The 106,111-nt window shown below is 69.0% G+C and carries 120 protein-coding genes and 5 pseudogenes (2 of these 125 only partly in view); 59 read left to right on the plus strand and 66 right to left on the minus strand.

Annotation, left to right across the window (positions count from 1 at the left end; genetic code table 11):
- The 6 genes from ACPWT1_RS19840 to ACPWT1_RS19865 form a co-directional block, all read right to left on the minus strand.
- On the minus strand, window positions 1–196 hold the 5' portion of the coding sequence (locus tag ACPWT1_RS19840; RefSeq protein ID WP_427912852.1) for a hypothetical protein. It extends 434 nt beyond the left edge of the window; the window shows 196 of its 630 coding nt (coding positions 1–196); it begins with the start codon at window positions 194–196; its stop codon lies beyond the left edge, outside the window.
- Between the two features lie 93 nt (window positions 197–289).
- A complete protein-coding gene (locus ACPWT1_RS19845; protein WP_427912853.1) occupies window positions 290–967 on the minus strand; it encodes a hypothetical protein in 678 nt (225 codons plus the stop codon).
- Between the two features lie 89 nt (window positions 968–1,056).
- Window positions 1,057–1,428 (minus strand): hypothetical protein, encoded by a 372-nt coding sequence (locus ACPWT1_RS19850; RefSeq protein ID WP_427912854.1) that lies wholly within the window; start codon window positions 1,426–1,428, stop codon window positions 1,057–1,059.
- Between the two features lie 111 nt (window positions 1,429–1,539).
- Window positions 1,540–1,830: a hypothetical protein gene (locus ACPWT1_RS19855; protein ID WP_427912855.1), complete on the minus strand. Its 291-nt coding sequence runs from the start codon at window positions 1,828–1,830 to the stop codon at window positions 1,540–1,542.
- A gap of 178 nt (window positions 1,831–2,008) precedes the next feature.
- Window positions 2,009–2,602 carry a DUF6988 family protein gene (locus tag ACPWT1_RS19860; protein WP_427912856.1) on the minus strand — a complete coding sequence of 198 codons (594 nt, stop codon included), beginning with the start codon at window positions 2,600–2,602 and terminating at the stop codon, window positions 2,009–2,011.
- 111 nt (window positions 2,603–2,713) lie between these two features.
- Window positions 2,714–3,085, minus strand: coding sequence for a DUF705 domain-containing protein (locus tag ACPWT1_RS19865; protein WP_427912857.1), 372 nt, complete (start codon window positions 3,083–3,085; stop codon window positions 2,714–2,716).
- 159 nt (window positions 3,086–3,244) lie between these two features.
- On the opposite strand from ACPWT1_RS19865, the gene ACPWT1_RS19870 reads away from it, so the two are divergent.
- From ACPWT1_RS19870 to cueR, 4 genes are all read left to right on the plus strand, one after another.
- On the plus strand, window positions 3,245–4,291 hold the full coding sequence (locus ACPWT1_RS19870) for an integron integrase (RefSeq protein ID WP_427912858.1): 1,047 nt from the start codon (window positions 3,245–3,247) through the stop codon (window positions 4,289–4,291).
- A gap of 48 nt (window positions 4,292–4,339) precedes the next feature.
- Complete coding sequence (locus ACPWT1_RS19875; RefSeq protein WP_427912859.1) at window positions 4,340–4,558, plus strand: DUF3820 family protein; 219 nt, start codon at window positions 4,340–4,342, stop codon at window positions 4,556–4,558.
- A gap of 83 nt (window positions 4,559–4,641) precedes the next feature.
- The gene (locus ACPWT1_RS19880; RefSeq protein ID WP_427912860.1) at window positions 4,642–7,086 is read left to right on the plus strand and encodes a heavy metal translocating P-type ATPase; all 2,445 of its coding nucleotides are present in this window, start codon (window positions 4,642–4,644) and stop codon (window positions 7,084–7,086) included.
- Window positions 7,083–7,517, plus strand: a complete 435-nt coding sequence (cueR, locus tag ACPWT1_RS19885; RefSeq protein WP_427912861.1) for a Cu(I)-responsive transcriptional regulator — start codon at window positions 7,083–7,085, stop codon at window positions 7,515–7,517. The genes ACPWT1_RS19880 and cueR overlap by 4 nt, the downstream gene beginning before the upstream one ends.
- Before the next feature lie 11 nt (window positions 7,518–7,528).
- On the opposite strand, the gene ACPWT1_RS19890 is transcribed toward cueR, so the two are convergent.
- The 4 genes from ACPWT1_RS19890 to ACPWT1_RS19905 all read right to left on the minus strand — a co-directional run bounded on the left by ACPWT1_RS19890 (window position 7,529) and on the right by ACPWT1_RS19905 (window position 10,454).
- Window positions 7,529–8,170, minus strand: a complete 642-nt coding sequence (locus tag ACPWT1_RS19890; RefSeq protein ID WP_427912862.1) for a hypothetical protein — start codon at window positions 8,168–8,170, stop codon at window positions 7,529–7,531.
- Window positions 8,167–8,589, minus strand: a complete 423-nt coding sequence (locus ACPWT1_RS19895; protein ID WP_427912863.1) for a response regulator — start codon at window positions 8,587–8,589, stop codon at window positions 8,167–8,169. Before ACPWT1_RS19895 ends, ACPWT1_RS19890 begins: the two co-directional genes overlap by 4 nt.
- Before the next feature lie 178 nt (window positions 8,590–8,767).
- The gene (locus ACPWT1_RS19900; RefSeq protein WP_427912864.1) at window positions 8,768–10,006 is read right to left on the minus strand and encodes an MFS transporter; all 1,239 of its coding nucleotides are present in this window, start codon (window positions 10,004–10,006) and stop codon (window positions 8,768–8,770) included.
- Complete coding sequence (locus ACPWT1_RS19905; RefSeq protein ID WP_427912865.1) at window positions 9,999–10,454, minus strand: MarR family winged helix-turn-helix transcriptional regulator; 456 nt, start codon at window positions 10,452–10,454, stop codon at window positions 9,999–10,001. Before ACPWT1_RS19905 ends, ACPWT1_RS19900 begins: the two co-directional genes overlap by 8 nt.
- 68 nt (window positions 10,455–10,522) lie before the next feature.
- On the opposite strand from ACPWT1_RS19905, the gene ACPWT1_RS19910 reads away from it, so the two are divergent.
- The 4 genes from ACPWT1_RS19910 to ACPWT1_RS19925 all read left to right on the plus strand — a co-directional run bounded on the left by ACPWT1_RS19910 (window position 10,523) and on the right by ACPWT1_RS19925 (window position 13,383).
- Window positions 10,523–11,056 (plus strand): PaaI family thioesterase, encoded by a 534-nt coding sequence (locus ACPWT1_RS19910; protein ID WP_427912866.1) that lies wholly within the window; start codon window positions 10,523–10,525, stop codon window positions 11,054–11,056.
- Between the two features lie 176 nt (window positions 11,057–11,232).
- Complete coding sequence (locus ACPWT1_RS19915; RefSeq protein ID WP_427912867.1) at window positions 11,233–11,910, plus strand: GNAT family N-acetyltransferase; 678 nt, start codon at window positions 11,233–11,235, stop codon at window positions 11,908–11,910.
- A gap of 96 nt (window positions 11,911–12,006) precedes the next feature.
- Window positions 12,007–12,393 (plus strand): lactoylglutathione lyase, encoded by a 387-nt coding sequence (gene gloA, locus ACPWT1_RS19920; RefSeq protein ID WP_427912868.1) that lies wholly within the window; start codon window positions 12,007–12,009, stop codon window positions 12,391–12,393.
- A 429-nt stretch (window positions 12,394–12,822) separates the two neighbouring features.
- Window positions 12,823–13,383, plus strand: a complete 561-nt coding sequence (locus ACPWT1_RS19925; protein ID WP_427912869.1) for a DUF3617 domain-containing protein — start codon at window positions 12,823–12,825, stop codon at window positions 13,381–13,383.
- 19 nt (window positions 13,384–13,402) lie between these two features.
- On the opposite strand, the gene ACPWT1_RS19930 is transcribed toward ACPWT1_RS19925, so the two are convergent.
- From ACPWT1_RS19930 to ACPWT1_RS20000, 15 genes and pseudogenes are all read right to left on the minus strand, one after another.
- Window positions 13,403–14,326, minus strand: coding sequence for a S1 family peptidase (locus tag ACPWT1_RS19930; protein ID WP_427912870.1), 924 nt, complete (start codon window positions 14,324–14,326; stop codon window positions 13,403–13,405).
- Between the two features lie 59 nt (window positions 14,327–14,385).
- Window positions 14,386–15,876, minus strand: a complete 1,491-nt coding sequence (locus tag ACPWT1_RS19935; RefSeq protein ID WP_427912871.1) for an ATP-binding protein — start codon at window positions 15,874–15,876, stop codon at window positions 14,386–14,388.
- Window positions 15,876–17,360 carry an ATPase domain-containing protein gene (locus tag ACPWT1_RS19940; RefSeq protein ID WP_427912872.1) on the minus strand — a complete coding sequence of 495 codons (1,485 nt, stop codon included), beginning with the start codon at window positions 17,358–17,360 and terminating at the stop codon, window positions 15,876–15,878. The genes ACPWT1_RS19935 and ACPWT1_RS19940 overlap by 1 nt, the downstream gene beginning before the upstream one ends.
- Window positions 17,361–17,464: 104 nt before the next feature.
- Window positions 17,465–18,247: a thiazole synthase gene (locus ACPWT1_RS19945; RefSeq protein ID WP_427912873.1), complete on the minus strand. Its 783-nt coding sequence runs from the start codon at window positions 18,245–18,247 to the stop codon at window positions 17,465–17,467.
- A 137-nt stretch (window positions 18,248–18,384) separates the two neighbouring features.
- Window positions 18,385–18,588, minus strand: coding sequence for a sulfur carrier protein ThiS (gene thiS, locus ACPWT1_RS19950; RefSeq protein WP_427912874.1), 204 nt, complete (start codon window positions 18,586–18,588; stop codon window positions 18,385–18,387).
- Complete coding sequence (locus tag ACPWT1_RS19955; protein WP_427912875.1) at window positions 18,585–19,610, minus strand: FAD-dependent oxidoreductase; 1,026 nt, start codon at window positions 19,608–19,610, stop codon at window positions 18,585–18,587. The genes thiS and ACPWT1_RS19955 overlap by 4 nt, the downstream gene beginning before the upstream one ends.
- The gene (locus ACPWT1_RS19960; protein WP_427912876.1) at window positions 19,607–20,599 is read right to left on the minus strand and encodes a thiamine phosphate synthase; all 993 of its coding nucleotides are present in this window, start codon (window positions 20,597–20,599) and stop codon (window positions 19,607–19,609) included. Before ACPWT1_RS19960 ends, ACPWT1_RS19955 begins: the two co-directional genes overlap by 4 nt.
- A complete protein-coding gene (locus ACPWT1_RS19965; RefSeq protein ID WP_427912877.1) occupies window positions 20,596–21,372 on the minus strand; it encodes an SDR family oxidoreductase in 777 nt (258 codons plus the stop codon). Before ACPWT1_RS19965 ends, ACPWT1_RS19960 begins: the two co-directional genes overlap by 4 nt.
- Window positions 21,369–22,364 (minus strand): ABC transporter substrate-binding protein, encoded by a 996-nt coding sequence (locus ACPWT1_RS19970; protein ID WP_427912878.1) that lies wholly within the window; start codon window positions 22,362–22,364, stop codon window positions 21,369–21,371. Before ACPWT1_RS19970 ends, ACPWT1_RS19965 begins: the two co-directional genes overlap by 4 nt.
- 7 nt (window positions 22,365–22,371) lie before the next feature.
- A complete protein-coding gene (locus ACPWT1_RS19975) occupies window positions 22,372–23,115 on the minus strand; it encodes an ABC transporter permease (RefSeq protein WP_427912879.1) in 744 nt (247 codons plus the stop codon).
- Complete coding sequence (locus ACPWT1_RS19980) at window positions 23,112–23,882, minus strand: ABC transporter ATP-binding protein (RefSeq protein WP_427912880.1); 771 nt, start codon at window positions 23,880–23,882, stop codon at window positions 23,112–23,114. Before ACPWT1_RS19980 ends, ACPWT1_RS19975 begins: the two co-directional genes overlap by 4 nt.
- Window positions 23,879–25,350: pseudogene (locus ACPWT1_RS19985) on the minus strand (acyl-CoA reductase). Before ACPWT1_RS19985 ends, ACPWT1_RS19980 begins: the two are co-directional and overlap by 4 nt.
- Window positions 25,347–26,447, minus strand: coding sequence for a long-chain fatty acid--CoA ligase (locus ACPWT1_RS19990; protein WP_427912881.1), 1,101 nt, complete (start codon window positions 26,445–26,447; stop codon window positions 25,347–25,349). The pseudogene ACPWT1_RS19985 and the gene ACPWT1_RS19990 overlap by 4 nt, the downstream one beginning before the upstream one ends.
- The gene (gene thiD, locus ACPWT1_RS19995; protein ID WP_427912882.1) at window positions 26,444–27,298 is read right to left on the minus strand and encodes a bifunctional hydroxymethylpyrimidine kinase/phosphomethylpyrimidine kinase; all 855 of its coding nucleotides are present in this window, start codon (window positions 27,296–27,298) and stop codon (window positions 26,444–26,446) included. The genes ACPWT1_RS19990 and thiD overlap by 4 nt, the downstream gene beginning before the upstream one ends.
- Before the next feature lie 314 nt (window positions 27,299–27,612).
- Complete coding sequence (locus tag ACPWT1_RS20000) at window positions 27,613–28,641, minus strand: RNA methyltransferase (protein ID WP_427915602.1); 1,029 nt, start codon at window positions 28,639–28,641, stop codon at window positions 27,613–27,615.
- 99 nt (window positions 28,642–28,740) lie between these two features.
- Between ACPWT1_RS20000 and ACPWT1_RS20005 the strand changes: the two genes are divergently transcribed.
- The 3 genes from ACPWT1_RS20005 to ACPWT1_RS20015 all read left to right on the plus strand — a co-directional run bounded on the left by ACPWT1_RS20005 (window position 28,741) and on the right by ACPWT1_RS20015 (window position 30,136).
- Complete coding sequence (locus ACPWT1_RS20005; RefSeq protein ID WP_427915603.1) at window positions 28,741–28,908, plus strand: oxidoreductase-like domain-containing protein; 168 nt, start codon at window positions 28,741–28,743, stop codon at window positions 28,906–28,908.
- A 134-nt stretch (window positions 28,909–29,042) separates the two neighbouring features.
- Window positions 29,043–29,627, plus strand: a complete 585-nt coding sequence (locus tag ACPWT1_RS20010; protein WP_427912883.1) for a hypothetical protein — start codon at window positions 29,043–29,045, stop codon at window positions 29,625–29,627.
- A complete protein-coding gene (locus tag ACPWT1_RS20015) occupies window positions 29,624–30,136 on the plus strand; it encodes a hypothetical protein (RefSeq protein ID WP_427912884.1) in 513 nt (170 codons plus the stop codon). The genes ACPWT1_RS20010 and ACPWT1_RS20015 overlap by 4 nt, the downstream gene beginning before the upstream one ends.
- A 37-nt stretch (window positions 30,137–30,173) precedes the next feature.
- Here the strand turns inward: ACPWT1_RS20015 and ACPWT1_RS20020 are convergent, their stop codons facing one another.
- Entirely contained in the window at window positions 30,174–31,835 is a 1,662-nt protein-coding gene (locus tag ACPWT1_RS20020; protein WP_427912885.1) for an L-lactate permease, read from the minus strand.
- 282 nt (window positions 31,836–32,117) lie between these two features.
- Between ACPWT1_RS20020 and ACPWT1_RS20025 the strand changes: the two genes are divergently transcribed.
- The 5 genes from ACPWT1_RS20025 (at window position 32,118) to ACPWT1_RS20045 (ending at window position 36,473) form a co-directional block, all read left to right on the plus strand.
- Window positions 32,118–32,501 carry a response regulator gene (locus ACPWT1_RS20025; RefSeq protein WP_427912886.1) on the plus strand — a complete coding sequence of 128 codons (384 nt, stop codon included), beginning with the start codon at window positions 32,118–32,120 and terminating at the stop codon, window positions 32,499–32,501.
- Window positions 32,502–32,511: 10 nt separating this feature from the next.
- The gene (locus ACPWT1_RS20030; RefSeq protein ID WP_427912887.1) at window positions 32,512–32,805 is read left to right on the plus strand and encodes a GNAT family N-acetyltransferase; all 294 of its coding nucleotides are present in this window, start codon (window positions 32,512–32,514) and stop codon (window positions 32,803–32,805) included.
- 86 nt (window positions 32,806–32,891) lie between these two features.
- Complete coding sequence (locus tag ACPWT1_RS20035; protein WP_427915604.1) at window positions 32,892–33,551, plus strand: response regulator; 660 nt, start codon at window positions 32,892–32,894, stop codon at window positions 33,549–33,551.
- A complete protein-coding gene (locus tag ACPWT1_RS20040; protein ID WP_427912888.1) occupies window positions 33,548–34,825 on the plus strand; it encodes an ATP-binding protein in 1,278 nt (425 codons plus the stop codon). The genes ACPWT1_RS20035 and ACPWT1_RS20040 overlap by 4 nt, the downstream gene beginning before the upstream one ends.
- Before the next feature lie 205 nt (window positions 34,826–35,030).
- Entirely contained in the window at window positions 35,031–36,473 is a 1,443-nt protein-coding gene (locus ACPWT1_RS20045; protein WP_427912889.1) for a DegQ family serine endoprotease, read from the plus strand.
- A gap of 83 nt (window positions 36,474–36,556) precedes the next feature.
- Here ACPWT1_RS20045 and ACPWT1_RS20050 read toward each other — a convergent pair whose 3' ends face one another.
- Complete coding sequence (locus tag ACPWT1_RS20050) at window positions 36,557–37,750, minus strand: DNA topoisomerase IB (protein WP_427912890.1); 1,194 nt, start codon at window positions 37,748–37,750, stop codon at window positions 36,557–36,559.
- A 176-nt stretch (window positions 37,751–37,926) separates the two neighbouring features.
- Here ACPWT1_RS20050 and ACPWT1_RS20055 point away from each other — a divergent pair, with 176 nt between their 5' ends.
- The 4 genes from ACPWT1_RS20055 to ACPWT1_RS20070 all read left to right on the plus strand — a co-directional run bounded on the left by ACPWT1_RS20055 (window position 37,927) and on the right by ACPWT1_RS20070 (window position 40,728).
- Window positions 37,927–39,399: a PAS domain-containing sensor histidine kinase gene (locus ACPWT1_RS20055; protein ID WP_427912891.1), complete on the plus strand. Its 1,473-nt coding sequence runs from the start codon at window positions 37,927–37,929 to the stop codon at window positions 39,397–39,399.
- Window positions 39,400–39,455: 56 nt separating this feature from the next.
- On the plus strand, window positions 39,456–39,893 hold the full coding sequence (locus ACPWT1_RS20060) for a hypothetical protein (protein ID WP_427912892.1): 438 nt from the start codon (window positions 39,456–39,458) through the stop codon (window positions 39,891–39,893).
- The gene (locus ACPWT1_RS20065; protein ID WP_427912893.1) at window positions 39,893–40,030 is read left to right on the plus strand and encodes a hypothetical protein; all 138 of its coding nucleotides are present in this window, start codon (window positions 39,893–39,895) and stop codon (window positions 40,028–40,030) included. The genes ACPWT1_RS20060 and ACPWT1_RS20065 overlap by 1 nt, the downstream gene beginning before the upstream one ends.
- Window positions 40,031–40,455: 425 nt before the next feature.
- Entirely contained in the window at window positions 40,456–40,728 is a 273-nt protein-coding gene (locus tag ACPWT1_RS20070) for a hypothetical protein (RefSeq protein ID WP_427912894.1), read from the plus strand.
- Between the two features lie 32 nt (window positions 40,729–40,760).
- Here ACPWT1_RS20070 and ACPWT1_RS20075 read toward each other — a convergent pair whose 3' ends face one another.
- From ACPWT1_RS20075 to ACPWT1_RS20085, 3 genes are all read right to left on the minus strand, one after another.
- Window positions 40,761–41,036, minus strand: a complete 276-nt coding sequence (locus tag ACPWT1_RS20075; protein WP_427912895.1) for a hypothetical protein — start codon at window positions 41,034–41,036, stop codon at window positions 40,761–40,763.
- Window positions 41,037–41,061: 25 nt separating this feature from the next.
- Window positions 41,062–41,475 (minus strand): hypothetical protein, encoded by a 414-nt coding sequence (locus ACPWT1_RS20080; protein WP_427912896.1) that lies wholly within the window; start codon window positions 41,473–41,475, stop codon window positions 41,062–41,064.
- 152 nt (window positions 41,476–41,627) lie between these two features.
- Window positions 41,628–43,811, minus strand: coding sequence for a family 1 glycosylhydrolase (locus tag ACPWT1_RS20085; protein WP_427912897.1), 2,184 nt, complete (start codon window positions 43,809–43,811; stop codon window positions 41,628–41,630).
- Window positions 43,812–43,900: 89 nt separating this feature from the next.
- On the opposite strand from ACPWT1_RS20085, the gene ACPWT1_RS20090 reads away from it, so the two are divergent.
- Window positions 43,901–44,656: a molybdate ABC transporter substrate-binding protein gene (locus ACPWT1_RS20090; RefSeq protein ID WP_427912898.1), complete on the plus strand. Its 756-nt coding sequence runs from the start codon at window positions 43,901–43,903 to the stop codon at window positions 44,654–44,656.
- Window positions 44,657–44,666: 10 nt separating this feature from the next.
- Here the strand turns inward: ACPWT1_RS20090 and ACPWT1_RS20095 are convergent, their stop codons facing one another.
- The 3 genes from ACPWT1_RS20095 to ACPWT1_RS20105 form a co-directional block, all read right to left on the minus strand.
- Complete coding sequence (locus ACPWT1_RS20095) at window positions 44,667–46,124, minus strand: iron-containing redox enzyme family protein (RefSeq protein ID WP_427912899.1); 1,458 nt, start codon at window positions 46,122–46,124, stop codon at window positions 44,667–44,669.
- 92 nt (window positions 46,125–46,216) lie between these two features.
- A complete protein-coding gene (locus tag ACPWT1_RS20100) occupies window positions 46,217–47,575 on the minus strand; it encodes a phosphoribosylamine--glycine ligase (RefSeq protein ID WP_427912900.1) in 1,359 nt (452 codons plus the stop codon).
- The gene (locus ACPWT1_RS20105) at window positions 47,572–48,540 is read right to left on the minus strand and encodes a methyltransferase (RefSeq protein WP_427912901.1); all 969 of its coding nucleotides are present in this window, start codon (window positions 48,538–48,540) and stop codon (window positions 47,572–47,574) included. Before ACPWT1_RS20105 ends, ACPWT1_RS20100 begins: the two co-directional genes overlap by 4 nt.
- A 168-nt stretch (window positions 48,541–48,708) precedes the next feature.
- Here ACPWT1_RS20105 and ACPWT1_RS20110 point away from each other — a divergent pair, with 168 nt between their 5' ends.
- A complete protein-coding gene (locus tag ACPWT1_RS20110; RefSeq protein ID WP_427912902.1) occupies window positions 48,709–49,014 on the plus strand; it encodes a hypothetical protein in 306 nt (101 codons plus the stop codon).
- Window positions 49,015–49,254: 240 nt separating this feature from the next.
- Here the strand turns inward: ACPWT1_RS20110 and ACPWT1_RS20115 are convergent, their stop codons facing one another.
- Window positions 49,255–50,049, minus strand: a complete 795-nt coding sequence (locus ACPWT1_RS20115) for a substrate-binding domain-containing protein (protein ID WP_427912903.1) — start codon at window positions 50,047–50,049, stop codon at window positions 49,255–49,257.
- An 80-nt stretch (window positions 50,050–50,129) separates the two neighbouring features.
- Entirely contained in the window at window positions 50,130–50,846 is a 717-nt protein-coding gene (locus tag ACPWT1_RS20120; protein WP_427912904.1) for a haloacid dehalogenase type II, read from the minus strand.
- A 61-nt stretch (window positions 50,847–50,907) separates the two neighbouring features.
- Here ACPWT1_RS20120 and ACPWT1_RS20125 point away from each other — a divergent pair, with 61 nt between their 5' ends.
- On the plus strand, window positions 50,908–51,141 hold the full coding sequence (locus ACPWT1_RS20125; RefSeq protein WP_427915638.1) for a hypothetical protein: 234 nt from the start codon (window positions 50,908–50,910) through the stop codon (window positions 51,139–51,141).
- 12 nt (window positions 51,142–51,153) lie between these two features.
- On the opposite strand, the gene ACPWT1_RS20130 is transcribed toward ACPWT1_RS20125, so the two are convergent.
- Entirely contained in the window at window positions 51,154–52,398 is a 1,245-nt protein-coding gene (locus ACPWT1_RS20130; RefSeq protein WP_427912905.1) for an MFS transporter, read from the minus strand.
- A 40-nt stretch (window positions 52,399–52,438) separates the two neighbouring features.
- Here ACPWT1_RS20130 and ACPWT1_RS20135 point away from each other — a divergent pair, with 40 nt between their 5' ends.
- The 4 genes from ACPWT1_RS20135 (at window position 52,439) to ACPWT1_RS20150 (ending at window position 55,288) form a co-directional block, all read left to right on the plus strand.
- Entirely contained in the window at window positions 52,439–52,912 is a 474-nt protein-coding gene (locus ACPWT1_RS20135; RefSeq protein WP_427912906.1) for a GNAT family N-acetyltransferase, read from the plus strand.
- A 33-nt stretch (window positions 52,913–52,945) separates the two neighbouring features.
- On the plus strand, window positions 52,946–54,130 hold the full coding sequence (locus ACPWT1_RS20140; protein WP_427912907.1) for a serine hydrolase domain-containing protein: 1,185 nt from the start codon (window positions 52,946–52,948) through the stop codon (window positions 54,128–54,130).
- Window positions 54,131–54,249: 119 nt separating this feature from the next.
- Window positions 54,250–54,645 carry a VOC family protein gene (locus ACPWT1_RS20145; RefSeq protein WP_427912908.1) on the plus strand — a complete coding sequence of 132 codons (396 nt, stop codon included), beginning with the start codon at window positions 54,250–54,252 and terminating at the stop codon, window positions 54,643–54,645.
- Window positions 54,646–54,655: 10 nt separating this feature from the next.
- On the plus strand, window positions 54,656–55,288 hold the full coding sequence (locus ACPWT1_RS20150; protein ID WP_427912909.1) for a dihydrofolate reductase family protein: 633 nt from the start codon (window positions 54,656–54,658) through the stop codon (window positions 55,286–55,288).
- Here the strand turns inward: ACPWT1_RS20150 and ACPWT1_RS20155 are convergent.
- Together ACPWT1_RS20155 and ACPWT1_RS20160 are read right to left on the minus strand one after the other, a co-directional pair.
- On the minus strand, window positions 55,282–56,148 hold the full coding sequence (locus tag ACPWT1_RS20155) for an EamA family transporter (RefSeq protein WP_427915605.1): 867 nt from the start codon (window positions 56,146–56,148) through the stop codon (window positions 55,282–55,284). The two genes, ACPWT1_RS20150 and ACPWT1_RS20155, sit on opposite strands and share 7 nt — an antisense overlap.
- 215 nt (window positions 56,149–56,363) lie before the next feature.
- A complete protein-coding gene (locus ACPWT1_RS20160) occupies window positions 56,364–57,203 on the minus strand; it encodes an IclR family transcriptional regulator (RefSeq protein ID WP_427912910.1) in 840 nt (279 codons plus the stop codon).
- A gap of 168 nt (window positions 57,204–57,371) precedes the next feature.
- On the opposite strand from ACPWT1_RS20160, the gene ACPWT1_RS20165 reads away from it, so the two are divergent.
- The 5 genes and pseudogenes from ACPWT1_RS20165 (at window position 57,372) to ACPWT1_RS20185 (ending at window position 63,256) form a co-directional block, all read left to right on the plus strand.
- Window positions 57,372–58,349 carry a tripartite tricarboxylate transporter substrate binding protein gene (locus tag ACPWT1_RS20165; protein WP_427912911.1) on the plus strand — a complete coding sequence of 326 codons (978 nt, stop codon included), beginning with the start codon at window positions 57,372–57,374 and terminating at the stop codon, window positions 58,347–58,349.
- 10 nt (window positions 58,350–58,359) lie between these two features.
- Window positions 58,360–59,154, plus strand: coding sequence for an enoyl-CoA hydratase/isomerase family protein (locus ACPWT1_RS20170; protein ID WP_427912912.1), 795 nt, complete (start codon window positions 58,360–58,362; stop codon window positions 59,152–59,154).
- Window positions 59,155–59,158: 4 nt separating this feature from the next.
- Window positions 59,159–61,238, plus strand: a pseudogene (locus ACPWT1_RS20175) (acetate--CoA ligase family protein).
- Between the two features lie 28 nt (window positions 61,239–61,266).
- Window positions 61,267–62,250: a Bug family tripartite tricarboxylate transporter substrate binding protein gene (locus ACPWT1_RS20180; RefSeq protein ID WP_427912913.1), complete on the plus strand. Its 984-nt coding sequence runs from the start codon at window positions 61,267–61,269 to the stop codon at window positions 62,248–62,250.
- Between the two features lie 37 nt (window positions 62,251–62,287).
- Window positions 62,288–63,256, plus strand: coding sequence for a D-2-hydroxyacid dehydrogenase family protein (locus tag ACPWT1_RS20185; RefSeq protein WP_427912914.1), 969 nt, complete (start codon window positions 62,288–62,290; stop codon window positions 63,254–63,256).
- Between the two features lie 30 nt (window positions 63,257–63,286).
- On the opposite strand, the gene ACPWT1_RS20190 is transcribed toward ACPWT1_RS20185, so the two are convergent.
- The 4 genes from ACPWT1_RS20190 to ACPWT1_RS20205 form a co-directional block, all read right to left on the minus strand.
- The gene (locus tag ACPWT1_RS20190; protein WP_427912915.1) at window positions 63,287–63,994 is read right to left on the minus strand and encodes an FHA domain-containing protein; all 708 of its coding nucleotides are present in this window, start codon (window positions 63,992–63,994) and stop codon (window positions 63,287–63,289) included.
- Window positions 63,995–64,152: 158 nt separating this feature from the next.
- Window positions 64,153–64,635: a cupin domain-containing protein gene (locus ACPWT1_RS20195; protein WP_427912916.1), complete on the minus strand. Its 483-nt coding sequence runs from the start codon at window positions 64,633–64,635 to the stop codon at window positions 64,153–64,155.
- A gap of 43 nt (window positions 64,636–64,678) precedes the next feature.
- Window positions 64,679–64,927 carry a hypothetical protein gene (locus ACPWT1_RS20200; RefSeq protein ID WP_427912917.1) on the minus strand — a complete coding sequence of 83 codons (249 nt, stop codon included), beginning with the start codon at window positions 64,925–64,927 and terminating at the stop codon, window positions 64,679–64,681.
- Window positions 64,928–65,064: 137 nt separating this feature from the next.
- Entirely contained in the window at window positions 65,065–65,295 is a 231-nt protein-coding gene (locus tag ACPWT1_RS20205; RefSeq protein WP_427912918.1) for a hypothetical protein, read from the minus strand.
- A 70-nt stretch (window positions 65,296–65,365) separates the two neighbouring features.
- Here ACPWT1_RS20205 and ACPWT1_RS20210 point away from each other — a divergent pair, with 70 nt between their 5' ends.
- Window positions 65,366–65,701 carry a hypothetical protein gene (locus ACPWT1_RS20210; protein WP_427912919.1) on the plus strand — a complete coding sequence of 112 codons (336 nt, stop codon included), beginning with the start codon at window positions 65,366–65,368 and terminating at the stop codon, window positions 65,699–65,701.
- Window positions 65,702–65,703: 2 nt separating this feature from the next.
- On the opposite strand, the gene ACPWT1_RS20215 is transcribed toward ACPWT1_RS20210, so the two are convergent.
- Window positions 65,704–66,165, minus strand: coding sequence for a MarR family winged helix-turn-helix transcriptional regulator (locus ACPWT1_RS20215; protein ID WP_427912920.1), 462 nt, complete (start codon window positions 66,163–66,165; stop codon window positions 65,704–65,706).
- A 107-nt stretch (window positions 66,166–66,272) separates the two neighbouring features.
- On the opposite strand from ACPWT1_RS20215, the gene ACPWT1_RS20220 reads away from it, so the two are divergent.
- The 6 genes and pseudogenes from ACPWT1_RS20220 to ACPWT1_RS20245 all read left to right on the plus strand — a co-directional run bounded on the left by ACPWT1_RS20220 (window position 66,273) and on the right by ACPWT1_RS20245 (window position 73,142).
- Window positions 66,273–67,694 carry an MATE family efflux transporter gene (locus tag ACPWT1_RS20220; protein WP_427912921.1) on the plus strand — a complete coding sequence of 474 codons (1,422 nt, stop codon included), beginning with the start codon at window positions 66,273–66,275 and terminating at the stop codon, window positions 67,692–67,694.
- Window positions 67,684–68,381: pseudogene (locus ACPWT1_RS20225) on the plus strand (SDR family oxidoreductase). The gene ACPWT1_RS20220 and the pseudogene ACPWT1_RS20225 overlap by 11 nt, the downstream one beginning before the upstream one ends.
- Window positions 68,378–69,580, plus strand: coding sequence for a cobalamin B12-binding domain-containing protein (locus tag ACPWT1_RS20230; protein WP_427912922.1), 1,203 nt, complete (start codon window positions 68,378–68,380; stop codon window positions 69,578–69,580). The pseudogene ACPWT1_RS20225 and the gene ACPWT1_RS20230 overlap by 4 nt, the downstream one beginning before the upstream one ends.
- A gap of 325 nt (window positions 69,581–69,905) precedes the next feature.
- Complete coding sequence (locus ACPWT1_RS20235; RefSeq protein ID WP_427912923.1) at window positions 69,906–70,823, plus strand: hypothetical protein; 918 nt, start codon at window positions 69,906–69,908, stop codon at window positions 70,821–70,823.
- Entirely contained in the window at window positions 70,820–71,317 is a 498-nt protein-coding gene (locus tag ACPWT1_RS20240; protein ID WP_427912924.1) for a PxKF domain-containing protein, read from the plus strand. Before ACPWT1_RS20235 ends, ACPWT1_RS20240 begins: the two co-directional genes overlap by 4 nt.
- Before the next feature lie 316 nt (window positions 71,318–71,633).
- Window positions 71,634–73,142 (plus strand): nucleobase:cation symporter-2 family protein, encoded by a 1,509-nt coding sequence (locus ACPWT1_RS20245; RefSeq protein WP_427912925.1) that lies wholly within the window; start codon window positions 71,634–71,636, stop codon window positions 73,140–73,142.
- 19 nt (window positions 73,143–73,161) lie between these two features.
- Here ACPWT1_RS20245 and pdxA read toward each other — a convergent pair whose 3' ends face one another.
- From pdxA to ACPWT1_RS20265, 4 genes are all read right to left on the minus strand, one after another.
- Window positions 73,162–74,163 (minus strand): 4-hydroxythreonine-4-phosphate dehydrogenase PdxA, encoded by a 1,002-nt coding sequence (pdxA, locus tag ACPWT1_RS20250; RefSeq protein WP_427912926.1) that lies wholly within the window; start codon window positions 74,161–74,163, stop codon window positions 73,162–73,164.
- Window positions 74,164–74,178: 15 nt separating this feature from the next.
- Window positions 74,179–75,408 carry a four-carbon acid sugar kinase family protein gene (locus ACPWT1_RS20255; RefSeq protein WP_427912927.1) on the minus strand — a complete coding sequence of 410 codons (1,230 nt, stop codon included), beginning with the start codon at window positions 75,406–75,408 and terminating at the stop codon, window positions 74,179–74,181.
- Window positions 75,409–75,458: 50 nt separating this feature from the next.
- On the minus strand, window positions 75,459–76,235 hold the full coding sequence (locus ACPWT1_RS20260; RefSeq protein ID WP_427912928.1) for an SDR family NAD(P)-dependent oxidoreductase: 777 nt from the start codon (window positions 76,233–76,235) through the stop codon (window positions 75,459–75,461).
- Window positions 76,236–76,335: 100 nt separating this feature from the next.
- Window positions 76,336–76,560, minus strand: coding sequence for a hypothetical protein (locus tag ACPWT1_RS20265; RefSeq protein WP_427912929.1), 225 nt, complete (start codon window positions 76,558–76,560; stop codon window positions 76,336–76,338).
- A gap of 251 nt (window positions 76,561–76,811) precedes the next feature.
- On the opposite strand from ACPWT1_RS20265, the gene ACPWT1_RS20270 reads away from it, so the two are divergent.
- A complete protein-coding gene (locus ACPWT1_RS20270) occupies window positions 76,812–77,219 on the plus strand; it encodes a thioesterase family protein (RefSeq protein WP_427912930.1) in 408 nt (135 codons plus the stop codon).
- Window positions 77,220–77,377: 158 nt separating this feature from the next.
- On the opposite strand, the gene ACPWT1_RS20275 is transcribed toward ACPWT1_RS20270, so the two are convergent.
- The 3 genes and pseudogenes from ACPWT1_RS20275 to ACPWT1_RS20285 all read right to left on the minus strand — a co-directional run.
- Window positions 77,378–78,661 carry a hypothetical protein gene (locus ACPWT1_RS20275; protein ID WP_427912931.1) on the minus strand — a complete coding sequence of 428 codons (1,284 nt, stop codon included), beginning with the start codon at window positions 78,659–78,661 and terminating at the stop codon, window positions 77,378–77,380.
- 248 nt (window positions 78,662–78,909) lie between these two features.
- Entirely contained in the window at window positions 78,910–79,032 is a 123-nt protein-coding gene (locus ACPWT1_RS20280) for a hypothetical protein (protein WP_427912932.1), read from the minus strand.
- Between the two features lie 312 nt (window positions 79,033–79,344).
- Window positions 79,345–79,779, minus strand: a pseudogene (locus ACPWT1_RS20285) (MFS transporter); the annotation flags it as partial.
- 170 nt (window positions 79,780–79,949) lie between these two features.
- On the opposite strand from ACPWT1_RS20285, the gene ACPWT1_RS20290 reads away from it, so the two are divergent.
- The 3 genes from ACPWT1_RS20290 (at window position 79,950) to ACPWT1_RS20300 (ending at window position 81,074) form a co-directional block, all read left to right on the plus strand.
- Window positions 79,950–80,309, plus strand: coding sequence for a hypothetical protein (locus ACPWT1_RS20290; RefSeq protein ID WP_427912933.1), 360 nt, complete (start codon window positions 79,950–79,952; stop codon window positions 80,307–80,309).
- A gap of 118 nt (window positions 80,310–80,427) precedes the next feature.
- On the plus strand, window positions 80,428–80,808 hold the full coding sequence (locus ACPWT1_RS20295) for a hypothetical protein (protein WP_427912934.1): 381 nt from the start codon (window positions 80,428–80,430) through the stop codon (window positions 80,806–80,808).
- Window positions 80,805–81,074: a hypothetical protein gene (locus ACPWT1_RS20300; protein ID WP_427912935.1), complete on the plus strand. Its 270-nt coding sequence runs from the start codon at window positions 80,805–80,807 to the stop codon at window positions 81,072–81,074. The genes ACPWT1_RS20295 and ACPWT1_RS20300 overlap by 4 nt, the downstream gene beginning before the upstream one ends.
- Here ACPWT1_RS20300 and ACPWT1_RS20305 read toward each other — a convergent pair.
- Together ACPWT1_RS20305 and ACPWT1_RS20310 are read right to left on the minus strand one after the other, a co-directional pair.
- A complete protein-coding gene (locus tag ACPWT1_RS20305; RefSeq protein ID WP_427912936.1) occupies window positions 81,054–81,419 on the minus strand; it encodes a LysR substrate-binding domain-containing protein in 366 nt (121 codons plus the stop codon). The two genes, ACPWT1_RS20300 and ACPWT1_RS20305, sit on opposite strands and share 21 nt — an antisense overlap.
- Window positions 81,329–81,982, minus strand: coding sequence for a LysR family transcriptional regulator (locus tag ACPWT1_RS20310; protein WP_427912937.1), 654 nt, complete (start codon window positions 81,980–81,982; stop codon window positions 81,329–81,331). Before ACPWT1_RS20310 ends, ACPWT1_RS20305 begins: the two co-directional genes overlap by 91 nt.
- 99 nt (window positions 81,983–82,081) lie before the next feature.
- Between ACPWT1_RS20310 and ACPWT1_RS20315 the strand changes: the two genes are divergently transcribed.
- From ACPWT1_RS20315 to ACPWT1_RS20345, 7 genes are all read left to right on the plus strand, one after another.
- Entirely contained in the window at window positions 82,082–82,768 is a 687-nt protein-coding gene (locus ACPWT1_RS20315; protein ID WP_427912938.1) for an RraA family protein, read from the plus strand.
- Between the two features lie 42 nt (window positions 82,769–82,810).
- Window positions 82,811–83,779: a Bug family tripartite tricarboxylate transporter substrate binding protein gene (locus tag ACPWT1_RS20320; RefSeq protein WP_427912939.1), complete on the plus strand. Its 969-nt coding sequence runs from the start codon at window positions 82,811–82,813 to the stop codon at window positions 83,777–83,779.
- 44 nt (window positions 83,780–83,823) lie between these two features.
- Window positions 83,824–84,846, plus strand: a complete 1,023-nt coding sequence (locus ACPWT1_RS20325) for an aldo/keto reductase (RefSeq protein WP_427912940.1) — start codon at window positions 83,824–83,826, stop codon at window positions 84,844–84,846.
- A gap of 27 nt (window positions 84,847–84,873) precedes the next feature.
- Window positions 84,874–86,283 (plus strand): amidase, encoded by a 1,410-nt coding sequence (locus tag ACPWT1_RS20330; protein WP_427912941.1) that lies wholly within the window; start codon window positions 84,874–84,876, stop codon window positions 86,281–86,283.
- A 69-nt stretch (window positions 86,284–86,352) separates the two neighbouring features.
- Window positions 86,353–87,324 (plus strand): Bug family tripartite tricarboxylate transporter substrate binding protein, encoded by a 972-nt coding sequence (locus ACPWT1_RS20335; protein WP_427912942.1) that lies wholly within the window; start codon window positions 86,353–86,355, stop codon window positions 87,322–87,324.
- 7 nt (window positions 87,325–87,331) lie between these two features.
- Window positions 87,332–88,447: a DSD1 family PLP-dependent enzyme gene (locus tag ACPWT1_RS20340; protein ID WP_427912943.1), complete on the plus strand. Its 1,116-nt coding sequence runs from the start codon at window positions 87,332–87,334 to the stop codon at window positions 88,445–88,447.
- 22 nt (window positions 88,448–88,469) lie between these two features.
- On the plus strand, window positions 88,470–89,921 hold the full coding sequence (locus ACPWT1_RS20345; protein WP_427912944.1) for an N-acyl-D-amino-acid deacylase family protein: 1,452 nt from the start codon (window positions 88,470–88,472) through the stop codon (window positions 89,919–89,921).
- A gap of 127 nt (window positions 89,922–90,048) precedes the next feature.
- Here the strand turns inward: ACPWT1_RS20345 and ACPWT1_RS20350 are convergent, their stop codons facing one another.
- From ACPWT1_RS20350 to ACPWT1_RS20360, 3 genes are all read right to left on the minus strand, one after another.
- The gene (locus ACPWT1_RS20350; RefSeq protein WP_427912945.1) at window positions 90,049–90,606 is read right to left on the minus strand and encodes a GNAT family N-acetyltransferase; all 558 of its coding nucleotides are present in this window, start codon (window positions 90,604–90,606) and stop codon (window positions 90,049–90,051) included.
- Window positions 90,607–90,625: 19 nt separating this feature from the next.
- Window positions 90,626–91,228 carry a glutathione S-transferase family protein gene (locus tag ACPWT1_RS20355; protein WP_427912946.1) on the minus strand — a complete coding sequence of 201 codons (603 nt, stop codon included), beginning with the start codon at window positions 91,226–91,228 and terminating at the stop codon, window positions 90,626–90,628.
- Between the two features lie 103 nt (window positions 91,229–91,331).
- Entirely contained in the window at window positions 91,332–91,499 is a 168-nt protein-coding gene (locus ACPWT1_RS20360) for a hypothetical protein (protein WP_427912947.1), read from the minus strand.
- 301 nt (window positions 91,500–91,800) lie between these two features.
- Between ACPWT1_RS20360 and ACPWT1_RS20365 the strand changes: the two genes are divergently transcribed.
- From ACPWT1_RS20365 to ACPWT1_RS20375, 3 genes are all read left to right on the plus strand, one after another.
- Entirely contained in the window at window positions 91,801–92,547 is a 747-nt protein-coding gene (locus ACPWT1_RS20365) for a class II aldolase/adducin family protein (protein ID WP_427912948.1), read from the plus strand.
- A gap of 136 nt (window positions 92,548–92,683) precedes the next feature.
- Window positions 92,684–92,890, plus strand: a complete 207-nt coding sequence (locus tag ACPWT1_RS20370) for a helix-turn-helix domain-containing protein (RefSeq protein ID WP_427912949.1) — start codon at window positions 92,684–92,686, stop codon at window positions 92,888–92,890.
- 167 nt (window positions 92,891–93,057) lie between these two features.
- Window positions 93,058–93,570 (plus strand): AAA family ATPase, encoded by a 513-nt coding sequence (locus ACPWT1_RS20375; RefSeq protein WP_427912950.1) that lies wholly within the window; start codon window positions 93,058–93,060, stop codon window positions 93,568–93,570.
- Window positions 93,571–93,619: 49 nt separating this feature from the next.
- Here ACPWT1_RS20375 and tnpC read toward each other — a convergent pair.
- From tnpC to ACPWT1_RS20405, 6 genes and pseudogenes are all read right to left on the minus strand, one after another.
- Window positions 93,620–94,717 (minus strand): annotated as a pseudogene (gene tnpC / locus ACPWT1_RS20380) (IS66 family transposase); the annotation flags it as partial.
- A gap of 62 nt (window positions 94,718–94,779) precedes the next feature.
- Window positions 94,780–95,103, minus strand: coding sequence for an IS66 family insertion sequence element accessory protein TnpB (tnpB, locus tag ACPWT1_RS20385; RefSeq protein WP_427912951.1), 324 nt, complete (start codon window positions 95,101–95,103; stop codon window positions 94,780–94,782).
- A gap of 3 nt (window positions 95,104–95,106) precedes the next feature.
- Window positions 95,107–95,373 (minus strand): transposase, encoded by a 267-nt coding sequence (locus ACPWT1_RS20390; protein ID WP_427912952.1) that lies wholly within the window; start codon window positions 95,371–95,373, stop codon window positions 95,107–95,109.
- A 108-nt stretch (window positions 95,374–95,481) separates the two neighbouring features.
- Window positions 95,482–95,760: a PDZ domain-containing protein gene (locus tag ACPWT1_RS20395; RefSeq protein WP_427912953.1), complete on the minus strand. Its 279-nt coding sequence runs from the start codon at window positions 95,758–95,760 to the stop codon at window positions 95,482–95,484.
- A 735-nt stretch (window positions 95,761–96,495) separates the two neighbouring features.
- Window positions 96,496–96,678, minus strand: a complete 183-nt coding sequence (locus ACPWT1_RS20400) for a hypothetical protein (protein ID WP_427912954.1) — start codon at window positions 96,676–96,678, stop codon at window positions 96,496–96,498.
- Complete coding sequence (locus tag ACPWT1_RS20405) at window positions 96,659–97,045, minus strand: hypothetical protein (RefSeq protein ID WP_427912955.1); 387 nt, start codon at window positions 97,043–97,045, stop codon at window positions 96,659–96,661. The genes ACPWT1_RS20400 and ACPWT1_RS20405 overlap by 20 nt, the downstream gene beginning before the upstream one ends.
- Window positions 97,046–97,400: 355 nt before the next feature.
- On the opposite strand from ACPWT1_RS20405, the gene ACPWT1_RS20410 reads away from it, so the two are divergent.
- Complete coding sequence (locus ACPWT1_RS20410) at window positions 97,401–98,126, plus strand: LuxR C-terminal-related transcriptional regulator (RefSeq protein WP_427915606.1); 726 nt, start codon at window positions 97,401–97,403, stop codon at window positions 98,124–98,126.
- 17 nt (window positions 98,127–98,143) lie between these two features.
- Complete coding sequence (locus ACPWT1_RS20415; protein WP_427912956.1) at window positions 98,144–99,970, plus strand: sensor histidine kinase; 1,827 nt, start codon at window positions 98,144–98,146, stop codon at window positions 99,968–99,970.
- Between the two features lie 78 nt (window positions 99,971–100,048).
- Here the strand turns inward: ACPWT1_RS20415 and ACPWT1_RS20420 are convergent, their stop codons facing one another.
- The 3 genes from ACPWT1_RS20420 to ACPWT1_RS20430 are packed head-to-tail and all read right to left on the minus strand — an operon-like array spanning window position 100,049 to window position 102,426.
- On the minus strand, window positions 100,049–100,507 hold the full coding sequence (locus ACPWT1_RS20420) for a GFA family protein (protein ID WP_427912957.1): 459 nt from the start codon (window positions 100,505–100,507) through the stop codon (window positions 100,049–100,051).
- Window positions 100,504–101,160 (minus strand): hypothetical protein, encoded by a 657-nt coding sequence (locus tag ACPWT1_RS20425; RefSeq protein ID WP_427912958.1) that lies wholly within the window; start codon window positions 101,158–101,160, stop codon window positions 100,504–100,506. The genes ACPWT1_RS20420 and ACPWT1_RS20425 overlap by 4 nt, the downstream gene beginning before the upstream one ends.
- 45 nt (window positions 101,161–101,205) lie before the next feature.
- A complete protein-coding gene (locus ACPWT1_RS20430) occupies window positions 101,206–102,426 on the minus strand; it encodes a helix-turn-helix domain-containing protein (protein ID WP_427912959.1) in 1,221 nt (406 codons plus the stop codon).
- Window positions 102,427–102,567: 141 nt separating this feature from the next.
- Here ACPWT1_RS20430 and ACPWT1_RS20435 point away from each other — a divergent pair, with 141 nt between their 5' ends.
- From ACPWT1_RS20435 to ACPWT1_RS20450, 4 genes are all read left to right on the plus strand, one after another.
- Window positions 102,568–102,804, plus strand: a complete 237-nt coding sequence (locus ACPWT1_RS20435; RefSeq protein WP_427912960.1) for a hypothetical protein — start codon at window positions 102,568–102,570, stop codon at window positions 102,802–102,804.
- A 180-nt stretch (window positions 102,805–102,984) separates the two neighbouring features.
- On the plus strand, window positions 102,985–103,341 hold the full coding sequence (locus ACPWT1_RS20440; RefSeq protein ID WP_427912961.1) for an STAS/SEC14 domain-containing protein: 357 nt from the start codon (window positions 102,985–102,987) through the stop codon (window positions 103,339–103,341).
- A gap of 197 nt (window positions 103,342–103,538) precedes the next feature.
- Window positions 103,539–103,925, plus strand: a complete 387-nt coding sequence (locus tag ACPWT1_RS20445; RefSeq protein ID WP_427912962.1) for a hypothetical protein — start codon at window positions 103,539–103,541, stop codon at window positions 103,923–103,925.
- Window positions 103,922–104,212, plus strand: coding sequence for a hypothetical protein (locus tag ACPWT1_RS20450; RefSeq protein WP_427912963.1), 291 nt, complete (start codon window positions 103,922–103,924; stop codon window positions 104,210–104,212). The genes ACPWT1_RS20445 and ACPWT1_RS20450 overlap by 4 nt, the downstream gene beginning before the upstream one ends.
- Before the next feature lie 387 nt (window positions 104,213–104,599).
- Here ACPWT1_RS20450 and ACPWT1_RS20455 read toward each other — a convergent pair whose 3' ends face one another.
- Complete coding sequence (locus ACPWT1_RS20455; protein ID WP_427912964.1) at window positions 104,600–105,301, minus strand: type 1 glutamine amidotransferase domain-containing protein; 702 nt, start codon at window positions 105,299–105,301, stop codon at window positions 104,600–104,602.
- A 648-nt stretch (window positions 105,302–105,949) separates the two neighbouring features.
- Window positions 105,950–106,111: the final stretch of an ABC transporter substrate-binding protein gene (locus ACPWT1_RS20460; RefSeq protein ID WP_427912965.1), read on the minus strand. 966 nt of this gene lie beyond the right edge of the window; 162 of the gene's 1,128 nt are visible here — the last part of the coding sequence; its start codon lies beyond the right edge, outside the window; it ends in the stop codon at window positions 105,950–105,952.

Here is a 106,111-nt window from a genome sequence, read left to right on the forward strand (position 1 = left end):
GTGCTAGGACCAAGAAGCCTTGGACTGCGTTGTGCAGAGAGATCAAGACCCACTTCCACAAGTATGGATCTTCCTTGAGCTGCGCCGCCTGGAGAGCCGCCCATTCGATCGACCGAACGGCCTCTTCTCTCTCGTCGGTACGTAGGTAGGCAGACACGGCGTTGAGATGCTGTCTAACGTCGGAGTTGACCGGCACGCAGCGGCATTGCGCCGCGAGACGTATGCTCCCGCGCACGGCTCGCGGCGCAATGCCGCTGCGTGTCCGCGTCGAACGACCTGTTAGAGCTCATCACACGGAAGCTCGCACTAGGAACTCCGTGACTCCAGTGGCCATATGGCGCACTTGGCTTGCGTCGTATTCACCATAGTTTCCATGTGCTGCCTTGTTCCGAAGGTCCAGCCAGGCCGTTATGAGCTTCTGATCCAGCTTGGAATAGACCTCCGCCTTCGCGAGGTCGGCGTTTAAGCGATCTGCCCGTTTCGGGACGTCACGTCCGTCCTTATCTTCCGTAGTCTCAAGACCATTCTTCGCGCACAGCTGACGAAGGCGTTCCTCAAGAACTGAGCCGATCATTACAGCTGCCGGATCCTTGTAGCCTGCCTCCAGCAAGTGGTCGGCCATCTCAAGGAAATCAGAGAACACCTCCGCACTGACGAGGTCACGGACAGACGACAACCAGCCCCCATCAATTTCCCGCTTAACTGACTCAAGAATCGCAACACCTTTCAGTGCACTGCTGTAGTAATGAGAGCTCGCGTGCTCCGCGAACTCCGCATAGTGCGGGTGGGATGAGCCATACACCCGTTGCAAGAACGACAAGCATGCCGATCTGAAACCCGCCATACGTGGTTCATCTACGTAGTCCACGCCGTAAGCGCTTCCCTCTCGATACTTGGTGGTCGACAAAGCCTTGCCTTCGGCAATCAGTTCATCGGCTCTCTTCGATAAGTCGGCTGATTTGCGCATGTGCTTTCCGTGAGCTCTAACGTAGAAATGACCGGCGGACAGTAGGCGCGCGAGAGCGGGCCGATAGGACGTCCGTGTCGATTGCCATGTTAGATCGCACTGCGCCAGGCTCTCCAGCTCGCGGCGACCACTAGCCCAAATTGGCCGACGAGCGCCAGCATCAGGAAACCCGGAGTAGCGTGTCCGTACTGCGCAAGGGCGACGACGACCAACAACACACCAAGGCCAAGCGCAACGGCATAGCGCGCCACTGGGACCACTCGCCCAAACCGCGCCAGCAGAACGGCCGCGCCTAGGCACGTTGCCAACGGAAGTGATGCCCAGGAGACAAAGAAGCGAAAGACATTGCCGGTCTCGTCGCCCCCACCCGCGGGATGTACGGCGATCCTGCCGAGAACAATCGACTCGATCGCTGCTGCAGCAGCAATCATCGGTGCCAGGATAAGCAGCGAGCGGTTCATGCGATCTAACGTCGAAGTTGACCGGCGCAAACCGGCAGCGCGCCGACAGGTGCACGATTACCCGCACGCCTGGCGGCGCGCTGCCGGTTTGTGTCCGTGTCGAACGACATGTTAGGCATCACCCGCACCGATTTCGAACTCTGCGTGCTTGGTCGCACTCGACACCGTCGCGAGCTTGACACCATTGGATTGAATTACGACGAGCCAGTCTTCGCACTCGCCACCACGCGGAATTGTCGCGTGCAACAGTTCCCAAAGTCGGCGACGTAAAAGTGAGAGGACAGTGCCGGCAATCGGCTCGCGAAGATGCACCCACAACAGCAGATCATCCGATCGCCGCTCGTGGCTGTGGCGCTCTGCTTCAACCTGCCCCGACTTTCCAATGAACTCCGACACCGCCAAGCGGACCGATTCCTCGATCGGTTGTCTGCGGGCGTGACGTCTGCGCTCAAGCGACACAGTGAGGCCTAACGTGGGAGGTGACCGGCACGTACCGGCAGCGCGCCGCGAGGTGCACGATCACCCGCGCGCCTCGCGGCGCGCTGCCGGTGCGTGTCCGCGTCGACCGACTTGTTAGAGCTCATGCGCCCATTCTCTCGCGGAACAACTTCAGAACCTTCTCCGCAGCCGGCTCATCTCCAGCGAGGGACGCGATGCCGACGACAGAGAGAGCGCCAATGGTTTCAGCAGACGAAAGCACTTTGCGCACCTCCGCATCATCGTAGTTGGGCTCGATTGCTTCCGGAGTGTTCCACCGCTGAATGTGCAGACCGCCTGTATGCGTGAACGCGCACATGGCCCTCCACGAGTTCTCCTTGACTTCGGAAAGGATCATCTCGCTAAAAGTTTCGGTCTGCTCCAGACTCTCCAAAAGAATTCCGATTCTCGGCGGCTCAGCGCCTTCGACAAACTTATCCACCTCGGCATCGGTCGCGCATAAAGCCAACCATTCGCCACGGACATAGGCCTCGAACGCTACGCGAACCAGTGCGAAACTGGATGCATAGAGCTCATGATCCAGAAGTGCCACGATCGCATGATGATGATCCTGTGCGATGGCAAGGCAACTCGCTGCGGCGCGCACTCTCTTCGTCGCCGGCAGATCGCACTCATGGATGATCGCGCCGATCGAGTTCAGATAGTCGGCGGCACTGGCGTCTATGACCGGTTTCATGAGGTCTAACGTCGGAGTTGACCGGCGCGCAGCGGCATTGCGCCGCAAGACGGATGCTTACCTGCACGGCTTGCGGCGCAATGCCGCTGCGTGTCCTTGTCGAACGACTTGTTAGACCTCATGTGCGTTTCCTGGCAGCACGTGCTTGCAGTACCGCCACTCGTGGACGGGCTGGTCATCGAGGTACACGTCCGGCTTCGGCAGGTAGCCCGCGAAGCAACCTTCGAGGCCAAGTTCAGTAGCGCAATCGCGGGCGTACTCCGCGCCTCCCGAGCTCCACAGGTAAAGAGTCGCACCATCTGCATGCAGCCGGCGAACACGTGCCACGACATCAGGCATCGGGATCCGCTTGCTCCCGACACTCCGGACTAAGGTGTCGTCAACGTCGACAAAAACTACGCGCGGTCTCATGAGGTTCAACTCAATATCGGCCGCAGCTCTAAAGCTGCCACACCAAGTCTGCTGAATAAGCTGGCCTGACATTCAGACCTAAGTCGTTGCAACGACTGCATGTTCTCTCCCCATTGCCGGATAACGGGTCTTCGAAGGACGGACCTGCTTGGCCGCAACCCTCCACCAGTCTAACGATGCCCCTCCTCCCCGGCCAAGCGTTGCTGGCAGGTTCACCAGGAGAACGTTGGCATGGCCACACACCCGTCCGGCAATCCCGCGCCGCGCCTGCTTGACCAAGTGCGCGAGCGGGCGCGCTACCTGCATTTCAGCCTGCGCACCGAGCACGCGTACGTGTACTGGATCCGCTTCTTCATCCGCTGGCACGGCCTGCGGCATCCGCGCGAACTCGGTGCGCCGGAGGTGCAGGCGTTCCTCGGGATGCTGGCCAGCCAGCGGCACGTGTCGGCGTCCACGCACAACCAGGCGCTCAGCGCCCTGCTGTTCCTCTACCGCGAGGTGCTGGGCACGCGGCTCGAGTGGCTCGACCAGTTGCAGCGACCATCGACGCGCAAGCGCATCCCCACCGTGCTCACGCCTGGCGAAGTCGCGCGGCTGCTGGCGGCGCTGCCCGGGCCGCCCTTGAGCACGGCGGCTCGGCTGATGTACGGCACGGGCATGCGCCTGATGGAGGCGATGCGGCTGCGCGTGAAGGACGTCGAGTTCGCGCGCCAGGTGATCGTCGTGCGCGAGGCCAAGGGCAGCAAGGACCGCGTGGTCATGCTGCCGCGAGCGCTGGTGCCCGCCTTGCGCGAGCAACTGGCACTCGCACGCCTGCTGTGGCAGCAGGATCGCCAGAGTGGCCACGGCGGTGTCGACGTGCCGCATGCACTGGAAGCCAAGTACCCGCAGGTGGGCAGCAGCTGGGGGTGGTTCTGGGTGTTCCCGGCGCCGAAGCACAGCACCGATCCGCGCACCGGCGTCATCCGCCGCCACCACCTGCACGAGGAGCGGTTGCAGCGCGCCGTGAAGGTGGCCGCTGTGCAGGCGGGCATCGACAAGCCCGTCTCCTCGCACACCTTGCGCCACAGCTTCGCCACCCACCTGCTGCAGTCGGGCACGGACATCCGCACCGTGCAGGAACTGCTGGGCCATAGCGACGTGAGCACGACCATGATCTACACGCACGTGCTCAAGATCGCTGCAGGCGGGACGGCCAGTCCACTGGATGCACTCGTGCGCACCGGCGGCCTTCCGGCCACCTCGGCCGCGGACACGCCCGACATCGATCCGGACTGATCGCGATGCCTGTCACAAGCCACACCCGCCGCACGCCAGAATCCCTGCATGTCCGATCCCCTCGCCCGCCTCGTCAGCACCGAGATGCCGTACGGCAAGTACAAGGGCACGCTGATCGCCGACCTGCCGGGCAACTACCTCAACTGGTTTGCCCGCGAAGGGTTTCCGCCGGGTGAGCTGGGCCGTCTGCTGGCACTGATGCACGAGATCGACCACAACGGCCTCAAGCACCTGCTGCAACCCCTGCGCCAGGGCCCGCGCACGTAGCTTCCGGTGCGCAGGGCTTGACCCTGCCATCATGGCAAGCTTGATGATTCCTCCATCGGGCCCCTCGCGGCCCAGGAGTGCCGATGACCACAGCCACCCTGCCCAACCGCCTCAAGTCCCTGGATCTCGACCAGCCCGGCATCGAGTTTCCCGTGCAGGGCATGACCTGCGCGTCGTGCGTCGCGCGCGTCGAGAAGGCGCTGGCGAAGGTGCCTGGCGTGCAGGAGGCTTCGGTCAACCTGGCGACCGAGACGGCCACTGTGCGCGCCGACGCCGGCGTCCAGGTTCCGCAGCTGCGCGCCGCGGTCGAGAAGGCCGGCTATGCGGTGCCCGAGCAGTCGCTCAGCCTCGACGTATCGGGCATGACCTGCGCCTCGTGCGTGGCGCGTGTCGAGAAGGCCCTGAGGAAGACGCCTGGCGTGCTTGGGGCAGAGGTGAATCTCGCGACCGAGAAGGCGCAGGTGACCTTCGTCGGCCGCGCCGAGGAGATGCAGCCCCGCCTCGTCGCGGCCGTCGGGAAGGCGGGCTACACCGCCGCCGTCCCGACCGCCGAAACCTCGCCCGCCGGCGCGGACACGAGTGGCCTGCCCGACTGGTGGCCCGTCGCCGTCTCCGCCGCGCTGTCGGCGCCGCTGGTGCTGCCGATGCTGGCAGCGCTGCTCGGCCTGCAGGTCGCGCCATCGGGCTGGTGGCAGCTCGCCTTCGCCACGCCGGTGCAGTTCTGGCTGGGCGCGCGCTTCTACCGGTCGGCCTGGAAGGCGGTGAAGGCCCGCGCCGGCAACATGGACCTGCTGGTGGCCCTGGGCACGTCGGCGGGCTATGGCCTCTCGCTGTACCTGCTGCTCGCACGGCCCGCCCACGGCGCACACGGCGAGGCGCCGCACCTCTACTTCGAAGCGTCCGCCGTCGTGATAACGCTGGTGCTGCTGGGCAAATGGCTCGAAGGCCGCGCGAAGCGGCAGACCACGGAGGCGATCCGCGCCTTGCATGCACTGCGTCCCGACACGGCCCGCGTGCGTCGCGACGGCGGCGAGGTCGAGATCCCGGCCTCGCAGCTGGAGGTCGGCGACGTGGTGGTCGTGCGTCCGGGAGAACGGGTGCCCGTCGACGCGCAACTCGTCGAAGGCGCCACGCACGTCGACGAATCACTGATCACCGGCGAAAGCCTTCCGGTGGCAAAGCGCGTGGGCGACAAGGTCGTGGGCGGCTCGGTCAATGCCGAAGGCCTGTTCGTCGCGCGCGCCACGGCGATAGGCGCCGAATCCACGCTCTCGCGCATCGCGCGCATGGTCGAGTCGGCCCAGGCCCGCAAGGCGCCGATCCAGCGCCTCGTCGACAAGGTCAGCGAGGTGTTCGTGCCGGTCGTGATCGGCGTGGCGCTCGTCACGCTGGCGGGCTGGGTGTTCACGACCGGCGACTGGGAGCGCGCCATCCTCAACGCGGTCGCTGTGCTGGTCATCGCGTGCCCTTGCGCACTGGGCCTCGCGACGCCGACCGCCGTGATGGCGGGCACCGGCGTCGCCGCCCGCCGCGGGATCCTGATCAAGGACGCCGAGGCGCTCGAAGTCGCCCACAAGGTCGGGATCGTGGCATTCGACAAGACCGGCACGCTCACCGAGGGCAAGCCGCGGCTGGTGGCCTTCGAAGCCGCGCAAGGCGAGGCGCAGGCGATGCTTGCGCTCGCGGCCAGCGTGCAGTCGGGCAGCGAACATCCGCTGGCGCGCGCGGTCACGCAGGAGGCGTCCACGCGGCAGCTGTCGATCGCGCCAGCGAGCGACGCGCAGGCCGTCGCCGGACGCGGGATGTCGGCGACGGTCGAGGGCCGCCAACTGCGCCTGGGCAGCGCACGGTGGATGCGCGAGCTGCAGGTGGACCTCTCCATGCTGGAGGCGCGCGCCGCGCAACTCGAGACCGAAGGACGCACCGTGTCCTGGCTGGCCGACGTGACGGACTCGCCTCGCCTGCTGGGCCTGGTCGCGTTCGGCGACGAGCCCAAGGCGACCGCCATCGAGGCCATCGCGGCGCTGCGCCACATCGGCGTGAAGTCCGCAATGGTCACCGGCGACAACGAGGGCGCGGCGCAGGCGACGGCACGCGCGCTGGGCATCGACGAAGTCCGCGCCCAGGTGCTGCCGCAGGACAAGGCGGCCTTCGTGGCCGGACTGCGCGCCGATGGCCGCGTCGTGGCGATGGTGGGCGACGGCATCAACGACGCGCCCGCGCTGGCTGCGGCGGACGTGGGCTTCTCGATGTCGACGGGCACGGAAGTGGCCATGCATGCCGCCGGCATCACCTTGATGCGCGGCGATCCGCGGCTGGTGGCCGACGCCATCGACATCTCGCGCAGGACCTCCGCCAAGATCCGGCAGAACCTGTTCTGGGCCTTCATCTACAACGTGGTGGGCATTCCGCTGGCGGCGTTCGGCATGCTCGACCCGATGATCGCCGGGGCCGCCATGGCGTTCTCCAGCGTCAGCGTGGTGACCAACGCATTGACGCTGCGCCGCTGGACAGGGAGGGCCGCATGAAGGCGATCGGCGAAGGCATGAACATCGGCGAAGCGGCGCAGAAGGCCGGCGTCACGCCGAAGATGGTGCGCCACTACGAAGCGCTCGGGCTGCTGCCCAAGGTGCACCGCACCGAGTCCGGCTACCGCGTCTACACGGGCAACGAGGTGCACACGCTGCGCTTCATCAAGCGCTCGCGCGACCTGGGCTTCTCGATGGCGGAGATCGCGGAGCTGGTGAAGCTGTGGCAGGACCGCAGGCGGCCGAGCGCGAGCGTCAGGAAGGTGGCGTCCGCGCACCTCGCGGACCTGGATCGCAAGATCCAGGAGCTGGAAGCGATGCGCAACACGCTGCGGCACCTGATCCACTGCTGCCAGGGCGACGACCGGCCCGACTGCCCGATCCTCGAAGACCTGGAAGGCCTGTCCGGCCCGGCTCCGAAGGCCGCGTAGCAGCCGCCGCCTCACTGCGACCGGTCGCTGTGCGCCAGCTGGTCCTTCTCGGCGGCATGGGCCGCCGTTTCCCGCGCGGCGAGGTCGCCCACCGCAGCGCCTGCCCGTGCGCCGACGGCGGTGCCCACGGGGCCGGCGACGGTCGTCCCCACCACGGCGCCGATGACGGCGCCGCCAGCGGAGCCCGCACCCGCAGCCAGGTCGTGCTCCGATGCAGGATCGCGGGCATGGCCGTCGATGCACTGCGCAGCGCCGCGCCCGAGCTTGTCGCCTGCCGCGGAGCCCACGGCCGCACCGGCCACCACGCCCGCGGGACCTGCGACCGCGCCCGCTGCGGCCCCGGCCAAGGCACCTCCGGTTGCGCCGGCGGCACCGCCGACCTTGGCGGTTGCCGCCCCGCTCTCGTCCTTGTGCAGCCGGCACCACAGCTCGCGGCCGGTGAGCGCGCCGGCGACGCCGCCCACCACCGCGCCCCCGAACGAACCCGTGCCACCGTCCAGCCAGCCGCCGAGGGCGGCACCGGCCGCGGCGCCAACGCTGGCGCCGAAGCCCTCGGCCATGTTGCTGGCGCGGAAGGGGAATGCCCCGCGCCTGAAGCGATCGAACACCCGCACACCTCCATCCTGCGCCTGCATCGCGGCAGGCGCCGTCATCCGACTTCGCCGGATCTGGACGGCAGGCCCCCACCGACGCGCATCAGGCCCGCACCCATGGTCCACAGCAGATCACGCAGGTTGCAAGGCTTGACGAAGAAGGCATCGAACCCGGCCGCGGCACAGCGGGCCGCCGTCGCGCGGCCGCCCCAGCCCGACACGGCGATCACCAGCGCGTCGCAGCAGCGCGGCTGCCGCCGCACGGCCTGCAGCAGGCGAAAGCCGTCGTAGTCGGGCATGGCCAGGTCGGTGAGCACCACGTCGACAGGCTGCATCGACAGCTGTCGCAGTGCCGGCTCTCCGCCGGCCGCCGTGAGCACGCGGTACCCCTGCGATCGCAGCAGCAGCGCCATCGTGTCCAGGTAGTCGCGCTCGTCGTCGACGACGAGGACGGTGGGCGAGGCATGGATGGTGGCCATGGCGGTGACGGCGACGGGAACGCCCGGCTGCGGCCGGCAGCCGCAACATCCGTGCTGAGTCCCCAATTGCGAGTCCCACTCTGGACGCTGGCCGGACGTTCGTCTTCCGGGTTTCTCCTAGCCGCCTGCAGGAATATGGCGGACCCGACTCGGTGGGCCGCCCCCCGTCAGCAGAAGGTCAGGCAGCCGCCGGCATCGCCCGCCTTGCGAGCGGCGTTTCGGGAATCGGCAGGTGGACCAGGGCTGCGCCGACCGCCAGCAGGGCATCGGCGATCCACACGGCGTCGTAGCTGCCGGTGGCCTGGAACACCGTGCCGCCGAGCCACGCGCCAAGGAAGCCGCCGGCCTGGTGCGTGAGCATCACCACGCCGAACAGCATGGCCATGTTGGCCGGCCCGAAGAACTTCGCCACCAGTCCCGCGGTCGGCGGCACCGTCGACAGGAATGACGCGCCCATCACCGCCGCGAACACCAGCACCACCGGCCCGGTCTTGGGCGCCAGCAGGAACAGCACGATGGCCAGGGCACGCACCGCGTAGAGCATCGCCAGCAGCGACTTCATGCGCCAGCGGCCGACGGCCCATCCCATCGCCACGCTGCCCACGATGTTGAAGAGACCGAGGATGCCCACGGCCCAGCCAGCCCATTGCGTCGCCAGCCCGCAGGACGCCACCACGCCGGGCAGGTGCGTGGCGAGGAAGGCGACATGGAACCCGCAGACGAAGAAGCCGGCCGCCAGCAGCAGGAAGCCGCGGTGCTGCAACGCCTCGCCGATCGCCGCCCGCGCACTCACTGCCTTCTGCCCCGCGGGCGCGGCCTGGCGCGCATTGCCCCGCAGCACCCGGGCCGCAGGCAATGCGAACAGCACCAGCACGGCCAGCACCTGCATCGCGGCGGACCAGCCCATGCCGACGATCAGGGCGGCGGAGATCGGCGCCAGCAGGAACTGCCCCGTCGACCCGCCCGCGTTGACGATGCCCGTGGCAAGCCCGCGCTTGTCCGCCGGCACCAGCCGCGTGGCCGCTCCCATCAGCACCGCAGGGCCCGCCATGCCGGCGCCGCCGGCGGCCAGGATGCCCACCGCGAAGATCAGGCCCCACGTGGTGGTCATGAACGGCGTGATGAAGGTGCCCAGCGCCACGAGCGCCGCCCCCATCAGCAGCACGCGGCCGGCGCCGATGCGGTCGGCGACCGCACCGGCAAAGGGCTGCGTCAGGCCCCACCACAGCTGCCCGAAAGCGAACGCCAGGCTGATGCTGGCCAGCCCCAGCTTCGTCGACGTGTTGAGCGGCGCGAGGAACAGGCCCATGGTCTGGCGCACGCCCATGGTGAGCGCGAAGGTGCCGGCCGCGGCCAGCAGCACGAGCCAGACGGCAGGGGGCACCCGCGTCGCCGCGGGATTGGTGGTGTCAGTCATCGCGGTCCTCCGGGGTGGATGGGGCGAGCAGCCCCGAGCATTCGTCGAGCAGGGCATGCAGCGCGACGACGCGGCGCGTGCCCAGCGTGGCATTGAGCTGCTCCTGCGCCACGCGCCAGCGGCGCTGCGCCTCCTGGCGCTTGTCACGGCCGGCGTCGGTGGCGCGCACCACGCGGCTGCGCGCGTCGGCGCCCGGCTCCATCACGATCCAGCCGGCGTCGATCAGCGGCCGCAGGTTGCGGCTGAGGGTGGACGCATCGACCTTCATCTCCCGCGCCAGGTCGACCGGCCGCACCGGGCCGAGCTTGCACACGTACGACAGCAGCGAATACTGCGTGCCGCGCAGGCCGGTCTTGCCCACCTCTGCGTCGTACAGCTGCGCCACACGGCGCATCAGCTGGCGCAGCTTGAGGTTGGTGCAGCCCTGCGGCTTGACAGCGGTGTCCATGGCGGATTAGTGTAGCTGCAACCGTTGTACATGCAAGTTTTGGCGGCAGCCGCCATGGAGACGCCTCGATGACCCAGGAGAACCAGCTCGAACGATGGCTTGCGCAGGAGCGCGAGCAGAACGCCCGCTTCGACGGCGCCGGCCCCGGCGTGGTCCGGCCCGAGCAGGTGGCCGGCCTGTCCGGCCTGCAGCTGATGCAGGGCATGCTCGCGGGCGAACTGCCCTACCCGCCCATCGCCAAGACGCTGGACTTCCTGCTGGTCGAGGCCGGCGACGGCCATGCGGTGTTCCAGGGCACGCCCGGCCCCGCGCACCTCAATCCCATGGGCGGCATCCACGGCGGCTGGTACGCCACGCTGCTCGATTCGGCCATGGGTTGCGCGGTGCACACGAAGATGCCGGCGGGCCGCGGCTACACCACCGCCGAACTCAGCGTGAACATCGTGCGCGCCATCGGCGCCAAGGCGCCGCGCGTGCGCACCGAGGGCAAGGTGCTGCATGCGGGCCGGCAGCTCGCGACGGCGGAGGCGAAGTTGTACGGACCGGACGGCACGCTGTACGCGCATGCGACGACGACGTGCCTGGTGTTCGACCTGCGCTGAGGGCGTGGTCCCCCCGCCTGTCATGCCGGGCTTGACCCGGCATCCAGCGCTTTACTGTCATGCCGGGCTTGACCCGGCATCCAGGCCGCGCCTGGTCCACGCGCCGGACTGGATTGCGGGTCAAGCCCGCAATGACACCGTCCGGGGCGCACCGCGTCCCTGCCTATGATCCGCGCATGCCGTCGCTCGACAACGTCTTCTGGCAAAGCCTCGATGGTCCGCACCGCGCGTGGTCCGTCGGCACCGCCGCCGCGCGCCGCTACGCCAGTGGCTTCTCCCCCATCGCCGCGTTCGCCACGCCGCGCACGCCCGACCTCGATGCGCTGGCGCCGTTCTGCGAACCCGGCGAGCGCCTGTACTGCGCCGACTGGGACGGCCCTGCGCCCGCGGGCTGGCGGGTCGAGCTCGAAGCTTTCATGGTGCGCATGGCCTGGCGGGACGAACCGCCGGCCGCTGATCCTTCGCTGCAGGCCGTGCCGCTCGGCCCTTCGCATGTCGACGCCGCCGTCGAACTCGCGGCGCTGACCAGGCCGGGCCCGTTCGGCCCGCGCACGCTGGAGATGGGCGACTACGTCGGCGTGTTCGACCAGGGACGCCTGATCGCGATGGCCGGCGAGCGCACCCGCACCGCGACGGCGCGCGAAGTGAGCGGCGTCTGCACCCACCCCGACCACCAGGGCCGCGGCCTCGCACGCCGCCTCATGCAACTGCTGATCGCGCGCCAGCTCGCACGCGGCGAGCAGCCGTTCCTGCACGTGATGAGCGCCAACCGCACGGCACGCGGGCTGTACGAGCGCATGGGATTCGCCACCGACGCCGAAGTGGTGGTGCGCGTCATCGCGCGCGACGCCTGAACGCGCGCGGGACGTCCCCTGCCTGTCATGCCGGGCTCGAGCCGGCATCCAGTCCCACCGTGTGCGCGGACCGGGGTCGATGCCGATAATCGCCGCATGCGACTCCTCCACACCATGCTCCGCGTCGGCGACCTGCAGCGGTCGATCGACTTCTACACCAAGGTGCTCGGCATGAAGCTGCTGCGCACCACCGAGCGGCCCGAGCAGAAGTACTCGCTGGCCTTCGTCGGCTACGGCACCAACCCCGACCACGCCGAAATCGAGCTCACCTACAACCACGGCGTGTCCAGCTACGAGATGGGCACGGCCTACGGCCACATCGCTCTGGGCGTCCCCGACGTCGCGGCTGCGTGCGAGAAGATCCGCGCCGCCGGCGGCACCATCACGCGCGAGGCCGGCCCGGTGAAGGGCGGCAACACGGTGATCGCGTTCGTGCAGGACCCGGACGGTTACAAGATCGAACTGATCGAGCGGGACAGCTGAGGCTGCTACGGCGCCAGACTCCTGCCACTGAAGCAGGGCATCCGGCGCACCTCGTCCAGGTGCTGCCTGGCTCGCCGGAGATTCTCTTCAGCCTGCCGGATTGCGTCGCCCATGCGTTGCGTGGCGGCGTGGAAGTCCTCGAGAGTCTTGTGCCACTCCAGCGCGGCAGGCTCCCCTGACGACGAATCTGCCCTGGGCCGCGCGGGCCCCGCTGCTTCTTTCCACATGGCTGCACCTTCGGATGGGTGCCCAGACAGGCTGACTGGCCAAGGAGGCGTTCGGCAGGAGGCACGAGAAGAGCCGAATCAGAACGAATCCACGGTAGCACGTCTCGCGCCGGCGTGGGGACGTAGCCGCTGCCTCGGACCGCCCTTGAAATCGGCCCGTCGCTCACCAGAATGCGGGTTCGTTCGCCTGGAGGGTTTCGCCATGAACCTGCTCAGCCGGAGTGCCGCCTGCCTGCTGACCCTCGCTGTCAGCGCACCGGCCGCCGTCGCCCAGTCCATCAGGCCGGGGCTGTGGGAGATCCAGCGCTCCACGACCAGCACCAGCGGCGAAGCGGAGAAACGGATGTCCGCCGCGCAGGAGCGCATGGCCAACCTGCCGCCCGAGAAACGCAAGCTGATGGAAGAGCGGATGGCGCGGAGCGGCGTGCAGATGGGCAGCGCCAGCGCGGGCAGCATGTCCGCCAGGGTCTGCGTCACGCCGGAGATGGCCAGGCACGACGAGACGGCGGAAGAGCTGCTCCCGGGCTGCCAGACCACGTCCCAATCGCGCAGCGCCAGCGGCGTCAAGCTCGCCTTCACCTGCACCAACCCGCGCCAGTCCGGCGAGACCGAGATCAGCTACCAGGGACCGAAGGCCTATTCGATGCGGACCACCATCCACAAGGACGTGAATGGGAAGCCGGACACGGTGACGAAGACCGGCTCGGGAAAATGGATCTCGGATGACTGCGGCAGCGTGACGCGCATGCCGGGACAACGCTGAGGCGCGCCGGGGCGGGGCCTCACCCCGTCAGCGTCACCAGGATGTCCGCGTACCAGGCGCAGTTCAGCCCCAGCGATTCGTCCTGCGCCATGTCGCGCCCGCCCATGTCGAAGCGCGACGAGTGCACGCCCAGCAGCTTCCACGGCAGCGCCGATGGCGTGTCGCCGGAGCGCATCACGACCGGCGCGCCACTGCTGCCGCGGTGCGCGCGGCCATCGGTGAGGAAGCAGCCCTGCCCCTGGAACCGCAGCCCGAACGACGACGCGATGATCGCGTGACGTACCACGGGCAGGTGGTGCAGCGTGTCGTGGAAGCCGAGTGGAAAGCCCACCAGCAGCACCGGCAGGCCGACCTCGGCCGCACTCAGCGACGACAGCAGGTGCTCGGGCGCGAAGGCATGCAGCACGGCACTCGGCGGCAGCAGGCCGCGCTCCACCTCCAGCACCGCGACGTCGATCTCGCCGCCGCGGTCGCGTCCCTGGTGCCACAGGCCGCGGCCATCGGCATAAAGCGGAAAGCGCACGGACGCGCTGCGGGCCAGGTCGGCCGCCGCGGTGTGGACGCCGATCTCGATCGCGTCCGGCAGGTGGCCGGTCTCGGCATCGAACAGCACGTGGCGGCTGGTGACCAGGAACAGGCGATCGTCGCGCCGGAAGAAGAAGCCAGATGCGCGCGTGAGCACGTTGCCGCCGAGCAGCGTGGTGATCTGCACGGTGGTGAGCAGCAGCGACTCGACCTGCGCGACGTCGAGGGCGGGGACGGGAAGCCTGGGCACGGACCACTGCGATGCCACGCGGGCGGGTGCGGGCGCGCCGCTCTCCTCGGATGAAGTCGCGGCCTCGTTGGCCGCATCGCTGACATCGGCAGTCGCTTGCTGCGGCTGCAGCTCAGGCTGCGCCGGATGGGCGCGCAGCCAGCGTCGGCGCTCGGTCGGTTCGGGCATGGTGTTCCCCTCGCTTGCGCGGCCATGATGCGCCGCTTTCCCGCGGCCGTGGGGCTGCGTTACAGGCGGGCCAGGCAGCCCAGCAGGTCGTCGATGCGCAGCGGCTTGACGAAGTGCACGTCGAACCCGGCCTCGGCCGCGCGTGCCTTGTCGGCGTACTGGCCCCATCCGGTCAACGCGATGAGCATCGGCCGCGCGCCGGGCATCTGCATGCGGATGCGCCGCGCGGCCTCGTACCCGTTCATCACCGGCATGCCGATGTCCATGACGACGACGTCGGGCTGCTCGGCCTCGACCTTGCCCACCGCCGCGGCACCGTCATGCGCGACGCTGACGCTCAGCCCATGCAAGGACAACAGCGCCTCCAGCGTGCTGGCCGCATCGACGTTGTCGTCCACCACCAGCACCTTGCGTCCGCCGGAGGCCGGCTGCCATGCCGACGCGCCGGCATCGTCCGCCGTCGCCCCGGGCTCGACGACCACCGGCACGCTCAGGACGAATTCGCTGCCCTGGCCCGGTCCGTCACTGCGGGCCCGGACACTGCCGCCGTGCAGTTGCGCGAAGGCACGCGTCAGGTGCAGGCCGAGGCCGAGGCCCCCCGTCGGCTCGCCCACGGTGCGGGTCTGCTCGAACATCTCGAAGATGCGCTCCAGGTCGTCCGGCGCCAGGCCGACCCCGTTGTCGCGCACCGCGAAGGCGGCCTCCGGGCCCTGGTGCCGCACCTGCAGCACGATCTCGCCGCCCGGCGGCGTGAACTTGGCGGCGTTGACCAGCAGGTTGGCCACTGCCTGCACCAGGCGCACGTGGTCGGCCATCAGGACGATCTCGCCGGCGGGTTGGTCGATCACCACCCGATGGCCCTTGGTGTCCATCGACGCCTGCGCGATCTCCACCGCGTGCGAGGCCACCCGCCGTGCGGTGGTCGGGCCCAGTTGCAGCTCCAGCTTGCCGCTGGTGATGCGCGCGACGTCCAGCAGGTCGTCCACCAGCCGCGTGAGGTGCTTGATCTGCCGATCCACCATTCCCACCAGGGAGGTGACCTGCGGCGACGGGTACAGCCGCTGCATGATCGCCGTCGCGTTGCTGATGGGAGCGAGCGGATTGCGCAATTCGTGCGCGAGCGTGGCCAGGAATTCGTCCTTGCGCCGGCTCAGCGCCCGCATCTCGTACTGGCGGGAGCGGGCGCGCAGCGCCGAGCGCACCGCGCTCACCAGCGACAGCGTGCGGACGGGGCGCTCCAGCATCGTGACGTTGCCCAGGTGCTCGATCGCACGCTGGGCCTCCAGCGAGTCGGCGCCGCGCTTGGCCATCACCAACACCGGCAGGTCGGACCACGGGGGCTGCTGCTGCAGGTAGCGGGCCAGCACCGACAGCGTGTCCTTGGCAAGCATCTCCTCGGCGACCAGCAGCGCGCCGACCCCGGCATCGAGGGCCCGCGCCAGTTCGCCGGCGCCGGGACACGCGATCGCGTCGATCCTCGCGGCCTGCAGCACCTGCTCGGCCAGTCGGGCATCGTGGTCGGAGACGTGGAGGACGATCCGCTGCTCCATCAGGACATGCCTCCCGTCGCGGCCACCGTGGGCACTGGCACGCCGGTGAGCAGGCCGCGGTAACCCCGCAACACCTCGCCGACGTGGATGCCGTTCGCGTCCAGGGTGTACGAGCGGATGGTGCGCTCGTGCACGCTCCCGCGCTTCTTGAACACCGAGATCGCCTGGCGGATCTCGCCATCGAGCTCGAAGTAGCGCAGCATGAGCACGTTGTCGGCCACGTAGCTGGCATCCATCGAAGAGGTCATCGCCCCGCCCAGCATGCCCTGCTGCACGCCCACGAGGAGCGTCACCACGCGGTGCTGCCCGAGGTAGGTGAGAAGCTCGTGCAGGTAGGTGGTGAGAAATCGCTCGTCAGGCACCGCATTCAGGTAGCCGTTGAGGCTGTCGATCACGACCATCTTCACGCCGCGCGCGACGGCCTCCCGCACGGCAGCGGAGAACTGGCCCGGCGACAGTTCGGCGGGGTCGATCTGCTGCAGCGTGAGCTGGCCCGAGTCCATCGCCTCGCGCAGCGGCAGGTGCAGGCCGTCCGCGCGATGCAGCACGTTGCTGATGGATTCCTCGAACAGGAAGATCGCGGCCTTCTCGCCGCGCTTGTACGACGCGACGACGAACTGCGCCGCGAGCGACGACTTGCCGGTGCCGGGCGGCCCCACCAGCAGCGTGCTGGTGCCTTCCTCCAGCCCGCCGCCGATCAGCATGTCGAGTTCGCGCAGGCCGCTGCTCAGCTGGGTGCGGCCGGTGATGCCCCGCGTCTCGGCCGCCACCAGGCGCGGATGCACCACGATGCCCCCGTGGACGAGGTTGTAGTCGTGCAGGCCGCCGGTGACGCGGCGGCCGCGGAACTTCACCACGCGCAGCTGCCGCCGCTCGACACCGTAATCCTTGACCGAGTGGTTCAGCTGGATCACGCCATGCGCGATGCTGCGCACCTGCAGGTCGCCGGCCGCCGACGCGGTGCGGTCGTCCAGCAGCAGCACGGTGCAGTTGCGGCGCGAGAAGAACTGCTTGAGCGCCAGCACCTGGCGCCGGTAGCGCAGAGGCGACTCGGCCAGCAGCTGCAGTTCCGAGAGCGAGTCGAGCACCACGCGCGTGGGCTGGCGCTCCTCCACCACCCCCAGCACGACCTTCAGCGTGTCGGCCAGCTCGACCTCGGAGGGATGGAACATCGAGTACTGGCCGCCGGCAAGAAGGTTCTCGTCGGGCAGCACCTCGTGCACGTGGATGCCGTCGAGGGTCCAGCCGTGCGACGCCGCGACGGCGGCCAGTTCCTCACGGTTCTCGGCCAGCGTGATGTAGACGACGGACTCGCCGTTGCGCACGCCCTCGTTGAGGAACTGCAGCCCGGCCGTGGTCTTGCCCGCGCCGGGCTCGCCTTCGATCAGGTAGATGCGCCGGGCGGTGAGCCCACCACCCAGGAGGGTGTCCATGCCTTCGATGCCGGTGGAGAGAAGGACCTCCGGTGGCGCTGCGTCCTGCATGGGAGCCCCCCTGAACTGCATGGCCCGAACTCCGGGCGCGGGATACGCGGAAGCGGCTGTGCGTCGATCATCGTAACAAAGCTGCCACTGTCGCGTTCACGCGGCTAGAGCACGAAAGGCCGGCCGGTCACCTGTGTCGTCGCGACGGCCATCTCCTGCTTGGCCATGATGCCCGCCTCGTGCGCAAGACGACCTCCCTCGATGGCGAGCCTGAAGGCGCGAGCCATCGCCACGGGGTCATGCGCCAGCGCGACGGCGGAGTTGACCAGCACCGCGTCGTAGCCGAGCTCCATCGCATGCACCGCGTCGCGCGGCGAGCCGATGCCGGCGTCGACCACCAGCGGCACGCTAGGCAAGCGCGCACGCAGCGTCTTCAGCGCGGTCGGATTGAGCAGTCCTTGCCCGGAACCAATCGGCGCGCCCCAGGGCATCAGGATGCGGCAGCCCGCATCGAGCAGGCGATTGCAGGTGACCAGGTCGTCGGTGCAGTACGGGAACACCTCGAAGCCGTCGCTGGCCAGTTCGCGCGCGGCCTGCACCAGCTCCCACGGGTCGGGCTGCAGCGTGTACTCGTCGCCGACCACTTCGAGCTTGATCCAGTTCGTGCCGAACATCTCGCGCGCCATGCGCGCCAGCGTGACGGCCTCGCGGGCCGTGGTACAGCCGGCGGTGTTGGGCAGCAGGTGCGCGCCGAGCTCGCGGATGAACTTGAAGAACTCGCCCGCCTCGCCGCCGCCGGACAGCTGCCGCCGCAGGCCGACCGTGATGACCTGCGTGCCCGAGGCGCGCACCGCGTCGCGCAGCACCGCGGGCGAGGGATAGCTGGCGGTGCCGAGGAAGAAGCGGCTCTCGAGCGTCTGGCCGCCGATGGTGAAAGTCTGGCTCATGCAAATCCCTTTCGTTCGATGCGGACCGCGCTGGCGGTGCGCCATGGATCTTCGCGGGGCCACCGCGGAACCGGCTTTGCCGGGCCGCTGGTGGCGCCCCCTGGGGGAGGCGGCCGAAGGCCGCTTCGGGGGGACCATTACCCTCCCGTGATGGGTTCGAAGGTCATGACGGCGTCGCCGTCGCGAAGCACGTGCTGCCCGCGCTGGTCGCGCGGCACGAAGTCGCCGTTGACGGCGGTGGCCAGCGCGGCGGGCGGCTTGTCGAGCGAGGCCACGAGCGTGGCCAGCGTCGCGCCGTCGGGCAGTTGCAGGGTGTCCTGGTTCAGGCGGATGGCGATCATGCGAGGGCTTCCATGGCGGTCTCGACCATGCCGGGCGCGATCAGCCAGCCATGGCGGAACAGGCCGTTGATGCGCGTCAGGCCGGCCGTGGTCTCCAGCAGCGGCAGGTTGTCGGGCAAGGCGGGACGCAGGTTGGTTTCCGAATGGACGACGCGGGCTTCGGCCAGCGCCGGCACGATGCTGTGCGCGGCGGCCAGCAGTTCGACGGCGGTGCGCAGCGACACCGGCGAGCGGTCCTCGCTCTCGATCTCGCTGGCGCCCACGACGACGATGTCCGGCGCGCGCGGCACCAGGTAGACGCGGTGGCGCACGTGAAGCAGCCGCAGCGGCCGCCGCAGGTCCAGGCCAGGTGCCTGCAGCCAGAAGATCTCGCCGCGCACGCCACGCATCGGCAACTGCGGACGGGCACCGAGGCCGCGCGCATCGAACACCCAGTCGTAGCTCGCCGTGTCGTTGGCCAGCTGCATCCGGTGCGGCTCGACCGCCTCGACGCGGCTGCCCCAGTGCCAGGTGGTGTTCGTGGCGCCGGCGGCGAGCGCCTGCATGGCCTGCACGCTGTGCACCTGGCCCTCGCCGGGCAGCAGCCACGCCTGCGGTCCTCGACGCACCGAGGGCTCGAGCTGCGCGAGCGATTCGGCATCGAGCGGCTGCGCCTGGTGCTCCGCGGGCGCCTTGTGCGCGAGCAGGTCCACCACGCGCCGCGCCGCGCCACTGTCCTCGCGATGGGCCAGCAAGAGGCTGCCCTCGCGGCGGAACTCCACCGGCTGCGGCAGCGTGCGCAGGATCGACGGCCAGAGCTCGAGCGATCGCAGTCCCCAGCGGAACACGCGTTCGTCGCCGGTCTCCAGTTCGGCCACCGGGCTCAGCATGCCGGCCGCGGTCCAGCCCGCCGCGCCGCGCGCGTCGGGGCCGGGCGCGGGGTCGTGGACATGCACCGTGTGTCCCGCGCGCCCGAGCTGCACGGCGAGCAATCGCCCGAGCAGCCCGGCGCCGGCGATGCCGATGCGAAGGCGCTGCGTCATCGCGTGGGCTCCAGCGAGGGATGCGGCCAGCGCGGTGGAGCGGCGCGCTGGGCGGCGCCTTCGTCGAAGGCAGCCTGGAACACGGGCACGGTCTGGCGCGGATCCTCGCCGAGGCCGCGCACCAGGCACACGCCCTGCGCGCCTGCACGTGCGGCCTCGTGCACCTGCCGTGGCTCGAGGATGCCGCCGATGGCGACGACGGGGCGCTGCGCCTGTGCGACCCACCAGCCGAGGTTGTCGAGGCCTTGCGGCCGCCACGGCATGTCCTTGGTGGTGGTCGCCCACACCGGACCGCACGCGATGTACGCCGGCGCGAGCTGGCGCGCGCGGCACAGCTCCCACACTGCATGCGAGCTCACGCCCAACGCCATGCCGGTCGTGGCGAGCTCCGACCGGCCTGCGTCGCCCAGCGCCAGCAGGTCTTCCTGCCCGAGGTGCACGGCCTGCGCGCCGAGCTCCGCCGCGATGCGCCAGTGGTCGTTGACGTAGAGCGTCGCGCCGGCTTCGCGGGCGGCGGCAATGCCGTCGCGCAGCTGCGCGCGCAGGCTCGCGAACCAGCCCGCATCGGCATCGCGGGGTTGCTTGATGCGCAGCTGCGTGAGCCGGATGCCGGCGTCGAGCACCTGGCGCAGGCGTGGGACGGTGTCGACGATGGCGTAGAGGCCGGGGAGATGAACGCCTTGGGTTCCCGCCTTCGCGGGAACAACAGGGCGGGCGGTGCCCTCGTCCCAGCCGAACGCCGGTAGATCCCCCTGCTGGTTCCACACGGCCAGCAACGCCGCGTCCGACGCCACGAACCCGCTGCGCATGTGCGCGGCCCAGCGCTCCGCCAGGCCTGCTGGATCCGATGCATCGATCGAGCGCACCCGTCCCTTCGCCTGCTGCGTGACCAGCATCCCGCCGTCCAGCGACAGCATGGCGTGCGCACCCGCTGGCGCCGCATCGCGGACTTCCACGTCCCCGTGGCGCATCGCAACCAGCACCGTCATCGCATCACCCTCCCGCCATCCACGAGCAGCACCTGCCCCGTGACGAACCCGCTGGCCTGCGACGCCAGGAACACCACCGGCCCCGCAATGTCCTCGGGCCGCGCAAGTCGCCGCAAGGGCGTCGCAGCCATGATCGATTCGCGGAACGACGCCCGCGTGCCGGCACTGCCCGCCGTCGGATGCACCAGCCCCGGCGCGACGCAGTTGACGCGCACGCCCTGCGGCCCGAGCTCGGACGCGAGCTGCCGGCTGAAGCCCACCAGCGCCGACTTGGCCGTGCCGTAGTCGTGGTACGGCACCACCGGGTCCTCGACCAGGTCGGTCGCGATGTTCACGATCGCGCCCTGCGCACGAACGCGCAGGTGTGGCAGCGCAGCCTGGCACAGGTGGAAGGCGGCGCCGACCGAGCCCTCGAACTGCCGCAGGTAGTCGGGCCACGCGAGGTCGCCGAAGGTGGCGCGCCGCTCGGGGTCGAAGGCATACGGCGCGAAGGCGTTGTTCACCAGTACGTCGAGGCGGCCGAAGGCGTCGACGGTGCGGGCCACCAGCGACGCGCCTTCCTCGGGCCGCGTGACGTCGGCCTGCAGCGCGACGGCATCGCCACCCGCCTGTTGGCACTCACGCGCGACGTCCTGGGCCGCCGCCTCGTTGCGCAGGTAGTTCACCGCGACGCTGGCGCCCTGCGCGGCGAACGCACGCGCGATCGCCGCGCCGATGCCGCGCGAGGCGCCGGTCACCAGCACGGCCTTGCCCCGGAGATCGGAGAACGTCACCGGGAAGCTCCCGGCAACAGGTCGGTCGCGACCACGTGCGCCATGTCGATGGGCTGCTGCACCAAGCCGAGCTGGCGATACACGTCCGCAGCCTTCTGCAGCGAGGCGACATCCAGCGCACCCAGGCCTTCGCGCTTCGTGCGCTCCGACACGCTCGACGCATTGCGCGCCTTGATCACCTCGAGCGCGAGCGCGGGATCGGTGCCGTCGATGGCGCGCTTGCCGGCCAGCGTCGCCGCTTCCTCCGGCTGCGCGATCATCCACGCGGCGGCATCACGGTACGCGCGCAGGAAGCGCCGCAGCACCTCCTTGCGCTTGCGGTAGGTCTCCTCGCGGACCACGAACAGGTCGCTGGAGACGTTCAGGAAGTTGCGCACCTCCAGCACGTCGACGTCCGTGAGGCCACGGCGTCGCCCGACCAGCAGGCCCGTGTCGGTGGCCGCGGTCGCATCGACCTGCCCCTGCAACAGCGGCGCGAAATTGAGCAACCCCGTGACCACGATGGTGACGTCCGACTCCGTGAGGCCCGCCTGGTGCAGCAGCACCTGCAGGTTCTGCCGGGTGCCGCTGGACAGGCTGTAGACGCCGATGCGCTTGCCCTTCAGGTCGGCCGGCGAGCGGATGCCCGCCTTCTTCAGCGACACCACGTTGAACACGTTCTGCGGGTAGATGTCGTAGATGGCGCGCAGCTTCTCGCCCTTGTCGAGCGAGGCGAACAGCGAGCCCGGATCGGTGAAGGCGACGTCGGCCTGGCCGCTCAGGATGTTGCGGATCGCATCGCCGCCGCCCGCGCCGGGGATGTACTCGAGCGCCAGGCCCTGCGCGCGGTAGAAGCCCTTGTCGGCATCCACCAGCAGGGGCGTGACTTCGGTGATGGGCTTGCTCCAGCCCGCCACCGCGATCTTCTCGGGACCGTCGGCGAACGAAGGCAGGGACACCGCGGCCGTGGCGGCGAGGATCAACTGGCGGCGGGAAAGCGTGGACAGGGTCATGGCAGCGTCAGGAGAGGTAGGGGCGCAGCAGGCGCCGTTCGAGGAAAAGCGTGGCCTGGTAGGCGACCAGGCCGAGCAGCGACACGAGCACGAGCACCGCGAACATCAGCGGCGTGTCCATGCTCCCTTGCGCGGCGATGATCAGGGCACCCAGCCCGCGGCTGGCGCCGATGAACTCGCCGACGACCGCGCCCACCAGGGCGAGCACGACGGCGATGCGCAGGCCGGCCAGCACCGAGGGCAGGCCCGTCGGCAGCTTGAGGCGCCACAGCGTCTGGCTCCTGCTCGCGCCGAGCAGGCGGAACAGCTCCAGCCGATCGGGCGGCACCTGCGCCAGGCCGGTGAGCGTGTTCTCCATCAGCGGGAAGAAGCAGATCAGCGCGGTGATGACGGCGGTGGAAGTCAGGCCGAATCCGAACCAGACGATGAACAGCGGCATCAGCGCCAGCTTCGGGACGACCTGGCTCACCACGACGTAGGGCATCACGACGCGTCGCAGGGCCGGCACCTCGGCCAGCAGCACGCCGGTGACGAATCCGATCACGCAGCCCGTGCCCAGTCCGAGCAGCAACTCGGTGGCGGTGGTTGCGATGTGCGGCCAGAAGTAGCCGCTGGCAAGGCCCGCCCACAGCGCCTGGAGCACGCGGCTGGGCGGCGGCAGCACGAGCAGCGAGAACTGCAATGCACGCGCACCGGCTTCCCAGGCCAGCAGCAGCGCGAGCAGCACGAGGAGGCTGGTCACGCGCTTCATGCCGGCACCTCCTCGCCCGCGAGCGCGTCGCGCAACTGCGCACAGGCGGCGCCGAACGCAGCGCTGTCGCGACGCCCCGCTTCGTCGGTGATGGACAGGCTGCGCACGATGCGCCCTTCCGCCAGCACCGACACGCGATCGCCCAGGAACACCGCCTCGGCGATGTCGTGGGTGACGAACAGCACCGTGGTGCCTCGTTCGCGCACCAGCCGCAGCAGGTCGCGCTGCACTTCCTCGCGCGTGATCGCATCGAGCGCGGCGAACGGCTCGTCGAGCAGGAGCAGGGGCGGTTGCAGGAGCAACGCACGGGCGAGCGCGACACGGCTCTGCTGGCCGCCGGACAGCTGGCGCGGATAGCGGTCGACGAAGGCCGCCAGGCCCAGTTGCGCCAGCAGTGCCTCGGCGGCCTGCACGTCCTGCCCGGCCGGCCGCCGCTGCAGCGACACCGGCAGCAGCACGTTGTCGCGCACACGCAGCCAGTCGAGCAGCGTCGGCGCCTGGAACACGAAGCCGACCTGCGCGCCCATCGCGGGACCGCGGCCTTGCAGCAGAACCTGTCCCGCCGTCGGTGCAAGCAGGCCGGCCGCGAGCTTGAGCAGCGTGGTCTTGCCGCAGCCGCTGCGGCCGACGAGGCAGTGCACCTCGCCCGCGGCCAGCGCGAGGTCGATGCCCTGCACCACCGGCGCATGGCCTGCATAGCCGAACGCCACGTCGCGGAATTCCACGAACGGCGTGCCAGCGTGCGGGCTTCCCAGCGGATGCCTCATGGCCGCCCTTCCTGCCACGACGGCGCGAAGCGATCGGCCGCGGCTTCGGCGCCCTGTTCGATCTCGACGATGCGCACCAGGTCCGCGAGGCTGAAGCGGCCGTCGTGGTGCCAGCCGGCTTCCGGCAGCGTCATGGAACCGATGGCCGTCACGCGCGTGATTCCGACCTGACCCAGCGCAGTCGCGAGCCGGTACAGCTCGTCGGGCGTGGTGGCCAGGCCCGCGGTCTGCAGGAAGGCGGCGTGCGGAGCGAGCTGCGGGAGCACGTCGTCCAGCGCATCGACCGCGCTCACGACGATGCTGCGATAACCGGCCGTGGGTTCGAGGGGCTGCGCCGCATCGCTGAAAGCGACGGCCCACGGCGAAGCCTCGTCCCCGAGCAGTTCGCCACCCTGCCCGGCCAGCACGCGCCACTCGGCCGCCTGTCGCCACGCACCGACCGCGCCGGCGTCTTCGAACGCGAGCACGCGGCGCGGATGCCGGTGCGCGAGGTTGGCCAGCTCCGACGCCAGGTGCTGCGCGAAGGTGCGCGGGTCGACCGCACCACCGCGCTCGACATACAGCACGTGCGGCGAGTAGCAGCCCTGCTGCTCGAAGCGCACGATGTCGTGCGCGGCCAGGCGCGCGGTCGCGGGACCACGCTGCATGTCGAGTGCGGCACGCCCCACGAGCGCGATGCCGAGCTTGTGTCCATAACCGAGGAAGCGCGCGGTGACCGGGACTTGCTCGCGCACCTCGCGCAGCGCCGTGTTGCCGCCATACGCGAGCACGGTCTCGGCTTCGCGATACAGCGCCGCCGCGTACCGGCCTGGCCACCCTTCCACCACGCGATGGCGAAGCAGTCGGCCAGCGGCGGATGCACCTCACACAGCAGCCGCGCGAACACGCTGGCGGTGAGCGGCTCGGCACTGGGCAGCTTGCCCACGTTGCCAGCCTTGACCAGCAACCCGCAGACGAGGCTCCACAACGGCAGTCCGGGCACGTTGCCGGCCCACACATGCGCCAGCAACGCCGGACCGAACGCGCGGATCGCGCCGCCCTTCACCGCCGGCTGGAAGCCATCGAGCACCTTGGGATTGGCGAAGTCCTGCGCGAGAAAGCGGTGCAGCTGCGGCGCGCGGAAAGTGTGCAGGTAGGCCGTGAGGCCCAGGCGCACCAGTTCCGGATCATCGCCGGTGGCGATCGGCAGCAGTGCATCGAGTTCGCGGCGCGCCGGATCTTCCGCATCGAGCAGCCGGGCGACGGCGCGCGCCACGATGTCGACGATCGCATCGACCTTCATGGACTGCAGATGCAACCGCGCGGCTTCGCGCACATGCCGTGCCACCACCTGCATCTGCGCGTCGGTCAGCAGCGGCACCTCCACCTCGAGCCGCTGCCCGTGCACCTGGAACGGCAGCACGTGCCAGTCCACCTCGCCGGCCGCGAGTCCGGGCAGGTGCCCTGCGCGCCAGCGTCGAGTCGTCATGCCCGCGCCGCCTCCAGGAATTCCTGCACCGCCAGCGAGCAGCCCTTGGCCTCGGCGCCTTCGGCGCGTCCGAGCAGCAGGAAGCCGCCGTCGACCGCCACGCCCACGTCCTCGGTGAGGATGGTCGTGGCCGAGTTGAAGTTCGCCAGGTCGCAGTGCGCGAGCACGCCGCGCTGCCCTGGTGGCATCTCGCTGCCCGTGAGCGGATCCAGCACGCGGGTGCGCACCCAGTGCGGCGCCCTCTTCACCGACGGCACGACCGCGTTGCCGGCGTCGTAGAACTGCGAGCTGAGCTCGGTCATGCCGTACATGTTGATGCAGCGCTCGCGCGCCACGCCGAAGCCCTGCGACAGCGCGTCGTAGAACGCATCGAGCGGCAGCTCGCGCGACTGGCCCTTGTAGCCGCCGGTGTCGAGCAGGCGACTGCCTTCGGGCAACACGAAGCGCAGGCCGCGCGCCGCCATTGCATCGAGCAGGTGGACGAAGCTGAAGGTGGCGCCGAGCACGGCGACGGGCTCGCCGCGCGACTGGGCCTGCGCGAGGTCGTCGCAGAACGCGTCGACGTCCAGGCCACCCTCGACCGAGACATAGGCGCGGCTGCCTTCGGCGCCGAAGCTGCGCGTCGCCAGCGAGAGATACCGCCCGAGGGAGGAATTGCGCAGCTCGCGCTCGTCCGGGAACAGCGTGAACATGCGCAGGCGCAGCGTGCCCTGCATGAAGCACCGCGCGAAGTGGCGCTGCATCGACTGGTCCCACACCGCGATGGTCGGGTGGTGGTTGCGGCCCTTCACGTCGCCGCGCGTGGTGCCGCTGGTCATGAACACCCGCTCGCACTCGGCCGGCGGCATGCAGCTGAGCGTGGCGTCCTTGAAGGCGCTGATCGGCACGGGCGGGATGTCGCGCCAGGCGGTCACGCGCCGCGGCGTGATCCCGCGGCGCTGGCAAAAGCGCCGGTATGGCTCGTCGTTGGCGTATTGAAAGGCAAACAGGTCCGCCGCCAGCGCATCGAACTGCGCGTCCGTGCAGCCGTCCTGCGCGACGAAGCCCAGCAGGCGATCGACCACCTGCTGCATGGCGGGCGGGAGTGCGTGCGTCATGCCAGCGGCCGCCGCCGCATCGGCTGCGGGGCATGCGAGTGGTTCAGCGGACCGCTGCCGGCGCCGGTGCGCACGTCCGCGCCGACCTGGAGCGCACCGCGCACGTACTCACGGGCGTTCGCGACCGCGTCGGGCAGCGACGCGCCCAGTGCGATGAACGAAGCGATCGCACTCGACAGCGTGCAGCCGGTGCCATGCGTGTTGGGCGTCGCGATGCGCGGGCCGCGGAACCATTGCGGCGCGCCGTCCCGTGCCAGAAGCAGGTCGCTGACCGCATCGCCGGCGAGGTGGCCGCCCTTGAGCAGCACGCAGCGGGCGCCCATCGCGAGCAGCTGGCGCGCCGCGGCCTCCATGTCGGCCTCGCTGCGCAGCGGTCGGTCGACCAGCATCGCGGCTTCGTCGAGGTTGGGCGTGACGACCAGCACGCGCGGGAAGAGCTCGCGCACGAGCGTCGCAACGGCCGTGGGGTCGATCAACGCAGCGCCGCTGGTGGCCACCATCACCGGGTCGAGCACCACCTGCGCGAGGCCGTGGCGGTCGAGCGCGTTCGCCACGGTGGTGATGGTCGGCGCCGAATGCAGCATGCCGATCTTCACCGCGTCGATGCCGATGTCCTCGGCGACGGCGTCGATCTGGTCGGCCAGGATGTCCAGCGGCACGGCGTGGATGGAACGCACGCCCAGCGTGTTCTGCGCCGTCAGCGCGGTGATGGCGGTGGTCCCGAAGCAGCCCAGCGCGGCAAAGGTCTTGAGGTCGGCCTGCACGCCGGCACCGCCGCCCGAATCGGAGCCGGCAATGGACAGCACGCGCGGGTAATGCCAGCGCGGCGCGGGAACGGCGGGTGGAAGCATCGGAACTCCTTCGCAAGCCTGCAGGTGCTCCGAAGGACGGTCCGCCACGGCCGGACGGCCGCGGGAGGGAGAGTGCTCTTCTTACGCCGGTCTGAACCGGTTCAAGTTCACGGGTCTGGATCTCAGCACGCAATCGCGTACACCCCGGAGCGGACGGAATTGTGACACGTCCACGCTGCTGGAGCGAGGAATGCGGGCAGCCGAACGCGAAAGACGCCAAAGCACGCAAGACACGCGAAAGAAAACCGAATGGTTCTTTGTCTCTTTCGCGTCTTTTGCGATTTTTTGCGTCTTTCGCGTTCGGCTGTTCGCCTTCAGACCGCCACGATGGGCACGGTCTTCCCCCGCGCCCGCAGCTGCCCACACCCGCCGTCGACGTCCTGCCCCGCCGAATGGCGCAGCTTGGTCAGCACGCCGGCGCGGTGCAGGCGTCGCGCGATCGCGGCGGCCTTGTCCCATGCCGGTCGGCGGTATGGCAGGTCGGGCACCGTGTTGTACGGGATCATGTTCAGCACCGCATAGCGGCCGCGCAGCAGGCGCTCGAGGCCGGCGAGTTCCTCCTCGGTGTCGTTCACGCCGTCCAGCAGCGTCCACTGGATCTGCAGCGGATAGCCCGTGCTGCGCGCATACGCGTCGCCCGCTTCGACCAGGTCGGCCGGTGCGAAGCGCGGCGCGCGGGGCAGCAGCTCGGCACGCAGGTCGGCGCGCGTGGTGTGCAGCGACAGCGCCAACGCGGGCTTCACGGGCCCCCGCGGCAGCCGGGCGAACACGCGCTCGTCGCCGACGGTGGAGAACACCAGGCTCTTGTGGCCGATGTTGCCGGCGGTGCCCAGCAGCTCGATGGCCTGCATCACCTGCTCGAGGTTGTGGGCCGGCTCGCCCATGCCCATGAAGACCACCTTGCGCACGGGCCGCAGCCGCCGGCCCAGCACGACCTGCGCGACCATCTCCGCGCTGCCGATCTGGCGGACGAGCCCCTCGCGGCCCGTCATGCAGAAGCGGCAGCCGACCGCGCAGCCGATCTGGCTGGACACGCACAGGCCGCCGCGCGGCAGCAGCACGCTCTCGCAGGTCTGGCCATCGGCGAGCGCCACCAGCAGGCGCACCGAGCCATCCTCGCCGGGATGCTGCGACACGACGCGCGCCAGCCCGTCCAGTTCCGCCTCGACGCCCGGCAATGCATCGCGCAAGGCGCGGGGCATGAAGTCGTCCAGCGCACGCGGTCCGCTGTCCTGCGGCAGGGCCTGGGACCACAGGCGCAGCACGCGATGCACATGGGCCGGCTTGGCGTTGAGCGATTGCAGGCGCGCACGCAGCGCATCGAGGGTGTGGAGGGGAGACAGCGGAGCCACAGGGCGAGCTTACCTGCCCGCCCCAGTGACAATCCGTGCGTGACATCAGACCCCGCCGACCTGCACGCCGCCCGCCAGCGCATCGCCGCCATGCAGGCCCGGCTCGCGTCGCATGGCACCGTCTTCAGGGCACCTCCTCCCGAGCCCACCACGTGCTGCGGCCGCGGCTGCAACGGCTGCGTCTGGGAGGGCTTCCACGACGCGCTGGGCTGGTGGCTCGACGACGCGGCCGCGGAACTGGACCTGAGCGCGCCCTGACGCACGGGCTGCTGGCCCGAGCCGTCCTACCCGGGCATGGGACCGGGCAACCCTGCCGGGGTTGGCCCCTCTCCGACACGACAGGCGAGCCGTGCTGCTACGTTGGAAGTTCCACAACGGCCCAAGGAGTCTCCATGAACAGCGACACCAACACGATGCTCATCGCGCTGGCGGTGATCGTCGTGATCGCACTTGCGCTCTGGACGTTCATGCGCAAGCGACAGAGCGAGCATCTCTCCCAGCGCTTCGGGCCCGAGTACGACCGCACCGTCAACGAGATGGGCAGCCGAGAGAAGGCCGAGGCCGAGCTGCTGGCGCGCAAGAAGCGCGTCGACGACCTGGACATCGTGCCGCTGCAGCCCGCCGAGGCGCAGCGCTTCAACCAGGAGTGGCGGGCGCTGCAGGCGCGGTTCGTCGACAACCCGCGCGGCGTGCTGGTCGAAGCCGACATGCTGGTGCGCGAGCTGATGCAGAAGCGCGGCTACCCCATGGGCGATTTCGAGCGCCGTGCCGCCGACATCTCGGTGCACCACGCCGGCGTCGTCGACCATTACCGCGCGGCGCACGACCTCACCGAACGCGATCGCCGCGGCGAGGTGGACACCGAAGGCATGCGCCAGGCCGTCATCCACTACCGCGCCCTGTTCGCCGAACTGCTGGAGGTCGACCGGCCCCAGCCCCCCAACCAGCCCCACCCTGAAATGAGGACCCAATCATGAGCCGGGAAGACCACGACCGCCTGACAACCGCCGACCTGGTGGCCGGCACCGACGCCCGGCAGGCCGAGCGTCCCGAGGTTCCGCCGCAGGGAGGCGCCATGCAGCAGCCCGCGATGCCCGACACCGCCATGGGCGACCGTCCGATGGACGACGCGCGCATGCACGACGGCGGAATGCCGAGAGGCCAACAGCCGGGGCAGCCGCGCGAAGGCCAGCCCATGGGGCATGAGATGGAGCAACTGGCGGCGCTGTTTCCGCCCGAGGTCGCGTCCGGCTTCCGCAGCCGGTGGGACCAGGTGCAGATCAGCTTCGTCGACGATCCGCGCGAGGCGGTGCAGCAGGCCGACGAGCTGGTCGCGCAGGTGATGAAGAGCCTGGCCTCCAACTTCGCCGAGCAGCGCTCGCGCCTGGAGGCCGGCATCGGCCATGGCGGCGAGGTGAACACCGAGAACCTGCGGATGGCGCTGCGCAGCTACCGCTCGTTCTTCCAGCGGCTGTTGTCGTTGTGATCCGGGACGCAGGGACGCAGGGCGTCCCTGCCCCGCCTCACTTGATCACCATGTGGCTGAACGGCGCGACGTAGGCCTGCAGCGTCACGAAGATGCCGACCAGGGCGGCCAGCGCCAGCGAATGGAAGAACACGTAGCGCAGGATCTCGCCTTCCTTGTTGATCCAGCCGGTGGCCGTCGACGCCACCACGATCGACTGGGCGTCGATCATCTTGCCCATCACGCCACCCGAGCTGTTGGCCGCGCCCATCAGGTTGATCGGCAGGCCCAGCTGGCCGGCCGCCACCTTCTGCATGCCGCCGAACAGCACGTTGGACGCGGTGTCCGATCCCGTGAGCGCCACGCCCAGCCAGCCCATGAGCGTGCCGAAGAACGGGTACAGCGCGCCGCTGGCGGCGAAGGCCAGGCCCAGCGTGGTGTCCAGGCCCGAGTAGCGGGTCAGCGTGCCGAGTGCCAGCATCAGCGCGATGGTCAGCAGCGAGTAGCGCACTTTCCAGAACGTCGCGCCGTACACGCGCACCAGCTCGATCGGGTTGTAGCGGGCCAGCAGGCCGCCGACGATCGCCGCGACCAGGATGGCGGTGCCGGTGGCCGACAGCAGCGTGAACGCGTACACCGCGCTTTCCTTGGTCACCTTGGGCACCACGGGCGGCACGCGTTCGATCAGGTTGTGCAGGCCCGTGATCGGGTAGTTCGGGGCGAACAGGCCATTCAGCCAGGTCTTCACCTGGGGCAGGCCCCAGATGAAGACGAACACCGCCAGCAGCGCCCAGGGCATCCAGGCGCGCAGCACGTCGCCGCGCGGATGCACGGTGCGGGCCGTGACCGGCCCGGCGGTGCCCGCATCGGCCTCGTGGCCGCGCGGCACGACCGACGTCCAGATCTGCGCCGGCTTCCACACCCGCAGGAACAGCGCCAGTGCCACCATCGAGACGGCGGAGGCGATCACGTCGACCAGCTCCGGGCCGATGTAGTTGGAGACCACGAACTGCGGCACGGCGAAGAACACGCCGGTGACGAGGATCGCAGGCCAGATCTGCAGCATCCCGCGGAAGCCCGCGAATGCCCAGATCAGCCAGAACGGCACCAGCAGCGAGAAGAACGGCAGCTGCCGGCCCACCATCGCGGAGATGGCATTGACGTCGTAGTCGTGCACCTTGGCCAGCGTGATGATCGGCGTGCCGAGCGCGCCGTACGCCACCGGCGCCGTGTTCGCGATCAGCGACAGGCCCGAGGCGGCCAGGGGCGAAAAGCCCAGGCCGATCAGCATCGCGGCCGTCACGGCCACCGGCGTGCCGAACCCGGCCGCCCCTTCGAAGAAGGCGCCGAACGAGAACGCGATCAGCAGCAGCTGCAGCCGCCGGTCCTCGGTGATGCCGGCGACGGAATCCTGCAGCACCTTGAACGAGCCGTTCCGCTCGGTGAGCTGGTGCAGGAAGATGATGTTCAGCACGATCCAGCCGATCGGCAGCAGGCCCGTGAGCGCGCCCAGCCAGACGGCCCGGCCCGCCATGCCCGCCGGCATGCCGAACACGAAGATCGCGATGACCACCGCCGCGATCAGGCCCGCCGCAGCCGCGACGTGCGCCTTCATGTGGAGGAATCCCAGCCCCACCAGCATCACCACCACGGGGATGGCGGCCAGCAGCGTGGACAGCACCATGCTGCCCATGGGGTCGTACACCTGTTGCCAGTTCATGTTTGTCTCCGGTCGTTCTTGGTGCCGGATTGATAGCACGCAGAGGCAGCGGCGTGGCTGAACAATTGCTGACACGGGCGGCCAGCGCACAAGGAAACAACGAAGAGCCCGCCCTGTAGGACGAGACCTTGCGCGCAGTCTTTCCTGCGACATGCGGCGCACGCAAGATCCTGTAGAGCTTCCGGCGCCGCTACCATTCGGCCGCCCCACCTGCCGGACCACGGCGCCCATCGGGGCCATGGCTGCCGCACGACGGCAGCGCCTGAGAAGTGGAGTCTGAGAGTGGATCGTCGCATTCTGGTCGTGGAGGACTTGCGCGCTGCGCAGCACATGGTGTCCGAGTTGCTGGCGCTGGTCGGTGGGTACCAGGTCGTCGGCGTGTGCCGCACCGAAGGCTCGGCCCTGCAATGGCTGCATGAGCATCCCCACGGGGCCGACCTGGTCGTGCTGGACCTGATGCTGCAGGAGGGCTCGGGCTTCTCGGTGCTGCGCAAGCTCGACGCGCCCCACACGCCGGACGTGGTGGTCTTCAGCGACTTCGCGACGCCCGCCGTCGCCGACAAGTGCCGCGAGCTGGGTGCGAAGGCCGCCATTTCCAAGTCCGACGTCCTGCAGCTGCGCGACTTCCTCGAGGGCTTCGGCAACGACCGGGCGCAGGCCGCCTGAAGGAACCCGCATGAGTGCCTCCGCCGCTCCGTCCGTGCGTCGCAACCCGGCGCGCCACCGCTTCGAGCTGGAGGCCGATGGCCGCCCGGCCGGCAACCTGGTCTACCGCGAACGCGAGGGTGTGCTGGAGCTGGTCCACACCGAGGTCGATGACGCGTTCCAGGGCCGCGGCCTCGCGGCCGTGCTGGCCAAGGCGGCGCTGGACGACGCGCGCGCGGCCGGCCAGAAGGTCGTGCCCTCGTGCGCCTACGTCGCCTCGTACATCAAGCGCCATCCCGAGTACCGCGACCTGGTCGCCAGCTAGCCCACGTCCCGGCTTCAGCCGGGCTTAAGCTCGCGTCCGGACAATCCCGCCACGCGCGCGCTCCCTGCGTGCGCGTCCCGACGACGATGCGCATCCTGCTGGTCGAAGACGATCCCATGATCGGCGAAGCCGTGCTCGACGCCCTGCGCGCCGAGCACTACGCCGTGGACTGGGTGCGCGACGGCGCAATGGCCGACACCGCGCTGGCCACCGGCACGTACGACCTGGTGCTGCTGGACCTGGGCCTGCCGCGCCGCGACGGCCTCGACGTGCTGCGCGGCCTGCGCGCCAAGAAGTCGGCCGTGCCGGTGCTCGTCGCCACCGCCCGCGACGCGATCGGCGACCGCATCGCGGGCCTGGACGCCGGCGCCGACGACTACGTGGTCAAGCCCTACGACACGCACGAACTTCTGGCCCGCATCCGCGCGCTGCTGCGGCGCAGTGCCGGCCGCGGCGAACCGGTCTACAGCCATAAGGGCGTGACGCTCGATCCGGCCACGCGCCAGGCGAGCGTGCATGGCGAGCCGGTGAAGCTGTCGGCACGGGAATGGGCGGTCCTCGAGCCGATGCTGGCGCGGCCCGGCGTGGTGTTCTCGCGCGCCCAGCTCGAGGAAAAGCTCTACGGCTGGAAGGACGAGGTCAGCAGCAACGCGGTCGAGGTCTACGTGCACGGCCTGCGCAGGAAGCTGGGCGCCGACCTGATCCAGACGGTGCGCGGCCTCGGCTACGTGGTGCCGCGCGAATGAGCACGGCCGCGGTTCCCGCGGGGTCGCTGCGCCGCCAGTTGCTCTGGCTGGTGCTGGCCGCGATCGCGCTGGTGTCGGTGCTGCAGGCTGGCACCGCCTACCGCAGCGCACTGATCCAGGCCGACGTGCTGTTCGACGAGCACCTGCGCGAGCTGGCCCGGTCGGTCAACGAGGGCGGCGCCGCGCAGGACCTGGATGTGCAGGTGCAGATCTGGAGCCCCGAAGGCGTGGAGGTGTTCCGCTCGGCCGGGCCGCAGATGCCCGAGCGCGCGCTGCTCGGGTTTTCGGACATCACCGTGCAGGGCACCCACTGGCGCGTGTATGCGGTGCAGACGCCGGAACACACGGTGCAGGTGGCGCAGAACCGCGATGCGCGCGAGAACCGCGCCCGCGCGCTCGCGCTGCGTGCAGCGTTGCCGGTCATCCTGCTTGCGCCGCTGCTGATGGCCGCCGTGTGGTGGCTGATCACGCGCTCGCTGGCGCCGGTCGAGCGCATGCGGCGCCAGGTGGCGGGCCGGCCCGCCGACGACCTTTCGGCGCTGCCCGAATCCGACCTGCCCGAAGAAGTGCTGCCGCTGGTGCAGGAACTCAACCTGCTGTTCGGCCGCGTGCGGCTGGCGTTCGAGGCGCAGCGGCATTTCGTCGCCGATGCCGCGCATGAACTGCGCTCGCCCCTCGCGGCGCTGAAGCTGCAGGCGCAGGCGCTGCATCGCGCGAGCGAGCCGGCGCAGCGCGAGGCGGCGCTGCAGCGGCTGGAGTCGGGCATCGAACGCACCATCCGGCTGGTGAGCCAGATGCTCGCGCTGGCCCGCGCCGAAAGCCAGCCCGCGGGCGCGGCGCAATCGCTCGGGCTGCAGCAGCTGGCGCGCGACGCGGTGGCGCAGGTGCTGCCCGACGCGCGGGGGCGCGGCATCGACCTGGGCCTGGAGAACGAGGCCGACGCGCAGGTCACCGGCCAGCCCGAGGCACTCCACATCCTCCTGCGCAACCTGCTGGAGAACGCGGTGAAGTACACGCCCGCCGGCGGCCGCGTGGACCTCTGCATCGGCGCGCACCCGCCGTCGCTGGTGGTCGAGGACAGCGGCCCGGGCATTCCCGAAGCCGAGCGCGACCGCGTGTTCGATCGCTTCTACCGCACGCCCGACGCCGCGGCGGCCGGCAGCGGCCTGGGCCTGGCCATCGTGCGCACGATTGCCCAGCAGCACGGAGCGACAGTGACGCTGGGACGATCGGAGCGGCTGGGGGGCCTGCGGGTGCGCGTGCAATTTCCTTGAGCTCGCTGAAGGCGGGCAGCCGAACGCAAAAGACGCGAAAGACGCAAAAGAAGACCTGAACGATTCCTTGTTCCTTTCGCGTCTTTTGCGGGGTTTCGCGCCTTTTGCGTTCGGCTTCCCGCTCCCGCATCCGCCTTAAGCCTCCCCTAAGCCCCCCGGCGCACAGTGGACCCATCGCAATCCATTCGTGTTTCCGGAGGACTCCATGCAACGACTCACCACCAAGGCCGCGCCCATCGTGATCGCGCTCGCCGCCGCCGGCTTCGGCGGCGCTGTCGGCAACGAACTGCTGCTGCACCATGCCCATGCGGAAGGCGCGCCCGCCTCGGCGCCCGTCGCGCCCGTGCCCGCGGCCAGCACCCTGCCGGACTTCGCGGCCATCACGCAGAAGTTCGGTCCCGCCGTCGTCAACATCAGCGTCAGCGGCGTGCACAAGACCTCGGCCGCCGACATGGACGACCCGTTCGAGATGTTCCGCCGCTTCCAGGAGGGCCCGAACGCCATGCGTCCGAAGGAGGTGCCGGTGCACGGCCTCGGCTCGGGCTTCATCGTCAGCCCCGACGGCCTGATCCTCACCAACGCGCACGTGGTGAAGGACGCCAATGAGGTGACCGTCAAGCTCACCGACCGCCGCGAGTTCCGCGCCAAGGTGCTGGGCAGTGATCCCAAGACCGACATCGCCGTGCTGCGCATCCAGGCCAAGAACCTGCCCGTGGTCCAGCTGGGCGATGCGAAGAACCTGCGGCCCGGCGAATGGGTCGCGGCCATCGGTTCGCCGTTCGGCTTCGAGAACACCGTCACCGCCGGCGTGGTCAGCGCCAAGGGTCGCTCGCTGCCCGACGAGAGCGGCGTTCCCTTCATCCAGACCGACGTGGCCGTCAACCCCGGCAACTCCGGCGGCCCGCTGTTCAACGCGCACGGCGAGGTGGTGGGCATCAACTCGCAGATCTACAGCCAGTCCGGCGGCTACCAGGGCGTGTCGTTCGCGATCCCGATCGACGTCGCGCAGCGCGTGCAGCAGCAGATCGTGGCCACGGGCAAGGTGCAGCACGCGCGGCTGGGCGTGTCCGTGCAGGAGGTGAACCAGGCCATCGCCGATTCGTTCAAGCTCGACAAGCCCGAGGGTGCGCTGGTGGCCAGCGTGGTGAAGGGCAGCCCCGCGGACAAGGCCGGCCTGAAGTCGGGCGACGTGATCCGCGCCGTCAACGGCCAGCCGGTCGTGGCGTCCGGCGACCTGCCGGCGGCGATCGGCCTCTCGAAACCGGGCGACAAGGTGCAGTTGCAGGTGGTGCGCCAGGGCAAGACCATGGACCTGGCCGCGACGCTCGCCGCCGCCAACGACAAGGTCGCTGCGGCCGATGGCGACCAGCAGGGCGGCGCCTCGCAAGGCCGCCTGGGACTGGCGCTGCGTCCGCTGGACCGCGACGAGCAGGCCCAGGTCGGCGCACCCGGCCTGGTGGTCGAGGATGCAAGCGGTGCGGCGGCCCGCGCGGGCGTGCAGCCCGGCGACGTGGTGCTGGCCGTCAACGGCACGCCCGCGAAGAGCATCGAGCAGGTGCGGTCGGTGGTGGCCAAGGCCGACAAGTCGGTGGCGCTGCTGATCCAGCGCGGCGACGACAAGATCTTCGTGCCGGTGCGGTTGGGGTGAGGCGGCGTCGCCTTCGATAGGCCGTTTGAAGGCGGACTCCCAACCGCAGGGAGTCCGCTTTCACCCCCGTTCGTTGATCGCCCTCAGGCGTGGGCCGCCGCCTCGCGCGGCTTGCGCCGCTTGGGTGCCCCCTTCTTGTCCGCGGCGCCCTTCTTCTCCTTCAGCGCCACCAGGCTGTCGCCCAGCTGGCCTTCCAGCGTGCGCTCCAGGCGTCCCTGCAGCAGCGTGAGCACCGCGGCCTCCTCGGGCCGCAGCGACGTGGCCTTGTCCAGCTCGCCCTCGACCTTCTGCTCGATCTGCAGCAGCAGCTGCCCCTCGGCATAGGCCTGCAGCACCTCGGGGTGCACGTAGCACTTGCGGCAGATCGCCGGCGTGTTGCCCAGGCGGCCGGCGACGCGCTCGATCGCGGCGCGCACGTTCTTCTTCGCGGCCGCCTGCGTCTCGGCCGCCTCCACTTCCTGCAACGCCAGCGCCGCCATCACGGTGCCCGCCCAGGTGCGGAAGTCCTTGGCTGTGATCTCGCGACCGGTGATCTCGCGCAGGTACGCGTTGACGTCGGACGAGGTCACCTCGCGCAGCTCGCCGTCGTCGTCGGTGTACTGGAACAGGCGCTGCCCCGGCAGCTCCTGGCAGGCGCGCACGACCTTGGCCACGCGCCGGTCCTTGATCTGCAGGCGCCAGGTCTTGCCGCTCTTGCCCTTGAAGTTGAAGCGCAGCTGCGTGCCGTCCACCGCCACGTGCTGGTTGCGCAGCGTGGTGAGGCCGTAGCTCTTGTTTTCCTTGGCGTAGTCGTCGTTGCCGACGCGGATCAGCGTGCTCTCCAGCAGGTGCACGACGGTGGCCAGCACCTTCTCGCGCGGTAGCCCGCGCAGCGCCATGTGCTCGCCGATGGCCTTGCGGATGGCGGGCAGCGCGCGGGCGAAGGCCATCATGTGCTCGTACTTGGTCTCCTCGCGCACCTCGCGGAAGCGCGGGTGGTAGCGGTACTGCTTGCGGCCCTTCACGTCGCGGCCGGTGGCCTGCAGGTGGCCGTCGGCCGCGTTGCAGATCCACACGTCGGTCCACGCCGGCGGGATGGCCAGCTTGCGGATGCGTTCGAGCGTGCGCTCGTCGGTGACCGTGCTGCCGTTGGACTTCCGGTAGGAAAAACCCTCACCCGCCTTCACGCGCGAGATGCCCGGCTGCTCGTCGCTCACATAACGCAGCCCGGCCGAGCGGGCCGCGTCTTCGGGGTCGACGAGCCCCGGATCCTCGGCGTCGCTGGTGTCCTCGCGCATGGGGACCATGCTGAGGGGCGCGTCGCTGTTGAGCGGTAGGACGCGGGCGGGGAAACGGCGGCGGCGATGCCGACAGGCCACACCCGGCCCCGCGCACATCGCCTGATAATGGAACGCTTGGCCCCGCCCACCCGTTTCGCCTCCGCCTTGGCCGCCCCGCCCCCCATTCCGGTTCGATGGAAGACCGCCTCCAGCTGCTCGTCGAAGCAGTGGTGGACTACGGCATCTTCCTGCTCGACACGGAAGGGCACGTGGTCAGCTGGAACAGCGGCGCGCAGAAACTCAAGGGATGGCGCAAGGACGAGATCCTGGGGAAGCACTTCTCCATCTTCTATCCGCCCGAGGCCGTCGCCACCGGCTGGCCCGACGAGGAGCTGCGGCGCGCCGCACGCGACGGCCGCTTCGAGGACGAGGGCTGGCGCGTGCGCAAGGACGGCACGCGCTTCTGGGCCAACGTGGTGATCACGGCGCTGCGCGAACCGGGCGGCGGCGGCGCCTTGACCGGCTTCGCCAAGGTCACGCGCGACCTCACCGAGCGGCGCGCGCACGAGGAGGCGCTGCGCACCAGCGAGGAGCGGTTCCGCCTGCTGGTGGACAGCGTGCGCGACCACGCGATCTTCATGCTCGATCGCGACGGCAAGGTGCAGAGCTGGAACCCGGCCGCTGAAGCGATCCACGACCAGCCGGCCGAGCAGGCCATCGGGCTGCAGTTCCGGATGCTGTTCAGCCCGCCCGAACGCGAGGCCGGACGGCCCGAGGCCATCCTCGAGCAGGCCCGCATCCACGGCCGCACCGAGGACGAAGGCTGGCGGCAGCGCGAGGACGGCACGCGCTTCTGGGCCAAGTCCGTGGTCACCGCCGTCTACGGCCGCAGCGGCGAGCCGCTCGGGTTCGCGGTGGTCACGCAGGACCTGTCGCAGCAGCGCCGCATGGAGGACCTGGAGCGCTCCAGCCGCCGCCTGAACGACTTCATCGCCCTGCTCGCGCACGAGTTGCGCAACCCGCTCGCGCCCATCCGCAACGGCGTGACGCTGATGCAGATGGACAAGACGCTGTCGCCACCGCTGGTGAAGGTGCGCGACATCATCGATCGCCAGCTGGCACAGCTCACGCGGCTGGTCGACGACCTGCTGGACGTGTCGCGCCTCACGACGGGCAAGATCACGCTGCGGCCCGAGCGCGTGGACATCGCCGAGATCGTGCGGCACAGCGTCGAGACCGTCCGGCCGCTGATCGACGCGCGCCGCCACGAGCTGCACGTCGACGTCCCTGCCCATGCCGGGCTGCTGGTCGAAGGCGATCCGACCCGGTTGGCGCAGGTGCTGCAGAACCTGCTGGTGAACGCGGCCAAGTACACGCCCGATGGCGGCCGCATCTCGCTGAGCGCGCGGCGCGCCGGCAACGACGCCGAAGTGATCGTCCACGACAACGGCCGCGGCATCGCCGCGCAGGACCTGGACCGCATCTTCGAACTCTTCGCACAGGGCGAGACGGCGCCCGGCGCCTTCCCCGACAGCGGCCTGGGCGTGGGCCTGGCGCTCGCACGGCAGCTGGTGCGCCTGCACGGCGGCCGCATGATGGCGCGCAGCGCGGGCGTCGGCCAGGGCGCCGAGTTCTCGTTCCGCATCCCGCTGGCCAAGGGCCTCTGACGCGTGCACGGCCGGCGCATGGCCGGCTGATCAAGCCAGGTTTATCATCGCGGCCCATGCACGCAGGCCCCCGCGACGTGGCGCAAGTCCGGCTGGACAACGCGCTCGTGCTCTTCGAGGAGTTCGTCCACGCCACGGTCAAGCACCCCGATGCCGCCACCCTGCGCGGCCTGGAAGGCCGTTTCGCCGAGCGCCTGCAGATCCATCCCAGCTACTGGAGCCAGATCAAGAGCCGCTCGCGCCAGATCGGCGAGCGGCTGGCGCGCCAGTTCGAGCAGCTGTGCCACAAGCCGGTGGGCTGGATGGACGTGCCGCACGAGGCGGGCAGCTCGCGGCCGGCCGGATCCGCACCGTCCCAGCCGCCGCGCCCCAGGAGAGCCCGCTGCCGCAGGACGACGACGAGCGCTTCATCGTCGGCCTGGTGCTCACGTACTACAGGCGCCATCCGCAGCGCGCCCGCACGCGCCTCTTGGAACTGCTCGGCGAGGTGCTGATGCAGCCATCTCCGCCAGCTCCGACGGGCAAGGCGCCTGCCAAGCCGCCGGCCAAGCCCGCCGCGCCGGCCGACGAAGCCGCTTCGCTCTGGCAACGCTCGCAGGCGGGCGTCGCGCCCCTCAAGCGCAAGCGCTGAAGCCCCTCCATCCGCTGTCATTGCGGAAAGCGGGCCATGTGCCGCGCGCACGTCGCCATGCACATCACGCATGGCCGTGGTGATGAACGGCGCTTGCGCCCCAGATCACAGCACCTTTATCATTTGATCAAGTCGTTGCGCTGCAGTCCTGGCGCGGCGACGAGGCCCTCGATCCACCCCAACCCGATGTCCATGAACCACCTCGCCCTCCAACCGCAACGCGCCCGCGCCCAACGCGGCATCGCGCCGTTGTCCGTTGCAGGCGCCCCGGTCCTGGCCGTCATGCCCACCCTGCGCCCCCGGGGGCCGCGCCGCCTCGCCGTTGACACGGCACGCGTCGCGGACGGCCCGGTGGCTCCAGCCCCGGGCCGTTTTGTTTGTGCGTCGACCTGCAGTCCCTTGCCACCCACCAGAAGGAGAACACGATGAGCAAGACACTGACCTTCGCAGCCATCCTGGCCGGCCGGCCCTTCAGCGCCACGCTGCTGCACATGATCGGCGCCGCCCTGCGCTCGGCCGGCGACGCCGCGCACGGCCTGGCGCTGCGTGTGGCGAAGACCGAGGAGGCCGCGGCGACCGTCCCGCAGATCGAGACGGTGGAATTCCACAGCCTGCACGGCGACGCCGGCGCGCCCGAAGGTGCGCTGTACGTCAATGGCGTGCTGGTGGCGATCCTGCCGGGGGTGAAGCGGCTGTGAGGCCTGGGGCCGCTCCCGCCGGGGAGCGGCCCTCAGCGGCTGGCCACCAGGTCCTGCTCGCGCTCCGCGGGGCCGACCGTATCGGGCGGCAGCTTGCGCAGCCAGGACTGCGCGAAGTCGGCTTCGGTCCCGAGCCCGCCGAATTCCGTCACCAGGCCTTCCCCATGGCAGCGCCAGATGCGCCCGTGTTCGCTGTGCTCGCCGCGCAGCGATCCCACCGTCACCAGCTTGCCGATGTTCGGACCTTCCCTGCCGAGGGCGCCCGCGATCACCTCGCAGCGGTCGCCCGTCTTGATCGGCTCGCTCATGGCCACCGCCTCCGTCCCGCTGTGTTCAGCGTGGGCCGACCGGCAGCCGGTCGACCGACGACGCATCGGGGCACACGCCCGGATTGCGCGACTGCGCCTGGTCCAGCGCCCCGTCGCGGTAGCGGCAGTCGTACGACGGCCCGCCGGGCACTTGGCCGACCAGGCGCCGGACCTGGCCCTGGTCGTAGTAGTACGTCGCCAGCACCTGCATCGATTCGGGCCGGTCGCGTACGCCGTGCCAGACGCGCTGGCAGCCGGTGAAGCCGCTCGGGTGCTCCGTCGGGTAGGTGGCGATGTCGATCCCGTCGCGCACGCCGAACACGGCGCCGCTGGGCACGGCGGCCAGTTCGCAGGCCGACGCGGCTTGCGAAGCCGGCTGGGTCCCGCAGGCGGCCAGCAGCGCGATGGCGGGGACGGTCAGGAAAACGAAGCGTGGCATGGGGCACCTTGTCGTGAGGGAGTCCGCATCGGCGTGCGGATCAGGCCAGCCACGCTAGCACGGACCGCGCGTGCCGCGGGCCGGCCGCGGTCGCGTCCTGCCGTGACCGAGTGTGACCAGCGCTACATTCCCGGCGCACGGCATGCTCGGCCTCAACCCCGCGCCGCATCCTCCAGCCGCACGTCGTCCTGCCGGCGTTCGACCGCCAGTTCGCCTTCGCGGCGCGCCATGCGCGCCTCGCGCACGAGACGCTCCACCGTCGTCTCGGTGGGCGGCAGGTACGACACCGCATCGTGGCCCGGGTACACGGGCGCCGTGCCGTCGGCGTCGTCGTCCTGCACCACGAGGGACGGGTCGGCTTCGGCCACCACGGCCACGTGCCGCGCGACCTCGGCCTGCGACCAGCCCTCGGCCGGGAAGAAGTTGAAGCCACCGCTGGCGCCATCGGACAGCAAGTCGAGCATCCCGTCCACCAGGTCCGGACCATAGACCTCGTGCCACGGTGCGCCACGGGCGTTCAGCGTCTGGCCGGCTTCCAGCGTCTCCAGCATGCGCACCGCGTGCGCGTTGCGGTCCCAAGGCACGTACACGGGCCCGGTACGCGCGACCAGCACGCCGGGCAGCGACAGCGCCTCGGCCGAGAGTCCAGGGCCGAACGCCGAGGTGAACAGGCCGCAGGCCACGCCCGCATCGGCGCAGATGCGCGCTACCGACGTGCGCGCGCCGTGCGGACAGTTGGCGAGGCGTCGCCGCGGACCGGCCAGGCCCTCGCGGTCGCGGGCATCGAAGACGGCCCACGGACGCACCCGCTCGATGCTGCCGCGCAGGTCGTCGCCGCACCGCACGTACGGCAGGCCGCGGACCTCGCAGGCCCGCACTGCCAGGTGCGACAGCGGCCCGTCGTCCAGCACCAGCAGCAACGGCGCGCCCTCACCCGGCGACTCGGGCGTGCGTTCGAAACAGGGCCCCGCCGGCGGTGGCGCGTCCAGGTAGCGGCCGGGCCGGCGCCACCAGCCTTCGATCTCGAGGCCTGGGGCCTGCGGCTCGCGGCCGCTCGCCAGGTCGCGCAGCACCGAGGCCATCCGCGTGGGCCGCGGCGTGCCATTGCGCACGTCGAACACGCCCGGCTCGTAGTGGCCGACGAACCGCGTCACCATGCGGTTCCAGTCGTACGAGCCGAGCAGCGCCCAGGCCGTCACGGCGCGGATGTTCACGCCCTCGTCGCGCAGCTTCTGCGCGCCACGCCACACCTCGACGAACCAGCGCACCTGCTCCTCGCGGGTGGTGCCGTTGTGGCACTCGGTGACGGCAACCTCGATGCCATAGCGCTCCCAGGCCTGGCGCAGCAGCGCAGGCAGCCCCAGCACGCCGGGCCGCACGTGCCGCATCGCGTCCACGTCGACCAGCGGGATGCCCTTGTATCGGCTCACGTTGCGGTCGGCCATCGCCCGGTGCCAGTGCCGCTCGACGCGGTGGTCCATGAACCGCTCGCTCGACAGGTAGTGGTTGATGCCGATCACGTCGGGCGGGCACGGATCGTCGGCGATCGTGCGCAGGCGCTGCTCGAAGCCGTGGCCGCACAGGCGGTTCCACAACGCATGCCCGGGCACCACCTTGCCGCACAGCAGGTCCCAGCCCATCCAGCGGCGCTCGTTCTGGAAGTCCGCGGCTTCCTGCAGCGGCGGTGTCGCATGGCAGTAGCCCAGGTCGTCGGTCTGCACCAGCCGCGCCTGGGGATTGACCTTGCGGATCTCGCGCATGGCCAGGCGCGTCGCGTCGATCTCGTTCAGCAGCGCGAGCCAGAAGAGGCGCTCGTCCGTGGTATGCGGGTACCAGAAGCCGTAGAGGGCCGAGAAGCGCGCCGTCGTGAGCGGCTCGTTGACGGGCGTCCAGTCGCGCACCCAGGGATAGCGCTGCGCGACCGCGGCCGCATGCGCGGCCAGCCCGGGCGCGAACGAGTCGTGCACCAGGCTCGTGTACGCCGGTCCGCTGCCGTGGTGGCACAGCGTCACGATCGGATTGACGTCCAGCCGGGCCAGCTCTGGCAGGCGTTCGTCGGTCCAGCGGAAATCGCGCTGCTCGGGCGTGTCCGGCGAGATGCGTTCCCACAGCGCCGGATAGCGCAGGGACTTCATGCCGAGGCTGGCGAATAACGCGAGGTCCTCGATGCGGTGCTCATGGCCACTGCGCGGCGTCTGGTCGAACCAGGCGTCGCCGACGCGGTTGACGGTGCATTCGTAGCCGCCCCAGAGCTCGAGGGCGGAGGGTTCGTTGCGGGTGTCGGTATGGGGCTCGTTGTTGGGCAGGAGGGATGCGGACTTGTCTGTCTTCGGCATGGCGCCGATGCTCCACGAGTTGCAGCGCGGCAGTTTGTAGGAGCTTGTTGTCGATCAGCCTGGCGCCGCGCAGGCCTACACTGCCGCGCATGCGACACCCTCTCCGTGCCATTCTCGCCAGCGCCGTTCTCGCACTGCCGCTGGCCGGCATCGCCGCCGACGTCAAGGTGCTCACCGCAGGCGCCTATCGGCAGGTGCTGCTCGCGGCGCAGCCGGCGTTCGAGCAACGCTCCGGCCACCGCCTCGTGATCGACAACGACACGGCCGGCGGCCTGCAGAAGCGCGTGGGTGGCGGCGAGGCGTTCGACGTGGTGGTCTCCAGCCCGGCCTCGCTGCAGCCGGTCGCCGCGCAGCTGGCGTCCGAACCGCCGCGGCCGCTGGCACGCGTAGGCATCGGCGTCGCGGTGAAGACCGGCGCGACGCTGCCGGACATCGGCAGCGTCGATGCCTTTCGCGCGCTGCTGCTGCGGGCGCGGTCCGTGGCAATGGTCGATCCCGCCGCGGGCGGCACCAGCGGGGTTTACCTGTTCCGGCTGTACGAGCGCCTGCGCATCGCCGACCAGGTGCGGGCCAAGGCCGTGCTCGTGCCCGGCGGCCACAGTGCGGAAAAGGTGGCCGGCGGGCAGGCCGAGATCGCGATCCAGCAGATGAGCGAGCTGCTGCCCGTGCAAGGCGTCACCGTCGTCGGGCCGCTTCCGGCCGAGGTGCAGAACTACACGGTGTACGCGGGCGCCCTGTCGGCCCGCGCGGCGCAGCCCGAGGCCGCGCGGCAACTGCTCGATGCGCTGCGAGGACCGGAGATCGAGCCGCTGCTGAAGGCGAAGGGAATGGAAGCAGTTCGCTGAGGCTGCATCCTCAGCGCGTCACGCCGGTCCAGAACTGCCGCGTGGCTTCCAGGCCCGCCGGCGTCCAGTGGGTCGCGGGCGACATCGCCTCGACCAGCAAGGCGTCGCGCCCGGCCACGTCGGACGTGCGAAGCCGCTCCTGCATCGCCTGCAGGTCTGGATCGAGCAGGTCGGCCGGTGTTTCGTCCCCCACGGCCGCCACCATCCCGTTGCGCACGGCAGCGCGGAACGTGGGACGCCGCCGGGTCGCCGAATCCGCAGGCGGTGCCTCGGTGTACGGCGCGCCGTCGCTGCTCGCCGCGCCGCGGATCCAGTCGTGGATCACCTGCAGCTCGTAGCTGGAGAACACGCCGAACATCTCGGCGCGCTCGCCCTGCAGCAGCTTCCAGAACCGGCTGTGCTCCGCCGGCTCGCCGCGCTTGATCCAGCCCGCCTGCTGCAGCGCGCCCAGGAAGGCGGGCAGGTCCTCGGGTGACGCGAGCCAGTCGTTCACGCCGCGGCCCGCCACCTTGCAGTAGTCCGAGTGCGCACCGCTGCCCGACCGCGCCTTGTGGCGCAGGATGCGCAGCACTTCCTGTTCGCTGTCGAATGCGGCGATGACGGCTCCAGTGCCGAGCCCCGCATCGGCCAGCTGCGCGCCGATGCGCATGCGGCGCCAGAACGCGCCGCCGTCGTCCAGCTTCGGCAGCAGGTCCAGCGCGACCTGGCAGGCGCGTCGCGCATGGCCGCTGTCCGGGTTGTCGACCGTGACGTGCAAGGTGAAGTAGTACGGATCGAGGCCGAGCTCATTGAGCTCGTAGGCCGTGATCAGCAGGTGCAGCGGCAGTTGCTCGTAGCCGAGGTTGAAGCCCACCACCTCCGGGAGGAAGCGTTCGGCGTTCCATCCCAGCGCGAGCTGGATCGCGCCCTGGCGGTACAGCGCATCGTCCAGGCCGTCGAGCGGATCGAGCGCGTAGCGCGCGAGGAGGCTGCGATACAGCACGACGTGGTTCTTGTCGATCGCGCCCTCGCCCAGCTCCTCGACATAGGTGCGCACCAGGTCGGACAGGCGCGGATTGCGCCAGTGCGCCACCAGGCCGTAGAGCCACGAACCGTCGACCAGCTTGGTGGGCGCGATCGAGCGCAGCACGTACAGGGCATGGGCGCGGTTGGAGAAGAAGCGGCGCGGCGCGCCTTCCTTGCGTTCCTCGAGGTAAGCCGCGTACCTCGCGTGCACGGAGTGCGTGCTGGCCTCCATCCAGGCGAGCAGCTCCTCGGGCGAAGCGGGCAATTCCGAAGCGGCAGGATCGAGCCGCCCGATCTCCTGCGAGAGAAATTGCGCCGCCTCGTCACGCGTGGCCGCATCGGGCACGCCGTCGCGCAGGCGGTGGTACAGCGACGCCAGCGGCGTGTCGCCCGCGGGCTCGAGGCCCGGCTCGGGTGCCGTCCTGGCCTGCAACTGCTGCCATTCCTGGCCTCCGATATGCATGCGTCCCTGGGTGTTCGTGGAATGCATCCACTGTGCCCGCGGCACGGCGTGCACCGTATCGGGCGCGGGCGCGCACCACCGTGCGCAGGCTCCTACGCCTGCCGGACAGCCTGCGCGGCAGGAGACGGATGCATCGCGAGGGACACCGCGCTTTCGTACAAGCCCAGGCTCTGCAGGCGTCGCAGGTCACCCCGTTCGACACGTTCGCCGATGTCCCGCCGGTAGCGAAGGTTGGGCACCACGACGCCACGTGCGATGCGCAGTGCCTCGGCATTGGCGTCGCGCACGGTCGCCCCGAGGCCGGTGGCCACGCCGATGTAGCCGGTGGCCCCGCTCGTGACCAGCTGCCCCTGCACCTGCGCGACTTCGGCGAACGACAGCTGCGCTCGATCGCGTGCGGTGAGACTGTCGCGCAGGCAGATCGGCGCGCCCTTGCCCAGCTCGGCGTAGCCGTGGTGGTACGGGAACGGCGGCACCGTCAGCACCACGCCGCAGGCGAAGCCGTCGCGCGTCGCGATGCGCTCGGCGTCATGGCGCAGCATGCGGCGGAAGATCGCTTCCCACGGTTCGAGGTGCAGTGCCTCGCAGATCGCATACCCCGGATAGCCGAAGCGGCTGGTGAACTCCAGCGGCCACAGGCCGGCTTCGTTGGCGATCAGGTTGACGTTGATGTAGCCCACGTAGCCACCGTCGCGCAGCAGCGGCGCGAGCGGTGCCAGCACGGCATCGAACAGCGGCTGCGAGCCGCGGTAGCTGACGATGGTGCCCATCTCGCCCGTGAGCTCGCCCAGCTCGCCGGGAAAGAACCGCTTGTGCTCGAAATCGATGCAGGCCGGCTGCAGGAACTGCTGCCCATCGAAGTAGCCGCCGACCCCGACTTCCACGCCCTGCAGGTGCTCCATCAGCACGAAGTCGACGGCCTCGCCCGGCTGCTGGCGCGACGCATGCAGGCCGAGCAGCGCAAGCAGGTCGAAGCCGTCGTCCATCTCGCCGACGAAGTTGCGCGTGCGCGCGCTGTTGGCGCCATTGAACTTGAGCACGTAGCGGCCCGGATGCGAGCGCACGAACTGCATCGCCGCGGCGTAGTCGGTGAACGGATGGCTGGCCGCGGTCTTCAGGCCGGCCTCGCGCAGCACCTGCTGGCCGAACGTGCGATCGGCCTCGAGCCTGTCGCCCAGCGCACTGCCGCCGATCACGTGGAAGCCGTCGCGCCGCAGGCGGTCCTGCAGCTCGCCCTTGACAGCAGATTCGAAGATGACCAGGCCATCGTCGCCCGCCTCGCGCACCCAGCCCAGCTCGCGCTGCCAGTCGGCGGTGAAGTCCAGCATGCCGCCATGCACGTCGGCATAGGCGGCGTCCTCGACGAACACGCGCACCTCGTGGCCGCGCTGCACGAAGCCGTGGTGCATGGCCGCGAGGTCGTTGCATTCGCCGACCCCCAGGATCCTCATGCGGGCCGCTCCACGAGCAATGCGACCGCCGCGATGCGCTCGGCATCCGCATAGGCAGGCTCGTCCAGCTCCTCGCCAAAGACATCGGGATCGAGCTCGCGGTAGCGCCATGGCCAGCCGCGCTGGTGCAGCAACGGCTGCAAGGCTTCCAGCAGGGGATCGATCCCTTCGGCGATCGCCACGCCGGTGTAGAGCACCAGGCGGCCGCCGGGCGCAAGGCGCTCGACGCCCTCGCGCACGATGCGCACCGACAGGCCCTCGCCCCAGCGGCCGCCGCCGTGGCGATAGGTGCGCTGGGCCGCGTCGTTGAGGTACGGCGGATTGGCGACGATGAAGTCGAACGCACCGTCGACCGCGCCGAACAGGTCGCCCTGCGCGAACGTCACGTCCTGCCAACCGGCCAGGGCCGCGTTGGCGGCCGCGAAGCGCAATGCACGCGGGTTGATGTCGGCCAGCACCAGGCGCGGCTGCGCGGCTCGCGCGTGTTGCGCAGCCGCCAGCCCACCCGGGCCGGCGCCGCAACCCATGTCGAGGATGCGGCCGCCCTCGCCCAGCGGCGCGCGGTCCAGCTCGCCACGCAGCAGGTCGACGAAACGTACGGTGTCCGGCCCGAAAAAGACGGCGTCCTCTTCGGTCGTGGGCCAGGCCGAGTGCGCGTAGAGCTGCCCATGCAGGCTGGAGTACCGCACCCTGCTGCGAAGCAGGCCATCGCCGCGATGCTCGGCCAGTCCCGCGCCTTCCAGCAGATCCAGCACATGCGGGGGCAGCAGCACGGGCGCGAATGGCCGGCTCCAGCCGAAGACGTCGCGCACCGTGTGCGCATGCGCCGCGCCCGGTCGCGCGTTGACGCGTGCCTGCGTGGCCGGCGTGACGGTGGTGAAGGCATAGCCGGTCGATTGCAGCCAGCGCCCGAGCGCGACGAGCGCCTCAGCCAGTACCACCCCGCCGTCCACCGCTGCGTTCATGCGCTCAGGATGCCGGCGCCGCATGGCCGCGCTTGTAGGCGGCTGGCGCAACCTCTCGCTCCCTTTCTTCAGAAAGCGGTGCGCGAACGCACAGCGTGCGCGGCCTGCGTTCCGGACCATGAAGTTGCCGCGCGCTTTCCTGCGCGGGCACACCGAAGGAGAACGCTCATGGACCGCATTGGTCGCTCTCGCCCTGGCCAGCGGATGACCAGGATGTTCCTTGCAGGTCGCGGCGGACGCCCGTCGAGGACGGCAGCCTGGGGCGCGCTGCTCGCCGTCGCCGCGCTCGCCGCGCTGGCCGCCAGCCTCATCGGAGGGGGCAGCGCACTGGCCCATCGAGGGCTCGGCCAACCCGTCCTGGTCGGTGAACCGGCTCCAGCCGTTCACACGCTGGCCGAGCCGCCCGCGGAAGCAACCCCCGTTCCGCCGATTCCGGCCGATGCGCAGGATGCGCAGCCGATCGCGACGTTCTGAGTCAGCCGCCGCCCGTGCTCCTGTACCACAGCTCGCACCGCCCGCACCTCAGCATTTGTGCGAAATTCTGTAGGAGTTAACTCACAGCTGGTGTGGACAACTCTGTGAGAAACCGCGCCGCTTCCAGCGAGAACCCGCGTGGATTGTGGGCTCCCACAGATTGCTCAATGAAGCAGCAGCTTCCGACCGTTCGGCGTGGTAGACGGCGGCGACTGACCTCAACGCAAGGAGATAGCGGCCCTACTTCCCGGCTGCGCGCGGCACCAGGCCGGTGTCGCTGATCGCGCCCGCGTTTTTCGGCGAGGCCAGGTACCCCAGGAACTTGCGCGCTTCGTCCTGGTGGGGGCTGCCCGCCACGACCGCCGCCGAGAACTCGGTGACGTACTGGACCTCGTCGGGCAGGTCGCCGACGATGTCGATGCCCGACACCGGGAGCAGTTCGCTGCGTTGCTGGCAACCGAAGTCGGCCTCGTGCTTCGCCAGGATCTCGCCGACCGGTGTCGCGGGGATCTTGTGTCCCTTGGGCTTCACCGCGTCGGCCACGCCGAGCTTCTGCAGCATCTCCTTCTCGATGTACTCGCCGCTGGCACTGTCGGACCAGGCGACCGACTTCGCATCCAGCAGCGCCTTCCTCAGCCCGGCGACGTCGTGGATGTCGGGATGCGGGCTGCCGTGGGGAACGGCGCAGGCGATGCGCGAGTCCGCAAGGGCGACCTTGCTGCCCTGCGCCAGTTGGCCGGTGGCCATCAGCTTGTCGAGCGAATCGCCGACCATGATCACCACGTCGATCGGCTCATGCCGGGCCAGGCGGGCGGGAATGGCGTTCACGGTCTTGCCCATGGACGGCCCCCACTCCGAATGCACCTGCTGGCCGGTCTCCTTCTCGTACTGCGCAGCCAGCTTCTTGTAGGCCGCAGCGAAGCCTCCGGAGGAGACGACGTTCAGCGGATCGGCGAAGGCAGCGCCGGCAAACGCCAGGCAGGCGACGACGAGCGCCGTGCGCGCGAAGGAGGCTCGGGGGAAATGCTTGTGCATGGGATGCGGCTCGGGAAGAGAGTTGGAACCGTGGATGTTCGCATGGCCGCGCTGCCCGTCAAAGCCGTCCACGTCGACGATCAGGCGCCGAGCACATCCGCCAGCGCCAGGAGATTCGCGCAGTGCAGGTCGTTGCCGGGGCGTGGCGTGACGTCCTTGGGATGGGCCGCACCGAATTCCAACGGGCGCTCGATGTACGCCGTGCGCAGGCCGCAGTCCCGTGCACCGGCGAGGTCGTCGTGGTGCGCCGCCACGAGCATCACCTGGTCGGGCCGCAGGTCGAACACGCGCGCGACGCCGAGATACGTGGCCGGATCCGGCTTGTAGGCGCGGAAGACCTCGGCCGAGAGCACGCAGTCCCATGGCAGCCCGGCGCGCTTGGCCATGTTCGTCAGCAGCCCGATGTTGCCGTTGGACAGCGTGCAAAGCGTGTAGCGCCGCTTGAGCCGGCGCAAGCCCTCGACGCTGTCCGGCCATGGGTCCAGCCGGTGCCACACGCGATTGAGGTGCGCGCGCGAGGCCTCATCCAGTGCCTGCAGTCCGAAGCGCGGGAGGATGTCGTCGAGGATCATCCGGTGCAGATCGTCGATGCGCGACCAGCCGAGCTCGCCCCGCATCACGCGCGCCATGGCCGGCCTGTAGCCTTCGCGCCAGGCGCGTGCGAATGCGTCGCCGTCCACCTGCGGATGCAGCTGCGCCATCTCGCGCACGATGCTGCCGTGCCAGTCGACGACGGTGCCGAAGATGTCGAAGGCCAGCACCTGCACGCTGCCGGCGAGATCGGTGGGAGCGGTCATCGGCCCAGTCTAGCGGCGCAGGCCCGCTGCATCATCGCCCTCATCTCACGGATCCATGCCCATGAGCAAACTGCAAACGCTGCGCAGCCAGCGCTGGCTGGCGCGCGACGACTTCCGCTCCTTCAACTATCGCTCGCGCGTGATGCAGATGGGCTACGACCCGAAGGACTGGGAAGGCAAGCCGGTCATCGCGATCCTGAACAACTGGAACGACTATGCAGCGGCAGGATTGGGACCCGTGCGCGCGGCCCAGCGCTTCCGGCGCGCCGCCGAGGCAGCACTGCAGCACTGGTAGGCGGGCGAAGCGTCAGGCCACGGCCGGCGCCGCCATCAGCGTGAAGCCCTTGCGGGGCAGTTGCAGGGCCACCACCCCGGCCGCCATGAGCAGCAGGCCGGCACCGCCGAACGCGACCCAGTGCGTACCGAAGTGCTCGTAGCCCCAGCCGCCGAGCCACGCGCTGAGCATGCCGCCGATCTGGTGCCCCAGGTAGGTCATGCCGTAGAGCACGCCGACCAGCCGCACGCCGTAGACGTCGGCAAGGATGGCGGACGACAGCGCGATACTGCCGGCCCAGACGAGCCCGCCGATGCTCGACGTGAGGTACAGCTCCCAGTGGGTGCCCACCATCACCAAGGCTAGAAAGCCGAGCCCGCGCACGAAGTAGATGGCGGCCAGGATGTGTCGGCGCGGCAGGCGGTCGGCGAAGCGCCCGAGCATCAGCGTTCCGCCGATCGCCACGAAGCCGATGAGCCCGATGCCCATGGAGCTGGTGAAGGCGTCGAAGCCGTGGTCCATCAGCATCGGCATGCCGTGCGTGCCCAGGAGGTTCATGCTGAAGCCGCAGCAGAACAGGCCGAAGAAGATCTTCCAGAACGGCGCCGTGCGCGCCGCGTCGCGCAGCCGCAGGCTTTGCGGCTGCGCGCCGGCCCGCGCGCGCTGGGCCGCGTACTCCTGCGCGCCCAGGTCGGTGTGTTCGGGCGCGTCGTCATGGATGACCCAGATCGCCGCCGGCAGCGTGAAGAGCGTGAAGACGGTGGCGAAGCCCATGAGCGTGGGGCGCCAGCCGAAGTGGTCGATGCCCAGGCTCAGCACCGGCGTCATGATGGCCATGCCCGCCATCGAGCCGGTCGAGAGAAAGAACAACGCCATCCCCCGCCGGCGCGTGAACCATTGGCTGATGACGGGCGTCACCGCAACCGGGCTGGTGAACGCCAGGCCGACGGAGAGCAGCACGCCGAACGCAAGCAGGAACGCGGACACGTCCGAGGCGGTGACGGTCCACAGCACGGCGGCCACCACCAGCACGTTGCCCGCCAGCAGCACGGGCCGGGTGCCCCAGCGCGCGATCAGCAGGCCCGCGAGCGGCATCGCCAGTCCGTACACCAGCATCCCGACCGCGACGATGGTGGCGAGCAGGCTTCGGCTGAAGCCCAGGTCGTGCACCATCGGCATGAAGAAGGGCCCGAAACTCAGGCGCATGCCCGAGGAGAGGAGCGTGAGGACGGCCGCCGCAGCGACGATGTTCCACCCGTAATACCAGCGACCTGCCATGCGACCAGCCCTTGTTCGTGTCCCGCCATTCTAGGAAGCCATGACCGCCGACCCGCCCGTCGAACTCGCAGTGCCAGCCGATGCCGCCGCCATCGCCGCGATGTCGCGCGACCTGATCGAGACGGGCCTGCCCTGGAACTGGCGCGAGGGCCGCGTGCTGCGCGCGATCCGCCAGCCGGACACCAACGTGGCGGTGGTCCGCGAGGATGCCCGGATCGTGGGGTTCGGCATCATGGAGTACCGCGACGAGCACGCCTACCTCTCGCTGCTCGCCATCGATCCGGCGCACCGGCGCCGCGGTGCGGCCCGTTCGCTGCTGCGCTGGCTGGAGGCGTCCGCGCGTGTCGCAGGGGTCGAACGCATCCGGCTCGAAGCCCGCCGCGACAACGCTCCCGCCCGCGTCTTCTACAACGAGCAGGGCTTCCACGAAGTGGGCATCACGCGCGACCGCTACAGCGACGGCATCGACGGGCTCGTGCTGGAGAAGTGGCTGCGGCCCCGGCAGTCAGAATGAGCGCCATCGCCATCCACGCATGAAAGAGCGCCCATGGACCTGATGACCGGGTTTCCGCCGGACCCCGACAAGCTGGTGACGCTGTCCAACTGGCGAACGCCTCCGTTCAACCGGTGGGCGTTCAACCACGTGAGCGAACTCGTTCCCTCCGCGTTCGTCCGTGCGGCGACGGCCGCCCAGTCCCTGGAATGCGAGGCGCGCCGGTTCACCGATTTCCGCATGTCGCAGGCCGGCCAGAGCTTCGGCTTCGACGAGTGGCTCGAGAAGACCTTCACGGATTCCATGGTCGTCCTGAAGGACGGCAAGGTCGCCTTCGAAACCTACGCCGAGGGCCAGAGCCCCGCGACGCCGCACATCTGGATGTCGGTGTCCAAGTCCGTGCTTGGACTGGTCGCAGGCATCGTCGCGGGCCGCGGCCAGCTGGACGCCGATGCACCGCTCACCGACGTGATTCCCGAGCTGCGGAGCAGTGCCTTCGCCGGTGCCACCGTGCGGGATGCGCTGGACATGCGCGTGGGCATCCGGTTCGATGAGGACTACCTCGCGAAGGACGGCGCCATCATCGCGTACAGGAAGTCGCACCTGTGGGATCCGGTGCCGGTCGGCGAATCGCCCACCGACCTGCGAAGCTTCCTCCAGACCCTGGCCGGGCGCGACGGAGAGCACGGCGGCCGCTTCCACTACGTCTCGCCGAACACCGACCTCCTGGGCTGGGTGCTGGAACGCGCCACCGGCACGCGCTATGCCGACCTCGTGAGCGAGGTGCTCTGGCAGCCGCTCCAGGCCGAGCGCGATGCCTACATCACCGTCGACCGCCTTGGCGCACCTCGCTGTGCCGGTGGTTTCTGCGCCACGCCCCGTGACATGGCGCGCCTCGGCCGGCTCTTCGTGACCGGAGGACGGCATGGCGACGTCCAGGTCGTGCCGGAACGCTGGATCCAGGACATCGTCGACTTCGACGGCGTGGCGGCCTGGAAGTCCGGCGACTTCTTCGACCTCTTCGACGGCGCGACCATGCACTACCGCAGCCAGTGGTACGTGCTGCGTGGCGAGCGGCCGCTGGTGTTCGGCCTCGGCGTCTTCGGCCAGCACGTCTTCATCGATCCGGCCGCGGACCTCGTCATTGCCAGGTGCGCGTCGCAGCCGCTGCCGCTGGACAAGCCCTTCGTGGCGATGACGCTGGCCGGGGTCGAGGCGATCCGGGCGATGTTCGGGTGAGCCTGAAGCGACCGGACAATCACGCGATTGTCGATTCCAGCGTTCCTCGATCGTCGTGGGGATGGAGCTCCGGATTCGCGGAGCCCCAGCTTGCAGACAAACCCGATCGGGGACCCACCATGACCAAGACGATCTTCATCAGCCTGCCCGTCGCCGACCTCGCACGCTCGACGGCCTTCTACAAGGCCCTGGGCTTCGAACCGAACACGCGCCTCAGCGACGAAACGGCCACCTGCATGGCGTGGAGCGAATCGATCCAGGTGATGCTGATCACGCACGCGAAGTGGCGCACGTTCACGCCGCGGCCGTTGCCGCCCGCCGGCGCGATCGGGCACATGCTCTCCCTGGCGATGGACAGCCGCGAGGCCGTCGACGCGATCAACCGCGCCGCTAAGGCCCACGGCGGACAGGCCGACGCCAACCCCGCCGAGGACCATGGGTTCATGTACTCGCGGGACCTTGCCGACCCCGACGGCCATCTGTGGGCCACGTTCTGGATGGAAGAGAGAAGGTGAAAGGACAACCATGAGCAAAGTCTTCGTCAACATCGGACTCAGCCTCGACGGCTACATGGCGCCGGAAGGCATGACCATGAGCGATCCCGGGTACAAGGGCTGGGGCGCCAAGTGGGGCGCGATGATGGGTTGGCTCCTGCGGCAGCAGTACTTCCGCGAGAACCTTCTCAAGATGGGGCCAGGCGGAGAGACCGGCCCGGTCAACGACCTGGTCCGCAGTACCGCCGAACGCATCGGCGCCAACATCATGGGCAAGCGGATGTTCGACCAGGGCGAGGTCGCGTGGCCGGAGGAAGCCCCGTTCCACACGCGGGTCTACGTCCTCACGCACGAGAAGCGCGAACCGTGGGTGCGCCCCGGCGGGACGACCTTCCACTTCGTCAATGACGGGCCGGAGCGTGCGCTGGAACTGGCGCGCGCAGCCGCAGGCGGTCGCGATGTCCGCATCGCGGGTGGAGCGGACGTGATCCAGCAGTACCTGAACCTGGGCGCCGTCGACGAACTGGAGATCGCGCTGGCACCCGTGCTGTTCGGTGGCGGGCGTCGCCTGTTCGAGAACCTGCGCGATCCGGGGCCGCAGTTCCGCATCGACCGGGTGCTCGAAGGTCCAGGCGCCACGCACCTGCGCTACGTGCGTCAGTGACGGATGCGCGATGACATGGCAGCGGGGGGCCGGCTGCGCCAGAACATGACGCAGGCGAGCGCCATCACGACGAAGGCAATCCCGACGCCCTGCCACGTCGAGATCGGTTCCCCGAGCAGACCCATGCCTGCGGCGATGCCCACCGCCGGCACGCCGAGGCTGAACGGGGCGACGCGGTTGGCGGGGTGCCGCTTCAACAGCGCCGTCCACAATCCGTAAGCGGTGATCGTCGCGATCCACCCGAGGAAAGCGACGGCGGCCCAGCTCCACGCGTCGGCCTGCAACCAGCGCCAGCGCGTATCGGGCGCGTCGAACCAGAGCGAGAGCCCCACGAAAGGCAGCACTGGAATCACGCTCGCCCACACCACCAGCCCGAACGGATTGAATCCCGTGCTGGAGGCCTGCGCCTTGCGCGCCACGATGTTGGACGCCGCCCACGATGCCGCGGCGCAAAGGTTCAGGGCGAACCCGAGCGCGGTCGTAGCGCCGGCACTGGCATTCGGCAGTGCGTACGGGATGGCGAAACACGCCAGGGCGACGGCGGCCAGGCAGAGCCCGACTTGCAGCGGCCGCGTGGGACGCTCCCGCAACAGCAGGAAACCGAAGATCGCCGTGAAGAACACCTGCGTCTGCTGCAGCACGGAGGCAAGCGATGCGGTCATTCCGACGCGCAGCGCGATGAAGAGGCATCCGAACTGGCCCAGGCCCTGGAGCAGCCCATACAGCACCACGTAGCGCCAGTGCAGCCGGGGTGGCCGGACAAAGAACACGAGTGGCAGCGCGGCAAAGAGGTACCGCCCCGCGCCCAGCTGGAGCGGTGAGAAGTGCCGCAGCGCCACCTTCATCACGACGAAGTTCATGCCCCAGATGAGGACGACGACGACGGCTGCCAGCAGGTCGCGACGGCTGAGGCCTCGTGCGTCGTTCACGTTGCGTCGCGATAGCGTTGCACCTGGCATGCGTGCGTGGCTTCGCCCCCGGCGCACGGATCCTCTCGAGGTTGTTGCGGCGCGGTCGATGCGCAGCTGCCAAGCAAGGTGAGCATCAGGGTGGCGAAGAAAAGTTGCCGCATGGGTCAGCCTCCAGGCTTCGAGTATGGCGGCGGCTCCCCCGTGCTCACCAGCTTCTCGATGTTTGCCTTCAAGGCAAGCAGCAGGCCCGACAGTTCGCTCGCCGTCTGCTGCACGTCGTCCGCGGTCGAGACGCTCACGTTCAGGGCATACAGCGCGCCGTCGATGTCCAGCGGCGTCGCGACTGCGACCACCTCCGGTTGCCACGCAGCAGCGCACCAGCCATGCACGGCCACGCTCTCGATGGCAGCCGCGAGCTCGGGGCCGAGGGCTCTCCACTGGGCGCGCCGCACCTGCCTGAAATGGGCCAGCAAGGCCTTGCGGCTGGCAGCCGGTGCGCCCGCCAGCCACGCGCGCCCCAGCGAGGTCAGCTCCATCGGCACGCGCTGCCCCGACACCACGGCCCGCAGCGTGGGTCGCCTGTTGTAGCGGATCGACTCCAGGTAGACCATTTCGTCGCCATCCGCGACGGCAAGCCCGACGTTGACCCTGCCTGCTTCGGCCGTGGACCGCATGAGCGGTGCGGCGAGCGACAGCAGGTTCGAGCCCGAACGCATCGCGTGCGCGAGGCTGAGGACGGCGGGCGCGAGCCGGAATGCACGCGTGCGCGGGTCGGCCTGCAACATGCCGGCGCCGACCAGCGTCTGGGCCAGGCGGCTGACGGTCGAGCGCGCCAGGCCCGTGCGTTCCGCGAGTTCCGCATTGCCCAGCAAAGTCGAACCGGGCCGGAACGCCCGCAGCAGTTCGATGCCCCGCTCGAGCGAGCGATTGGCGGGCGAGCGGCCGGGCTTGGCGCCGCGTGGAGCGCGCGATGACGGTGGCCGTTCGGAGTTGCTGGAGGTCACGGGCAGGAATGACAGTGCGTGGCCCAGTGTACGGGGCTCCCGCCGGAAAATTCCACTCCTTGGAATCGACGGGGTGTGCGGTCCGGCCCTCTTGTCTAAGCTTCCGCGCGAGATGCACGGGCCGACGAGCCTGCTGCCGATCGGCCCCAGCGGCCAGGAGACAACCCGATGACAGCTTCCTTCCGTTCGCTCCTCGCGCGGTTCGCCATTGCACTGGGCGCCAGCGTGATCGCAATGTCGAGCGCCTTCGCCGCGTTCCCCGACAAGCCGGTGCGGCTGGTCGTGCCCTTCGCGCCCGGCGGTGGGACGGACGCGATCGCGCGCACGCTGGCCGTCGGGATGGGCCAGCTGCTCGGGCAGCCGGTAATCGTGGAGAACAAGCCGGGCGCCGGAACCATCATCGGCTCCGACTACGTGGCCAAGAGCGCGCCCGACGGCTACACGCTCGTGGTGGCCACTTTCGCGCACGCGGTCAACCCGAGCCTGATGCAGCGCCTGCCGTTCGACACCGACAAGGCCTTCGCGCCGGTGATCCTGCTGGCGCGCGGTCCGAACGTGCTGGTCGTGCGCACGGACAGTCCGTACAAGTCCGTGCAGGACGTGCTCACGGCGGCGCGTGCCAACCCGGGCAAGCTCACCTACGCCTCGCAGGGCAACGGCACCTCGGCGCACCTGGCCGGCGAGATGTTCGACAACCTGGCGCACGTCCACACCAGCCACGTGCCGTACAAGGGCGCAGGCCCGGCCATGACCGACCTGATGGGTGGCCAGGTGGACATGATGTTCGCCACCGCCGCGGCCGCGAAGCCGCAGATCACGGGCGGCAAGCTGCGCGCCCTCGCCGTCACCACGCCGAAGCGCTCCGACGCCTTCAAGGACGTGCCCGCCGTGGCCGAGACCGTGCCTGGCTACGCGGTCGAGAGCTGGTACGGCCTGTTCGCGCCCGCCGGCACGCCGCCGGAGCTCATCGCACGGCTGCATGACGCGGCCAGGAAGGCCACCGAGTCGCCGGAGTTCCGCAACAAGCTCGAGCCCGAAGGGCTGACGGTCAGCGCCGGCTCGCCGGAGGAACTGGATGCCTACGTCCGCGCCGAACAGGCCCGCTGGCGCAAGGTGGTCAAGGACAACAAGGTCAAGGCCGACTGAAATTCCCACCATGAACACATCCCTCATCGAACTGCAGGTGGACGGCGGCATCGCCACGCTCACGCTGAACCGCCCCGACAAGCGCAACGCCATGAGCGACGAGATGCGCACCCAGTTCATCGCCGCGCTCGAGCGCGTCGGGGCCGACAAGGCGATCCGCGCGCTGGTGCTCACGGGCGCCGGCAAGGGCTTCTGCGCCGGCGGCGACATCGCCGGCATGGAGCGGCGGCTGAACGCGCCGGCCGGCGAAGTGGCCTTCAACGGCTGGCACCGGCAACAGCGGGTGCACCACACGCAGGCCCTGCTGCACACCCTGCCCAAGCCGGTGATCGCCGCGGTGAACGGCGCGGCCTCCGGCCTGGGGGCGGACACCGCCCTCGCCTGCGACTTCATCATCGCCAGCGAGTGGGCGAGCTTCACGTGGTCGTACATCCACCGCGGCATCGTCCCCGATGGCGGCGGCATGTACTTCCTGCCGCGCCGCGTGGGCCTGCCCAAGGCCAAGGAACTGATCTTCACCGGCCGCAAGGTCGATGCCGACGAGGCGCTGGATCTGGGCATCGTCGATCGCAGGACGACTGCGGATCGCCTGCTCGCGGATGCGCAGGCCTGGGCCCGCGAACTGAGCCAGGGATCGGCCACGGCCCTGGCCCTGGGCAAGTCCATCCTGGACCAGACCTTCGAATCGTCGGCGCAGCAGGTGTTCGCCCAGGGCAGCCAGGCGCAGGGCATCTGCTACACGAGCGCGGAGCACAGGGCTGCCGTCGAGGCTTTCCTGGCGAAGTCCGCGGCGGCGAAGCAGTAAGGCCATGGACGCCATCGCCCGACTGCTGAAGCCGCGCAGCGTCGCCGTCATCGGCGCCTCCGCGGACCCCGCCAAGACGGCCGGCCGGCCGGTGGCGTACCTCGTCAAGCACGGCTTCGCCGGCACGATCTATCCGGTCAATCCCAAGGTCGATCGCATCGGCACGTTGAAGTGCTATGCCGACGTGGCCTCGCTGCCGGACACGCCCGACGTGGCGATCGTGCTGCTGGGCGCCGAGCGCGCGCACCTCGCCGTGCGTGAGCTCGCGGCGCGCGGCACTGCCGCAGCCATCGTGCTGGCCAGCGGCTACACCGAGACCGGTGAAGAGGGTGCGCGGCGCCAGCAACAGCTGATGGAGGCTGCCGGCTCGATGCGCATCCTCGGGCCGAACACCATCGGCCTCGTGAACCTCACCGACGCCATCGTGCTTTCCGCCTCGGGCGCGCTCGAGATGGAGCATTTCCCGGCCGGGACCATCGGCGTCGTGTCGCAGAGCGGCGGCATCCTCGGGTCGCTGCTCTCGCGCGCGGCCGCCCGCGGCATCGGCCTGTCCAAGCTCGTCTCCACCAGCAACGAGGTGGACCTGGAGCTGGCCGACTTCATCGACGCGCTGGTGGACGATGAGGCCACGCGCGTGATTGCGCTCTACGTCGAGGCCGTGCGCCACCCGGAGAAGTTCCGTGCCGCGGCGCTGCGGGCCGCGCGCGCGGGCAAGCCCATCGTCGCCTTCAAGATCGGTCGCTCGGAGGCCGGTGCGCAAGCGGCCGTGTCGCACACCGGAGCGCTCGCCGGCGCCGACCGCATGTACGACGCACTGTTCCACCAGACCGGCGTGATCCGTGCGCAGACCTTCGGCGACCTGCTGGACATCCCCGCGGCGCTGGCGACGGGCCGCAAGCTGCGCGGCCACCGCGTGGCCATTCTCACGTCGACCGGAGGCGCGGGCACGCTGGTATCCGACAGCCTCGGCGTGTCGGGATTCGAGACGCCGCCGCCCGACGCAGCGACCGCCGCTGCCTTGCGGGCGCTGCAGACCGGCGACCATGCGGCGCTGGACCGCAATCCCATCGACGTGACGCTCGCCGGCCTGCAGCCGGACCTGCTGCGCGGCGCCATCAAGGCGCTGCTGGCGAGCCCGACCTACGACGCGCTGGTCGTGATCGTCGGCGCCTCGGCGCTGGCGATGCCCGAGCTCATGGCCGGCGCGATCCGCGATTGCCTGCCCCTCTCCGACAAGCCGGTGCTGGCGTACGTCAGCCCGCATGCGCCCGGCGTGGCCAGCCTGCTCACGCAGAACGGCGTTCCGTCGTTCTCTGCGCCGGAAAGCTGCACGGCAGCCCTCGCCGGGTTGCTGCAGGCGCGGGACTGGCGCGCGCCGACGCCGACCCGCGGCCGCGCCCGTGGCCCTGGACAACCTTCCGGCCGGCTCGCTCGACGAAGCCCAGGCCAAGGCGCTGTTCGCGCGCTTCGGCGTGCCCTGCACGCGCGAAGTCGTGGTGCAGGACACGGCGGGCGCCGAACGCGCCGCCCGCGAGCTGGGTGGCCGCGTGGTGCTGAAGATCCTGTCGGGCGCGATCACGCACAAGAGCGACGTCGGCGGCGTGGCCGTGAAGCTCGTGCCGGAGGAGATCGGCGCGCGGCTGTCCTCGATGGCCGAGGAGGTCGAGCGCCGTGCAGGCGAGCGGCCGGTGCGCTTCCTCGTGCAGGAGATGGTCGAGGGCGGCACGGAGTTCATCCTCGGCATGCGGCGCGACCCGCTGGGCACTGCAATCCTGCTCGGCATGGGCGGCGTCACGGCCGAACTGTTCAACGACTCCACGATCCGCCTGCTGCCGGCCAGCGGCGGCCTGGGCCGGGAGGAGGCGCTGGCGATGGCGCGCGAGCTGAAGACCTGGCCGCTGCTCGACGGCTTCCGGGGCCGGCCGAAGGCTGATGTGGAAGCCCTGATCGATGCGATCGTCGCGTTCTCAGGCATGGCCGCGCAACTCGGCGGCCGGCTGGTCGAAGCGGAGATCAATCCCCTTTTCGTGCTGCCCGCGGGCGGCGGGGTCCGTGCCGCGGATGCGGTGGCGGTCCTGCACTGACAACAACACCTCGAACGAAGGAGACTGGATGAACAACCTCTCACGCCGTGCCGCGCTGCGCGGCCTCACCGCGTTGCTGGCGCCGGCCGTGGCCAGTGGCGCGTACGCCGCCGAGGACTGGCCGTCGCGCCCGATCCGCCTGGTCGTGCCGTTCGCGCCCGGCGGCCCGACCGACCTGATGGCGCGCATCGTCGCCAAGGAAATGCAGGCCAGCCTGGGCCAGGCCGTCGTGGTGGACAACAAGCCCGGCGGCGGTGGCGTGATCGGCCTGGGCGAGGTGGTGCGAGCGCCTGCGGACGGCTACACGCTCGTCTTCCCGTCGATCCTCGCCGTCACCAATCCGTCGCTGATGAAGGACTACCCGTTCGACATGGCGCGCCAGTTCTCCGGCGTGACCATCGTGGGGTACATCCCGCACGTCCTGGTCGTCAACGCCGGGTTCGGCGCCAGGACGCTTGCCGACCTGGTCGCCATGGCCCGCGAGAAGCCCGGCTCGCTGTCGTACGGATCGTCCGGCATCGGCACCTCGGCCCACCTGGAGGGCGCGATGTTCGCCCGCATGGCGGGCATCCAGATGACCCATGTGCCGTACCGCGGCGCCGGGCCCGCACTGCAGGACCTGCTCGGCGGGCAGATCCAGCTGATGTTCCTCGACGCACCGTCCGCGCTGGGCGCGATCAAGGCCGGCAAGCTCCGCGCATTGGCCGTCGCCACCGCGAAGCGCGCGCCGGTGCTGCCGGACGTCCCCACCGTCGCGGAACAGGGCTTCCCCGACTTCGACGTGCAGGGCTGGTACGGGCTCCTCGTGCGGGCAGGCACGCCCGCGCCGGTGCTGGACCGGCTGTACCGCGAAGTGAAGAAGGCGCTGGACACGCCTTCCGTGGCGGACCGGTTCCGCGCCGAAGGCATCGTCGTGGGCGGACTGCCTCCGGCGAAGTTCGACGAGGTGATCCGCGCCGACCTGGCACGCTGGCACAAGACCGTCAGCGAGCTGGGCATCACGCCGCAATGACGCTTTCGCGGCGCCCACCCATGCACCGGGACCTGCCATGCGCGTGACCATCCTCGACGACTACCAGGACTGCGTGCGAACCCTGCGCGCGTTCACGCTGCTGCAAGGCCACGAGGTCACCGTCCTCCATGAAGCGTTCCCGGATCGCCAGGAACTCGCACGCAAGCTCGCCGATGCCGAAGCGCTGGTGCTGATCCGCGAGCGCACGCGCGTCGATCGCGAGCTGATCGATCGCCTGCCTCGCCTGCGGATGATCAGCCAGATCGGCAAGGTGGCTCCCCACATCGACCTGCAGGCGTGCAGCGAGCGGGGCATCACCGTGTGCCAGGGCGAAGGCACCGGCGCCGCCACCGCGGAACTCACCTGGGCGCTGGTGCTGGCGAGCCGGCGGCACATCGTCGACGAGGCCAACCGGCTGCGCGCCGGTGCGTGGCAAGGCAGTCTCGGGCAGCAGTTGCGCGGCTCGCAACTGGGGATCTGGAGCTATGGCCGCATCGGCCGCCAAGTCGCCGGTTATGGCAAGGCCTTTGGCATGCGCGTGGTCGTCTGGGGCGGTGCGGCTTCGCGCGCGGCCGCCGTCCAGGACGGCTTCGAGGTCGCTGCGAGCCGGCAGGCTTTCTTCGCGGAATCGGACGTCGTGAGCCTGCACCTGCGGCTGGGGCCCGACACGCGCGGCGCCGTCACGGCCGCCGACCTGCTGGCGATGAAACCGTCCGCGCTCCTGGTCAACACCAGCCGGGCCGAACTGATCGCACCCGGTGCCCTGGTCGATGCGCTGCGCGCAGGACGGCCTGGCTTCGCCGCCGTCGACGTCTTCGAGCGCGAGCCGGTCCTCGGCGCGACCGATCCGCTGCTGCAGTTGCCCAACGCGCTGTGCACCCCGCACCTGGGCTATGTCGAGCGCGACAACTACGAGCGCTACTTCGGCATCGCGTTCGACAACATCAACGCGTTCGCGAAGGGACAGCCGCGCAACGTGGTGGCTGCACAGCGCACGGAAAGCTGAGGGGCTCTGGTGCGAGTCCGGCCCTCGCGCTCAGGCGGCGGTGCGAGGGAAGGCGCGCCGCAGCCACGACAGCGGGCCAAGGGCGGGACGTGCCCTGCCTGCGGACGGCATCTCGGTGGGCGCCTGCGCTCGCACGGCCAGCTCCTCCAGCACGAACTGCATGCGCCCGGTGTCCGTCTCCAGCACGTCGCCGGCGCTCAGGCGCACCGGCGCATCGGCCAGCGCGAAACCATTGAGCAGGGGCCTCGGCCCTTCGGAGAATCGCACGGCGAAGTCGTCGCCACGCCGGATGAAGGTGACGATGCACTCGCCAGGCTTGCCGATGGTGTTGACCACCTTCGGCAATTCGATGGGTTCGCCCGGGTGCGTGCCGTCGATCCGCTGGAGGTAGGCCTTCCTGGGCACGGCACTGGAGCGCACCAGCATCGTCGGCTCGTAGGCCATGGCCGTCGGGTCGGCCACGAGTTTCAGGACGAAGTCGCCGATGGAAAACGTGCTGCCATCCTCCAGGTCCGCGCGCTCGATCCGCGTCGATCCGAGGAAAGTGCCGTTGCTGCTGCCCAGATCCTCGATGGCCAGCCTGGTCCCCAGCAGGATGAGCAGCGCATGCGTGCCGCTCACCGTGGGACTATCGAGCACGATGTCGTTCCCGCTCGAACGGCCGATCCGGGTGCACTGGCGCTCGATCGGATAGCTCACATCCGGTTGGCCCGCGAGCGAGACCACGAGACTTGGCACGTGAAACTTCCTCCCTGCACCCCATAACGGTTGAGCAGGGCCTTGGTGCACATCGCCAGATGTGAGCAATTGAAAGCGAAGCGCGTGTCCGATTTCTCGCCGGGATCTGGCGATGCCTGCGGCACAGTGGCCCGCCGCCCGAGGTCTCGCCGGGCGCCCTACTCGCCGTCCCAGTAGTCGAGCGCCTGGCCGGTGCGCGTCAGGTGACGCACACGCTGGTCGCCCTGCCCACCGAAGGCGCCGATCTTTCCGGAGTCGGGGTACTCGCACACCTCGGCGGGCATCATCGTGCTGACCGAGATGAATTCCAGCGGCTCGCTGGAATCGTTGATGATCTGGTGCGCGGTGTCGGGGCCGCCGGTCGGGCAGCAGATGAAGTCCCCCGCGCGGATCTTGCGCGTCTCCGTTCCGTAGCGCAGCAGGCCGGTGCCACGCAGGATGAAGAACATCTCCTCCTCGGCACGGTGCGAATGGAACGGGCACCCGGTCTTGCCGGGCGGCAGGCAGTCGTAGGAATAGCCCAGGTGCTTCGCGCCGATCAGCGGTCCCACGCGCAGCGCGCGTGTCTCGAATTTCTCGCCCTGGCTGAAATGTTCGAGTTCAAGCTGGTCGATGTTGATCACGCGTTCGCTCACGGACATGGCTGCACCTCCAGCCGCGCATCATCGCGCATCGCCTGGCCGATCAGGCGGTGTCGCCCGGAGGCATCTGCTCGCGCAGCATCGTGAGCAGTTGCTGGCGGCCTTGCTCCAGGTCTTCGTCGGAAGGGGCATGGCGGCCGCGGAGCCGGTCCCATGCGGAACACGCTTCCGTCGTGTCGTCCGATGCGACGGCGGCCCAGGCCTCGTGCACGTCGCCCAGCATCAGTGCAACGGCGACTCGCGCGATGACATCGCGCAGGCAGTCGCCAATGACAGTGGCATCCGGGGGCATGGGCGCGAAGTATCTGGCCCTGCGCCGTCGGCTAGCAAGCACATCGAGACACGCGGAAAAGCGGGCAGTGCGCGTGCCCGCGCGCTGTCAATCCTGTCAGGACCCGGGCACGTTCACGTGCGAGCCCGGAGTTCGGTCTATCGAACAGAAGCGCGGCTGGCTTGCCGCGTGATTCGCAGGCATTCGGACAGTGCCTGGTTGGCCCGTGCCTCGAGGATCGCGACGTCCCCTGCGCTTGCACGTGCCGGCGCCGGCGAGGAGCACTCCTCGTCCAGCACGCGAATGACGCGCCGGGCCTGGATCACGGCGCATTGCGCCGTGCGCCACTCGTGGGCAGCTGCGGTGAGTTGGGGGTTGCGCCATGTCATGGCTGAGGTTGTCCCACAGCCGCGCCGGCCGATGTGTAGGACAAGGTCGACTCTGCAAAACCGTGCGCAGGTGCTGTCGGAAGTGTCCCGCCGCCGGCAACTGCGCACGCCTACCGGGCGGGCCCGGCAGCCGTTGCTAGCGTGCCGCATGGACTGGGATGGGCAAGGACTCCTGAAGGCGGTGCACGACATCATCGACAGCGCCGCCGAACCCGCCGACTCGCCTGTCGGCTGGACGGTGTGCCTCAGGGATGGACGAGGCCGCCAGGTGGCGGCGCGGTTCAAGGTCCGCACCCATGACCAGGTCAACAGGCTGGCCCTGCAGCTGGCGCACTTCGGCTATTTCCTGACCATCGAGCAGGCGGCCGATTGCGATTTCGTGTTCGGTCCGCAGCAGGTTCACTGACATCAGCCGGGCCGCGTCCTCGCGCGCCCGCGGCCCCCTGGCACGTTGTGCAGCAGCGACCGCAAGGCGGCTGCATCGTCCGACCCGAAGTGCTTCTCGAAAGCGGCCTGCGCGCGCCGCCAGTGCGGACGCGCCGCCCGCAGCTTCTCGCTGCCTGAAGGCGTCAGCCGCAAATCCTTGCGGCGACGGTCGCCCTCCCCCGCCACGATCTCGACCAGCCCGGCGCGCTCCAGCGGCGCGAGGTTGCGCGTGAGCGTGGTGCGGTCCATCACCATCGCCTGCGCGAGCGCGGCCAGCCCCACGGGACCGAGCCGGTCCACGTGCGACAGCACGCCGTACTGGCTGGAGGTCAGCCCGACCTCGGCCAGGTGCTGGTCGTACAGCTGCGTGATCCAGCGGCCGGCCTGCCGCACCGCCAGCGAATAGCAGGGATGCGCCGCGCCCGCGCCTTCGCGCTCAGCCATCGCGTTCCCCTTCCGCCGCCAGGGTGTCCTGCAGACATGTGCACATGCACGTATTATCGCGCTTCCCCAGAAACGTGCATATGCACGCAATCGAGCCCGGAGACTTCATGCCCGCTCCTACCACTGCCGCCGTCGACCCGCGCACGCGGCGCCTGCTCGAGTCCCCGATCGCGCCACTGCTGCTGCGCATGGCCGCGCCCAACGTGCTCGTGCTGCTGGCGCAGTCGGCAGCCGGCCTGATCGAGACCTGGTTCATCGGCCGGCTCGGCGTGGACGCGCTCGGTGGCGTGGCGCTGGTATTCCCGGTCGTGATGCTGATGCAGATGCTCTCGGGTGGCGCCATCGGCGGCGGCATCGCTTCCTCGATCGCCCGGGCGCTGGGTGGCCGCCGCAACGACGAAGCCGACGATCTCACGTTGCACGCCGTGGCCGTCGCCGTCGCTTTCGGCGTGCTGTCGACGACGGCCGCGTGGCTGGTCGGGCCGGCGCTGTATGCCCGCATGGGCGGCAGCGGCGAGTCGCTGCGCGTGGCGACCACCTACTCGGGCTGGGTGTTCGCCGGGGCGACGCTGGTGTGGGTCTTCAATGCCCTGGCGTCCGTGCTGCGCGGCACCGGCAACATGAACCTGCCCGCCACCGTCACGCTGGTGGGCACGATCGCGCTGGTGCCGCTGTCGCCGGCGCTGATCTTCGGCGTGGGACCGCTGACCGGCCTGGGCGTTGCCGGTGGCGCGATCGCCCTCCTCGTCTACTACGCAGCGGGCACCGCGTGGCTGGCCTGGGCCGTGGCCAGTGGGCGCAATGTCGTGCGGCCACGCTGGCGCGGCTTCCGGCTGCGCCGTGCGCCGCTGGTGGGCATCCTGCGCATCGGCCTTGCCGGTGCCGTCTCCACGGTCGCCACCAACGTGAGCATCGCCATCGCCACCGGCCTGGCGGGCCAGGCCGGCACCTCGGCGATTGCGGGCTATGGCACCGCGTCGCGCCTGGAGTACCTGCTGGTGCCGCTGGTGTTCGGGCTCGGCGGGCCCCTGGTCGCGGTGGTCGGCACCTGCATCGGCGCCGGCCAGCGCGAACGCGCGCTGCGCGCGACCTGGATCGGCGCCGCCATGGCGGGCGCGCTCACCGAAACGATCGGCCTGCTGGCCGCGCTGTTCCCCGAGCCCTGGATCCGCCTGTTCACGAACGATCCCGGCGCGATCGCGGCGGGCGTCGACGACCTGCGCATCGTCGCGCCGGCCTACGGCTTCTTCGGCGTCGCACTGCTGCTGTACTTCGCATCGCAGGGCGCCGGGCGCCTGCTCTGGCCCGTGCTGGGCAACATCGCCCGGCTGGCCGTCGCGGCCGCCGGCGGCTGGCTCGCCCTGCGCGCCGGCTGGGGCCTGGTGGGCGTGTTCGGTGCGCAGGCGGCGGCCCTCGTCGTCTACGGCGCGGTCAATGCCGGTTCCATCGCCGCGGGGGCCTGGTTCGGCCAGCCCGCGTGGCGCCGTTCCACCTCCGTCCCACCTGCAGGAGCCCTCCATGAAGCTTGAAGATGCCGTCGTCCTCGTCACCGGTGCCAACCGTGGCATCGGCCTTGCCTTCGCCCGCGCGGCGCTCGCCCGCGGCGCTCGCAAGGTCTACGCCGGCGCGCGCGATCCGTCGCGCGTCGACATCCCCGGCGTGCAGCCGCTTCGCCTGGACGTCACGAGCGATGCCGACGTGGCCGCGGCCGCCGCGGCGTGCGACGACGTGACCATCGTCATCAACAACGCCGGCATCGCCACCTTCGGCGGCGTGATGGTCGACGGCAGCCTGCAGTCCGCGCGGTCCAGATGGAAGTGAACTACTTCGGACTGCTGCGCATGAGCCAGGCATTCGCGCCGGTGCTGGCCCGCCATGGCGGCGGCGCGCTCGTGAACGTGCTGTCGGTGGCCAGCTGGATCAACCGCCCCACCCTGGGTGTCTACGGCTCGACCAAGTCGGCGGCGTGGGGCCTCACCAACTCGCTGCGCCACGAGCTGCGCGGCCACGGCACGCAGGTGCTGGGCGCGCACTTCGGTTTCGTCGACACCGAGCTCACGCGCGGCATCGACGCGCCCAAGTCCACGCCGGACACCATCGCGGGCCGCGTGCTCGACGCCCTGGAAGCCGGCGCCGAAGAGGTGCTGGCTGACGACATCACGCAACAGGTCAAGCGCGGCCTTTCGGGCGAGCCGGGTGTGTACATGAAGACTTGACCGCGCAGGACGGCACCCTCCGGCGCGGCGTCCGCACCGGCTCCCGACGAGCTGGAGCGCCGGGGACGGGGCGCACGCACGCCCGGCAACCTGAGCGCAATAATGAAAGTCGGCCAAATCCAGGACGACGCATGTCGAGCGAACAAGCGTGCGCTGTGGAACTGCTGCGGGCGCAGGTCGCCATCGTCCGCGCACTGCTTCTCAAGGCGCCCGCCTTCGATCCGACCCGGCCCCACTGGTACGTCGCCGTCAGCGATTGCGGTGCCGAAGCGCACTTCCACGTCCTGCAGCTGGCCGCCGCGCTGCGGTTCGCGCGCCACGACATGTTCGTGCGGCACGTGCGATGGCTGCGTCTCGTGCTCACGCACCGCGGCCTTCCGGATGAATCCATCCTGCAATCGCTGCGCGCGCTGGTCGAGACCTTGCGCGACTGCCTGCCGGCAGCGGCGTCGGCGCGAGCGGCTGAGTGCGTCGAGGCTGCCATTGCCGGCTACCACACCGCGGACGCGAGCCCGGTCACGCCACCCGGCCCGCTCCAGCGCGAATGCGTGGATGCCTTGCTCGCCACCCACGCGGCGCCCATGCAGCACCTGGCGGCCACCGCCGCCCGCACCAGCCTCGATCCTGCGGCCTACTGCGTCTCGGTCCTCGGGCCGGCCCTGCACGAAGTGGGGCGCCTGTGGCAGGTGAACGCCGTCTCCATCGACCAGGAACACCAGTGCACCGCCCGGGCGGTGAAGCTCCTGGCCACGCTGTTTCCCTCACCCCCGCCAACGGCGGGCCGGCCCACCGCGATCTGCGCCTGCGTGGTGGGCGAGCGCCATGAGCTCGGGCTGGAGATGGTGGCGTGCGTGCTCCGCACGCGCGGCTGGAACGTGATCTGGCAGGACCAGCACCTGGATCCTTCCGGCCTGCTGCGCGAAGTCGTCGAAGCACGCGCGCAGCTGCTGGCGCTGTCCGCCACCATGCTCCAGCACCTGCACACGATGGAAGCGCTGATCGCCGCGGTCCGCGCCATGCCCGAATGCGCGGGCGTCCAGGTTCTCGTCGGCGGCCAGGCCTTCGCAAAGGACCCCGGCGCGTGGAAGGAGATCGGTGCCGACGCGACTGCGGCGGACGCGATCGAGGCGGCCGAGGTGGCGGGCCGGCTGGTGCGGCCAAACAGGGTGCAAACCGACAGCAACGGATGCGATGACTGATATCCGCTCCTGGCCGGGAGCAGAGTTCTCATTTGGGCAGTTGCTAGTTTTCGCCGTAAATGCTGCGCCACTTTTCGGCCATTCGAGCACTCTCGTCCGTCACGTCAGGAAGCTCGAACAGCAATGCGATCTGCGCGAGCGCTTTGAAGGCCCAGCTTGGCGACCGAGTCGACGGCGCCGGGGGGCAAGAGGCGGAGGGCTCGTTGAAGCCGGGGGCCACAAGATTGCTTAGGCACAAGTCCCCGCTCGCTGGGGACATTCCTCCCATGGCCCATGCTCGCTCCTTTCGGCAATCTTCCGGCCCCGCCTGAAGATTGGACAAGCCATGCAGCACCCGCTTCTGAATCTGAAAATCCATGCCCCGACGGCCGATCGCGCACCGGACGCACCGGTGCCGTCGAGCCGCGCGATCAGGCTGGCAAAGATGTTCCGAGCATTTGCGCTGGCTGCCGTTCCACTGGCCGGCTCGGCCTTCGCCGCGCCGAATGCGTACGTCCCGAATGTCGGCGACAACACGGTGTCGGTGATTGATGTCGCCACGAGTATGGTGACGGGCACGATACCGGTCGGTGTGTCGCCAGTGGGTGTCGCCGTCACACCCGACGGCAGCCGTGTGTACATCAGCAACCGCACGGCGAGCGACTTCGAAGGCAGTGTCTCGGTCATCGACACAGCGACGAACGCAGTGTTGGCGACCATCCCTGTGCCCGGCTCGCCGTACGGTGTCGCGGTTTCACCGGACGGTGCGCAGGTATACGTGGCCAACCACCACCAGCAGAAGATCTCCGTCATCTCGACCCAGACGAATGCCATCGTCGCCAACATTGATGTCGCCGTGAAGCCGTTCCAGGTCGCCGTGACGCCCGACGGAGCGACCGTGTATGTTTCCTGCCAGGACGTTTGCGACCGCATCACGGCCATCTCCACCGCGACCAACACCGTCAAGGCGTACATCCTGGTGCCGGGCGGCGCGCAGTCGGGCCTGGACGTCTCGCCGGACGGCAGCAAGCTGTACGCCAGCTCCAATGGCGCCGCGATGTCTGTGCTGGACGCGGCGTCTGGAACCCTGCTGTCCACCATTCCGATCGGGACGTCGACTTTCGGCGTAGCGGTCTCGCCGGACGGCAGCAAGGTCTATGCGACCACTGGCCTGGGAAACCTCGCCATCATCGACACGGCCAGCGACGCGGTTCAATCGAGCGTCCCCGTGAGTTCCCCGGCGGCCTGCGGGGCGTCGCCGTGACGTCCGACGGTGCCGCAGCGTACGTCGTCGATTGGACGGGCAGCAGCGTGGCGGTAATCGACACAGCCACGCAATCCAGGAGCGGCACCATCGGCGTGGGAACGACTCCTTATTCGATGGGCAAGTTCATTCAGAAGGCCAGGTATGCCTTCACGGGCTTCTTCGCTCCGGTGAACAACCTGCCCACGGTCAACGTCATGAAGGCCGGCGCCGCCGTCCCGATGAAATTCAGCCTGGGCGGGGACAAGGGCCTGGAGATCCTCGCGCCCGGTGCCCCCGCGTCGCGGCAAGTTGCGTGCAGCGGTGCGTCCAGCACGGACCTCGTGGAGGAGACGGTGACTGCAGGGGCGAGCTCGTTGCAATACGACGCGGCCAGCGCGCAGTACGTCTATGTCTGGAAGACCGAAAAGGATTGGGCGACAACGTGCCGACAGTTCGAACTCAAACTCAAAGACGGCAGCACCCAAAAGGCACTGTTCCAGTTCGTCCGTTGAGCGTCCTGCGCGGGAGGAGGATCGCGAGCGCGCAGATCTTCGCCGACGAGGTGCAGCGCAACCTGACGCTGCTGGGGCTGGTGCCATTGCAGAAACTGGGACCGGCGCAGCGCGTCCGATTGCGACGCGTCCCTGACCGAACCACGGGTTTCCACGAGACCGGTCTCGGCCCGGTCGTGCCTAGAGTGCCGGAACGCCGCAGCGGGTCCGGGTCGTTCCGGTCATCGCGGCGCGACCGCCTCACAGTGCCCGCCGTGGTGAGGAGTAGCGCAGCCCTGCCGCTGCGTGCTCCTGTCCCACGTGAGGAGAGACTGCGATGACCGACGCCCTGGTTGCACCCGTCGACGAGCGCCTGCCCGGCGCCAAGCTGGCCGCCCTCGGCCTGCAGCATGTGCTGGTGATGTACGCCGGCGCCATTGCGGTTCCGCTGATCGTCGGCCGGGCCCTCAAGCTCAGTCCGGAACAGGTCACCATGCTGATCCAGGCCGACCTCTTCTGCTGCGGACTGGTGACCCTGATCCAGTCGTTGGGCGCGACGCAATGGTTCGGCATCAAGCTGCCAGTGATGATGGGCGTGACGTTCGCGGCGGTGGCGCCCATGGTGTCCATGGCCAACAACAACCCCGGGGTGGCCGGCGCCGGACTGATCTTCGGCGCCATCATCGGGGCGGGCGTCATCTCGATGCTGCTGGCACCGGTGATGAGCCGGCTGCTGCGCTTCTTCCCGCCGGTGGTGACCGGCACCATCATCGCCGTCATCGGCATCAGCCTGATGCGCGTGGGGGTCAACTGGATCTTCGGCAACCCGGTGGGTCCCACGGCGCCGCAGATCGTCGACCCCGCGCATGCCCAATGGCTGGCCAGCATCAAGGGCCTCGCCGGTGCGACCGTCAACGCCGGCGGTGCCGCGGTGGCGGTGCCGCCGGTGCCACCCGGCTTGGTGCTGGCCCCGACGCAGTCGAATCCGGCTTATGCCCAGCTGCCGCACATGGCCATCGCCGGGCTGGCGCTGGTCGCGACGCTGCTGGTGGCCAAGTACGCACGCGGGTTCGTCGCCAACATCTCGGTGCTGCTCGGCATCGTGGTGGCCGCCTGCATCGCCACCAGCATGGGCCTGATGACGTTCGACAAGGTGGCCAAGGCCAAGTGGTTCGACGTCGTGCTGCCCTTCGAGGTGGCCACGCCGGTGTTCGACCCCGTCCTGATCCTCACCATGGCACTGGTGATGGTGGTGGTCATGATCGAGTCCACCGGCATGTTCCTCGCGTTGTCGGAGATGAACGGCAAGCCGATCGACCAGGGCCAGCTGTCGGCCGGCCTGCGGGTCGACGGCCTGGGCACCCTGATCGGCGGCATCTTCAACACGTTCCCGTACACCAGCTTCTCGCAGAACGTGGGCCTGGTCGGCGTGACGGGCGTCAAGAGCCGCTTCGTGTGCGTGGCGGCCGGCATCATCCTGATGGTCCTGGGCATGCTGCCGAAGATGGCGGCGCTCGTGGAATCGCTGCCCTCCTTCGTGCTGGGCGGCGCCGGGCTGGTCATGTTCGGCATGGTGGCCGCCACAGGCATCCGCATCCTGGGCGCCGTGAATTTCGCCGGCAGCCGCAACAACCTGTTCATCGTCGCGATCTCGGTGGGCATCGGGATGATCCCCCTGGTCGCGCCGCGCTTCCTGCAATCGCTGCCCCATGCGATCCATCCGCTGATCGAATCGGGCATCCTGCTCGCGTCGTTCTCGGCTGTCCTGCTGAACCTGTACTTCAACGGCTTCCGCGACGAACGTGCGCAAACCCTGGCCGCCGCGAAGGTGGCCGACGCGCACTAGGACGCCGCGGAAAGCGGCCTCAAGGGCGGCGTGTCGCCAGTTCGATGGCCTGGCGCATGGCTTCGACCATGCTCCCGTCGTCGACCACGCCCTTGCCTGCGATGTCGAACGCCGTGCCGTGATCGACCGACGTGCGGATGACGTCGAGGCCGACGGTGACGTTCACGCCAGCTTCGAGGCCGAGCACCTTCACGGGACCGTGGCCCTGGTCGTGGTACATCGCGACCACCAGGTCGAAGTCGCCGCGTCCTGCGCGGAAGAACAGCGTGTCGGCCGGCAGGGGACCGGTCACGTCCAGCCCGCGGGCCTGGAGCAACTTCACGGCGGGGATGATCTTCTCTTCCTCCTCGCCGTAGCCGAACAGGCCGTTTTCGCCCGCATGCGGATTGATCCCGCAGACGCCGATCCGTGGCTTGGCGATGCCCGCCTTCACCAGCGTGGCGTGTCCCCGTTCGATGGTCCTCTGCACCAGGTCCGGCTCGATCTTGCGGATCGCATCGATGATGCCGATGTGCGTCGTGACGTGGATGACGCGAAGCTTCGGCGCCACCAGCATCATCGAGACTTCGTCGACGCCGGTGAGATGGGCCAGCATTTCCGTGTGCCCGGGGTACTTGTGGCCCCCTGCGTGCAGCGCTTCCTTGTTCAGGGGCGCCGTGCAGATGGCGTCGATGTCGCCCGCTTGCGCCAGGGCCGCCGCGCGCTCGATGTACCGGAATGCCGCATCACCGGCGATCGGCGAAATCTGGCCGAAAGGCAGATCGGCGGGGATGAGGCCCAGGTCGATGCAGTCGATCGTGCCCGGCTCGTAACGCGCCTGCGAGGCGGCGGCGATGCTGCGCACCTTCACGTCGGCCTTCACGATGCGGCTTGCCAGCTCCAGCCGCTGAGTGTCTCCGATCACCAGCGGACGGCACTGGGAGAGCAGCGATCGGCGCGAGAGTGCCTTGACGACGACCTCGGGGCCGACGCCGGTCGCATCGCCCATGGTGATGCCGACGACTGGAAGGTGGTTGCTCATTCAGGAGATCCGTGGTCAGGGAGCAGGACGCAGGCGGGACCAGGCCGCGTAGAGCGCATGCTCATCGCCGAATCCGCCTGCCTTGGTGACTATAAAGGGGCGATGCGCCCGTCCATGGCGCGGGCGGCCTGCTGCCACCCCGGCCTGGAGTTCGGCCACCAGGTCCAGGCTGTCGATCCCGGCCTCGACAAGCATGGCCCGGGCTGTTTCACCGCCCGTGGCGATCAAGGCGGCGGTCCTGGCGAAATGGGGACCGACGAGCCTTGCAAGCGCCGCAGCAAGGAGCGCCCCTTCGGAGGGATCGAGCCCCTGCTCGCGCCCGATGCGCAGGAGGAGGTCGGTCCCGGTGGCCAGCAGCTCGCCGATGCAGGCGTGCAGGGATTGCCACTCGGCATGGAGCGGGCCTTGCCGCAGGACTGAAGGAGGCACGACCAGTTGGCGCACGCGCCCCGACTCCTGGAGCACCGCGCACTGGCGGTCGGTCACCGCTGACAGGCTTCCCACGAGGACCAGGGTGGGCCCGGTCGATGGCTGGAGGCCAGGCTCCTCGTGCGCCGGTCGCGATGGCAGAAGAGCAGCGATCTCCCGCGCGAGACCACCGGAGCCCACCCAGAAGAAGCCCCCGCGGCTGCTGGCAGTCGCCAGGGCCAGCGCCCGCAAGGCGTGCTCGGTGCGGGTGTCGACGACCACGGCATCGACCCCGCGGGAGGCCGCGGCTTCGATCCGCGCCGACAGTGCTTCGGGATCGTCATGCAGCAGATCGGCGTCGAGCGATTCAGCCGTGAGGCCGGCCTCGAGCAGCTGGGCGCCGATGGCCGCGGGCCGGTGTTCGTGTTCGAGCTTCCACAACTCGGTGTCCGCAAGGGCTCGGCCGCCGACGTAGACGCACCCACCGCTCACGGTGCGCCCCAGTGCGGGGTAAGCCGGTGCCACGATGGCCGTGCCTGCGAGCGGTCGCAACGCCGCCACTTCCGCCGCCCAATGTCCGCGCAGCGTGGAGTCGATCTTCTTGTAGAGCCGCTGGCCCGCTCGCCGCCGGGCGGTGTAGATGGCGCGGGTTCGCGCTGCCGCCTCGTCGCCGTCCAGCCGGCGGGTGTCCGCGTCGATGGACAGCGTGAGGCCGTCCGCATCGAGATCCGGATGCAGCGGGTGCAGTGCCACGGCCGTGCGGTGTGCGGCCCGTGCGAACGGGATCGCGCAGTCCGCGGCGCCCGAGAGGTCGTCGGCAATGATCAGGATGTCCATCAAGAAGAACCGCCCCCGGGCGCCGTTGCCAGTCCGTTGCATCCGCCGCGCTACTGCGCCAGGAATCCGCCGTCGACCGCCAGCACATGGCCCGTGACCATGGCCGATGCGGGGCTGGCGAGGAACAGGATGGCGTGGGCCACCTCCGCCGGCTGCGCAAGCCGGCCCAGTGGCGTCATCTGGCGGATCCGGTCCATCAGCGCGGCATTGGCCTTCAAGGGACCGATGAACTCCGTGTCGACCCAGGTCGGCGCGACCGCGTTGACACGCACGCCGCCCGCGGCCCACTCGACCGCCAGCGCTCGCGTCATGTTCACCACCGCGCCCTTCGTGGCCTGGTACGAGATGTTCGGGTAGAGGCCGCCGCCGGAGAGGCCCATGATCGAGGCGGTGTTGACGATCACGCCGCCGCCGGCGTGAAGCATGTGCCTGGCAGCCATGCGCGCGCACAGGAAGACGCCGGTCATGTTCACGTCCACGACCCGCTGCCACTCAGCCAACGACAGCTCGATGGTCGGGCGGCGCAGTGCCATGCCGGCGTTGTTCACGAGCACGTCGAGCCTGCCCTGTTCGGCGACGATGGATTCAAAGGCGCGGGCGACATCGTCGTCGGCAGACACGTCCAGCCGCAGCCCCGAAGCGGCCGGCCCGAGCCGGGTCGCGGCCTCCGTCACCGCCCTGTCGTCCAGATCCAACAGCACAACGCGCGCGCCCGCGGCAATGAACAGCCTGGCGGTCTCGTAGCCGATGCCGCGCGCACCTCCCGTGATGGCCGCCACGCGGCCGTCCAGTCGGAACACGTCCATGAGTGAATCCAGTGGGTCCATGCTCGCCCTTCGATCCTGAGGATCGTATGCGAAGCTCGGGCGGAGCCACCGAATGTGAAAGCCCGGCTTGGCGGGCTACATGGTTCCCGCCGCGAGCGGCTCAGGAGGAGCGCGCCAGGTTGGTCTTGCGGCCCGAACCGCCGACCGGCCCGAAGGGGACTTTGCGTCCCGCGCCGTTGTTCTTGCCTCCACCTTGAGGCTTGTTGACGGGGGCCGATGCGCGCACCTCGGCCCCGGGGCGGCCGATGCCTTTCGAATCCTTCCTGGTCGCGGCCACCTGGCGCTTTTCCCTGGCGATCTCTGCGGACTTGTCCCCTTGCGGCATGTCGAGCTCCTGGAGATGAACGTCCACGCAGGATCGCGCGCCGACCGAGCTCGCGGCATCGGAGGCAAGGCTGTTTTCAAGAGGGGATATTCGGCGTGCGTTGACCGATGGCTCTGCATAGCCCCGTCGTGGCAACATCGATCAGGGATTCAATCCCGGCCGAGACGGTGGGCGGAAGACCGCGTCCGCGTGGCTCGCCTGACTCGTCGCTTGCCACTTGGCTCAGGCTGATTTCTTCAAGGGCTGAAACCATGCGAACGATCCCCGTAGGTGCCGTCGGCTCTTACACGTTGACAGTGACTGTCGAACACCTGGCGAGCCGCTTCAAGGATCCGCTGCTTCCGCCGGTGTTCGCAACGCCCATGATGATCCTGGCCATCGAGAATGCGGCGCTGGCCGCGATCAAGCCCTATCTCGAGGCCGGGGAGAGTGCAGTCGGCACTCGCGTGGATGTCAGGCATCTGGCCGCCACGCCAGTCGGCCAGAGCGTGACTGCGTGGGCCGAGGTGACGGCCGTGTCTGGCAGGCGCATCGAATTCAAGGTTCGCGCAGAGGACGAGAGTGAAGAGATCGGGACGGGAACGCACGAGCGTGTCCTCATCGACGTGCGCAAGTTCGGCGAGCGGTTGAACGCCAAGGCGCAGGGAACCGCGACGTAGCATGCGCAACCAGACGTCCGCTCCCGCCAGAAGCGGACGTCACTGGGTCCCCGGCGAGACCAACAGGACCGCCCCCCAGTTCGCTGCCTGCTTGGCAGCGCTCTCAGTCCCGGCCTTCTCGCCGCGCACCAACGCTGCCGCCGCTGCGTCGCCGCCTGCTACAGAGGCTCGCCCGCGTTGGTGAAGCGGTTCACCGGCGCCTGCGCGTCGTTCTCGCTCACCGTGAACCACGGGATCACGAAACCGCCGCCAGCCAGCGCCTTCACCGGTAAGGGCGTGCGCCCCTGCGGCGACACCCTGCGCGAGGCGTCGGAGGACGTCGGCAAGGCCGCGGGGTCCACGACCAGCGTCCGCACCTCGCGAAGCTGGATCGTCCCGAGCGACCACGCGAGGACGATGTTGCCGCTGGTGAGCGTCGCGCTGTCGACCCCCATCCCGTCGCCCACCGAGCCCACCGTCATCTCGCTGCTGCCCGCGAGCGTGCCGTTGCCGTCGTACACACGCATGCGCACGTGCGGCGCGGCGCTGCCACAGGTGTACGGCCACGCCACCGCGAAGCCGCCGGCGGGCAGCGCCGTGGCGGAGGGTCTGCCACTGACGCCGCACGCATCGTCCCGCAGCTGGGCGACGAAGCCGGTCGAGGTGCCGTCCCTCCTGAACCCGCGCAGGACCGCGCCGGCGCCGTTCACGTGGCTGTCCACGACGAATTCCGTGAGGATGAACGTGCCGTCCACCAACGCCGTGGGCTGGGCCGAGTTGGAGGCGCTGCCGAGCGACATGACGCCACCCACGGGCGCCCCCGCGGCGTCGAACAGCTGGCCAGCGACGAAGAACTCCAGGGTGAACGTGGGCGGAGGGGGCATCAGCCAGGTCACGAGGAAGCTGCCGTCCGGAAACGCCGTGACGCCCGGCCGCGATCCGGCGGCAATCGTCGTCTCGACGCCCACCGGGTTGCCCTGCGTGTCCAGCCGGCGCAGCAGCACCGACGTTTCGGCGCGCCTCTCAATGGAATCGTCGCGGACGGCCACGTAGGTCCCGTCGGGGAGTCGTGCTGTCCCGGGGTAGCGCTGCACCTGCCCGGCGTGCGAGGTGGTCAGCCACAGCTCGCCAGTCTGCGCGAGCGACACGGCTGTGGCCGGCGCGGGCGCCGGCGCCGGTGCTGGCGTCCCACTGGCCGCGGGCGCCGGTGCTGGGGTCCCGCCGGCCGCCGGCGCTGCGGGGCCTTGCGCGACCGGCGCGCTGCTGCCCGACGGGGCGGGCACGGCCGGGCCGTTCACGGAGGGAGAGGGCCCCGCGGCGGTGGGCGCTTCGGCGGGGGTCGGCGCGGCCGCGACGGGTGTCGCATCACCGCCGCCGCCACCGCCACAGGCGCTGAGCCAGAGGCCGGTGAACGCGGCCAGCGCGACCCTCTTGCGGGCCGCGCGACTCGGTGTCGAATGCATGTGCTTGTCTCCGACGGCGAACTATTCGCCGGCAGCGAGATGCTCAGTTCTCCTGCATCCATCCCACGGAAGCCGCGCGGAATGGGGGACGTAGGACCACGCGCCGGTTGCGGCTTGCAGCAAGACGGACGCGCTGCACTGCCAACCTTCTTCTACAGGCCCACGCGTCTTCAGCGCTGGATTCCGCAGGCAGCCGGTAACGCGCCGTGAGTTGCGAGAGTCGCCGCGCACCAACGCGGCGCTCGCGGTCAGCTCTCGGTCTTCTGCTTGCTGCGGTCCTGCGGCGCGTTCTCGTCGCTGCGCTTGCCGGCCTTGGCCTGGCCGCTCGTACCGGACGCCACTGACGCGATAGCCCAGCCGGAGAGCGTCAAGCGAGCATGTCAGCGACCGATCCAGCGCCGCGCGCACTCGTGGCACAGACTGACCGGATGATCGATTGCCGGAAACTCACCACTGGTGCCTGCTCCCCCGGCGTGTCACCGCGCCCCGGCTGCCGCACGAGGGATGTCCAAGTCCTGCCCTTCGTCCACCGCTGCCCGCATGCGCCACTCCCGGGAATCGCGAGCAAGCTCGATGACTTCAGCGACCCACGTCGCGTCGTCGATGTCGTTCGACACGGTCAACCTTGCGCCGGGACAGGACCGAGGGTCGCGCCGCCTGGTTCAGAGGATCCAGGGGCACGGTCACCTCGCCTGAAGGTACTTCTGCCGCGCCGGCTTGAGAGCGAAGTACGCCAGCCCGGCCGTGAGCAGATCCATTCCGATGACGAGTGCAAAGACCGGCGCCCAGCTCCCCGTCGCGTCGTGCAACAGCGAGGCGAGCGGACCGCCGAGGATCGAGCCAATGCCCTGCGCCATGTACAGGAACCCGTAGTTGGTGGTGCCGTGCGTCGTGCCGAAGGTGTCGGTCAGCGTGGAAGGGAACAGCGAGAAGATCTCGCCCCAGCCGAAGAAGACCACCCCCGACAGCAGGACAAACAACAGGGCGTTGTCGCGCGTCAGCAGCCACAGCGTCATCGCGATGCCCTCCAGCCCGAACGCCAGGGCCATGGTGTTCTCCCGCCCAAGGCGGTCCGAGACCCAACCGAAGAACGGCCTCGTCAGGCCATTGGTGAAGCGATATGGGACCACGGTGGCTAGCTATGCCCTTTGGCGCGCGGAGCGGGACCGGAGGGCAGCAAACACGGAGAGAGCCTGACCACGCGTCCAGCCCCTCGAGGTCCTTTGCACGCGCGACTTTGCCAGCCTAATCGCTGCTGGTGCTCATGCTGCGCTACTCACAATCGCTGATGACGCAGATCGCGCAGACGGCCGCGGACCGGCTGGCGCCCCAGAGCGTGACGCACCGAGCTGCAGCGTGGGTCTTACAGTCCCTTGCCAGCCAGATCGGGCGGGAACACCGTACGCTTGGCGTGAACGCGCTAGAAGTGCGTGTGCACGGCAATCGATCCAACTTCGACGCCCAGTTGCTCGAGTGGCGCAACCTCGAGTCGGCCGCCCTTGATGCAGAGCGCGATCTCGACCGGCTCGGCCAGGGCAGATACGAACCTCACCTGTGCGAACTCTCGCTTCTTGCGCAGCAGTTGCGAGCCTGTGCGGATACGGCGTTGCACGCGCTGCTCGACTCCACCGACACGCCGCGGCAGTAGACCAACCTCCGGCAGCCGCAGCCGCCAACCACCGAGGAGGCGGGCTCCGGACAAAGACTTACCTGCGGATCAAGCACGAGCCGCCACGCAGGTGCAGCATCGGGCATGGATCGAGGCCTTGCTGTTCAACGCGGTCCGCGTCTTGACGTTCGCCGGCACCGCCCCGCTGACGTCCGGCTCGGGCTTCTGGTTCCGCCGTGACGAGCACCTGTTCCTGGTGACCAGCCGGCATGTGTTCTTCGACGCGGCCTCGGGCCACCGGCCTGACAGAGTTGAGTTCGACGTGCATGTCGACCCGCACGACCTCGCCCGCAGTGCCGTCGTCGAGGTCTCGTTATTCGTGCATGGTCATGCCGCATGGATGCAGGGCCAGGACTCAGGCGGCGACGCCACGCTGCTGCGCCGCTGGCTATCGTGGGATTCCCGCTCGGCTTCTACGACACATTGCACCGACTGCCCGTCGTGCGGCAGGCTACTCTCGCCTCTGCTTTCGGCGTGAGATTCCAGGGCCGCGGCTTCTTCCTGACCGATGCACGCCTGCACCGAGGCGCCAGCGGCGCGCCCGTGCTGATGCGACGAGAGGGCGACGCCTCCGGGCTGCCCTGGTCGCTGCTGGGCATCCACTCGTCGCAGTTCGACATGGGCACTCGCGACCGCCTGCAGGACGAGTCGCTGGGGTTGAACTGCGCCTGGTACGCCGACATCCTGATGACGCTGACGGCGGCTCCAGCCGCGGGCGTGCGGCTAAGAGGAAGTCTGGGCTGACGTTGGCGCATCCGTGAAGAAGCGCGCATCAGCGAGGACCGTCCTGGCGATCTCCACGACCACGGAGACGTCGCGGCCCGACTCGTCCTTCACGTAGGACGCGTAATACGCGATGGGCGGAATGCGCGGTTCCGCTGGAAGGCAGCGCACCTCGCCGCTGGCGAGCTGTTCGCGCAACACGGGCGTGGGAAGCACGGCGATCGCATGGCCTGCGCGCACGAGGCGCAGCATCAACGACAGTGAATTGCACGAGTTCACGGCGTCGAAATCGAGGCCACCGCTGCGCAGCCACTGCCGCACCGCCGCATTGAGCGTGGAAGGCGGCGAGTTGGTGATGATCGGCAACTTCGTCGCGAGCGCAGGGACGAACGGACCTGGGGGACGTCGAGGTCGCGCGCGGCGACCCACTGGAAATCGACCCATCCGAGTTGCTCGTCGAACACGTGCAGCACGGCGCTGGCGCTCGTGTGAAGGGCGATGTCGATCTCGCGCTTGCGCAGCTTCTCCTTCAGGACAGCGCCGACATCGATGGTCAATTCGACCAGCAGCCGGGGGTGCCTGCGCTTGAGCTGGGTGAGGATGTCCGACAGGGCAACCATCGCTGTCGATTCGTCGGAGCCCAGCCGCAGGCGGCCCTCCAGCGCCGGACCTGCATGCCCGAGGCGCTCGAACTCCTGCCCTGCACTGAGCACGCGCTCCGCGTAGGCGATCGCGTTGCGGCCATCGTCGGTCAGCTTCACGCGCTGGTTCTTGCGCGTGAAGAGCTCGACATTGAGCGTGGACTCGAGCTCCTTGATGCGGGCGGACACCGCTGGCTGGCTGAAGTTCAGGTGCTCTGCCGCTGCGTGCACGCTTCCCAGCGTCGCGGTCCAGTAGAAGGCCTCCACCTGCCTCAGGGTAATCCGCATGATGCGGAAATCTTATCAACTCGGTTCGGAATAACTCGGTTTCCAGAATGCGGGCATGCCGCTAGATTGCCGCGTCCACCCGCTTTCCAGCTGTTCCCGATGTACGTCCTCAACCCCCTTCCGAAGCCCGTCGACCCCGAACTCCTGCAACTGCTCGTGCAAGCCGAGCCCGCCGTCATCGGCCACTTCCGCTACACGGGATTCATGACGCCGGCGATCCGGGCGCACTTCCAGGACCGCCGCATCGCCGGCACCGCCGTCACGCTTCGTGCGCCGGGCATGGATGGCGCGATGGTCCATTACGCGGTCGGCCAGGCTCGTCCCGGCGACGTGCTCGTGATCGACCGCTGCGGCGACGAGGCGATTGCCACGATCGGTGGGGCCGTGGCCTATGCGGCGCGAGCGGCCGGTGTCGTGGGCATCATCGTCGACGGCCTCGTCACCGACCTCGGCGAGCTGCGCCAGTACGGCGTGCCGGTGTGGTCGCGCGGCACGTCGGCCGTGACCGTGAAGACGCTCGGCCTGGGCGGCGAGTTCTGCGTGCCGGTCACGTGCGGCGGCGTGGCCGTGAGCCCCGGCGACGCCATCCTCGCCGACGAGAACGGCATCCTCGTGCTGCCGGCCTCCGACATCCGCGAGTCCGCGAAGCGCGCGCTGCAGATGATGCAGGACGAGAAGCGCACCCTCGCCCGCATCGATGCGGGCGAGAAGTATCCCGACATCATGGGATCCACCAAGGTGATCATGGACGCCATCGAGGCCCAGAAACAGAAGCGCGCGGGCTGACCTGCGCGCACCTTTTTTTCGCTTCACGGACAAGGAGACAAGATGATCGTCAATCACATGCGTCGTGGCCTGCTTGCGCTGGCCTTGCTGGCGGCGGGCAGCGTTTCCGCCCAGACCTGGCCCACCGGGCCGATCAAGCTCGTGGTGCCGTTCCCGCCCGGCGGCAGCGTGGACATGGTGGCCCGGGCGGTGGGCAAGCGCCTCACCGAGACGCTCGGGCAACCGGTGGTCGTGGACAACCGCGCGGGTGCCTCGGGCAACATCGCGGCCGAATTTGTCGCCCGGCAGCCTGCCGATGGGTCCACGATCTTCGTGACGAGCTCCGGCGTCCTCGCTGCGAACCAGTTCCTCTACAAGCGCACCGGCTTCGACACGCTGAAGGACTTCGCGCCCGTCATCAAGCTCGCCAACCAGCCGAACATCCTGCTGGTGCATCCGTCGTTGCCGGCCAAGAGCGTGCAGGAGCTGATCGCGCTGGCCAAGGCGCAGCCCGGCAAGATCACCATGGGCAATGCCGGGATCGGCACTGGCCAGGACATGGCCGCGCGCCAGTTCGCCTCCATGGCCGGCGTCAACGTGCTGCACGTCGCATACAAGGGCGGCGCACCGGCCATGAACGACCTGCTAGGCGGCCAGATCCAGACGATGTTCCAGACCGCCCCGGAGGCGGTCCCCTACGCCAAGGATGGCAAGCTGCGCCTGCTGGCGATCACGAGCGCCAAGCGCTCGCAGCTGCTGCCTGACCTGCCCACCGTGGCGGAAGCCGGCATCCCCGGCTACGAGTCCAGCACGTGGATCGGCATGGTCGTTCCGGCGAAGACCCCGCAGGCCGTCGTCGCGCGCCTGAATACCGAATTGAACAAGGCACTGCAGGGCGACCTCGGCAAGCAGTTCTCGGACTACGCGCTCGAGCCGATGGGCGGCACGCCCGAAGACATGACGGCGCTGATCCGCAAGGACTCGGCCACGTACGAAAAGATCCTGAAGGAAAGCGGCGTCCAGCCGCAGTGATCGCGCATCCCGTGCATCCAGTCTCTCCGCCGGTTCCGCGGCCGATGCAGTACGTCCGACTCGGCGCCTCCGGCCTGGAGGTGTCGCGCATCTGCCTGGGAACGCTCACCTTCGGCTCGACCGCGTGGCGGCCATGGATGCTGGACGAGGCTGCCGCCCGGCCGCTGTTCCGTCGGGCGGTGGACCTGGGCATCAACTTCTTCGACACGGCCGACACGTACTCGGGCGGCGAGAGCGAGGCGATCACCGGCCGGCTGCTGCGCGAGATGTTCCCCGGCGCGCGGCGCGAGGAAGCGGTGGTGGCGACCAAGGTCTACAACCCCGTCGACATGGCGTTCGATGGCACTGATGCCGCTTCATTCCGCCGCCGGCCGAATTGCGACGGCCTCGGCCGCAAGCGCATCTTCCATGCGGTGGACGCCTCGCTGCGCCGGCTGGGCACCGATTACATCGACCTGTACCAGGTGCATCGGTTCGACGCGGCCACGCCGCTGGAGGAGACGCTGGAGGCACTGCACGACCTGGTGAAGGCCGGCAAGGTGCGTTACCTCGGCGCGAGCAGCATGTGGGCGTGGCAGTTCGCCAAGATGCAGCAGGTCGCCAGGGAGCATGGCTGGACGCGCTTCGTCAGCATGCAGAACCACCACAACCTCGTCTACCGCGAGGAAGAGCGCGAGATGATCCCGCTGTGCCGCGACCAGGGCGTGGCGCTTCTGCCCTGGAGCCCGCTGGGGCGGGGTTTCCTCGCCAGTCCTCCGAACGCCGACGGTGCGGCCGCTTCCGCCCGCGCCGGCGCGGATGCGACCACGCGCAGGTTCTACGGCAGCGACGCCGACCTGCAGGTGCGCGAGCGCCTTCGCGCGCTTGCAGCCCGCAAGGACGTGTCGCCCGCGACGCTGGCCTACGCCTGGCTGCTGCACAAGGGCGTGACCTCGCCGATCGCGGGTGCCAGCAAGACGTCGCACATCGACGAGGCAGTGGCCGCCATCCACGTGACCCTGACCGCCGAGGACATCGCGGCGCTGGAGCAACCTTACGTCCCGCGCGCCGTGCTGGGCCATGCCTGACCGCGCCGGAGCACCAGGAACGACACCATGAACCAGAACGACCTCACCCGTCTCCCCGTCCACGAGGTCGCGCGCCAGATTGCCGCGCGCGCACTGTCACCCATCGACGTGGTCGAGGCGTATCTCGCCCGCATCGAGCGCCATGACCCCAAGCTGCACGCGTACACCGAGGTGTATGCGGACGATGCGCGGCTTGCCGCGCGGGGTGCGGAAGCGGCGATCCGGTCCGGCCATGCCGTCGGCCCGCTGCACGGCGTCCCGATCGCGCTGAAGGATCTCATCGAACTCGAGGGCCGTGTCGTCAGCGGCGGCTGCGAGGCCTGGACGAACAGGCGTGCGACGCGCACGGCCACGCTCGCCAGGCGCCTGATCGCCAGCGGCATGATCGTCCTGGGCAAGACCCACACCGTCGAATTCGCGATGGGCGGCTGGGGCACGAACACGCGGCGGGGGACGCCGTGGAACCCCTGGGACCCGAAGCGTGCACGCACGCCGGGCGGCTCGAGCAGCGGGTCCGGCGTGGCCGTCGCAGCCGGCCTGGCACCGTGGGCAGTGGGCACCGACACCGGCGGCTCGGTGCGCCTGCCGGCCTCCTGGTGCGGCATCACCGGGCTGAAGACCACGATCGGCCGCGTGAGCACGCATGGCGTGATGCCGCTCAGCCCCACGCTGGACACGCCCGGGCCCATGGCGCGTTCGGTCGAGGACGCGGCGCTGCTGTACACGGTCATGCAGGGTGCCGATCCGCTCGATCCGCTGACTCGCGGACTCGACTACGTCAATCCCATGCCGACGCTGAAGCGCGGGGTGCGTGGCCTGCGCCTGGCGCGCATGCCTGACGTGGAGCGCCAGCATGCCTCGGCCGACGTGCTGGCCGCCTACGACCGTTCGCTGGCGCAGTTCGAGCGCCTGGGCGCGGAGATCGTCGACGTGAAGCTGCCGTTCCTGTTCGCCGACGTGGCGAGCTTCAACCTGCGCATCATGGCGGCCGAGAGCTACGCGCTCTACGCCTCGCTCATCGACGACGAAGCGGCGCCGCTGGATCCGCACGTGCGCCCGCGCATCGCTGCGGGACGGGACATCTCTTCCACCGCGTACATCGAGGCCCTGCGCATGCGCGAGACGATGAAGTCGCAGTTCGCAGCGGCGATGGAAGGCATCGATGCGCTCCTGACGCCCACCACGATGACCACGGCGGTCCCCCTGGAGCAAGTCGACCAGACCAAGGCGCCGGCGCACTACACGCGGTTCGCGAACTACCTGGACCTGACCGCCCTGGCACTGCCGAACGGCATCGCGGCCGACGGCCTGCCCACGTCACTGCAGATCGTCTGCCGTGCCAGCGAGGAGGCGACGGCCCTGCGCATCGGGTGGGCGGTGCAGGAAGCCACGGAGTGGCACTTGCAGATGCCGCCCGGCGCACCTGCAGCAGCCTAGTGGCCTGACGTTCGTCCGTTCGCCGGCTGCCGGCAGCAGCTCACCGTTCATCAACCGGAGTTCGTTTCGATGATTTCACGTCTGTTGTCCGTCTCCCTGGTGTCGCTGGCGTTCGCGCTGGCTCCTGCCAAAGCTGCCTTTGCAGCGTATCCCGACAAGCCCATCCGCCTGATCGTGCCGTCCGCTCCAGGCGGCGCGCCCGATGTGCTGATGCGCGCGCTCGCCGACCAGCTGTCCAGGCAGATGAACGTGCCCATCGTGATCGACAACAAGCCGGGCGGCTCCTACGTGATCGGCACGATGGAGGTGGTGCGCGCCCCGGCCGACGGCTACACGCTGGGATACGGCAACGTCGTATCGCTGGCCACCAACAAGTCGCTGCTGGCCAACGTGCCCTACGACGCGGAGAAGGACCTCACGCTGATCTCCAACGCAGTGCGCGTGGTCAACATCGTCTCGGTCAACAACGACGTGCCGGTCAAGAGCATTCCGGAGCTGATCGCCTACGCGAAGAAGAACCCCGACAAGCTGGCCTTCGGTTCGGACGGCAACGGAACCACGGCGCATCTCGGGATGGAGCTGTTCAAGTCGATGACGGGCGTGCGCATGCTGCACGTGCCGTACAAGGCCGCCACCGCGGCGATCACCGACCTGATCGGCGGCGGCGTGCAGGTGCTGATGTCCAACACCCCGGCGATCGCGCCGATGGTGCAGCAGGGCCGGGTCCGCGCCCTGGGCATCACCTCGGTGCAGCGCTCCCCCACCTTCCCGGACATCCCGCCGATCGCCGACACGGTGCCCGGCTACGAGGTGATTTCCTGGGGCGGCCTGGTCGGCCCGGCCAACCTGCCCAAGGACATCGTCACGCGCCTGAACCAGGAGATCCGCACTGCGCTGGACAGCCAGTCCGTGCGCGAGCGCTTCAAGACGCTGGGCGCCGATGCGACGCCCAGCACGCCGGAGGAATTCCGCGAGCTGTCGCGCCGCGAGACGGAGAAGTGGGCCAAGGTGGTCAAGTCCTCCGGGGCCAAGGTCGACTGACGGCGCGATGAGTCCCTGGAAAGCCGCGCGGACCGGCGATGCGGTCACGGCGATCGACACGCCGGCGCTGGTCCTCGACCTCGATGCGTTCGAGCGCAACCTGCAGCGCATGGCGCAGGCCCTGGCCGGAAGCGACGTGCGCCTGCGCCCCCATGCCAAGAGCCACAAGTGCCCCGAGATCGCGCGGCGGCAGATGGCGCACGGCGCGGTGGGCATCTGCTGCCAGAAGGTGAGCGAGGCGGCGGTGTTCGTCGAGGCCGGCATCCCCGACGTGCTGGTCACCAACCAGGTCGTCGGAGACGCCAAGGTGCGGCGGCTGGCCGAATTGGCGCGGCGGGCCCGCATCGGCGTGCTGGCCGACGATGCCGCGCAGGTGCGCGCGTATGCCGCCGCAGCCCGCGCGACCGGCGTGGAACTGGACGTGTACGTGGAAGTGGACGTCGGGGCCGGTCGTTGCGGCGTCGCACCCGGCGAGGAAGCGGCGCGACTGGCCGCGCAAGTCGCCGACAGCGCTGCGCTGCGATTCGCCGGCCTGCAGTGCTACCACGGGCCAGCGCAACACCTTCGCCGGCCAGAGGAGCGCCGCGCAGCCATCGCGGCTGCCGCACGGCGCGCCATCGCGACCCGGGACGGCATCCTCGCGCGCGGCATCCCGGTGCCGCGCATCACCGGCGCCGGCACCGGCACCTTCGTGCACGAGCGCGATTCCGGGGTGTTCGACGAACTGCAAGCCGGCTCCTACGTTTTCATGGACGCCGACTATGGCGCCAACGAGACGGGCTCGGGCGAGGTCGCCTTCGAGCACGCGCTCTTCGTGCGCACCGCAGTCCTCAGCCACACCACGCCGGCGCGCGCGGTGGTCGATGCAGGCCTGAAGGCGTCCAGCGTCGACAGCGGGCTGCCGCGCGTCTGGCAACGTCCGGGCTTGCGGTACGTCAAGGCCGCCGACGAACACGGCACGCTGGCCGTGGACGAAGGCACGCCGATAGCACTGGGTGACGCGCTGCACCTCGTGCCGGGTCACTGCGACCCGACCGTCAATCTCTACGACGAACTCGTCTGCATCCGCGGCGACGTCGTCGAAGACGTGTGGCCGATCGAAGCCCGCGGCGCCCTGCTCTGAACCCTTCTTCCTTCTTCCTTCCATGCAGCAAGCATTCGACCTCCTGATCCGCAACGCGGAAATCGTCGATGGCACCGGCGCCCCGCGCTTTGCCGGCGACATCGGCGTGCGCGGCGATCGCATCGCGCGCATCGGCGACCTCGCCGGCTCCAGCGGCCGCACCGAGATCGACCTCGGCGGACGCGTCGCCGCGCCCGGCTTCATCGACGCGCACACGCACGACGACCGCATGCTGCTCTCCGGCGGTGCGATGGCGCCCAAGGTGAGCCAGGGCGTCACCACGGTGATCGGCGGCAATTGCGGCGTCTCGCTCGCTCCGATGCCGCGACCGATCCCGGACCCGGTCACCCCGCCGTTGAACCTGCTCGACGACGAAGGTGGCTGGTTCCGCTTCCGCACCTTCGGGGCCTACCTGCAGGCGCTGCGCGCGCAGCCGGCCGCCACGAACTGCGCGATGCTGGTCGGCCACACGACACTGCGCGTCGCCACGCTGGACGACCTCGAAAAGCCCGCGACCCCGGGGCAGGTCGCGCAGATGCGCGCGCTGGTGCAGGAAGCGATGGAAGCTGGCGCGATCGGCGTCTCCACCGGCCTGTTCTACGAACCGGCGATCGCCGCGCCCACCGAGGAGGTGATCGAGACGTGCCGGCCGCTGAAGGACTTCAACGGCCTGTACTGCACCCACATGCGCAACGAAGCCGAAGGCGTGATGGACTCGCTGGAGGAGACCTTCCGCATCGGCCGCGAGGTCGGCGTGCCGGTCGTGATCTCGCACCACAAGGTGATCGGCCAGAAGAACTACGGCCGCTCGGAGGAGACGCTCGCCTTCATCCGCCGCAGCATGGCGCTGCAGCCGATCTGCCTGGACTGCTACCCCTACACCGCCGGCTCCACGGTGCTGTCGGCCGACCGCGCCGCGACCTCGTCACGCGTGATCGTGACCTGGTCCAAGCCCCTGCCGCAGTACAACGGCCGCAACCTCGACCAGATCGCGCGCGAGATGGGCGTGAGCCAGGATGACGCGGTGCGCCGCTTGCTGCCCGCGGGCGCGATCTACTTCCGCATGGACGAGGCCGACGTGCAGCGCATCCTGCAGTTCGAGGACACGATGATCGGATCCGACGGCCTGCCGCATGATGCGTCACCGCACCCGCGCCTGTGGGGCAGCTTTCCGCGCGTGCTGGGGCACTACCGGCGCACCCTGAACCTGTTCCCGCTGGAGCAGGCGGTGCACAAGATGACCGGCCTGACGGCGCGCAACTTCGGCCTTGCCGATCGCGGCGTGCTCCAGGAAGGCGCGTATGCGGACCTCGCGTTGTTCGACGCCGAGACCATCGACGAGGCTGCCAGCTACGAGCGCCCGATTGCGCCCGCGCGCGGCATCGAAGCCGTCGTGGTGAACGGCCGCGTCGTCTGGCGCCACGGCCAGGCCACCGGCGAACGGCCCGGCCAGGTCCTCCAGCGCCGGACCTGAAAGTGGAACCCCTCGCGCGAAGGGCTGCGCAACGGCAGTGACGCATGCTCCCTACGCCGGTCATTCCCGGAATCCAGCCAGTGCCAGGACAGCTCCCGGCCAGAAATGGACGATCGCTGTCTTCGCGTCAATGCATCGGCCGGGGATCGTCGTGCAGCAGACCGTAGATGCGCGAGTCGTAGGTCGTGGCTTTCGCTGTCCATCGCTGTCGAAGGGTGCCTTCAAGGCGGAAGCCCTGAGATTCCAGGAGCCGGCACGAAAGCACGTTGGCTGGATTGACCTCCGCCTCGAGGCGACGGATGCCAAGCACCTCGAACGCGTGGCGACAGGCGGCGTCGACTGCTTCGCGCATGTATCCGCGGCCCCAATCGGCGCGACCCAGGGCGTACCCCAACTCGAGCCGGCGGCTGGCCTCGTCGTGCTTGAACAGCAGGAGCGTGCCGATCGCGCGCCCGTCCGCACGCCGCTGCAACACCAGCTGCCTGCTGCCGCCGGCCTCGACATGCTTCTGCGTGCGCTCGAGCCAGGCTCGGGCATCGTCCAGGGACGTCCAAGTCGCGTAAGGAACGAAGCGGGTCACCTCGTCGTTGCCATTGACGGCGAGCAAGTCCGGCAAGTGTCGATCGTGGACTGGTACCAGCTGCAGCCGTGGAGTGTCTATGCAAGGGATGGGTTGGAGGGGCACTTGTCACCTACGACACAGATCAGGGTGCCGTCATCGCGAAAGCCGGCGTGCGACGCGCGAAATCCTCCAGCCAACTGACGAGCGCCGGATATTCGCTGCGCCAGCTTCCCGCGAAGCGCAGGTCCATGTAGCCCAGCGCACAGGCCTGTCCGATCTCGCCGATGTGGGGCGCACCCGCGCGGGGCGCGGACAAGTGATGCGCCATGTACGCCAGGGCGCGCTCCATCTTCCCCCGCTGGTGCGCGACCCACTTCTCGCTGTGCAGCTCGGGCGGCCGGAAGCGTCCCTCGTACACCTGGAGAATGGCTGCGTCCAGCATGCCGTCGGCCAGCGCCTGCTGGCGCAACACCGGGATGCGCTGTGCGCCGGAGGGCACCAGCACCGGAGCCGGCGCGATCTCGTTCAGGTATTCAACGATGACGCGCGAGTCGAACAACGGCTCGCCGTCTTCCATCAGCAGCGTGGGAATCTTGCCCAGCGGGTTCTGCCGGCGCAGGCTGTCGTCCGGATTGCCGGTGTCGGCGTTCTCGATGCGAATGCGGTCCGCAACGGCGGCCACTTCGGCTGCGATGCGAACTTTGCGGCCAAAGGGCGAAGCGGGGGAGGTGCGGAGGATGAGCATGGAGTCTTCCGAGGCAGGCATTTTGCCCAATCCTCTCCGAGCCGCAGCGCCAGATAGCGGCCATTGATTCCTCAAGCCGCCCTCTCCGTGCGCCGAGCGCGCCTCAGAGCCACGCGAGCTCGTCCTCCGCCAAATGCGCGCTCTCCGCGTGCCGTTCGCGCATCTGGGCGAGCGCGGCGCGTTCATGGAAGTCGTCGTACAGGTCCTCGGCTTCGGGCAGGTCGTCCGCGTTCACGGGGTTGGTGTGAGGGCGGTAAGCACGGGAAGTCATGGGGCGGGTACTCCTTACACGTGCGACTGAGTGATGCGGGCGCTGTAACGGGTTCAGTCTTTCAACCAATCCCTGGCACGGCTTGTGGAGATCGATTGGTCAGCCGTGGCTCGGCCGCGCCTCGCGGTGTCGGAGCAGACAGAGCCGGCGATCCCACGGGACGGCCTCAAGCGGGCATTCGGGATGGTCGCGCTGGACCGTAGTTCTACTCTGGCGCTTCGGTCGCCACTGGTGAGAATCGATCGCCGTGGACTGAGCGAGAAGTCGCCAGTCGTTCTGCAGCACTGAAGGAGCACGAGAAATGAATCACGGAAACGAGGACATCTGGCGAGCGCGCGTCCATCTGGCCGCGGCGAACCGCCTCGCTGTCTACGACGACCTGGAAGAAGGCATCGACAACCACTTCACCATGCGCGTTCCTGGCCAGGAGGACCGCTATCTGGTATTGCCATTTGGCCTTCACTGGTCCGAGGCGAGGGCCAGCGACCTGATCGTGTTCAACGAGGCGGGTGAGGTGTTGGAAGGCGATGGCAGCCTGGAACTGAGCGCGCTGAGCATCCATGCTCCGCTGCACAGAATCACCGGCGCCAACGTTGTCCTGCACACCCACCAGACCTGGGCGCTGGCGTTGAACATGCTGGAGGACAACCGCCTGTTGCCCGGCAGCCAGACGGCCGCGTTCCTCACGCGGAACATCGCATACGACGACGGGTACACGGGGCTGGCCGCCTCGCTGAGCGAAGGGGAACGCCTCGCTGCCGTTCTGGGGGACAAGCAGATCGTGTTCATGAAGAACCACGGTGTCCTCGTCGTTGGCGACACCGTCGGGCAGGCATACCGTCGCCTGTACAAGCTGGAACGAGTCTGCCGCGCGCAGGTCCTGGCCATGTCCACGGGTCGGCCCCTCTCGATCCTGGACGAGGCGACAGTGAAGAAGGTCGAGGCGCCAAACCCTCGCAATAGCCACTCGCAGGCGGAGCGCGAAGCGCTCTATTTCGCCGCCATGATGCGTGTGCTCGACCGGGAGATGCCGGGCTACGCGGACTGACCTGTCGGCTTTCGGCCATTAGCGGACACGCGTGCCCTGCAAGTTGGACGCGTCCCGCCGTACTACGGTGCAAGGTGGGACTGTCCCGCGCACACTTCTTCTCGCTCTTGCGCGACCAGCTGAGCACAACGCCCAGGTGTTCTGGAGCGCGGTCAGGGTGGAGGAAGTGGTGCGCCGGCTGACGATGCGCGAGGAGCCCCTGACCTCGGTGGCGATGGAACTGGGCTTCTCCTCGCCCGGCAACTTCTCGCGCTTCTTCAAGGAGCACAGGGGCGTGTCGCCGTCGCAATTCCGTCGTGTCGCGGCAATTCCTGATTTGCACCCGGTGACGGGCGTCCCATGAAGCTGTGACGAGCAGATCGGCCTGGCTTGCCGACATTCGTCATCGGCCGGTAGATCCTGCAGACCGAGGCGGCAGGACCCGCTCTTCTTTGTTCCACCAGGCAGAGTCGAGGGCCGCCGGTCGATGTCTGCTTCTGGCCGGGAGCGGACGCCACTGCACAATGCCGCATGACGAATCCTCCTGAACGCGTGCCGAACAGGGCCTGTCTGCACTTCTTCTGCGGCAAGGCGGGCGCAGGCAAGACCACGCTGGCGAGGAGTGTTGCTGCTTCGGAAGATGGATTTCTGACCTCGGAGGACGTTTGGCTGACACGACTCTATGGGGACCAGATGCAGACCTTTGAGGACTACAGGCGGTTCTCGCTGCGCCTGCGGACGGTCGTGGAACCTCTAAGCGTGGAACTGCTGCGCGCCGGACGCAACGTCGTGCTGGACTTCCCGGCGAACACGAAGGCGGCGCGCTCGTGGTTCCGCGCGTTGATCGACCAGTCTGGCGCAGCGCACGTCCTGCATGTCGTCGACAGCTCAGACGCAACTTGCCTAGAGCGGATCGGGCAACGCAATCTCGCACGTCCAGAAGGTTCTCATCACCTGACGCCGGAACAGTTCGCGTACATCTTCACCTTCTTCGAGACCCCCGCGGCGGACGAAGCATTTGAAGTCATGAAGTATCAAGCCTGATGTCCCTGACAGACGGCTGCTCCCGGCCAAGAGCAGACCCGCCGCGTCCGCGCTCCACCTCGTAAAGCTTGCCAAACAGCGCCAGTGCCTGCTCACCGACCGCGCTCTTGTGGTTGGCCCAGAGCTCGTGGAACTTGCGCCGTGCGTGCGCCAGGCACCCGGCTTCAGTTACGCCGCTGGCGAAGAGCGCCTTGTAGCCGGAGTAGTCGTCGCACACCAGCGTGCCGCGCCAGGCGTGCTCGCCGGGGTGGCCCAGGAATTCAGCCGGGTGGCGGCTCGCGCGGCTTTCAGCGAAGTCGAACACCACCAGCTTGGTGGGCTGCAACGCCGTGCTGCAATAGGTCCACAGATAGGCGCGGTGGGTCTTGCCTGCTCCAGGGTCCAGCATCGCCACAGGAGTTTCGTCCGCGTGCAAGACACGTTGGTGCAGCAGCTCGGACTTCATCGCGCCCACCAGCGGCTGCAATTGCACACCGCAGGTTCCAACCCACTGGGCGAGTGTGGAGCGCGCGATCGCGTGTCCAGCGCGGGAGAAGATGGCTTCCTGCCGGTACAGCGGCAAGTGGTCGGCGAACTTGCCGACCAAGACTTGGGCGAGCAGCCCGCTGGTGGGTATGCCCTTGTCGATCACGTGCGGCGCCACCGGTGCCTGCACCAGCTTCTCGCACTTGGCACAGGCCCACTTGCCGCGGATGTGGCGCTCCACCGTGAAGACGCCCGGCTGGTAATCGAGCTTCTCGGCGACGTCCTCGCCGATGCGCTTCATCTCGCAGCCGCAGCTGCAGATGGTGCTGGTAGGCTCATGGTGAATCTCGCGCCGCGGCAGCTGGGCCGGCAGCGGCTGGCGCTTGGCACGGGAGGGCTCCGCAGCGGGCTTTTCTTGCGGTTCGAGGAGCCCTGTTTCCTCGGCGACGGCCTGCAGATCGGCGTCGAGCGTTTCCTCCAGCAGGCTGCGTTGTTCCGAGTTGAATCGCTCCGACTGCGCCGCGAACTTCAGGCGCTTGAGCACGGCGTTCTCGTGCGTGAGCTTGTCGATGATCGCCTGCTTGTACGCCGACTCACGCGCCTGGCGTTGCACCACTTCCTGCAGCTCGCGCACAGCCTGTCGAAGCTGCTGCGGGTCCAGTGAGTCGATGTCGGCGATCACGGAGTGACATCGTCCCCGAGGCAAGATGACCGGGCATCGGCAAATGCCGCAATTGCGCGGCGCTACAGAATCTTGATGATCCCAGCCTCGCCAATGAGCTGCCAGGGCAGTCCGAGCACGAGGGCGTCGAACTGGGCGCGCGTCAGCGACATCTTGACGCTTGCCTCGCGTGGCCAGACGAAGCGGCCGGCATTCAGGCGCCTGGCCGCCAACCAAACCCGAATGCCATCGTGCACCAGGACCTTCATGCGGCTGGCACGCCTGTTGGCAAACAGGTAGGCGTGGTGCGGGTGGGCCGCGCCAAAGACGCGCACCACGCGCGCCAGGGCCGCCTCGGTTCCCGAGCGCATGTCCAGCGGTTCCACGGCCAGCCAGACCGTTGACACGGATCATTTGAGCAACTCGCGAATCCAGGCGGCGCAATCGGCCGCCGCGGCCACTGGCCAGGTGACTGCCATACTGGTCGTGCCGTGGCGCAGCTCGATGCGAATTTCCGACGCCGGTGCCGCAACGCTCTCCTGCACGGAAACCGGAACGAATGAAGCAGGCGCTGCCAGCAGTTTGCCAGAGGCATTGCGGCGCCACTTGTGGACGACGTTGGCGTTGATCCCGTGCGCCATTGCGACCCGAGCCACCAAAGTCCAGGCTCGGCGCACTCGGCAAGCACCCGGGCTTTGACTTCTGCGCTATGGCGCCTGCGGATGACTCGCTTGGCCTCTGCCATGGTGTCCACCCAACTCCTTGATGGACACCATCCTTGCCGCTTACGCGGCTGCGCTCAAGCGTGGGATCGCCGGACGCTTACGGACGGCTGGGTAGGCGCAGGCCTTCACCGGTACGGGACTGACGGTAAGTGTTCGCCCGGCGCGGGAAAGCTGCAGTGCCACAGGGCGGCCGATGATTTGTTGCTGCCCGAGACGATCCGCGAGGGCCTGGATGTCCGTGGTTGGTACTCCGTCCACGGAGATCACCCCATCGCCAACCTTAACGCCGACAGCTTCTGCGGAGCTTCCATGCACTACCGACGTCACAGTCGGCTGCACCCCAATTCCATAGAGCCGGGCCAGCGAAGGGGCAAGGATAACGGGCCCCCGCAAGGTGGATCAGTCAATCTGATCAAGCCGCGCCTTGCGCTTGCGCCTGCGCTCCTTGGTCGCGTGCTCGATTGCTGGCGCCTCGCGTTGGCCGAGTCCGATCCAAGCGGGTGAAACTCCCGCCCGCAGATGGCGGAGCTTGCCGACAAGGTGGCGCACCATCCTGCGATTCTCACGCACCAGCCATGTGTCACTCCCGACGTTTTTCATGTCCAAGACGCGCTGCGCTAGGCAAGCCCTGAGAGCGTCCAGGACGTGCGCCTCTTCGCATCCAACGCCTGCGCCGCGCGCGTTGGGCACTTGCTCCGATCCAACTGCAACCATCTGGCGATCCTGTATCTGCACTGCTCTATCCTCTATAAGAAGGTAGGGTCGCCTCGTGCAGGGTGACCGCACCTCCAGCGCTTGGATCTGCCGGACCATATTGGCCATCTGCCGATTGGCCGCACAATGCGCGCGACTCTTGCACGCCGCGCGCAAACCAGCCAGCCGCTACGCAGGCCGTTCCGAACACCAGGACAGATATTGCAAGAAAGAGTCGCATCAGCGCGCAAGTCAAAGGCTAAGAACTACTGGCGCCCGATCTCGTTGCCATTCCCGATCCGGAGGCCTTCAAATCTTGCCCGCGCGGCCGGCGCAATCTGGCGCTAAGCGGGCGATCGGAAAACGCAGCTCGGGCTACGTTCATTGATGCACCCGAATCCGATGCTGTCGCATGTAGCGCTGCAGGAAGTGCATGCCCATGGAATCCCCACGCGTGTCGAACTGAAGGTGCAGTTCAGTCGGGTGGCGGTCCCACCAGTCGCGACCGCCGGGGTGGAGCAGCAACTCCCGCAGCGTTTCGACGTCACCGAGAAAGTCCGGCATGGTACGAACGTAGTCGGACCGGGAGCTCCGCGTCCCAGCCGAGCTTTGCCGCTGCGAGCGCGCCGGACCACAGCCTGCCGTCGGCATAGGCCCCGTGGAGCGCCTGACCCGACACGAACTGGACCCCGAGTCGCCGCGCCGCCTTCACCAGCATCGCGAACATGCGAACGCCGATGCCGTGCAGGCGAACCTGCTCCTTGATGTGCAGTGAATGCACCCTGACCATCCGCTTGCCGCCTTCCTGGCGGATCGAGATCCGATACGGCTCGTCGAAGAACTCTTCGTTGGCAACCACGATATCGACGGAACGTTCGCCGGCGATCGCTCGGATGCGTGACTGCCGCGGAGCGCCTGTCAGGGCGAGCAAGGTCGCGCGATCCAGCCTGTCCGGGCATGCCCCGGTAACTTGGCATTGGACCGTGCTGGGATGGAAGAACTGGCGGGATGTCTCATCCCACAGAGGACGGGGCCACGGAGCATGGAAGTTCAGCCGATGCAACGTACGCACTGTCGGTACTGCCTCAAAGCGACAGGGCTGCCGCCGGAACGCTCATATCATCCCCGCCATGCCGCGGTAGGCCGCTACGCGGGAACCGCGGGCGCTGCGAATTTATGGCGCGTTCGGAGCATCGACCATACTCCGGTCGGAGTAATTTTCATCGTTCATGGCGCGTTTGGACGCTCTCCGTTGAAGCGAAGGCGGAGCCGCAGTGGTGGATCACATGCAATCAGAGTCGGACAAATTGCGTGGCAATGGCCTGCGCGTGAGCGTCGCGATCGTCGAAGACAACTTGTTCCATCTACAGCGGTACCGAGACAATATCGCGCGCGATCCGGCGCTGGTACTGGTCGGGGAGTTCATCGGTGCTGCGCAGGCGATGGAGGCTGTGGCCTCTGTCGCCCCAGACGTGGTGCTTGTCGACCTCGGACTTCCCGACGGCAGCGGGTTCGACGTGATTCGCCACGTTCGCAAGGTGTCACCACACAGCGCGATCATGGTCGTCTCGGTGTTTGGCGGTGAACGCAACCTGTTCGAGGCCATCGAGGCGGGAGCCACGGGCTACCTGCTCAAGGACAGCGTCGCAGCCGATTTCACGGCCAACATCCACGCACTGCAGGCCGGGGAATCTCCCATCAGTCCGGCCCTGGCACGGCTGCTGCTGAAGCGTCTTCGCCCAGAACCCGCGTCCGACCGGTCGACCACGGTCGACGGCGTCAAGGCCCGGGCGACAGCCGACCGGGCGAGCGAATCTCCGCTTTCCAGGCGCGAGACCACGATCCTTGAAGCCATCGCGCGCGGCCACAGCGTCGCGGAGATCGGCGATGAATTGCACATCTCCCCCCTCACGGTCAAGACCCACGTGCGCAACATCTACCGGAAGCTGGAGGCCCGCTCGCGACAACACGCGGTGTACCTGGCCCAGCAGCGCGGTCTGCTGGCGCCATGAGCCAGATCCTCCGCAGGTTGCTGCTGACGCTGCTGATGGGAGCGATCGTCGCTGCAGCGTTGGTCCAACTCACTCGCCCGAAGCCGCCACTAGGCGTCATCGAGATCACGCAGGCCGGCTTCATCAAGTCCGACGATCCCCGGGCACCAGGACCGCAGGCGGAGTGGGTGACGCGGACACTCCCGGACAGCTGGAGCGTCAGCAATCCCGGCCAATCCGGCTATGGCTGGTATCGCATGCTGCTCGTGCTTCCCGATGCCCCAGTCGAGGAATGGGGCGCTTACCTTCCGACGGTCTCCACCACGCACCACTTGTTCATCAACGGCGTGGACGTCGGCGGTGGAGCGATGAGCGGGCCGTTCCAGCGCACGATGGGCACGCCGCAGATCAACCTGATCCCGCCAAGCTTGCTCAATGCCGGCCGCAACGAGATCCTCCTGAGGCTGCGGGTCGCGCCGAACCTGCGCGGAGGACTCGGGCCGCTCCTGGTCGGTCCGCACCCTTCGGTCGAGCCGCTGTATGAACGCGACCTGCTGGTGCGCGTGACGCTGCCCCGGGCACTCAACCTGGCGCTGATCTTCGTCGGGGTGCTCGTCTTGCTGCTCTGGCTTCGCCGGCCCTCCGAAAGCATCTATGGCGTCTTCGCTGCACTGGCCATCGTCTGGTCGCTGCGCAATTTCCTCTACACGGTGTCGCTGCCCATCGGATCCAACGTGTGGGAGGCCCTGGTTCTCGGCAGCCTGGCGCTCGTCGAGACACTGCTGTGGATGTTCGTGCTGCGCTACACCGGCAAGGCGCCACCGACATTCGAGCGGTGGGCACTGACGGGCGCCCTGGTGTCATTGCCGCTACTGGCGTCTCTGCATTCCTCGGTCGTGAGCGCGCTGCGGCTCCCCTGGTACCTGGGCTGCACCGTCTTCAGCCTGTTCGTCATCGTCCTGTTGATCCGGCACCTGTATGCGCGTCGCCCGGAACAACCCGGGCCCTGGCTTGTGCTGGGCGCGATGCTGGTCATGCTCCTCCTGGGCTTGACCGACCTGGCGGTGTCGGCACACCTCCTGCAGTTCGGTCCGGCGGCACGCATGTCCTATGGCGCGCCGCTGCTGCTGTGCGCCTTCGTGTACGCCCTGGCGGACAACTACTTCGGGACCTACGAAGAGGCGCGGGCGCTCAACGCGGAACTGGAGCAGCGCGTCCAGCATCGGGCGCGGCAGCTGGAGATCACCTATGAGCGAGTGCGTGCGCTCGAGCACGCGGCCATCCTTGCCTCCGAGCGCGAGCGGATCATGAAGGACATGCACGACGGCATCGGGTCGCACCTTATTGCCGCCGTCGATGCCGTGGAGCGCGGCTCCGCCTCGCCGCACACGGTCGCCGCCCTGCTTCGCGAGTGCATCGATGACCTGCGACTCATGATCGATTCGCTGGAGCCGGATGACGTTGCCTTGCAGACCTCGCTGGGAAACCTCCGCTACCGGCTCGAACCTCGCCTTCGTGCGGCGGGGATCGCACTGCAATGGGATGTCGACGATGCCGTGAACATCCCTTCGGGCATCTCGGTCCTGCAGATCCTGCGCATCGTGCAGGAAGCGGTCGCAAACGTGCTCAAGCACGCCGAGGCGACCTTGCTCCACGTGAGTTGCCGGCTGGAGGAGGAACGCCTCGTCCTCCGGATCGCCGACAACGGGCACGGCGCGGCCGGACACGTCGAGAAGACAGGCGACCCGATGCACCGCGGCATCCACAACATGCGAATGCGCGCACAACAGCTCAATGGCGAGTTCGAGATCGCCGAGCGATCCCCAGGCACCGAAGTGACCATCCGCGTGCCCGTCTCTGCATGACGCCGCGGGCAAAACCTTCGCAGGTTTGAGGGGGCGGTGCCACCAGGCGAGCGCCGGAGGGACTTGCGTGCTACATGCTCACTCCGCGTCGCTGCGCGGCGGCATCCGCTCGAACTTCGTCAGCTTCGGATCGACCGCATCCCACGCATATCCCGACCGTGTGTACGTCACCCACTGCGGTTGGTACTGGCTCGGGTCGTCGAGGCTGGCCGCGTGGATGATGAACCACCCTGGGCCGTACGGAAACGTCAGGCTGACCGGCGCGCCACAGACTGTGCAGAATGCGTGCCGCTTCACAGTGCCTTCATCCCCGGTGACGTCCCACTCACGCAGGCTCCCCGTAAGCTTGACCTTGTCGCGCGATGCGAACGCGATGTACGAGCCATGACCGGTGCCGCTTCTTTGCTGGCACTGCCGGCATTGGCAATCGCCCATCCCGGAGGCCGCGTCCTCGATGTCGTACCTGACCGCTCCGCAGGCGCAACCGCCAGTGAAGCTGCGGCTGTCCCCCGATGCTTCGTGCGCTTGCGAACTCATGCCCTCCTCCCCGCTGGCCGTCGGCGGACCGAGCGCACCGTCCCGCTGCCGCCGCCGCCTGCATAGAGCAAGTCGGCGCCATTGGACTCCAGGCCACTCACGCCCTTGCCGGCAGGCATCGCCAGCCTGGCATACACCTCACCGGTTTGCGGGTCGACTCTGCGCAGCTCGCTTTCGTCGGACTCCCACGTGCCGTGCCACAGCTCGCCTTCGACCCACGTGACGCCGGTGACGAACCGGTCCGACTGGATGCTGCTCAAGACAGCGCCGGTCTGCGCGTCGATCTCGTAGATCTTCCTGGCGCGGTAGCTCCCGACCCACAAGCTGCCCTCGGCCCACGTGAGACCCGAGTTGCCGCCGCCGCCTGGCGCGGGGATCGAGGCGACGATCTGGCCGGTTTGCGGGTCGATCTTGTGGATTTCCGACGCCGCGATCTGGTACAGGTGTTTGCCGTCAAAGGCCGTCCCGGCATCAGCAGCGCACTTCAGCGACCGCTTGACAGCACCGGACAGCGGGTCGACCGCCACCAGTTGCTTCCCGGTCGCGGCCCACAGGACGTGCCCATCAAATGTCACGCCATGGACGGCCGATGCTCCTGGAATGGGGCCGATTTCGCCGACGATCTCGGCCGGCGTAGCGGTCACTGCTTGCATCTCAGTTCCTTTTCCAAATGCCCTGCCTCGGCGACGAGACGGACTTTACGGACCTGCGAGCGAGGTGGGGAGTAACAAGATTGTCGTGAAGTCCGTCAACGGGCTCGCCTGCCATCGCCGCGCCATGCCATTGCCGACGCCTTGGACGCGCCCGGCCTCCATCAGTCCGGAGAGCGCCCGTTGCACGGTGCGCTGGCTCGCGCCCAGTGCCTCGGCCAGGCCCGACGTCGACCAACGCGAGCCGTCGGATAGCAGCGCAATGAGTGCCCCCTCCTGGCCGTCGATCGGCGGCTCCAGTACCGCCACCTGCGCCGAGGGCGCAGGTCGAAGGACAAAGCCCCGGGGCGTGGAAACGATCTCGGCCATGCCCTTGATCAGACTGCGAAGGCGGCCGATCTCCACACGAAGCCGAGCACGGTGGGTGTGGTCCGGACGCCGGGTCCTGAACGCGGTCACTATGAGCGACTCACGGTCCACGTCATCGGGCCAGGAACTGGCCAACGCGTGCGCCAGCGTGAAAAGCACAGGCCGTCTCGCCAGGGACCTCCAGGTTCCTGACCACGCCACTCCTCGCCTGCAACCGTCCAGAACGAGCATGTTGGAACCGAGGAGCGCTTCGACCTCTTCGAGCCGCACAGGAGAGGAGGAGCGACCAGTGATCAGCCGTGCGGCGGTCCTCTCCAGCGGCGCGCCGGCATTCGAGACTTCGGCCAGCAGCATGGCATTCTGGCTGGCTGCCGCCGCGGCATGCGCCCGGCCCAATGCCTGCCGCGCGGCCGCGGCACGCCATTGCCTCAAGGCCAGCTCCGTTCTTGTGAGCTCCGCCAACGCGATCGGCACCGGGCTGGCGCCGTGATCCTTCACCAAGGCCATGACATCGATGGCCGCGGCCACCCGTCCAAGAAGGAGAAGCCGTCTGGCTTCGACCAGCCTCGCGTGCAGCAGGTTGGCCTGGTCGTGGTGCCTCTCGAAAATCGGCGCTACTCCCGCAAGCTTCCCGGAGGCCCAGGTGAGGTCACGCATGAGAAGCGCGACCTCCGCCTCCGCCAACGTGCACTTGGCCCGGGCGAGCTCTTCGTCGGCGCCGAATGCGCGTGCGGCACGTTGCAGGAGCGCGCGTGCCCGCTCGTACTGCTGCAACTGCGCCATGGCCGTGCGTCGCAAGGCCAGGGCGTGAGGATCGTTCCGCAGCGCGACCACGTCGAGCGCGAGCAGTGGTTGCCCCACCGACAGCGCACGGGCTGCCGCAGCAATCATGCTATCCATGGACCAAGCCTAGCAGGAGCTTCGAGAAGAGCCCGGGCCCGCTACGCAACTTCGGCGCCCGGCCTTCCTGAAGGCCGGGCGTGCCCTGAGGGGCAGCACAGCAGATCGACCTGAAGTCCGTTCGTGTGGCACAGTGTTCACATGCCAGATTTACAGTCACTTGGCATTGAGCTGCCGAGTCCTGCCTACCTTGTTGGCCTGCTCGTCTTCGGCATCATCGGTTGGATCGCATGGCGGCGTGGCCGCAAGACCGGCCGGTCCTCTCTCAAGTGGATCGGCCTTGCCACGATGCTGTATCCGTATGTGGTTCCGCAGACTTGGCTGCTTTGGTTGATCGGTCTCGCAGCTAGTGGCTGGATCTGGTCCGATTGGGGATGATCGACCGGTCGATAGCGGCCAAGCCGTGCACACGGCGCGTAGAACGTCGCTTCGAGTCCATGCAGCCACGCAGCTCGCCTCTGACGCGGGCTCACGTGGTAAGGGCGTCCCGGCCGCGGGGGGATCAGCAGCAGCCGGTAATCGGCTCACCCAGCCGAGCCGCGAGCTAGACTGCCAGCGATGGCCCTGAGCTTCACGCTGCACGACAACGCCCACTATCTCCACTGCGAAACGGCGGGGCCGGCCACGTTCGCCGACATGCGGGCTGGCGTTGACCTGGCCAAAACCTTGGCCACCAACCGGGGCCAGCGCCGCATTCTGGTCGACATGCGCCATGTGCAGCATGCGCTGCCTTTCAGCGAACACCTGCAGCTGGGCGCCTATGCGGCTGAAGCCTTCAACGCAATGGAACGGGTGGCTTCGGTCGTTCCCCGGGAGACGCTGGTCGGCGTCGCGGCAAAGGCTGCACAAAAGCTCGGACTGCAATTGCGCACCTTCGACGACTTTGACGCGGCATCAGCCTGGCTGCAGTCCTGATCGCGCGCTCATTGCCGACGCCTGTCGCGCCAGGGTCCGCTTCCGGCCAGGAGCGGCCGCGCAGAACTGAGCGCTGCCCCGCAAGTCGCCAGGCCGCGTGGCCCAGCGCAGGGCGCCGACGACGACTTGATTCCCGTCAACTCCCCGCCGGCCCCCTTTCCTATAGTGGGATCAGCAAGCGCCCTGGGAGTGCCACCGTGAACGGTCTGCAAGCCAACCCACCTGCCCAGCTCACTCACGCGTCGTCCGACAATCTCGCGCCTTTCGCGTGGGGCATCTTCTTCATCTGGACCGGTGCCGCGTTCCTGACGGACCTCGGCTGGCCCGTCGGTGTGCTCGGTGTCGGTGCCATCGCCGTCGGCGTGCAGGCGGTGCGCGTCGTCTACCTGGGCCTGCGCGTCGAAGTGTTTGGCCTTGCCGTGGGCATCGCCATGCTCGCGTGGGGTGCTTGGCACGCCTTCGGCCCGCGCTTCGGGCTTGTGCGCATTCCAGGGGGCCTGCTGCCAATCGCGTTCATCGCGCTCGGCGTGGCGTTGGTGCTGCGTGCCTTGCTGCGCCGGGATGCACCCCGGGAGGACGCATGAAGAAGCCCATCACCCTTGGCGTGGCCGCCGCTGCCGGCCTGCTTGGCCTCGGCCTTCTGGCGAAGGGAAGGCGCGAACGCTTCACCCATGCCATCGGCCATCGCTTGCGGGGCCGCATGGAACGCATGATGGCCAGCCTGCCCGAGAACTCGCCACCCAGGCTGGTGATGTCTGTGCTGCCGCAGCTTCGCGAGCAGAACAACCAGATCATCGGGCTGCTGCGCGAGCAGAATGCGCTGCTCGCCGCAAAGGACGTTCGCACGAACGTGGCGGAACCGGAGAGCTAGAGCGACGCCGTCCGGGCGCGACGCCGTCGGAGAGATGGCCGGACACCCTGGCCCCGGGCCCCGATGGTGCCGTTTACGTCACGGCGTCCCACATTCCCGACATGCATCGGTTTCACCCAGGACAACCGCTTGCCGTGCGCAGCTCGTTGTTCCGCATCGAACAGTGACGCCGAGCGGGAGCGATTGCTCTTGCAACCTGCGACAAGGCCACGCATGCAGGCATGCGCTCTCAAGACTGCCGGCCAGCGAGTCGATCAATGCCGACGTGGATCGCACACCCGAACGATTGCGAACCGCTCGGTGAGAGCGTCCCTCCCAAGCGCGGCGGCGAGCGCGTCGGCAGTGCGACTGTCCTACGGCCACGAAGCTGCCGCAGGCCGCGCGCGCCTACCGTGCGGCGTCCGCGGAGGTCGCCTGCAGGACCTGCAACAGCACCTGGGCGCCCGGCCCCGATGAAGCAGGGTTTTGGCCAGTGACCAGCAGCCCGTCGGTGACGACATAGGACTGCCAGTCGCCGCCCTTGCTGTAGAGGCCGCCGTTGGCCTTGAGCACATCCTCCACCAGGAACGGCACCACCTTGGTCAGGCCCACGGCCGCTTCCTCGCTGTTGGAGAAGCCCGTCACGCGCTTGCCCTTCACCAGCGGTGCGCCGTCGGGCGTCTTGACATCGCGCAGGACGCCGGGCGCATGGCACACCGCCGCCACCGGCTTGCCGGCGGCCAGCGTAGCCTCGATCAGGGCGGCGGAATCGCGGCTGTTGGCCAGGTCCCACAATGGGCCGTGGCCGCCCGGGTAGAACACCGCGTCGAAGTCGTCGGCGCGCATCGATGCCAGCGTACGGGTAGAGGCCAGGGCTTGCATCGCCGCCTTGTCGGCGCGGAAACGCCGGGTCGCGTCGGTCTGGGCATCGGGTTCATCGCTCTTGGGGTCGAGCGGAGGCTGGCCGCCCAGCGGCGAGGCGAGCGTGATGTCGGCGCCGGCGTCCTGGAACACGTAGTAGGGCGCGGCCAGTTCCTCGAGCCAGAAGCCGGTCTTCTTTCCGGTATCGCCGAGCCGTTCGTGCGACGTGAGAACGATCAGGATCTTCATGCGTGGACCTCGCGATGCATGGGGTTGCAGAGGCCGAGACGTCCGCGCGGCTGCGGCCGCGGGAAGTCACGGATCGACTGCACAGGGTATGCGATGCGCCACGGCCGAGCCGACGCATCGACCCGCCTCAGCACTAGTGCTGGGTGTCAGGCACCGCTCTTCCGGACACGCTTCGGTGCGAGAGTGCGCGGCGTGGAGCGCCTCAGAGCCATTGGCAGCGCGGGTTGCGCGGCGGCCGCCAAAGTGCCCGGAGTTGGTGGTATCCCTTTTACAGAGCCTCCGGCCTCGTGCTGAAATTCAGCCGCAAAACACTCCTCTGCGGAGAGCCGCTATGCAAAGACAGTTCATCCTGTTTGTCACTCTGGCTCTGACGGGTCTCGTTGTCGGCGCTCAGCAGCCCCAAGGAGACGCGAAGACTCCAAAGGACACTCCCAAGGCGAAGTTCGTCAAGAAGTGCATCCGAAACATGACGAAGGAAGCGTGTAGCGCGCCACCCGACGCACAAGTTAAGAGGTGAGCAGGCTCGCGGTCTTGGATGGCTGCACCCGGCCGAAAGCAGACGTCAGTTAAGCGCATCAAGGCGGACCGTGTATCGCGCGGGCCATGAGCGGCACCGGCCGGCGCTCCTGCCCCGCGCCGCACTCTTCGCTATTGCTGGATCCGGCCCGCGCTGTTGACGATCGAGAGTTCGACGAAGCGCGACCCGTTGTGCATGTTGGGCCGGAAACCCACCAGGTAGCCGCCCAGGTCCTGGGCCTGCATCGAATCCAGCGCGACCGCCATTCCCTCGCGGGTGGGCTTCGCCCCCTG

It is taken from the genome of Ramlibacter sp. MMS24-I3-19 (assembly GCF_050320135.1).
Classification (GTDB): domain Bacteria; phylum Pseudomonadota; class Gammaproteobacteria; order Burkholderiales; family Burkholderiaceae_C; genus Ramlibacter.

What these genes read in the sequence shown, in the direction of transcription:
- ACPWT1_RS20150 (WP_427912909.1), top strand. Translation starts at nt 54,656, where the DNA reads ATGAGCAAAGTCTTCGTCAACATCGGACTCAGCCTCGACGGCTACATG.
- cueR (WP_427912861.1), top strand. Translation starts at nt 7,083, where the DNA reads ATGAAGGCGATCGGCGAAGGCATGAACATCGGCGAAGCGGCGCAGAAG.
- ACPWT1_RS20335 (WP_427912942.1), top strand. Translation starts at nt 86,353, where the DNA reads ATGATTTCACGTCTGTTGTCCGTCTCCCTGGTGTCGCTGGCGTTCGCG.
- ACPWT1_RS20400 (WP_427912954.1), bottom strand. Translation starts at nt 96,678, where the DNA reads ATGCCGGACTTTCTCGGTGACGTCGAAACGCTGCGGGAGTTGCTGCTC.
- ACPWT1_RS19930 (WP_427912870.1), bottom strand. Translation starts at nt 14,326, where the DNA reads ATGCCCGAACCGACCGAGCGCCGACGCTGGCTGCGCGCCCATCCGGCG.
- ACPWT1_RS20020 (WP_427912885.1), bottom strand. Translation starts at nt 31,835, where the DNA reads ATGAACTGGCAACAGGTGTACGACCCCATGGGCAGCATGGTGCTGTCC.
- ACPWT1_RS20270 (WP_427912930.1), top strand. Translation starts at nt 76,812, where the DNA reads ATGCGAACGATCCCCGTAGGTGCCGTCGGCTCTTACACGTTGACAGTG.
- ACPWT1_RS20090 (WP_427912898.1), top strand. Translation starts at nt 43,901, where the DNA reads ATGCGACACCCTCTCCGTGCCATTCTCGCCAGCGCCGTTCTCGCACTG.
- ACPWT1_RS20100 (WP_427912900.1), bottom strand. Translation starts at nt 47,575, where the DNA reads ATGAGGATCCTGGGGGTCGGCGAATGCAACGACCTCGCGGCCATGCAC.
- ACPWT1_RS20055 (WP_427912891.1), top strand. Translation starts at nt 37,927, where the DNA reads ATGGAAGACCGCCTCCAGCTGCTCGTCGAAGCAGTGGTGGACTACGGC.
- ACPWT1_RS20120 (WP_427912904.1), bottom strand. Translation starts at nt 50,846, where the DNA reads ATGACCGCTCCCACCGATCTCGCCGGCAGCGTGCAGGTGCTGGCCTTC.
- ACPWT1_RS20325 (WP_427912940.1), top strand. Translation starts at nt 83,824, where the DNA reads ATGCAGTACGTCCGACTCGGCGCCTCCGGCCTGGAGGTGTCGCGCATC.
- ACPWT1_RS20080 (WP_427912896.1), bottom strand. Translation starts at nt 41,475, where the DNA reads ATGCCACGCTTCGTTTTCCTGACCGTCCCCGCCATCGCGCTGCTGGCC.
- ACPWT1_RS20110 (WP_427912902.1), top strand. Translation starts at nt 48,709, where the DNA reads ATGGACCGCATTGGTCGCTCTCGCCCTGGCCAGCGGATGACCAGGATG.
- ACPWT1_RS20145 (WP_427912908.1), top strand. Translation starts at nt 54,250, where the DNA reads ATGACCAAGACGATCTTCATCAGCCTGCCCGTCGCCGACCTCGCACGC.
- ACPWT1_RS20105 (WP_427912901.1), bottom strand. Translation starts at nt 48,540, where the DNA reads ATGAACGCAGCGGTGGACGGCGGGGTGGTACTGGCTGAGGCGCTCGTC.
- ACPWT1_RS20330 (WP_427912941.1), top strand. Translation starts at nt 84,874, where the DNA reads ATGAACCAGAACGACCTCACCCGTCTCCCCGTCCACGAGGTCGCGCGC.
- ACPWT1_RS19860 (WP_427912856.1), bottom strand. Translation starts at nt 2,602, where the DNA reads ATGAAACCGGTCATAGACGCCAGTGCCGCCGACTATCTGAACTCGATC.
- ACPWT1_RS20165 (WP_427912911.1), top strand. Translation starts at nt 57,372, where the DNA reads ATGACAGCTTCCTTCCGTTCGCTCCTCGCGCGGTTCGCCATTGCACTG.
- ACPWT1_RS20255 (WP_427912927.1), bottom strand. Translation starts at nt 75,408, where the DNA reads ATGGACATCCTGATCATTGCCGACGACCTCTCGGGCGCCGCGGACTGC.
- thiD (WP_427912882.1), bottom strand. Translation starts at nt 27,298, where the DNA reads ATGCTTCCACCCGCCGTTCCCGCGCCGCGCTGGCATTACCCGCGCGTG.
- ACPWT1_RS20345 (WP_427912944.1), top strand. Translation starts at nt 88,470, where the DNA reads ATGCAGCAAGCATTCGACCTCCTGATCCGCAACGCGGAAATCGTCGAT.
- ACPWT1_RS19905 (WP_427912865.1), bottom strand. Translation starts at nt 10,454, where the DNA reads ATGGACACCGCTGTCAAGCCGCAGGGCTGCACCAACCTCAAGCTGCGC.
- ACPWT1_RS20075 (WP_427912895.1), bottom strand. Translation starts at nt 41,036, where the DNA reads ATGAGCGAGCCGATCAAGACGGGCGACCGCTGCGAGGTGATCGCGGGC.
- ACPWT1_RS20430 (WP_427912959.1), bottom strand. Translation starts at nt 102,426, where the DNA reads ATGGATAGCATGATTGCTGCGGCAGCCCGTGCGCTGTCGGTGGGGCAA.
- ACPWT1_RS19895 (WP_427912863.1), bottom strand. Translation starts at nt 8,589, where the DNA reads ATGGCCACCATCCATGCCTCGCCCACCGTCCTCGTCGTCGACGACGAG.
- ACPWT1_RS19990 (WP_427912881.1), bottom strand. Translation starts at nt 26,447, where the DNA reads ATGACGCACGCACTCCCGCCCGCCATGCAGCAGGTGGTCGATCGCCTG.
- ACPWT1_RS20050 (WP_427912890.1), bottom strand. Translation starts at nt 37,750, where the DNA reads ATGCGCGAGGACACCAGCGACGCCGAGGATCCGGGGCTCGTCGACCCC.
- ACPWT1_RS19880 (WP_427912860.1), top strand. Translation starts at nt 4,642, where the DNA reads ATGACCACAGCCACCCTGCCCAACCGCCTCAAGTCCCTGGATCTCGAC.
- ACPWT1_RS20360 (WP_427912947.1), bottom strand. Translation starts at nt 91,499, where the DNA reads ATGACTTCCCGTGCTTACCGCCCTCACACCAACCCCGTGAACGCGGAC.
- ACPWT1_RS20065 (WP_427912893.1), top strand. Translation starts at nt 39,893, where the DNA reads ATGCAGCCATCTCCGCCAGCTCCGACGGGCAAGGCGCCTGCCAAGCCG.
- ACPWT1_RS19845 (WP_427912853.1), bottom strand. Translation starts at nt 967, where the DNA reads ATGCGCAAATCAGCCGACTTATCGAAGAGAGCCGATGAACTGATTGCC.
- ACPWT1_RS20195 (WP_427912916.1), bottom strand. Translation starts at nt 64,635, where the DNA reads ATGTCCGTGAGCGAACGCGTGATCAACATCGACCAGCTTGAACTCGAA.
- ACPWT1_RS20010 (WP_427912883.1), top strand. Translation starts at nt 29,043, where the DNA reads ATGAACAGCGACACCAACACGATGCTCATCGCGCTGGCGGTGATCGTC.
- ACPWT1_RS20130 (WP_427912905.1), bottom strand. Translation starts at nt 52,398, where the DNA reads ATGGCAGGTCGCTGGTATTACGGGTGGAACATCGTCGCTGCGGCGGCC.
- ACPWT1_RS20170 (WP_427912912.1), top strand. Translation starts at nt 58,360, where the DNA reads ATGAACACATCCCTCATCGAACTGCAGGTGGACGGCGGCATCGCCACG.
- ACPWT1_RS20450 (WP_427912963.1), top strand. Translation starts at nt 103,922, where the DNA reads ATGAAGAAGCCCATCACCCTTGGCGTGGCCGCCGCTGCCGGCCTGCTT.
- ACPWT1_RS19870 (WP_427912858.1), top strand. Translation starts at nt 3,245, where the DNA reads ATGGCCACACACCCGTCCGGCAATCCCGCGCCGCGCCTGCTTGACCAA.
- ACPWT1_RS20185 (WP_427912914.1), top strand. Translation starts at nt 62,288, where the DNA reads ATGCGCGTGACCATCCTCGACGACTACCAGGACTGCGTGCGAACCCTG.
- ACPWT1_RS20135 (WP_427912906.1), top strand. Translation starts at nt 52,439, where the DNA reads ATGACCGCCGACCCGCCCGTCGAACTCGCAGTGCCAGCCGATGCCGCC.
- ACPWT1_RS20235 (WP_427912923.1), top strand. Translation starts at nt 69,906, where the DNA reads ATGCAGCACCCGCTTCTGAATCTGAAAATCCATGCCCCGACGGCCGAT.
- gloA (WP_427912868.1), top strand. Translation starts at nt 12,007, where the DNA reads ATGCGACTCCTCCACACCATGCTCCGCGTCGGCGACCTGCAGCGGTCG.
- ACPWT1_RS20435 (WP_427912960.1), top strand. Translation starts at nt 102,568, where the DNA reads ATGCCAGATTTACAGTCACTTGGCATTGAGCTGCCGAGTCCTGCCTAC.
- ACPWT1_RS20095 (WP_427912899.1), bottom strand. Translation starts at nt 46,124, where the DNA reads ATGCATATCGGAGGCCAGGAATGGCAGCAGTTGCAGGCCAGGACGGCA.
- ACPWT1_RS19850 (WP_427912854.1), bottom strand. Translation starts at nt 1,428, where the DNA reads ATGAACCGCTCGCTGCTTATCCTGGCACCGATGATTGCTGCTGCAGCA.
- ACPWT1_RS20245 (WP_427912925.1), top strand. Translation starts at nt 71,634, where the DNA reads ATGACCGACGCCCTGGTTGCACCCGTCGACGAGCGCCTGCCCGGCGCC.
- ACPWT1_RS20200 (WP_427912917.1), bottom strand. Translation starts at nt 64,927, where the DNA reads ATGCCCCCGGATGCCACTGTCATTGGCGACTGCCTGCGCGATGTCATC.
- ACPWT1_RS19890 (WP_427912862.1), bottom strand. Translation starts at nt 8,170, where the DNA reads ATGACGGCGCCTGCCGCGATGCAGGCGCAGGATGGAGGTGTGCGGGTG.
- ACPWT1_RS19975 (WP_427912879.1), bottom strand. Translation starts at nt 23,115, where the DNA reads ATGAAGCGCGTGACCAGCCTCCTCGTGCTGCTCGCGCTGCTGCTGGCC.
- ACPWT1_RS20420 (WP_427912957.1), bottom strand. Translation starts at nt 100,507, where the DNA reads ATGAGTTCGCAAGCGCACGAAGCATCGGGGGACAGCCGCAGCTTCACT.
- ACPWT1_RS19970 (WP_427912878.1), bottom strand. Translation starts at nt 22,364, where the DNA reads ATGACCCTGTCCACGCTTTCCCGCCGCCAGTTGATCCTCGCCGCCACG.
- ACPWT1_RS20045 (WP_427912889.1), top strand. Translation starts at nt 35,031, where the DNA reads ATGCAACGACTCACCACCAAGGCCGCGCCCATCGTGATCGCGCTCGCC.
- ACPWT1_RS20290 (WP_427912933.1), top strand. Translation starts at nt 79,950, where the DNA reads ATGACGCAGATCGCGCAGACGGCCGCGGACCGGCTGGCGCCCCAGAGC.
- thiS (WP_427912874.1), bottom strand. Translation starts at nt 18,588, where the DNA reads ATGATCGCCATCCGCCTGAACCAGGACACCCTGCAACTGCCCGACGGC.
- ACPWT1_RS20125 (WP_427915638.1), top strand. Translation starts at nt 50,908, where the DNA reads ATGAGCAAACTGCAAACGCTGCGCAGCCAGCGCTGGCTGGCGCGCGAC.
- pdxA (WP_427912926.1), bottom strand. Translation starts at nt 74,163, where the DNA reads ATGAGCAACCACCTTCCAGTCGTCGGCATCACCATGGGCGATGCGACC.
- ACPWT1_RS19955 (WP_427912875.1), bottom strand. Translation starts at nt 19,610, where the DNA reads ATGACGCAGCGCCTTCGCATCGGCATCGCCGGCGCCGGGCTGCTCGGG.
- ACPWT1_RS19935 (WP_427912871.1), bottom strand. Translation starts at nt 15,876, where the DNA reads ATGGAGCAGCGGATCGTCCTCCACGTCTCCGACCACGATGCCCGACTG.
- ACPWT1_RS20060 (WP_427912892.1), top strand. Translation starts at nt 39,456, where the DNA reads ATGCACGCAGGCCCCCGCGACGTGGCGCAAGTCCGGCTGGACAACGCG.
- ACPWT1_RS19910 (WP_427912866.1), top strand. Translation starts at nt 10,523, where the DNA reads ATGACCCAGGAGAACCAGCTCGAACGATGGCTTGCGCAGGAGCGCGAG.
- ACPWT1_RS20070 (WP_427912894.1), top strand. Translation starts at nt 40,456, where the DNA reads ATGAGCAAGACACTGACCTTCGCAGCCATCCTGGCCGGCCGGCCCTTC.
- ACPWT1_RS20315 (WP_427912938.1), top strand. Translation starts at nt 82,082, where the DNA reads ATGTACGTCCTCAACCCCCTTCCGAAGCCCGTCGACCCCGAACTCCTG.
- ACPWT1_RS19960 (WP_427912876.1), bottom strand. Translation starts at nt 20,599, where the DNA reads ATGACGGTGCTGGTTGCGATGCGCCACGGGGACGTGGAAGTCCGCGAT.
- ACPWT1_RS19980 (WP_427912880.1), bottom strand. Translation starts at nt 23,882, where the DNA reads ATGAGGCATCCGCTGGGAAGCCCGCACGCTGGCACGCCGTTCGTGGAA.
- ACPWT1_RS20355 (WP_427912946.1), bottom strand. Translation starts at nt 91,228, where the DNA reads ATGCTCATCCTCCGCACCTCCCCCGCTTCGCCCTTTGGCCGCAAAGTT.
- ACPWT1_RS20140 (WP_427912907.1), top strand. Translation starts at nt 52,946, where the DNA reads ATGGACCTGATGACCGGGTTTCCGCCGGACCCCGACAAGCTGGTGACG.
- ACPWT1_RS20310 (WP_427912937.1), bottom strand. Translation starts at nt 81,982, where the DNA reads ATGCGGATTACCCTGAGGCAGGTGGAGGCCTTCTACTGGACCGCGACG.
- ACPWT1_RS19900 (WP_427912864.1), bottom strand. Translation starts at nt 10,006, where the DNA reads ATGACTGACACCACCAATCCCGCGGCGACGCGGGTGCCCCCTGCCGTC.
- ACPWT1_RS19865 (WP_427912857.1), bottom strand. Translation starts at nt 3,085, where the DNA reads ATGTCAGGCCAGCTTATTCAGCAGACTTGGTGTGGCAGCTTTAGAGCT.
- ACPWT1_RS20005 (WP_427915603.1), top strand. Translation starts at nt 28,741, where the DNA reads ATGCAGGCCCGGCTCGCGTCGCATGGCACCGTCTTCAGGGCACCTCCT.
- ACPWT1_RS20215 (WP_427912920.1), bottom strand. Translation starts at nt 66,165, where the DNA reads ATGGCTGAGCGCGAAGGCGCGGGCGCGGCGCATCCCTGCTATTCGCTG.
- ACPWT1_RS19945 (WP_427912873.1), bottom strand. Translation starts at nt 18,247, where the DNA reads ATGAGCCAGACTTTCACCATCGGCGGCCAGACGCTCGAGAGCCGCTTC.
- ACPWT1_RS20320 (WP_427912939.1), top strand. Translation starts at nt 82,811, where the DNA reads ATGATCGTCAATCACATGCGTCGTGGCCTGCTTGCGCTGGCCTTGCTG.
- ACPWT1_RS20340 (WP_427912943.1), top strand. Translation starts at nt 87,332, where the DNA reads ATGAGTCCCTGGAAAGCCGCGCGGACCGGCGATGCGGTCACGGCGATC.
- ACPWT1_RS20220 (WP_427912921.1), top strand. Translation starts at nt 66,273, where the DNA reads ATGCCCGCTCCTACCACTGCCGCCGTCGACCCGCGCACGCGGCGCCTG.
- ACPWT1_RS20455 (WP_427912964.1), bottom strand. Translation starts at nt 105,301, where the DNA reads ATGAAGATCCTGATCGTTCTCACGTCGCACGAACGGCTCGGCGATACC.
- ACPWT1_RS20440 (WP_427912961.1), top strand. Translation starts at nt 102,985, where the DNA reads ATGGCCCTGAGCTTCACGCTGCACGACAACGCCCACTATCTCCACTGC.
- ACPWT1_RS20040 (WP_427912888.1), top strand. Translation starts at nt 33,548, where the DNA reads ATGAGCACGGCCGCGGTTCCCGCGGGGTCGCTGCGCCGCCAGTTGCTC.
- ACPWT1_RS20085 (WP_427912897.1), bottom strand. Translation starts at nt 43,811, where the DNA reads ATGCCGAAGACAGACAAGTCCGCATCCCTCCTGCCCAACAACGAGCCC.
- ACPWT1_RS20030 (WP_427912887.1), top strand. Translation starts at nt 32,512, where the DNA reads ATGAGTGCCTCCGCCGCTCCGTCCGTGCGTCGCAACCCGGCGCGCCAC.
- ACPWT1_RS20275 (WP_427912931.1), bottom strand. Translation starts at nt 78,661, where the DNA reads ATGCATTCGACACCGAGTCGCGCGGCCCGCAAGAGGGTCGCGCTGGCC.
- ACPWT1_RS20035 (WP_427915604.1), top strand. Translation starts at nt 32,892, where the DNA reads ATGCGCATCCTGCTGGTCGAAGACGATCCCATGATCGGCGAAGCCGTG.
- ACPWT1_RS20425 (WP_427912958.1), bottom strand. Translation starts at nt 101,160, where the DNA reads ATGCAAGCAGTGACCGCTACGCCGGCCGAGATCGTCGGCGAAATCGGC.
- ACPWT1_RS20260 (WP_427912928.1), bottom strand. Translation starts at nt 76,235, where the DNA reads ATGGACCCACTGGATTCACTCATGGACGTGTTCCGACTGGACGGCCGC.
- ACPWT1_RS19925 (WP_427912869.1), top strand. Translation starts at nt 12,823, where the DNA reads ATGAACCTGCTCAGCCGGAGTGCCGCCTGCCTGCTGACCCTCGCTGTC.
- ACPWT1_RS20265 (WP_427912929.1), bottom strand. Translation starts at nt 76,560, where the DNA reads ATGCCGCAAGGGGACAAGTCCGCAGAGATCGCCAGGGAAAAGCGCCAG.
- ACPWT1_RS20375 (WP_427912950.1), top strand. Translation starts at nt 93,058, where the DNA reads ATGACGAATCCTCCTGAACGCGTGCCGAACAGGGCCTGTCTGCACTTC.
- ACPWT1_RS20410 (WP_427915606.1), top strand. Translation starts at nt 97,401, where the DNA reads ATGCAATCAGAGTCGGACAAATTGCGTGGCAATGGCCTGCGCGTGAGC.
- ACPWT1_RS20115 (WP_427912903.1), bottom strand. Translation starts at nt 50,049, where the DNA reads ATGCACAAGCATTTCCCCCGAGCCTCCTTCGCGCGCACGGCGCTCGTC.
- ACPWT1_RS19875 (WP_427912859.1), top strand. Translation starts at nt 4,340, where the DNA reads ATGTCCGATCCCCTCGCCCGCCTCGTCAGCACCGAGATGCCGTACGGC.
- ACPWT1_RS20205 (WP_427912918.1), bottom strand. Translation starts at nt 65,295, where the DNA reads ATGACATGGCGCAACCCCCAACTCACCGCAGCTGCCCACGAGTGGCGC.
- ACPWT1_RS20365 (WP_427912948.1), top strand. Translation starts at nt 91,801, where the DNA reads ATGAATCACGGAAACGAGGACATCTGGCGAGCGCGCGTCCATCTGGCC.
- ACPWT1_RS19940 (WP_427912872.1), bottom strand. Translation starts at nt 17,360, where the DNA reads ATGCAGGACGCAGCGCCACCGGAGGTCCTTCTCTCCACCGGCATCGAA.
- ACPWT1_RS20015 (WP_427912884.1), top strand. Translation starts at nt 29,624, where the DNA reads ATGAGCCGGGAAGACCACGACCGCCTGACAACCGCCGACCTGGTGGCC.
- ACPWT1_RS20155 (WP_427915605.1), bottom strand. Translation starts at nt 56,148, where the DNA reads ATGAACTTCGTCGTGATGAAGGTGGCGCTGCGGCACTTCTCACCGCTC.
- ACPWT1_RS20180 (WP_427912913.1), top strand. Translation starts at nt 61,267, where the DNA reads ATGAACAACCTCTCACGCCGTGCCGCGCTGCGCGGCCTCACCGCGTTG.
- ACPWT1_RS19915 (WP_427912867.1), top strand. Translation starts at nt 11,233, where the DNA reads ATGCCGTCGCTCGACAACGTCTTCTGGCAAAGCCTCGATGGTCCGCAC.